At 57.2% G+C, this 113,508-nt stretch carries 113 protein-coding genes, 2 tRNA genes and 1 other RNA gene (2 of these 116 cut by a window edge); 57 read left to right on the top strand and 59 right to left on the bottom strand.

Features of this window, described 5'->3' with window-relative positions:
- Positions 1-1,826, top strand: the 3' portion of a protein-coding gene (locus tag AC1M2H_RS03175; protein WP_480150249.1) for an oxidoreductase. 196 nt of this gene lie to the left of the window's left edge; the window shows 1,826 of its 2,022 coding nt (coding positions 197-2,022); its start codon lies beyond the left edge, outside the window; its stop codon occupies positions 1,824-1,826.
- Between the two features lie 58 nt (positions 1,827-1,884).
- Here the strand turns inward: AC1M2H_RS03175 and rlmG are convergent, their stop codons facing one another.
- On the bottom strand, positions 1,885-3,021 hold the full coding sequence (rlmG, locus tag AC1M2H_RS03170) for a 23S rRNA (guanine(1835)-N(2))-methyltransferase RlmG (protein WP_480150248.1): 1,137 nt from the start codon (positions 3,019-3,021) through the stop codon (positions 1,885-1,887).
- Between the two features lie 85 nt (positions 3,022-3,106).
- Here rlmG and AC1M2H_RS03165 point away from each other — a divergent pair, with 85 nt between their 5' ends.
- The 4 genes from AC1M2H_RS03165 (at position 3,107) to sstT (ending at position 7,417) form a co-directional block, all read left to right on the top strand.
- Complete coding sequence (locus AC1M2H_RS03165) at positions 3,107-3,610, top strand: M48 metallopeptidase family protein (RefSeq protein ID WP_480150247.1); 504 nt, start codon at positions 3,107-3,109, stop codon at positions 3,608-3,610.
- Positions 3,611-3,680: 70 nt separating this feature from the next.
- The gene (locus tag AC1M2H_RS03160) at positions 3,681-4,670 is read left to right on the top strand and encodes a Gfo/Idh/MocA family protein (protein ID WP_480150246.1); all 990 of its coding nucleotides are present in this window, start codon (positions 3,681-3,683) and stop codon (positions 4,668-4,670) included.
- A gap of 279 nt (positions 4,671-4,949) precedes the next feature.
- Entirely contained in the window at positions 4,950-5,918 is a 969-nt protein-coding gene (locus AC1M2H_RS03155; RefSeq protein WP_480150245.1) for a TerC family protein, read from the top strand.
- 251 nt (positions 5,919-6,169) lie between these two features.
- Complete coding sequence (sstT, locus tag AC1M2H_RS03150; protein WP_480150244.1) at positions 6,170-7,417, top strand: serine/threonine transporter SstT; 1,248 nt, start codon at positions 6,170-6,172, stop codon at positions 7,415-7,417.
- Positions 7,418-7,512: 95 nt separating this feature from the next.
- Here the strand turns inward: sstT and AC1M2H_RS03145 are convergent, their stop codons facing one another.
- Both AC1M2H_RS03145 and uxaC read right to left on the bottom strand, forming a co-directional pair.
- Complete coding sequence (locus AC1M2H_RS03145) at positions 7,513-9,000, bottom strand: UxaA family hydrolase (RefSeq protein ID WP_480150243.1); 1,488 nt, start codon at positions 8,998-9,000, stop codon at positions 7,513-7,515.
- Positions 9,001-9,018: 18 nt separating this feature from the next.
- A complete protein-coding gene (gene uxaC / locus AC1M2H_RS03140; RefSeq protein WP_480150242.1) occupies positions 9,019-10,431 on the bottom strand; it encodes a glucuronate isomerase in 1,413 nt (470 codons plus the stop codon).
- Between the two features lie 482 nt (positions 10,432-10,913).
- Between uxaC and AC1M2H_RS03135 the strand changes: the two genes are divergently transcribed.
- The 11 genes from AC1M2H_RS03135 (at position 10,914) to AC1M2H_RS03085 (ending at position 18,346) form a co-directional block, all read left to right on the top strand.
- Positions 10,914-12,215 (top strand): MFS transporter, encoded by a 1,302-nt coding sequence (locus AC1M2H_RS03135; protein WP_480150241.1) that lies wholly within the window; start codon positions 10,914-10,916, stop codon positions 12,213-12,215.
- Positions 12,216-12,345: 130 nt separating this feature from the next.
- Positions 12,346-13,122, top strand: a complete 777-nt coding sequence (gene exuR / locus AC1M2H_RS03130; RefSeq protein WP_426812331.1) for a transcriptional regulator ExuR — start codon at positions 12,346-12,348, stop codon at positions 13,120-13,122.
- Positions 13,123-13,574: 452 nt separating this feature from the next.
- A complete protein-coding gene (gene yqjA / locus AC1M2H_RS03125; protein WP_426812330.1) occupies positions 13,575-14,237 on the top strand; it encodes a DedA family general envelope maintenance protein YqjA in 663 nt (220 codons plus the stop codon).
- Positions 14,237-14,623, top strand: coding sequence for an EnvZ/OmpR regulon moderator MzrA (gene mzrA, locus AC1M2H_RS03120; protein WP_480151825.1), 387 nt, complete (start codon positions 14,237-14,239; stop codon positions 14,621-14,623). Before yqjA ends, mzrA begins: the two co-directional genes overlap by 1 nt.
- A gap of 149 nt (positions 14,624-14,772) precedes the next feature.
- The gene (locus AC1M2H_RS03115; RefSeq protein WP_480150240.1) at positions 14,773-15,141 is read left to right on the top strand and encodes a DUF1090 domain-containing protein; all 369 of its coding nucleotides are present in this window, start codon (positions 14,773-14,775) and stop codon (positions 15,139-15,141) included.
- Between the two features lie 32 nt (positions 15,142-15,173).
- The gene (locus AC1M2H_RS03110; RefSeq protein WP_480150239.1) at positions 15,174-15,479 is read left to right on the top strand and encodes an ElaB/YgaM/YqjD family protein; all 306 of its coding nucleotides are present in this window, start codon (positions 15,174-15,176) and stop codon (positions 15,477-15,479) included.
- Between the two features lie 2 nt (positions 15,480-15,481).
- Positions 15,482-15,880 (top strand): phage holin family protein, encoded by a 399-nt coding sequence (locus AC1M2H_RS03105; RefSeq protein WP_480150238.1) that lies wholly within the window; start codon positions 15,482-15,484, stop codon positions 15,878-15,880.
- A complete protein-coding gene (locus tag AC1M2H_RS03100; protein ID WP_331834944.1) occupies positions 15,877-16,173 on the top strand; it encodes a YqjK-like family protein in 297 nt (98 codons plus the stop codon). Before AC1M2H_RS03105 ends, AC1M2H_RS03100 begins: the two co-directional genes overlap by 4 nt.
- A 225-nt stretch (positions 16,174-16,398) precedes the next feature.
- On the top strand, positions 16,399-16,791 hold the full coding sequence (locus AC1M2H_RS03095; RefSeq protein WP_004867955.1) for a DoxX family protein: 393 nt from the start codon (positions 16,399-16,401) through the stop codon (positions 16,789-16,791).
- 73 nt (positions 16,792-16,864) lie between these two features.
- A complete protein-coding gene (locus AC1M2H_RS03090) occupies positions 16,865-17,851 on the top strand; it encodes a glutathione S-transferase family protein (protein ID WP_480150237.1) in 987 nt (328 codons plus the stop codon).
- 126 nt (positions 17,852-17,977) lie between these two features.
- Positions 17,978-18,346: a DUF805 domain-containing protein gene (locus AC1M2H_RS03085; protein WP_480150236.1), complete on the top strand. Its 369-nt coding sequence runs from the start codon at positions 17,978-17,980 to the stop codon at positions 18,344-18,346.
- Positions 18,347-18,384: 38 nt separating this feature from the next.
- On the opposite strand, the gene AC1M2H_RS03080 is transcribed toward AC1M2H_RS03085, so the two are convergent.
- Entirely contained in the window at positions 18,385-19,281 is an 897-nt protein-coding gene (locus tag AC1M2H_RS03080; RefSeq protein ID WP_480150235.1) for a LysR family transcriptional regulator, read from the bottom strand.
- A 104-nt stretch (positions 19,282-19,385) separates the two neighbouring features.
- Here AC1M2H_RS03080 and AC1M2H_RS03075 point away from each other — a divergent pair, with 104 nt between their 5' ends.
- Together AC1M2H_RS03075 and AC1M2H_RS03070 are read left to right on the top strand one after the other, a co-directional pair.
- A complete protein-coding gene (locus AC1M2H_RS03075) occupies positions 19,386-20,087 on the top strand; it encodes a pirin family protein (protein WP_480150234.1) in 702 nt (233 codons plus the stop codon).
- 24 nt (positions 20,088-20,111) lie between these two features.
- A complete protein-coding gene (locus AC1M2H_RS03070; protein ID WP_480150233.1) occupies positions 20,112-20,273 on the top strand; it encodes a hypothetical protein in 162 nt (53 codons plus the stop codon).
- 271 nt (positions 20,274-20,544) lie between these two features.
- On the opposite strand, the gene rnpB is transcribed toward AC1M2H_RS03070, so the two are convergent.
- The 5 genes from rnpB to AC1M2H_RS03045 form a co-directional block, all read right to left on the bottom strand.
- Positions 20,545-20,922: RNase P RNA component class A (rnpB, locus tag AC1M2H_RS03065), an RNA gene on the bottom strand.
- Positions 20,923-20,954: 32 nt separating this feature from the next.
- Positions 20,955-22,100, bottom strand: a complete 1,146-nt coding sequence (gene garK / locus AC1M2H_RS03060; protein ID WP_480150232.1) for a glycerate 2-kinase — start codon at positions 22,098-22,100, stop codon at positions 20,955-20,957.
- Between the two features lie 64 nt (positions 22,101-22,164).
- Positions 22,165-23,055, bottom strand: a complete 891-nt coding sequence (garR, locus tag AC1M2H_RS03055; protein WP_480150231.1) for a 2-hydroxy-3-oxopropionate reductase — start codon at positions 23,053-23,055, stop codon at positions 22,165-22,167.
- Between the two features lie 28 nt (positions 23,056-23,083).
- Positions 23,084-23,854, bottom strand: a complete 771-nt coding sequence (garL, locus tag AC1M2H_RS03050) for a 2-dehydro-3-deoxyglucarate aldolase (RefSeq protein WP_480150230.1) — start codon at positions 23,852-23,854, stop codon at positions 23,084-23,086.
- Between the two features lie 28 nt (positions 23,855-23,882).
- A complete protein-coding gene (locus AC1M2H_RS03045) occupies positions 23,883-25,217 on the bottom strand; it encodes an MFS transporter (RefSeq protein WP_480150229.1) in 1,335 nt (444 codons plus the stop codon).
- 403 nt (positions 25,218-25,620) lie between these two features.
- On the opposite strand from AC1M2H_RS03045, the gene garD reads away from it, so the two are divergent.
- A complete protein-coding gene (gene garD / locus AC1M2H_RS03040; protein ID WP_480150228.1) occupies positions 25,621-27,192 on the top strand; it encodes a galactarate dehydratase in 1,572 nt (523 codons plus the stop codon).
- Positions 27,193-27,248: 56 nt separating this feature from the next.
- On the opposite strand, the gene AC1M2H_RS03035 is transcribed toward garD, so the two are convergent.
- On the bottom strand, positions 27,249-28,058 hold the full coding sequence (locus AC1M2H_RS03035; RefSeq protein WP_480150227.1) for a DeoR family transcriptional regulator: 810 nt from the start codon (positions 28,056-28,058) through the stop codon (positions 27,249-27,251).
- A 250-nt stretch (positions 28,059-28,308) separates the two neighbouring features.
- Here AC1M2H_RS03035 and kbaZ point away from each other — a divergent pair, with 250 nt between their 5' ends.
- The 12 genes from kbaZ (at position 28,309) to AC1M2H_RS02975 (ending at position 38,576) form a co-directional block, all read left to right on the top strand.
- Complete coding sequence (gene kbaZ, locus AC1M2H_RS03030; protein WP_480150226.1) at positions 28,309-29,604, top strand: tagatose-bisphosphate aldolase subunit KbaZ; 1,296 nt, start codon at positions 28,309-28,311, stop codon at positions 29,602-29,604.
- Between the two features lie 19 nt (positions 29,605-29,623).
- Positions 29,624-30,097 carry a PTS N-acetylgalactosamine transporter subunit IIB gene (gene agaV, locus AC1M2H_RS03025; protein WP_480150225.1) on the top strand — a complete coding sequence of 158 codons (474 nt, stop codon included), beginning with the start codon at positions 29,624-29,626 and terminating at the stop codon, positions 30,095-30,097.
- A gap of 10 nt (positions 30,098-30,107) precedes the next feature.
- A complete protein-coding gene (gene agaW, locus AC1M2H_RS03020; RefSeq protein WP_480150224.1) occupies positions 30,108-30,887 on the top strand; it encodes a PTS N-acetylgalactosamine transporter subunit IIC in 780 nt (259 codons plus the stop codon).
- Complete coding sequence (gene agaE / locus AC1M2H_RS03015; RefSeq protein ID WP_480150223.1) at positions 30,877-31,755, top strand: PTS N-acetylgalactosamine transporter subunit IID; 879 nt, start codon at positions 30,877-30,879, stop codon at positions 31,753-31,755. The genes agaW and agaE overlap by 11 nt, the downstream gene beginning before the upstream one ends.
- A gap of 17 nt (positions 31,756-31,772) precedes the next feature.
- Positions 31,773-32,207: a PTS galactosamine/N-acetylgalactosamine transporter subunit IIA gene (gene agaF, locus AC1M2H_RS03010; protein ID WP_480150222.1), complete on the top strand. Its 435-nt coding sequence runs from the start codon at positions 31,773-31,775 to the stop codon at positions 32,205-32,207.
- Positions 32,204-33,337 carry an N-acetylglucosamine-6-phosphate deacetylase gene (nagA, locus tag AC1M2H_RS03005; RefSeq protein WP_480150221.1) on the top strand — a complete coding sequence of 378 codons (1,134 nt, stop codon included), beginning with the start codon at positions 32,204-32,206 and terminating at the stop codon, positions 33,335-33,337. Before agaF ends, nagA begins: the two co-directional genes overlap by 4 nt.
- Positions 33,338-33,639: 302 nt before the next feature.
- A complete protein-coding gene (locus tag AC1M2H_RS03000; RefSeq protein ID WP_480150220.1) occupies positions 33,640-34,794 on the top strand; it encodes an SIS domain-containing protein in 1,155 nt (384 codons plus the stop codon).
- Positions 34,795-34,806: 12 nt separating this feature from the next.
- Positions 34,807-35,685, top strand: coding sequence for a tagatose-bisphosphate aldolase subunit KbaY (kbaY, locus tag AC1M2H_RS02995; RefSeq protein WP_480150219.1), 879 nt, complete (start codon positions 34,807-34,809; stop codon positions 35,683-35,685).
- 66 nt (positions 35,686-35,751) lie between these two features.
- Complete coding sequence (gene agaB, locus AC1M2H_RS02990; RefSeq protein WP_480150218.1) at positions 35,752-36,228, top strand: PTS galactosamine transporter subunit IIB; 477 nt, start codon at positions 35,752-35,754, stop codon at positions 36,226-36,228.
- 52 nt (positions 36,229-36,280) lie between these two features.
- Complete coding sequence (gene agaC / locus AC1M2H_RS02985; RefSeq protein WP_480150217.1) at positions 36,281-37,084, top strand: PTS galactosamine transporter subunit IIC; 804 nt, start codon at positions 36,281-36,283, stop codon at positions 37,082-37,084.
- A complete protein-coding gene (gene agaD, locus AC1M2H_RS02980; RefSeq protein WP_095099821.1) occupies positions 37,074-37,865 on the top strand; it encodes a PTS galactosamine transporter subunit IID in 792 nt (263 codons plus the stop codon). The genes agaC and agaD overlap by 11 nt, the downstream gene beginning before the upstream one ends.
- The gene (locus AC1M2H_RS02975) at positions 37,866-38,576 is read left to right on the top strand and encodes a galactosamine-6-phosphate isomerase (RefSeq protein WP_480150216.1); all 711 of its coding nucleotides are present in this window, start codon (positions 37,866-37,868) and stop codon (positions 38,574-38,576) included.
- Positions 38,577-38,625: 49 nt separating this feature from the next.
- Here the strand turns inward: AC1M2H_RS02975 and rsmI are convergent, their stop codons facing one another.
- A complete protein-coding gene (gene rsmI / locus AC1M2H_RS02970; protein ID WP_480150215.1) occupies positions 38,626-39,489 on the bottom strand; it encodes a 16S rRNA (cytidine(1402)-2'-O)-methyltransferase in 864 nt (287 codons plus the stop codon).
- Positions 39,490-39,552: 63 nt separating this feature from the next.
- Between rsmI and AC1M2H_RS02965 the strand changes: the two genes are divergently transcribed.
- From AC1M2H_RS02965 to dolP, 4 genes are read left to right on the top strand one after another with little or no spacing between them, the layout of a single operon-like run.
- Entirely contained in the window at positions 39,553-41,673 is a 2,121-nt protein-coding gene (locus AC1M2H_RS02965; RefSeq protein WP_480150214.1) for a penicillin-binding protein activator, read from the top strand.
- Positions 41,631-42,017 carry a YraN family protein gene (locus tag AC1M2H_RS02960; RefSeq protein WP_480150213.1) on the top strand — a complete coding sequence of 129 codons (387 nt, stop codon included), beginning with the start codon at positions 41,631-41,633 and terminating at the stop codon, positions 42,015-42,017. Before AC1M2H_RS02965 ends, AC1M2H_RS02960 begins: the two co-directional genes overlap by 43 nt.
- A gap of 23 nt (positions 42,018-42,040) precedes the next feature.
- Positions 42,041-42,631, top strand: coding sequence for a DnaA initiator-associating protein DiaA (gene diaA, locus AC1M2H_RS02955; RefSeq protein ID WP_041147373.1), 591 nt, complete (start codon positions 42,041-42,043; stop codon positions 42,629-42,631).
- A gap of 9 nt (positions 42,632-42,640) precedes the next feature.
- Positions 42,641-43,216, top strand: a complete 576-nt coding sequence (dolP, locus tag AC1M2H_RS02950; RefSeq protein ID WP_480150212.1) for a division/outer membrane stress-associated lipid-binding lipoprotein — start codon at positions 42,641-42,643, stop codon at positions 43,214-43,216.
- Positions 43,217-43,266: 50 nt separating this feature from the next.
- Here dolP and AC1M2H_RS02945 read toward each other — a convergent pair whose 3' ends face one another.
- From AC1M2H_RS02945 to AC1M2H_RS02935, 3 genes are all read right to left on the bottom strand, one after another.
- Positions 43,267-44,307: a permease gene (locus tag AC1M2H_RS02945; RefSeq protein ID WP_480150211.1), complete on the bottom strand. Its 1,041-nt coding sequence runs from the start codon at positions 44,305-44,307 to the stop codon at positions 43,267-43,269.
- Positions 44,308-44,352: 45 nt separating this feature from the next.
- Positions 44,353-44,997, bottom strand: coding sequence for an NAD(P)H-binding protein (locus AC1M2H_RS02940; protein WP_480150210.1), 645 nt, complete (start codon positions 44,995-44,997; stop codon positions 44,353-44,355).
- A 91-nt stretch (positions 44,998-45,088) separates the two neighbouring features.
- Positions 45,089-45,526, bottom strand: a complete 438-nt coding sequence (locus AC1M2H_RS02935) for a YhbP family protein (RefSeq protein WP_480150209.1) — start codon at positions 45,524-45,526, stop codon at positions 45,089-45,091.
- A 55-nt stretch (positions 45,527-45,581) separates the two neighbouring features.
- Between AC1M2H_RS02935 and AC1M2H_RS02930 the strand changes: the two genes are divergently transcribed.
- Positions 45,582-45,866 carry a GIY-YIG nuclease family protein gene (locus AC1M2H_RS02930; protein WP_480150208.1) on the top strand — a complete coding sequence of 95 codons (285 nt, stop codon included), beginning with the start codon at positions 45,582-45,584 and terminating at the stop codon, positions 45,864-45,866.
- Here AC1M2H_RS02930 and AC1M2H_RS02925 read toward each other — a convergent pair.
- The gene (locus AC1M2H_RS02925) at positions 45,853-46,356 is read right to left on the bottom strand and encodes a GNAT family N-acetyltransferase (protein ID WP_480150207.1); all 504 of its coding nucleotides are present in this window, start codon (positions 46,354-46,356) and stop codon (positions 45,853-45,855) included. The genes AC1M2H_RS02930 and AC1M2H_RS02925 overlap by 14 nt on opposite strands.
- Positions 46,350-46,874, bottom strand: coding sequence for a ubiquinone anaerobic biosynthesis accessory factor UbiT (gene ubiT / locus AC1M2H_RS02920; RefSeq protein ID WP_480150206.1), 525 nt, complete (start codon positions 46,872-46,874; stop codon positions 46,350-46,352). The genes AC1M2H_RS02925 and ubiT overlap by 7 nt, the downstream gene beginning before the upstream one ends.
- A gap of 221 nt (positions 46,875-47,095) precedes the next feature.
- On the opposite strand from ubiT, the gene ubiU reads away from it, so the two are divergent.
- The 3 genes from ubiU to AC1M2H_RS02905 all read left to right on the top strand — a co-directional run bounded on the left by ubiU (position 47,096) and on the right by AC1M2H_RS02905 (position 50,129).
- Complete coding sequence (ubiU, locus tag AC1M2H_RS02915; protein ID WP_045856633.1) at positions 47,096-48,091, top strand: ubiquinone anaerobic biosynthesis protein UbiU; 996 nt, start codon at positions 47,096-47,098, stop codon at positions 48,089-48,091.
- An 8-nt stretch (positions 48,092-48,099) separates the two neighbouring features.
- The gene (locus AC1M2H_RS02910) at positions 48,100-48,978 is read left to right on the top strand and encodes a U32 family peptidase (RefSeq protein ID WP_480150205.1); all 879 of its coding nucleotides are present in this window, start codon (positions 48,100-48,102) and stop codon (positions 48,976-48,978) included.
- Between the two features lie 143 nt (positions 48,979-49,121).
- On the top strand, positions 49,122-50,129 hold the full coding sequence (locus AC1M2H_RS02905; RefSeq protein WP_480150204.1) for a luciferase-like monooxygenase: 1,008 nt from the start codon (positions 49,122-49,124) through the stop codon (positions 50,127-50,129).
- A gap of 53 nt (positions 50,130-50,182) precedes the next feature.
- Here AC1M2H_RS02905 and mtr read toward each other — a convergent pair whose 3' ends face one another.
- The 12 genes from mtr to AC1M2H_RS02845 all read right to left on the bottom strand — a co-directional run bounded on the left by mtr (position 50,183) and on the right by AC1M2H_RS02845 (position 63,985).
- Positions 50,183-51,427 carry a tryptophan permease gene (gene mtr, locus AC1M2H_RS02900; protein ID WP_480150203.1) on the bottom strand — a complete coding sequence of 415 codons (1,245 nt, stop codon included), beginning with the start codon at positions 51,425-51,427 and terminating at the stop codon, positions 50,183-50,185.
- 141 nt (positions 51,428-51,568) lie between these two features.
- Positions 51,569-53,557 carry a DEAD/DEAH family ATP-dependent RNA helicase gene (locus AC1M2H_RS02895; protein ID WP_480150202.1) on the bottom strand — a complete coding sequence of 663 codons (1,989 nt, stop codon included), beginning with the start codon at positions 53,555-53,557 and terminating at the stop codon, positions 51,569-51,571.
- Entirely contained in the window at positions 53,550-53,630 is an 81-nt protein-coding gene (gene yrbN, locus AC1M2H_RS02890; RefSeq protein WP_115191791.1) for a protein YrbN, read from the bottom strand. The genes AC1M2H_RS02895 and yrbN overlap by 8 nt, the downstream gene beginning before the upstream one ends.
- A 103-nt stretch (positions 53,631-53,733) precedes the next feature.
- Positions 53,734-54,618: a lipoprotein NlpI gene (nlpI, locus tag AC1M2H_RS02885; RefSeq protein WP_480150201.1), complete on the bottom strand. Its 885-nt coding sequence runs from the start codon at positions 54,616-54,618 to the stop codon at positions 53,734-53,736.
- A 108-nt stretch (positions 54,619-54,726) separates the two neighbouring features.
- On the bottom strand, positions 54,727-56,862 hold the full coding sequence (pnp, locus tag AC1M2H_RS02880; RefSeq protein ID WP_480150200.1) for a polyribonucleotide nucleotidyltransferase: 2,136 nt from the start codon (positions 56,860-56,862) through the stop codon (positions 54,727-54,729).
- A 241-nt stretch (positions 56,863-57,103) separates the two neighbouring features.
- Complete coding sequence (rpsO, locus tag AC1M2H_RS02875) at positions 57,104-57,373, bottom strand: 30S ribosomal protein S15 (RefSeq protein WP_426812297.1); 270 nt, start codon at positions 57,371-57,373, stop codon at positions 57,104-57,106.
- A 147-nt stretch (positions 57,374-57,520) separates the two neighbouring features.
- Positions 57,521-58,465 carry a tRNA pseudouridine(55) synthase TruB gene (truB, locus tag AC1M2H_RS02870; RefSeq protein ID WP_480150199.1) on the bottom strand — a complete coding sequence of 315 codons (945 nt, stop codon included), beginning with the start codon at positions 58,463-58,465 and terminating at the stop codon, positions 57,521-57,523.
- Entirely contained in the window at positions 58,465-58,866 is a 402-nt protein-coding gene (rbfA, locus tag AC1M2H_RS02865; RefSeq protein WP_041147389.1) for a 30S ribosome-binding factor RbfA, read from the bottom strand. The genes truB and rbfA overlap by 1 nt, the downstream gene beginning before the upstream one ends.
- 154 nt (positions 58,867-59,020) lie before the next feature.
- The gene (gene infB, locus AC1M2H_RS02860; RefSeq protein WP_480150198.1) at positions 59,021-61,711 is read right to left on the bottom strand and encodes a translation initiation factor IF-2; all 2,691 of its coding nucleotides are present in this window, start codon (positions 61,709-61,711) and stop codon (positions 59,021-59,023) included.
- Positions 61,712-61,735: 24 nt separating this feature from the next.
- Positions 61,736-63,223, bottom strand: a complete 1,488-nt coding sequence (gene nusA / locus AC1M2H_RS02855; RefSeq protein ID WP_480150197.1) for a transcription termination factor NusA — start codon at positions 63,221-63,223, stop codon at positions 61,736-61,738.
- A 27-nt stretch (positions 63,224-63,250) separates the two neighbouring features.
- Positions 63,251-63,703, bottom strand: coding sequence for a ribosome maturation factor RimP (gene rimP / locus AC1M2H_RS02850; protein ID WP_071844987.1), 453 nt, complete (start codon positions 63,701-63,703; stop codon positions 63,251-63,253).
- A 205-nt stretch (positions 63,704-63,908) separates the two neighbouring features.
- Positions 63,909-63,985 (bottom strand) — tRNA-Met (locus AC1M2H_RS02845).
- Between the two features lie 451 nt (positions 63,986-64,436).
- Here AC1M2H_RS02845 and argG point away from each other — a divergent pair.
- Positions 64,437-65,780, top strand: coding sequence for an argininosuccinate synthase (gene argG, locus AC1M2H_RS02840; protein WP_480150196.1), 1,344 nt, complete (start codon positions 64,437-64,439; stop codon positions 65,778-65,780).
- Positions 65,781-66,219: 439 nt separating this feature from the next.
- On the opposite strand, the gene AC1M2H_RS02835 is transcribed toward argG, so the two are convergent.
- The 6 genes from AC1M2H_RS02835 to rlmE form a co-directional block, all read right to left on the bottom strand.
- A tRNA-Leu gene (locus tag AC1M2H_RS02835) sits at positions 66,220-66,306 on the bottom strand.
- A gap of 14 nt (positions 66,307-66,320) precedes the next feature.
- Complete coding sequence (secG, locus tag AC1M2H_RS02830; protein ID WP_426812580.1) at positions 66,321-66,650, bottom strand: preprotein translocase subunit SecG; 330 nt, start codon at positions 66,648-66,650, stop codon at positions 66,321-66,323.
- Positions 66,651-66,879: 229 nt separating this feature from the next.
- The gene (glmM, locus tag AC1M2H_RS02825; protein ID WP_480150195.1) at positions 66,880-68,217 is read right to left on the bottom strand and encodes a phosphoglucosamine mutase; all 1,338 of its coding nucleotides are present in this window, start codon (positions 68,215-68,217) and stop codon (positions 66,880-66,882) included.
- A complete protein-coding gene (gene folP / locus AC1M2H_RS02820) occupies positions 68,210-69,058 on the bottom strand; it encodes a dihydropteroate synthase (protein WP_480150194.1) in 849 nt (282 codons plus the stop codon). Before folP ends, glmM begins: the two co-directional genes overlap by 8 nt.
- 98 nt (positions 69,059-69,156) lie before the next feature.
- On the bottom strand, positions 69,157-71,088 hold the full coding sequence (ftsH, locus tag AC1M2H_RS02815; protein ID WP_480150193.1) for an ATP-dependent zinc metalloprotease FtsH: 1,932 nt from the start codon (positions 71,086-71,088) through the stop codon (positions 69,157-69,159).
- A 99-nt stretch (positions 71,089-71,187) separates the two neighbouring features.
- Positions 71,188-71,817 carry a 23S rRNA (uridine(2552)-2'-O)-methyltransferase RlmE gene (gene rlmE, locus AC1M2H_RS02810; RefSeq protein WP_095099894.1) on the bottom strand — a complete coding sequence of 210 codons (630 nt, stop codon included), beginning with the start codon at positions 71,815-71,817 and terminating at the stop codon, positions 71,188-71,190.
- A 124-nt stretch (positions 71,818-71,941) separates the two neighbouring features.
- On the opposite strand from rlmE, the gene yhbY reads away from it, so the two are divergent.
- Positions 71,942-72,235, top strand: coding sequence for a ribosome assembly RNA-binding protein YhbY (yhbY, locus tag AC1M2H_RS02805; protein WP_095099897.1), 294 nt, complete (start codon positions 71,942-71,944; stop codon positions 72,233-72,235).
- 152 nt (positions 72,236-72,387) lie between these two features.
- On the opposite strand, the gene greA is transcribed toward yhbY, so the two are convergent.
- Positions 72,388-72,864 carry a transcription elongation factor GreA gene (gene greA, locus AC1M2H_RS02800; protein ID WP_480150192.1) on the bottom strand — a complete coding sequence of 159 codons (477 nt, stop codon included), beginning with the start codon at positions 72,862-72,864 and terminating at the stop codon, positions 72,388-72,390.
- A 235-nt stretch (positions 72,865-73,099) separates the two neighbouring features.
- Here greA and dacB point away from each other — a divergent pair, with 235 nt between their 5' ends.
- Positions 73,100-74,533: a serine-type D-Ala-D-Ala carboxypeptidase gene (gene dacB, locus AC1M2H_RS02795; protein WP_480150191.1), complete on the top strand. Its 1,434-nt coding sequence runs from the start codon at positions 73,100-73,102 to the stop codon at positions 74,531-74,533.
- A 94-nt stretch (positions 74,534-74,627) separates the two neighbouring features.
- Here dacB and cgtA read toward each other — a convergent pair whose 3' ends face one another.
- The 4 genes from cgtA to rplU form a co-directional block, all read right to left on the bottom strand.
- Positions 74,628-75,806 carry an Obg family GTPase CgtA gene (cgtA, locus tag AC1M2H_RS02790; RefSeq protein ID WP_480150190.1) on the bottom strand — a complete coding sequence of 393 codons (1,179 nt, stop codon included), beginning with the start codon at positions 75,804-75,806 and terminating at the stop codon, positions 74,628-74,630.
- A 15-nt stretch (positions 75,807-75,821) separates the two neighbouring features.
- Entirely contained in the window at positions 75,822-76,787 is a 966-nt protein-coding gene (locus AC1M2H_RS02785; protein WP_480150189.1) for a DMT family transporter, read from the bottom strand.
- A 95-nt stretch (positions 76,788-76,882) separates the two neighbouring features.
- On the bottom strand, positions 76,883-77,140 hold the full coding sequence (rpmA, locus tag AC1M2H_RS02780) for a 50S ribosomal protein L27 (protein WP_007673187.1): 258 nt from the start codon (positions 77,138-77,140) through the stop codon (positions 76,883-76,885).
- Positions 77,141-77,159: 19 nt separating this feature from the next.
- Complete coding sequence (gene rplU, locus AC1M2H_RS02775) at positions 77,160-77,471, bottom strand: 50S ribosomal protein L21 (protein ID WP_041147407.1); 312 nt, start codon at positions 77,469-77,471, stop codon at positions 77,160-77,162.
- Positions 77,472-77,731: 260 nt separating this feature from the next.
- Here rplU and ispB point away from each other — a divergent pair, with 260 nt between their 5' ends.
- Both ispB and sfsB read left to right on the top strand, forming a co-directional pair.
- Positions 77,732-78,703: an octaprenyl diphosphate synthase gene (ispB, locus tag AC1M2H_RS02770; protein WP_480150188.1), complete on the top strand. Its 972-nt coding sequence runs from the start codon at positions 77,732-77,734 to the stop codon at positions 78,701-78,703.
- Positions 78,704-78,901: 198 nt separating this feature from the next.
- Entirely contained in the window at positions 78,902-79,174 is a 273-nt protein-coding gene (gene sfsB / locus AC1M2H_RS02765; RefSeq protein WP_480150187.1) for a DNA-binding transcriptional regulator SfsB, read from the top strand.
- A 58-nt stretch (positions 79,175-79,232) separates the two neighbouring features.
- Here sfsB and murA read toward each other — a convergent pair whose 3' ends face one another.
- From murA to mlaF, 7 genes are all read right to left on the bottom strand, one after another.
- Positions 79,233-80,492, bottom strand: coding sequence for a UDP-N-acetylglucosamine 1-carboxyvinyltransferase (gene murA, locus AC1M2H_RS02760; RefSeq protein WP_480150186.1), 1,260 nt, complete (start codon positions 80,490-80,492; stop codon positions 79,233-79,235).
- Between the two features lie 54 nt (positions 80,493-80,546).
- On the bottom strand, positions 80,547-80,801 hold the full coding sequence (ibaG, locus tag AC1M2H_RS02755) for a BolA family iron metabolism protein IbaG (protein WP_041147411.1): 255 nt from the start codon (positions 80,799-80,801) through the stop codon (positions 80,547-80,549).
- Between the two features lie 136 nt (positions 80,802-80,937).
- Positions 80,938-81,228 carry a lipid asymmetry maintenance protein MlaB gene (gene mlaB, locus AC1M2H_RS02750; RefSeq protein ID WP_480150185.1) on the bottom strand — a complete coding sequence of 97 codons (291 nt, stop codon included), beginning with the start codon at positions 81,226-81,228 and terminating at the stop codon, positions 80,938-80,940.
- Positions 81,228-81,863, bottom strand: a complete 636-nt coding sequence (gene mlaC / locus AC1M2H_RS02745) for a phospholipid-binding protein MlaC (protein ID WP_464415104.1) — start codon at positions 81,861-81,863, stop codon at positions 81,228-81,230. The genes mlaB and mlaC overlap by 1 nt, the downstream gene beginning before the upstream one ends.
- Before the next feature lie 17 nt (positions 81,864-81,880).
- Positions 81,881-82,432 carry an outer membrane lipid asymmetry maintenance protein MlaD gene (gene mlaD / locus AC1M2H_RS02740; RefSeq protein ID WP_480150184.1) on the bottom strand — a complete coding sequence of 184 codons (552 nt, stop codon included), beginning with the start codon at positions 82,430-82,432 and terminating at the stop codon, positions 81,881-81,883.
- Positions 82,433-82,436: 4 nt separating this feature from the next.
- A complete protein-coding gene (gene mlaE, locus AC1M2H_RS02735) occupies positions 82,437-83,219 on the bottom strand; it encodes a lipid asymmetry maintenance ABC transporter permease subunit MlaE (protein ID WP_480150183.1) in 783 nt (260 codons plus the stop codon).
- Positions 83,220-83,226: 7 nt separating this feature from the next.
- Entirely contained in the window at positions 83,227-84,039 is an 813-nt protein-coding gene (gene mlaF, locus AC1M2H_RS02730; RefSeq protein ID WP_095099923.1) for a phospholipid ABC transporter ATP-binding protein MlaF, read from the bottom strand.
- Between the two features lie 209 nt (positions 84,040-84,248).
- Here mlaF and AC1M2H_RS02725 point away from each other — a divergent pair, with 209 nt between their 5' ends.
- The 11 genes from AC1M2H_RS02725 (at position 84,249) to npr (ending at position 92,148) form a co-directional block, all read left to right on the top strand.
- Positions 84,249-85,226 (top strand): calcium/sodium antiporter, encoded by a 978-nt coding sequence (locus AC1M2H_RS02725; protein WP_480150182.1) that lies wholly within the window; start codon positions 84,249-84,251, stop codon positions 85,224-85,226.
- Positions 85,223-86,227 (top strand): arabinose-5-phosphate isomerase KdsD, encoded by a 1,005-nt coding sequence (kdsD, locus tag AC1M2H_RS02720; protein ID WP_480150181.1) that lies wholly within the window; start codon positions 85,223-85,225, stop codon positions 86,225-86,227. Before AC1M2H_RS02725 ends, kdsD begins: the two co-directional genes overlap by 4 nt.
- 14 nt (positions 86,228-86,241) lie before the next feature.
- Positions 86,242-86,808 (top strand): 3-deoxy-manno-octulosonate-8-phosphatase KdsC, encoded by a 567-nt coding sequence (kdsC, locus tag AC1M2H_RS02715; RefSeq protein ID WP_426812281.1) that lies wholly within the window; start codon positions 86,242-86,244, stop codon positions 86,806-86,808.
- Entirely contained in the window at positions 86,805-87,380 is a 576-nt protein-coding gene (gene lptC, locus AC1M2H_RS02710) for an LPS export ABC transporter periplasmic protein LptC (protein WP_480150180.1), read from the top strand. Before kdsC ends, lptC begins: the two co-directional genes overlap by 4 nt.
- Positions 87,349-87,894, top strand: a complete 546-nt coding sequence (gene lptA, locus AC1M2H_RS02705; RefSeq protein ID WP_426812279.1) for a lipopolysaccharide ABC transporter substrate-binding protein LptA — start codon at positions 87,349-87,351, stop codon at positions 87,892-87,894. Before lptC ends, lptA begins: the two co-directional genes overlap by 32 nt.
- A gap of 6 nt (positions 87,895-87,900) precedes the next feature.
- Positions 87,901-88,626, top strand: a complete 726-nt coding sequence (lptB, locus tag AC1M2H_RS02700; RefSeq protein WP_004206203.1) for an LPS export ABC transporter ATP-binding protein — start codon at positions 87,901-87,903, stop codon at positions 88,624-88,626.
- A 47-nt stretch (positions 88,627-88,673) separates the two neighbouring features.
- Positions 88,674-90,107 (top strand): RNA polymerase factor sigma-54, encoded by a 1,434-nt coding sequence (gene rpoN, locus AC1M2H_RS02695; protein WP_480150179.1) that lies wholly within the window; start codon positions 88,674-88,676, stop codon positions 90,105-90,107.
- Positions 90,108-90,129: 22 nt separating this feature from the next.
- A complete protein-coding gene (gene hpf, locus AC1M2H_RS02690) occupies positions 90,130-90,417 on the top strand; it encodes a ribosome hibernation promoting factor (RefSeq protein WP_004868168.1) in 288 nt (95 codons plus the stop codon).
- A gap of 73 nt (positions 90,418-90,490) precedes the next feature.
- Positions 90,491-90,979: a PTS IIA-like nitrogen regulatory protein PtsN gene (gene ptsN, locus AC1M2H_RS02685; protein WP_041147421.1), complete on the top strand. Its 489-nt coding sequence runs from the start codon at positions 90,491-90,493 to the stop codon at positions 90,977-90,979.
- 45 nt (positions 90,980-91,024) lie between these two features.
- The gene (gene rapZ, locus AC1M2H_RS02680; protein ID WP_004868172.1) at positions 91,025-91,879 is read left to right on the top strand and encodes an RNase adapter RapZ; all 855 of its coding nucleotides are present in this window, start codon (positions 91,025-91,027) and stop codon (positions 91,877-91,879) included.
- Entirely contained in the window at positions 91,876-92,148 is a 273-nt protein-coding gene (npr, locus tag AC1M2H_RS02675) for a PTS phosphocarrier protein NPr (protein WP_041147423.1), read from the top strand. The genes rapZ and npr overlap by 4 nt, the downstream gene beginning before the upstream one ends.
- 60 nt (positions 92,149-92,208) lie before the next feature.
- On the opposite strand, the gene mtgA is transcribed toward npr, so the two are convergent.
- The 4 genes from mtgA to mnmL form a co-directional block, all read right to left on the bottom strand.
- Entirely contained in the window at positions 92,209-92,934 is a 726-nt protein-coding gene (mtgA, locus tag AC1M2H_RS02670) for a monofunctional biosynthetic peptidoglycan transglycosylase (RefSeq protein WP_480150178.1), read from the bottom strand.
- Positions 92,931-93,584, bottom strand: a complete 654-nt coding sequence (gene elbB / locus AC1M2H_RS02665; protein WP_480150177.1) for an isoprenoid biosynthesis glyoxalase ElbB — start codon at positions 93,582-93,584, stop codon at positions 92,931-92,933. Before elbB ends, mtgA begins: the two co-directional genes overlap by 4 nt.
- A gap of 234 nt (positions 93,585-93,818) precedes the next feature.
- Complete coding sequence (gene arcB / locus AC1M2H_RS02660) at positions 93,819-96,158, bottom strand: aerobic respiration two-component sensor histidine kinase ArcB (RefSeq protein WP_480150176.1); 2,340 nt, start codon at positions 96,156-96,158, stop codon at positions 93,819-93,821.
- A 123-nt stretch (positions 96,159-96,281) separates the two neighbouring features.
- The gene (mnmL, locus tag AC1M2H_RS02655; protein WP_480151824.1) at positions 96,282-97,211 is read right to left on the bottom strand and encodes a tRNA modification radical SAM protein MnmL/YtqA; all 930 of its coding nucleotides are present in this window, start codon (positions 97,209-97,211) and stop codon (positions 96,282-96,284) included.
- Positions 97,212-97,883: 672 nt separating this feature from the next.
- Between mnmL and gltB the strand changes: the two genes are divergently transcribed.
- Together gltB and AC1M2H_RS02645 are read left to right on the top strand one after the other, a co-directional pair.
- Positions 97,884-102,344, top strand: a complete 4,461-nt coding sequence (gene gltB, locus AC1M2H_RS02650; RefSeq protein WP_480150175.1) for a glutamate synthase large subunit — start codon at positions 97,884-97,886, stop codon at positions 102,342-102,344.
- Between the two features lie 9 nt (positions 102,345-102,353).
- Complete coding sequence (locus AC1M2H_RS02645) at positions 102,354-103,772, top strand: glutamate synthase small subunit (protein ID WP_480150174.1); 1,419 nt, start codon at positions 102,354-102,356, stop codon at positions 103,770-103,772.
- Between the two features lie 52 nt (positions 103,773-103,824).
- On the opposite strand, the gene nanQ is transcribed toward AC1M2H_RS02645, so the two are convergent.
- The 9 genes from nanQ to AC1M2H_RS02600 form a co-directional block, all read right to left on the bottom strand.
- Entirely contained in the window at positions 103,825-104,292 is a 468-nt protein-coding gene (gene nanQ / locus AC1M2H_RS02640; RefSeq protein WP_480150173.1) for an N-acetylneuraminate anomerase, read from the bottom strand.
- Positions 104,279-105,163, bottom strand: a complete 885-nt coding sequence (nanK, locus tag AC1M2H_RS02635) for an N-acetylmannosamine kinase (RefSeq protein ID WP_480151823.1) — start codon at positions 105,161-105,163, stop codon at positions 104,279-104,281. The genes nanQ and nanK overlap by 14 nt, the downstream gene beginning before the upstream one ends.
- Complete coding sequence (locus tag AC1M2H_RS02630; RefSeq protein ID WP_480150172.1) at positions 105,160-105,849, bottom strand: N-acetylmannosamine-6-phosphate 2-epimerase; 690 nt, start codon at positions 105,847-105,849, stop codon at positions 105,160-105,162. Before AC1M2H_RS02630 ends, nanK begins: the two co-directional genes overlap by 4 nt.
- A gap of 6 nt (positions 105,850-105,855) precedes the next feature.
- Positions 105,856-107,346, bottom strand: a complete 1,491-nt coding sequence (locus tag AC1M2H_RS02625) for a sialate:H+ symport family MFS transporter (protein WP_480150171.1) — start codon at positions 107,344-107,346, stop codon at positions 105,856-105,858.
- A gap of 61 nt (positions 107,347-107,407) precedes the next feature.
- The gene (gene nanA, locus AC1M2H_RS02620; protein WP_480150170.1) at positions 107,408-108,301 is read right to left on the bottom strand and encodes an N-acetylneuraminate lyase; all 894 of its coding nucleotides are present in this window, start codon (positions 108,299-108,301) and stop codon (positions 107,408-107,410) included.
- A gap of 156 nt (positions 108,302-108,457) precedes the next feature.
- Positions 108,458-109,249, bottom strand: a complete 792-nt coding sequence (gene nanR, locus AC1M2H_RS02615) for a transcriptional regulator NanR (RefSeq protein ID WP_480150169.1) — start codon at positions 109,247-109,249, stop codon at positions 108,458-108,460.
- 91 nt (positions 109,250-109,340) lie between these two features.
- Positions 109,341-111,407 (bottom strand): FAD-binding protein, encoded by a 2,067-nt coding sequence (locus tag AC1M2H_RS02610; protein ID WP_480150168.1) that lies wholly within the window; start codon positions 111,405-111,407, stop codon positions 109,341-109,343.
- A gap of 11 nt (positions 111,408-111,418) precedes the next feature.
- Positions 111,419-112,642 (bottom strand): MFS transporter, encoded by a 1,224-nt coding sequence (locus tag AC1M2H_RS02605; protein ID WP_480150167.1) that lies wholly within the window; start codon positions 112,640-112,642, stop codon positions 111,419-111,421.
- Between the two features lie 57 nt (positions 112,643-112,699).
- Positions 112,700-113,508: the 3' portion of a sugar phosphate isomerase/epimerase family protein gene (locus AC1M2H_RS02600; RefSeq protein WP_480150166.1), read on the bottom strand. Its footprint extends 25 nt past the window's final position; only the last 809 of its 834 coding nucleotides appear in the window; the start codon falls outside the window, past its right edge; its stop codon occupies positions 112,700-112,702.

The following is a 113,508-nucleotide window of genomic DNA, read 5'->3' as shown; positions in this document are numbered from 1 at the left end:
CCGGCGTCACGATGGCCGGCGGCGCGGTGCTCAACGACGCCAGCCACCTCGCGCATCACCGGCACATTACCGACGCGGTGCATCGCGAAGGCGGCAAGATCGCCCTGCAGATCCTGCATACCGGCCGCTACAGCTACCAGCCGCAGCTGGTCGCCCCTTCGGCGCTGCAGGCCCCCATTAACCGCTTTACCCCACACGCCCTGAGCCACGATGAGATTCTGCAGCTGATCGATGATTTTGCCCTCTGCGCCCAGCTGGCGCGGGAAGCGGGCTACGACGGCATCGAGGTGATGGGCTCGGAAGGTTACCTGATCAATGAATTTCTCGCCGCGCGCACCAACCGGCGCGACGACTGCTGGGGCGGCGACTACGTCCAGCGCATGCGCTTTGCCGTCGAGGTCGTGCGGGCCGTACGCCGGCGCGCGGGTGACGACTTCATTATTATTTATCGCCTGTCGATGCTCGATCTGGTGAACGACGGCAGCACCCTGCCGGAAGTGATTACGCTGGCAAAAGCCGTTGAGGCGGCGGGCGCAACGATAATCAACACCGGCATCGGCTGGCACGAGGCGCGCATTCCGACCATCGCCACTCCGGTGCCGCGCGGCGCCTTCAGCTGGGTCACCCGCAAGCTGAAAGGCGCGGTGTCGATTCCGCTCATCACCACCAACCGAATTAACGATCCGCAGGTGGCGGAGGCGATCCTCGCCCGCGGCGACGCCGATATGGTGTCGATGGCCCGCCCCTTCCTCGCCGACGGTGAGTTTCTGTCGAAGGCGCAAAGCGGCCGGGCGGATGAGATCAATACCTGCATCGGCTGCAATCAGGCCTGCCTCGATCGGATCTTCGTCGGCAAAGTGACCTCCTGCCTGGTCAACCCCCGCGCCTGCCACGAAACCCTGATGCCGGTCATCCCCGCCGCCGCGCCGAAGCGGCTGGCGGTGGTTGGCGCGGGCCCGGCCGGGCTGGCCTTTGCCGTCAACGCCGCCTCGCGCGGGCATCACGTGACGCTGTTCGACGCGCAAAAGGAGATCGGCGGCCAGTTTAATATCGCCAAACAGATCCCCGGCAAAGAGGAGTTCTATGAAACCCTGCGCTACTTCCGGCGAATGCTCGATCTGACCGGCGTCGATCTGCGGCTGAATACGCCGATCGACGCGGATCGGCTGATGGCGTTTGATGAGACGATCCTCGCCACCGGCATCGCCCCGCGAATGCCGGATATCGACGGAATTACTCATCCGAAGGTGCTGAGCTATCTCGACGTGCTGCGCGATAAGGCGCCGGTGGGCGACAGCGTGGCGATTATCGGCTGCGGCGGCATCGGCTTTGATACCGCGATGTACCTCAGCCAGCCGGGGCCCGCCACCAGTCAGGATATTGCCGGATTCTGCGAGGAGTGGGGAATTGATACCAGCCTGCAGAGCGCGGGCGGGCTACGGGCGGAGGGCCCCCGGCTGCCGAAAAGCCCGCGCCGGATCGTCATGCTCCAGCGTAAGGTCGGTAAACCCGGCGACGGCTTAGGCAAAACCACCGGCTGGATCCACCGCGCCACCCTGCTGGCGCGCGGCGTGCAGATGATCCCGGCGGTGAGCTATCAGAAGATCGACGATGAGGGGCTGCACGTGACGATCGACGGCGAAGCGCGGCTGTTCAGCGTAGATCGGGTGATTATCTGCGCCGGCCAGGAGCCGAGGCGCGAACTGGCGGAACCGCTGCGGGCGGCGGAGAAAACGGTGCATCTGATCGGCGGCTGCGACGTGGCGATGGAGCTCGACGCCCGCCGCGCGATAGCCCAGGGAACCCGGCTGGCGCTGGAGATTTAGCCGCGCCTGCCGGCGGCGCTGCGCCTATGCGGGCAGCCGCCGCCGGCAGGTCGGTCAATCAGCGCAGCCTGCGCGCCTTCACCGCTTTCAATACCACGAACTTATTGTTGGTAGCGATGGTGGTGCAGTTGCCGAAAATTTTCTTCAGCTTATGGAAATAGTCCAGGTGGCGGTTGGCCACAATGTACAGCTCGCCGTTGATCTTCAGGCAGCGGCGCGCGTGGTGGAACATCTCCCAGGCAATATTGTCCGTCAGCGCGTGCTTCTGGTGGAACGGCGGGTTGCACAGCACGGCGTTGAAGCGGAAAGGCTCCACCCCCGACAGCGCGTTGTTAATCATAAATTCGCAGCGGTCCAGCGCTTCGGGCATGTTGGTTTCAACGTTCAGGCGGCTGGAGGCAACGGCCATCGGCGATTCATCAACGAACACCACGCTGGCCTGCGGGTTTTTCTCCAGCAGCGTCAGGCCAATCACGCCGTTGCCGCAGCCGAGATCGACAATCTCGCCTTCGAGGTTCGACGGCAGGTGTTCAATAAAGAAGCGCGCGCCAATATCCAGACCGGTGCGGGAGAAGACGTTCGCATGGTTGTGGATCGTCCACTCCGTTCCGTCCAGCTTCCAGCTCAGGGTTTCCGGGACATCGGCCAGCGCGGGCGCGCTGAAGGTACAGTTGATCAGGCGCGCTTTCTTCCAGGCCAGAGTGGTGGTGGTCGGGCCCAGCACCTTTTCAAACAGCTCCAGCGTCGAGGTGTGGATATCCCGCGCCTTGGCGCCGGCGATAATGCGGGTTTGCGGCGTCACCACCAGGCGCAGCGCGCGCAGCTGCTGCTCCAGCAGCGCCATCGTTTTCGGCACTTTTATCAGCACCACGCCCGGCGCCTGCGGGTATTCGGCGGTGCTGTCGAGAAACTTGACGCTGGATTCGGCAATGTCGTTATGGCGCAGGTTCTCACGGGTGGCGAGCTCGGTGAGGTACGAGTCGCCGATGCTGTAAGGCGCATGTTCGGCCAGCGCGCAGCTCAAGGCGCCAAAGGTATCGTTCAGAATCAGGACCGGGCCGTTAATCTCCGTATCGTCCAGCTGCTGCAGCAGGTATTCATCCGCCGCTTCCCACGCCTGCAGCGGGTTAACGTCGTCCGTTTCCGGAAAACGTTTCAGTGTCAGTGAACGGAAACCGTTGTCTAAGTGGCTCATCGGCCCTCCTGAGTGGTAAAATTTTGGCGTTATCCCTGAAAAGGGTGCGTGAGTATACCCTTTTTATTTTTTATTTGGGGCTTTGATGAGTCAACTAACTTACCTGCAGGGCTATCCGGAGAGTTTACTCTCCCAGGTGCGCACGCTAATCGCCGAGCAGCGCCTCGGCGCGGTACTGGAAAAACGCTATCCGCAGAGCCACGACGTCAACAGCGATAAGGCCTTGTATCAATATACCCAGGATCTGAAAACCCGCTTTCTGCGCGGCGCGGCGCCGGTGAATAAAGTGATGTATGACAGCAAGATCCACGTGCTGAACAACGCGCTCGGCCTGCATACCGCCATTTCACGCGTGCAGGGCGGCAAGCTGAAGGCGAAGGCCGAAATCCGGGTCGCAACGGTGTTTCGCGACGCGCCGGAGGCCTTTCTGCGGATGATCGTGGTTCATGAGCTGGCGCACCTGAAAGAGAAGGACCACAGCAAAGCCTTCTACCAGCTCTGCTGCTACATGGAGCCGCAGTACCACCAGTTGGAGTTCGATACCCGCCTGTGGCTAACGCACCTTTCGCTAAATCGTTCTGCGCAGTAGCGCACTGGTTTTGTCATGATGGCATGCTAGAGTGACAAAAGGTTCCCTTTCACGGAGTTCGTCAACCTTTATGATACGTTTCGCAGTTGTTGGCACAAACTGGATCACCCGCCAGTTTGTCGATGCCGCCCATGAAACCGGCAAGTATAAGCTCACCGCCATCTACTCCCGCAGCCTTGAACAGGCGCAGGCCTTCGCTAACGATTATCCGGTGGAACACCTGTTCACCTCGCTGGACGATCTGGCGCAGAGCGATGCCGTTGACGCGGTGTATATCGCCAGCCCGAACTCCCTGCACTTCCCGCAAACGCATCTGTTTTTGACGCATAAAAAGCACGTAATTTGCGAAAAGCCGCTGGCTTCCAATATCCGCGAAGCCGAAGCCGCTATCGCCGCCGCCAGGGAAAATCAGGTGGTGCTGTTCGAAGCCTTTAAAACCGCCAGCCTGCCAAACTTCCAGCTGCTGCAGCAGTCGCTGGGCAAAGTTGGCCGCCTGCATAAAGCCTTTATCAACTACTGCCAGTACTCTTCGCGCTATCAGCGCTATCTCGACGGCGAGAACCCGAACACCTTCAACCCCGCCTTCTCTAACGGCTCGATCATGGATATCGGCTTTTACTGCCTGGCCTCGGCGGTCGCGCTGTGGGGCGAGCCGCGGGCCGTCCACGCCAGCGCCAGCCTGCTGGAGAGCGGCGTCGACGCCCAGGGCACGGTGGTGCTGAGCTATCCTGATTTCAACGTCACCCTGCACCATTCAAAGGTAAGCGACTCGACGCTGCCGAGCGAAATCCAGGGCGAAGCCGGCGCGCTGGTGATCGAGAAAATCTCCGAATGCCAGAAGGTGTGCTTTATTCCGCGCGGCGGGAAAGCCCAGGATCTGACGCAGCCGCAGCATATCAATACGATGCTGTATGAAGCGGAAGAGTTTGCCCGGCTGGTTGAAGCCAATCAGGTGACCCATCCGGGGCTGGAGGTTAGCCGCATTACGGCGAAGCTGCTGAGCGAGATCCGCCGCCAGACCGGCGTCGTGTTCCCGGCGGATAGCCTGCCGGCGGCGTAAAAGAGTGTAAAGGGGCCGTCGGCCACCATTGACGCTATTTATGAGTTGTAATATTTTGTTACGAGCAAAGGGGAGTAACTTCCTTGCCGGTGGATCGTCATTACGATGCGGGTTAAAGCGCATCCGGTCGCCGGGCAACGATAAAGGGCCGCGTCCCGTGGATGCGTTCTTTTAGCGTTGTAAGTGAGACCTTGCCGGAAGGCGAGGTCTATGCATAAACACGCAGCGGCTGCCGTCTTCCGACGTCAGCCGTTTTGTTTTTATGTAAGGAATATCGTAATGAATAGTGTCGGCACACCGTTGTTATGGGGCGGATTTGCGGTGGTCGTGGCGATCATGCTGGCTATCGATCTGCTGCTTCAGGGGCGCCGCGGCGCGCATAGCATGACCATGAAGCAGGCCGCCGGCTGGTCCATTCTGTGGGTTACCCTCTCACTGCTCTTCAACGCCGCGTTTTGGTGGTATCTGGTGCAAACCGAAGGGCGCGCGGTTGCCGATCCGCAGGCGCTGGCCTTCCTCACCGGCTACCTGATCGAGAAAGCGCTGGCCGTCGATAACGTCTTTGTCTGGCTGATGCTGTTCAGCTATTTCGCGGTACCGCCTGCGCTGCAGCGTCGGGTGCTGGTATACGGCGTTCTGGGGGCGATCGTGCTGCGTACGGTGATGATTTTCGCCGGCAGCTGGCTTATCTCCCAGTTTGAGTGGCTGCTCTACATCTTCGGCGCGTTCCTGCTGTTTACCGGCGTGAAGATGGCGCTGGCGAAAGAGGACGATTCCGGCATTGGCGATAAGCCGCTGGTTCGCTGGATCCGCAGCCACCTGCGGATGACCGATAAAATTGAGGGCGAGCGCTTCTTTACCCGGCAATACGGCGTCCTGTTCGCCACGCCGCTGCTGCTGGTGCTGATCCTCGTGGAGATAAGCGACGTTATTTTCGCCGTCGATAGCATTCCGGCGATTTTCGCCGTCACCACCGACCCGTTTATCGTCCTGACCTCGAACCTGTTCGCGATCCTCGGCCTGCGCGCGATGTACTTCCTGCTGGCAGGCGTGGCGGAGCGCTTCTCGATGCTGAAATACGGCCTGTCGGTCATTCTGGTGTTTATCGGTATCAAGATGCTGATCGTCGACTTCTACCATATCCCGATCGGCGTTTCGCTCGGTGCGGTAGGCGGGATTCTGGCGCTGACGCTGCTGATTAACGCCTGGGTCAACCAGCGGCACGATAAGAAAAAGCGGCTGCAGTAAGCCTCTCGCGGGCCGGGGGAGAATCTCCTCCCCCGGCCTTTGGCATTCGCCGCGCGCCTTCTCTACCTATGTCACAAAATCGTTAAAATACAGTTAAAAAATCAGATACTGACGCAATAAGCAGCATTTTACGCTTCCTCCTCGCCGCTGTTTCCGTATACTCGACCTGGCAAACATTTACTTACATCCGGACATAAACGTAACAATAATACGACCCGGAACGGACGCAACATCACTGGAAGGAATGAATAATGACGACTCACACTCCCCCATCGGGCCTGCTAAAGCGCCTGTCCCAGGGTAGCCTGGTCAAACAAATTTTACTGGGCCTGGTTCTCGGCGTGCTGCTGGCGCTGTTGTCAAAACCGGCCGCCATCGCCGTTGGCCTGCTGGGCACGCTGTTCGTCGGGGCCCTGAAAGCCGTCGCGCCGGTGCTGGTTCTGATGCTGGTGATGGCCTCTATCGCCAACCACCAGCAGGGGCAAAAGACCAATATTCGCCCCATTTTATTTCTTTATCTGCTGGGCACCTTTAGCGCCGCGCTGATCGCCGTGTTGTTCAGCTTTATCTTCCCTTCCACGCTGCAGCTGACAACAGGAGCTACGGATATCACCCCGCCGTCGGGTATCGTCGAGGTGATCCACGGCCTGCTGATGAGCATCGTGGCGAACCCGATTCATGCCCTGATTAACGCCAACTATATCGGGATTCTGGTCTGGGCGGTTGGCCTCGGCTTTGCCCTGCGCCACGGCAGCCAGAGCACCAAAAGCCTGGTCAATGACGTCTCCGATGCGGTGACCTTTATCGTCAGGCTGGTGATCCGCTTCGCGCCGATCGGTATTTTTGGCCTCGTGTCATCGACGCTGGCCACCACCGGTTTTTCCGCCCTCTGGGGCTACGCGCAGCTGCTGCTGGTGCTGATCGGCTGCATGGCGGTCGTCGCGCTGGTGGTTAACCCGCTGCTGGTTTTCTTGCAGACCCGCAGGAACCCCTATCCGCTGGTGCTGATGTGCCTGCGCGAAAGCGGCGTGACGGCGTTCTTTACCCGCAGCTCGGCGGCCAACATCCCGGTAAATATGTCGTTGTGCGAAAAGCTGAACCTCGACCGCGACACCTATTCCGTCTCCATTCCGCTGGGCGCAACGGTGAACATGGCCGGGGCGGCCATCACCATTACCGTGCTGACGCTGGCGGCGGTAAATACGCTGGGTATTCCGGTCGATCTGCCCACGGCGCTGCTGCTGAGCGTCGTCGCCTCGCTGTGCGCCTGCGGCGCTTCCGGCGTCGCGGGCGGTTCGCTGCTGCTGATCCCGCTGGCCTGCAATATGTTCGGCATTCCCAACGAGATCGCCATGCAGGTGGTGGCCGTCGGCTTTATCATCGGCGTCCTGCAGGACTCCTGCGAAACCGCCGTTAACTCCTCCACCGACGTGATGTTTACCGCTGCGGTATGCCAGGCGGAAGATGCGCGTTTAGCGAAAAACGCCCTGCGCGGCTAGCCCGCGCGCATGGGAGCTCCCGATAAAATAAAGCGGCGCATCATTATCTGATACGCCGCTTTTACAAGGACTCCCCCTGATGGTTCAAAGGATCGTCAGAGGGTGACGCCGCTTTTAAAGATCGCCAGCTCGCGGAAGTCGTTGCGTTCGTTGCAGGTCTGCCTGCCGCTGGCAATCCCGGCAATAGTATCGACAAACTCCTCCAGCAGCTGCGGCATGGCTTTACCATGAATCAGCTGGCCGGCGTCAAAATCGATCCAGTGTTTCTTTTTCGCCGCCAGCTCGCTGTTGGTGGAGATTTTTACCGTCGGTACAAAGCCGCCGTAGGGCGTGCCGCGACCGGTGCTGAACAGCACCATGTGGCAGCCGGCGCCGGCCAGCGCGCTGGTCGCGACCGCATCGTTGCCCGGCGCGCTCAGCAGATTCAGACCGCGCACCTTCAGGCGCTCGCCGTAGCGCAGGACGTCCACCACCTGGCTGGATCCCGCCTTCTGCGTGCAGCCCAGCGACTTATCCTCCAGGGTGGTGATCCCGCCCGCCTTGTTGCCCGGCGACGGGTTCTCGTAGATCGGCTGGTTGTGCGCAATGAAGTACTGCTTGAAGTCGTTCACCATGGTGACCAGCTTGTCGAAGGTCGCTTCATCGCGGCAGTGGCTCATCAGCAGCCGCTCGGCGCCGAACATCTCCGGCACCTCCGTGAGCACGGTGGTGCCGCCGTTCGCAATCAGGTAGTCGGAAAAACGCCCCAGCATCGGGTTGGCGGTGATCCCCGACAGCCCGTCCGATCCGCCGCATTCGAGGCCAAACTTCAGCTCGCTAAGCTTACCCGGCTCGCGCCGGTCATGGCGCATCGCATCATACAGCTGGTGAAGATGTTCGACTCCCGCCGCCACCTCATCTTCCTGCGCCTGGCAGACCATAAAATGCACCCGCTGCGGATCGACATCCCCCAGCGTCTCCCGGAAGGCATCGACCTGATTATTTTCACAGCCGAGGCCAATCACCAGCACCGCGCCGGCGTTGGGATGACGCACCATATTTTGCAGCATCGTGCGGGTATTGAGATGGTCATCCCCCAGCTGCGAACAGCCGTAGGTATGGCTGAAGAGGAAAACGCCGTCGATGCCTTCCGCGTCCTGGGTCTCTTTCAGAAAGCGATTCTGGATCTGCCGCGCGATGCCGTTAACGCAGCCCACGGTCGGCAGGATCCACAGCTCGTTGCGCACTCCGACGTCGCCGTTAGCCCGGCGATAAATCTGCACCTCGCGGTCGGCGGGCTGCGCCGAAGGCTCGACGAGATCCGGCTGATAGCGATACTCGTCAAGGTCGCTCAGGTTGGTCCGCGTATTGTGGGCGTGAATATGCTCCCCCGGCGCGATATCCGCCAGCGCATGACCAATGGGCAAACCATACTTAATGACGTTTTCTCCCTTCGCAATGCCGGATAGCGCGAACTTGTGCCCGCGGACGATATCCTGGACGAGCGTCACCGCCGCATCGTCGATGGCGACCGTCGTGCCTGCCGCTATATCGGCCAGCGCCACCGCGACGTTATCCTGCGAGTGGATTTTGATGTATTGCATGTCAACCGACCTCGGGTCTTAGTTCAGTTCAATGGCGAAGTAATCTCGCGCATTGTTAAAGCAGATGTTTTGCACCATCTCGCCCAGCAGCTGCATGTCCGCCGGCGCTTCGCCCGCTTCAACCCAGCGGCCGATCATCTGGCATAGGATGCGGCGGAAATATTCATGACGCGTGTAGGAGAGGAAGCTGCGGCTATCGGTCAGCATGCCGACGAAGCGGCTTAGCAGGCCAAGCTGAGCCAGCTGGGTCATCTGGCGCTCCATGCCATCTTTCTGATCGTTGAACCACCAGCCGGAACCGAACTGCATCTTGCCCGGCATCCCCTCGCCCTGGAAGTTGCCGACCATGGTCCCCAGCACTTCGTTATCGCGCGGGTTCAGGCAGTAGAGGATGGTTTTCGGCAATAGGTTTTCTTCGTTCTGCTTGCTCAGCAGCTTCGACAGCGCTTCCGCCATCGGCCGATCGTTGATGGAGTCGAAGCCAACATCTGGCCCTAACAGCTTGAACTGACGCTGGTTATTGTTACGCAGCGCGCCGATGTGATACTGCTGTACCCAGCCGCGGCGGGCGTACTCTGCGCCGAGGAAGACCAGTACGGCGGTTTTGAACTGCGCGACCTCGTGCTCGCTCAGGACGGCGCCGCTCAGGCGGCGGGCGAGGATGCTATCCAGCTCGGCTTCGCTGGCTTCGGCAAACAGCACCACGTCCAGCGCGTGGTCAGAGACTTTACAGCCGTGGGCCGCGAAGTGATCGAGACGCTTCGTGAGCGCGGACTGCAGGTCGGCAAAGCGGCGAATATCGGTATCGGAGACTTCGCCAAGCGTCGCCATGTAGTCGCTAAAGGTCGCCTGGTCGATATTAAACGCCTTATCCGGACGCCAGCTCGGCAGAACTTTAGTGGCGAAGCTCGCGTCTTTTGCCACCGCCGCGTGGTGTTCCAGTGAATCCACCGGGTCGTCGGTCGTGCCGACCATTTTCACGTTCATCTGCTGCATGATGCCGCGGGCGGAAAAACGCTCATCCGCCAGCAGCGCGTTACAGCGATCCCAGATTTCATCGGCGGTAGCCGGAGAGAGCAGCTTACCTGTAATACCAAAAGGACGACGCAGCTCAAGATGCGTCCAGTGGTATAACGGGTTGCCGATGGTGTGCGGTACGGTGGCGGCCCAGGCAGCAAACTTCTCGAGATCCGACGCATCGCCGGTACAGAGGCGTTCGGCAACGCCGTTAGTGCGCATCGCGCGCCATTTGTAATGATCGCCTTTCAGCCAGATGTCATACAGATTTTTAAAACGATAATTTTCGGCAATCTGCTGCGGAGGCAGGTGGCAGTGATAGTCGAAAATCGGCTGGTCTTTGGCGTAATCGTGGTACAAGCGGCGGGCGAACTCGCTATCAAGCAGAAAATCTTCGGTCATAAACGCTGTCATTTTCATTTCCTCTTCGCCCCGCGGCGGGGCACTTCAGATGATTGACGATAATGCTGACAAAGTTATCACACCAATTTCCAGAGGCTAAAATCTTTTTCGTGAGTTAGATCAATAAACACTGACAAAAAAATTACCGCTAAAGGAGTAAACACGCCGCCAGGCCGCGTCAGTACTGGCTTTGCTCGCGAAGAATAATACCCCTATAAACTTTCCCACATTTGTGACGGCACTCAACCTTTGAAGTTGTATGACAAGTTATCGTTCTGCCGTCGAAAGATATAAACCGTTGGAATGTATTGGCGATGGTTTACGACATCGCATTGAGCGGTACGGATACCGAATTAAGCAAAACGATTGATGGCAAGGTTCGGGCCATATGGGTTTTCCCCCCTGAACCCTCCGTTTCTCCTTCTCTGCCCCGTTTACCGGGTTTGAAGATGGCTGCACTCGCTGCAGAGATATAACAAACGATGAGGTTTTACATGCGTAAAATTAAAGGGTTACGTTGGTATATGATCGCACTGGTGACATTGGGCACCGTGCTGGGGTACCTGACGCGTAACACTGTAGCTGCGGCTGCACCAACGCTAATGGAAGAGTTACACATCTCCACCCAACAGTATTCCTATATCATCGCCGCCTACTCGGCCGCTTATACCGTTATGCAGCCTGTGGCGGGCTACGTCCTTGATATTCTGGGTACCAAGATCGGCTACGCCTTCTTCGCCATCGCCTGGGCCGTTTTTTGTGGCTCAACGGCGCTGGCGGGCAGCTGGGGCGGATTAGCGCTGGCTCGCGGCGCCGTCGGCGCCGCTGAGGCCGCTATGATCCCGGCCGGCCTGAAGGCCAGCTCCGAATGGTTCCCGGCAAAGGAGCGCTCTATTGCCGTTGGCTACTTCAACGTTGGCTCCTCAATCGGGGCGATGATCGCCCCGCCGCTGGTGGTCTGGGCGATTGTGATGCACAGCTGGCAGATGGCGTTCATCATTTCCGGCGTCCTGAGCTTCGCATGGGCCATGTCGTGGCTGGTGTTCTATAAGCACCCGCGAGATCAGAAAAAATTAACCACCGAAGAGCGCGACTACATCATCGGCGGCCAGGAGTCTCAGCATCAGATCAACAACGGCAAGAAAATGTCGCCGTGGCAGATTCTGCGCAACCGTCAGTTCTGGGGCATAGCCCTGCCGCGCTTCCTTGCCGAGCCGGCCTGGGGGACCTTCAATGCATGGATCCCGCTGTTCATGTTTAAAGTGTACGGTTTTAACCTGAAAGAGATTGCTATGTTCGCCTGGATGCCGATGCTGTTCGCCGACCTCGGCTGCATCGTTGGCGGCTACCTGCCGCCGCTGTTCCAGCGCTGGTTTGGCGTCAACCTGATCGTCTCGCGTAAAATGGTCGTCACCATGGGCGCCCTGCTGATGATTGGCCCGGGGATGATTGGCCTGTTCACCAGCCCGTTCGTGGCTATCGCCCTGCTGTGCGTCGGCGGTTTTGCTCACCAGGCGCTGTCCGGCGCGCTGATTACGCTCTCTTCCGACGTATTTGGTCGTAACGAGGTGGCGACCGCCAACGGCCTGACCGGCATGGCGGCCTGGATGGCGAGCACCATGTTTGCGCTGGTGGTCGGCGCGCTGGCGGATACCATCGGCTTTAGCCCGCTGTTTGCCGTGCTGGCGGTCTTCGACCTGCTGGGCGCCGTCGTCATCTGGACCGTACTGAAGAACAAATCGGCGGACGACGACCCCACCCCGCTCAGCAGCGGTAAACCGGTGACGCAAAGCTAGCGTCGACACCGCTCGATTGACCCGCCAAAGCCGCCGCGATAAAGGCGGCTTTTTCATGCCCGGCAGTGGTGGGATGCGCGTAAAAGTGGTATAACAAATCCCATATTGTCGCCATCTTCCGGGAGCGAATATGGAAATCACAGAACCACGTCGTTTGTATCAACAGCTTGCCGCGGAGCTGAAGGCACGTATTGAGCAGGGTGTCTACCTGGTGGGCGATAAACTGCCCGCGGAGCGGTTTATTGCCGACGAGAAAAGCGTTAGCCGCACCGTGGTTCGCGAAGCCATTATCATGCTGGAAGTCGAAGGCTATGTGGAAGTGCGTAAAGGCTCAGGCATTCACGTTATCTCCAACCATCCAAAGTACCAGCAGCCCATCGACGAAGCCCTGGAGTTCGCCAGCTATGGTCCGTTTGAGCTGCTGCAGGCCCGTCAGCTGATTGAGAGCAATATCGCCGAATTTGCCGCCACCCAGGTGACCAAGCAGGACATCATGAAGCTTATGGAGATCCAGGAGAAGGCGCGGAAAGAGAAGTGCTTCCGCGATTCCGAGTGGGACCTGCAGTTTCACGTTCAGGTGGCGCTGGCGACTCAAAACACCGCGCTGGCGGCGATTGTCGAGAAAATGTGGACCCAGCGCGTGCACAACCCCTACTGGAAAAAGCTGCACGACCATATCGACACCCGCACCGTCGATAGCTGGTGCGACGATCACGACCAGATCCTTAAAGCACTGATTCGTAAAGATCCGCATGCCGCGAAGCTGGCGATGTGGCAGCATCTGGAAAATACCAAGCTGATGCTGTTCAACGAAACCAGCGATGATTTTGAATTCAACGCCGATCGCTACCTGTTTGCGGAAAATCCGGTGGTTCACCTCGATACCGCCGCCAATGGCGTAAAATAAGCCATTATCCCCCCTTCAGGGCGGGCGCCCGGCGTCTGCCCGCCATCCTGAGCAGGTAAGCAAACATCTATAGTGTCAGCCTGTGTAAAGACACTCGCCACCCGCCGTCGCAATCAGCAAAATCAACGAGCAACAAACTGCAATTTATCTGCCGTAAAGTCAGCGGTTTTGTTACAATTAGATGCATTTCGTCGTTCTGCAGCTCGCATTTGCTAATGTTTATCTGATGCGCAAAACCGTTCAGAGAGCAAAAGAAGAGATACCCGGCGGCGCGGATAGCCATCGCGGCCGGCCTTTCCGCGTAAAAGTGGCCAGGAACGACCTGCAGAAGATGATGTCAGACAGGGATCCGTTCAGATCGCATCAGCAGCGACCACAATCCAATAACAACCTATGTCGCTAATTTACACTGCGTTCAGACGTACCGTTAACCGATGTACCAGGAATCGTGAATGGAACTATTAACCCAATTGTTAAATGCTTTATGGAGCCAGGATTACGAAACTCTCGCCAATCCCTCCATGATTGGCATGCTCTATTTCGTCTTATTTGTGATTTTATTTCTCGAAAACGGTCTGCTTCCGGCCGCTTTTTTACCGGGCGATAGCCTGTTAGTCCTGGTTGGCGTCCTGATTGCCAAAGGCGCAATGGGCTTTCCCGAAACGCTGCTGCTGCTTACCGCGGCCGCCAGCCTCGGCTGCTGGCTGAGCTATATTCAGGGCCGCTGGCTGGGTAATACGCGGATCGTGCAAAACTGGCTTTCGCACCTGCCGTCCCACTACCACCAGCGCGCGCACCATCTTTTCCATAAGCACGGGCTTTCCGCGCTGCTGATTGGCCGTTTTATCGCTTTCGTTCGCACCCTGCTGCCAACCATTGCCGGCATCTCAGGGCTGAACAACGCGCGCTTCCAGTTCTTTAACTGGATGAGCGGCCTGCTGTGGGTACTGATTCTGACCTCCCTGGGCTACCTGCTGGGCAAGACGCCGGTATTCCTGAAATATGAAGATCAGCTCATGTCCTGCCTGATGCTGCTGCCGGTGGTGCTGCTGGTATTTGGCTTAATCGGCTCGCTGTTTGTGATGTGGAAGAAAAAGCACAGAAGTCGGGGCTGATGATGGTTAAAAAACGCCCTTCTCTGCGTAAGCCTGGTTGGATGCTGGGCGGTTCACTTTTACTGTGCGCCCTGTTCTGGCTTTGGCTGGCGGCGCAACAGCAGGAAGCAACCCTCGCTATCCACCCGGTCAGTCAGGATGTCGGTATGCCGGACGGTTTTTCCGTTTGGCACCATCTTGATGCCAACGGCATTCGTTTTAAAAGCATCACCCCGCAAAAAGATGGCCTGCTGATCAAATTTGATTCCAGCGCCCAGGGAATCGCGGCGAAAGAAGTGCTGGGACGCGTCCTGCCGCACGGCTATATTATTGCTTTGCAGGAGGAAAATAACACGCCGACGGCATGGCTCACCCGCCTGCGCGACACGCCACACAGATTTGGATAACCTCCAAAATTCTGAATATTTTCACGCAGTTTGGTGGTTTCCTGTTTTCCTTACTATGCTTAAGACTGCGGGAGCCATCGGGCTGACGTTAATCAACTGGATCGGGTATATCTTACGGATATGCCCTCACACAATGGAAGGTAGCATCCATGAAACACCGCATCGCTTTGATCCTGGTTTTAACTTCGCTTAGCTCCAGCGCTTTTGCCATCTCCCCCTGTCAGGAAAAAGAGCAGGATATCCAGCGGGAGATTAGCTATGCCGAAAAGCATCACAATCAGAACCGTATTGATGGCCTCAACAAGGCGCTGAGTGAAGTGAAAGCCCACTGTAGCGACAGTAAGCTCAAAGCCGATCACCAGCAAAAAATCGCCAAACAGCGGGAAGAGATTAGCGAACGTCAGCGCGATCTGCGCGAAGCCGAACAGAAAGGCAATGCTGAGAAAATCAGCAAACGCCAGCATAAACTTGATGAAGCGCAGCAAGAGCTTAAGGCGCTGGAGTCACGTGAGTACTAGTATGTATATGGATCACTTTACAGGAGAGAAAGATGCCTAAAGATAACGTTGCAGACGACCTGCGTGCAGAACTGAAGACTCTGGCTGATACCCTGGAAGAAGTGCTGAACTCCTCCGCGGATAAGTCGAAAGAAGAGATTGGCAAGCTGCGTAGCAAAGCCGAAAGCGCGCTGAAAGAGAGCCGCGTACGCCTGAGCGAAACCGGCGATGCCATCGTCAGGCAGACCCGTGAAAGCGCGGCTCGCGCCGATGAATACGTTCGCGAAAATCCGTGGACCGGCGTAGGTATTGGCGCAGCCGTTGGGCTGGTGCTGGGTGTCCTGCTGACGCGTCGCTAATTATGGCGGACTCTCAACGCACGCAAGGACCGGGTCAGAGCGTTTTCGGCATTGGCCAGCGCATCGTCTCGCTGCTGGTCGAAATGGTGGAAACGCGCCTGCGTCTGGTGGTCGTGGAGCTGGAAGAAGAGAAGGCCAACCTCTTCCAGCTGTTTCTGATGCTGGGGCTGACCCTGCTGTTCGCCGCGTTCGGACTGATGAGCTTGCTGGTGCTCATTATCTGGGCCGTCGATCCGCAGTACCGTCTGAACGTCATGATAACGACCACCGCCGTGCTGCTGCTCGCTTCGCTGATCGGCGGTATCTGGACGCTACGTAAGGCCCGGCGTTCAACCTTCCTGCGCCACACCCGCACGGAGCTGGCTAACGACAGAGCGCTGCTGGAGGACGATCGACGGTGAGCAGTCAACAGGAACGTGAGCGGCGTAAGGCCCTTCTGCTGCGCCAGATCCAGCAGCAGCGGCTGGATTTAACCGCCGGCCGCCGCGACTGGCTGGCGGCCACCGCGCCGCTTGACCGAGGCTGGCTGACGCTGCAAAACCTTCGCTCGTGGGCGATGGTCGGCAGCGGCATCATGGCCATCTGGTCCGTGCGCCATCCTCGCTTTCTTCTGCGCTGGACCCGGCGCGGCGTCGGCGCCTGGAGTACCTGGCGTATGGTCAGAGGCCTGCTGCGCCAGCAGTCATCGCGCTAGGGCGTATTCCCCGAGCTTTGTTCTGAAGGACCTTAACCGGTCCTTTTTATTTGCCTGTTTCACAGAAAATTACTCAGAATTCTTGAAGAAGATCTACAGTTTTCCTTGCTAACAATTACTTCAACCTCTCGCTAATATTCCCTCCATCGACAGCAAACCCGCGTAACTACGCAGGTTTGTGCCAAAAAACAAAATCGCCGCCCTTTGGGTTCTCTGGAGTAAGAAATGAAAAAATTAGAAGATGTTGGTGTACTGGTAGCTCGTATCCTGATGCCAATCCTGTTTATCACCGCAGGCTGGGGAAAAATCACCGGATACGCAGGCACTCAACAATACATGGAAGCCATGGGCGTACCGGGCGCATTGCTGCCGTTAACCATTCTGCTTGAGTTCGGCGGCGGTCTGGCCATCCTGTTCGGCTTCCTGACCCGCACGACCGCGCTGTTCACCGCCGGTTTTACCCTGCTGACCGCGTTCCTGTTCCACAGCAACTTTGCTGAAGGCGTGAACTCGCTGATGTTCATGAAAAACCTGACCATCGCAGGTGGCTTCCTGCTGCTGGCTATCACCGGTCCGGGCGCATTCAGCATCGACCGCGTGCTGAATAAAAAGTGGTAAACGCACTATACTGAATTAAAAAGCGAGGAGATATCTCCTCGCTTTTGCTATCTACAGTCTGAAGGAGGAACAAATGGGCCAATTAGTCGACGGCGTCTGGCACGATACCTGGTATGACACCAAATCCACCGGAGGACGATTCAAGCGTTCCGTTTCGGCCTTCCGTAACTGGCTGACCGCCGATGGGACTCCGGGGCCGAGCGGCGATGGCGGCTTCGCTGCCGAAAAAGATCGCTATCATCTGTACGTCTCTCTCGCCTGCCCCTGGGCGCATCGCACCCTTATTCTGCGCAAGCTAAAAGGCCTGGAGCCGTTTATCTCCGTCTCGGTGGTGAATCCCCTGATGTTCGAGAACGGCTGGACGTTCGACAGCAGCTTCCCGGACGCCACTGGCGATACGCTGTATCAGCACCAGTTTCTCTATCAGCTCTATCTGCACGCCGATCCGCAATACACCGGGAGAGTGACGGTGCCGGTGCTGTGGGATAAAAAGCAGCAAACTATCGTCAGCAACGAGTCGGCCGAAATTATTCGCATGTTCAATACCGCCTTCGATGGGCTGGGGGCGACGGCCGGAGATTACTATCCGCCTGCTCTGCGCGAACGCATCGATGAGCTGAACGGCTGGATTTATGACAGCGTGAATAACGGCGTTTATAAAGCCGGGTTCGCCACCAGCCAGCAGGCCTATGACGAAGCCGTTGAGGGAGTATTTGCTTCGCTGGAGCGCCTGGAGCAGATCCTCGGCCAGCACCGCTACCTGACCGGCGACCGGCTGACAGAAGCCGACATTCGTCTGTGGACCACCCTCGTGCGCTTCGACCCGGTGTACGTCACCCACTTTAAATGCGACCGGCGGCGCATCAGCGATTATCCCAATTTGTACGGCTTCCTGCGCGACATCTACCAGATGCCGGGCATCGCCGAGACCGTCGATTTTGGCCATATTCGCAACCACTACTATCGCAGCCATAAAACCATCAACCCGACCGGCATTATCTCCGTCGGTCCGCAGCAGGATCTCGACGCGCCGCACGGCCGTGACCTTCTTTTTCGCTGATATATCGGGCGCCCTTTGCGGCGCCTGAAATTTCAGAGCCGCGATATTTACCCGCCTTTCATTCACGTCTATTCTTATTACGATCGCTTTAAAAACAAGTGATTGACGGCTAATCGAGGCATAAACATGGACTGGTATCTGCAGGTAATAAGAAACTATATTGGCTTTGGCGGCCGCGCCCGCCGCAAAGAGTACTGGATGTTTATTCTGGTCAATATCATCCTCACCGGCGTGCTTAGCATTATCGATAAAATGCTGGGCTGGCAGCGGGCGGGAGGTGAAGGCATCCTGACGACAATTTACGGCGTGCTGATCTTTTTGCCGTGGTGGGCGGTACAGTTTCGGCGCTTACATGACACGGACCGCTCGGCGTGGTGGCTACTGCTGCTATTAATCCCGGTGATTGGCTGGCTGGTGATTCTGGTGTTCAATTGCCAAAACGGCACGCCGGGAAATAACCGCTTCGGGCCCGATCCCAAACCCCTTTCATCGTGAACAACGCGCGCCGCCTTCGGGCGGCGCGCGGCGCTGATTTACTTCCCGCTAAACAGTTTGGGAATTTCCCGCAGGCACCAGGATTTGGCCTCGCCCATGCTATCGCGGCGCCAGGCCATTATAATGTCAATCTCATTGGTATATTCCGGGCTGACCACCCGCAGGCGCCCTTCGGCAATATCCTGCTCAACCAGCGGATAAGGCATTGTCGCCACCCCCAGCCCGGCCAGCAGCGCCTGGCGTTTATCTTCAATGGTGCTGACCGTTAAACGCGGCTGCTTGTCGAGCAGCTGCACCGTCAGCACCGGACGTTCGCGGGCGGTATCCGCCACCGCCACGCCGCGATACTTCACCCGCGTGACTTCGGAAAGCGGCTCGGCCTCCTGATGAATAGGGTGATTCGGCGCCGCAACGTAAACGTTCAGCACCGAATAGAGCTTACGCGAGTTAATTTCCGACGAAGAGCGAAAGTGCATATCCGGCGCGACGACGATATCCGCCCGGCCCTGCTCAAGGCGCTCCCAGGCGCCAGCAAGCACTTCGGTAATGACGGAGAGCTGCGTGTTCGATTTGGTCGCCAGCTTCTCAATCAGCGGGAAAAAGTCGCTGGTCGGTACCAGCGCTTCGGTGACGATAGTCAGGTGCGTTTCCCAACCGCGGGAGAGTGCTTCAGCATCGGTAGTAAGCTTATCCGCTGCCTCCAGCAGGACGCGTCCGCGCTCCAGCAGCATGCGGCCAACGTTGGTGAATTTTGTTCGATGACCGGAGCGGTCAAACAGCACCACGTCCAGCTCCTCTTCCAGCTTTTGCATCGTGTAGCTAAGTGCCGAAGGGACGCGTCCGAGCTCGTCAGCCGCAGCGGCAAAGCTCCCGCGCCTGTCGATCGCATCCATTACGCGCAACGCCTCCAGCGTTAATGCTCTCTCTTTAGCCATAGCGCTCTCATTCAGGAAATTTGAATATACCGGGCAGAATATCTGGCTAACAATACAGCGTCCATACCTTTACCATTGATTTAGTGTAAAGAGAGGTCAAGACAATGATTACTACCCGAACAGCCAAACAATGCGGACAAGCAGATTTCGGCTGGCTGCAGGCCCGCTACACCTTTTCCTTTGGACACTACTTCGACCCTAAATTGCTAGGCTACGCCTCCTTGCGCGTGCTCAACCAGGAAGTTCTGGCACCGGGCGCATCGTTTCAGCCGCGTACCTATCCGAAAGTCGATATCCTGAACCTGATCCTGGAAGGGGAAGCGGAGTACCGCGATAGCGACGGCAACCACATGCAGGCTAAAACTGGCGAAGCGCTGCTGATTTCGACCCAGCCGGGCGTCAGCTACAGCGAGCATAATCTGAGTAAAGATCGTTCGCTAACACGGATGCAGCTGTGGCTGGACGCCTGTCCGGAGCGCGAGAATCCGCTGGTGCAGAAGATGAGCATCGCCGAAGGTCCCCGGCAGCTGCTGGCGTCGCCCGACGGCGCGCAGGATAGTTTGCAGCTACGCCAGCAGGTCTGGATCCATCATCTCGATCTCGCGAAAGGCGAGCGGATTAACGTCCAGCTTCACGGGCCGCGCGCCTATCTGCAGTCGATTCACGGGACCGTGCACGCCGTGGCGCATGAAGAGGAAAAGCAGGCGCTGACCTGCGGCGATGGCGCATTTATTCGTGATGAAGCTAACATTACGCTCGTTGCCGATACGTCTTTGCGCGCGTTACTGATAGATTTACCGGTGTAACAACGGGAGTCATGGAGCTTATCAGTGAGTAAGAAGAAACCGAAGAAGAGCGCATCGCCGACTCAGCCGACCTTGCCGGAAACAACGAACGTCGTCAGCTTTGGCTACGAAGAGATGCTCAGCGAGCTGGAGGCCATTGTTGCAGAAGCCGAAACGCGGCTTCTGGATGAAGAAAACGCCGCCTGATACCCAAAATCGGCTCCTGCCGGGGCCGACGCGGCTTTATCCCGCCTGAGCAGGCCATTTTTATCTCCGCCGTGCAGCTTTGTTTTCATGAAGAGTGTCGTGGACAGTCATTCATCCACGCAGAAAGCACAAAACCCCGCCGAAGCGGGTTTTGTGTCGAATGAGTTGAAGCTGACCGATAAGTCGCCTTCTTTTCATGAAGAGTGTCGTGGACAGTCATTCATTCACGCAGAAAGCACAAAACCCCGCCGAAGCGGGGTTTTCTGAATAAAGTTGAAGCTGACCGATAAGCCGGGTTCTGTCGTGGACAGTCATTCATCTAGGCCAGCAATCGCTCACTGGCTCAAGCAGCCTACCCGGGTTCAGTACGGGCCGTACCTTATGAACCCCTATTTGGCCTTGCTCCGGGTGGAGTTTACCGTGCCGCGAACTGTTACCAGCCGCGCGGTGCGCTCTTACCGCACCCTTTCACCCTTACCTGATCCCGCTTGCGCGGGCCATCGGCGGTTTGCTCTCTGTTGCACTGGTCGTGGGTTTCCCCCCCAGGCGTTACCTGGCACCCTGCCCTATGGAGCCCGGACTTTCCTCCCCTCCGCCCGTCTCCCCCGAAGGAGGACGACGACGAAGCGGCGACTGTCTGGTCAGCTTCGGCGCGAAGTATAGAGGGTTTGCCGTCGGTTGTCATCCCTCCATCGCCATCCCGGCCCGCAATGTCGCGGCGATGTTGCGCGACGCGCGATAAATATTGTCCGATGCCCCGCGAAACGCCTCTTCCAGCGTCGTAATATTGGTCAGCACGCTGAATACCGCATCGATGCCAAACTGATGCACCACGCCAACGTCGCGGGTCAGGCTGCCGGCAATGCCAATCACCGGCTTATGGTATTTTTTCGCCACGCTCGCCACGCCGACCGGCACCTTGCCATGAATACTTTGGCTATCCAGCCGCCCTTCGCCGGTCACCACCAGCGAGCAGTCGAGAATATGCTCTTCCAGGTTCAGCGCCTGGGTGACAATCTCAACCCCGCTGCGCAGTTCGGCATTCAGGAACGCCATCAGCGCGGCCCCCATACCGCCGGCAGCCCCGGCTCCCGCCACCTTTTTCACATCCACGCGCAAATCGGCTTTTATCACGTCGGCATAGTGTTCAAGATTGCGATCCAGCTCGAGGATCATCGCTTCGCTCGCCCCCTTCTGCGGGCCAAAAATACGCGAGGCGCCCGCATCGCCAGTCAGCGGATTGGTCACGTCGCAGGCTACGCGGATGGTACATCCCTGCAGCCGGGCGTCCAGATCGCGGAGATCGATAGCGTTCAGGCTGGCGAGGCTCCCGCCGCCGTAGCCAATCTCGCGGCCGTTAGCGTCGCGAAGGCTGGCTCCCAGCGCCTGCACCATGCCGGCGCCGCCGTCGTTAGTGGCGCTGCCGCCGATGCCGATAATGATATTTTTCGCCCCATGATCCAGCGCCTGGAGAATCAGCTCCCCGGTCCCGCGCGATGTCGTCAGCAGCGGGTTGCGCAGCGCCGGTGGCACCAGGCACAGCCCGCTGGCGGCCGCCATCTCGATAAACGCCGTTTTACCGTCGCCGGACATCCCCCAGCTGGCGTTCACCTTTTCACCTAACGGCCCCGTGACCAAAGCGCTATATTCAGAACCCTGCGTGGCGGCAATCATGGCCTCGACGGTGCCTTCACCGCCGTCGGCGACCGGAACGGAAACATACTCCGCATCAGGGAAAATTTCCCGAAATCCTTTTTCTATCGCCTGAGCTACCTCAATGGCAGAAAGGCTTTCTTTATAAGAGTCTGGGGCGATTACGATTTTCATAGTTATGTAGCCTGACAGTGCCGCGCAAGGCAAGAATTACAGGGCGCGTTCCGCGCCCTTCTTGTTAGCGAGTGACTTCCACTTTCGCCAGTTTCTCGTAATAGCATGCCAGCGCGCTGTGATCGGCGGTCCCGAGACCATCGGCGCGCAGCGCCTGCATCATTTCCATCACCGCCGCCGTCAGCGGCAGCTGAGCGCCCACGCCGTGGGACGTATCCAGCGCGTTGGCCAGATCTTTAATATGCAGGTCGATGCGGAAACCCGGCTTGAAGTTACGATCCATCACCATCGGCGCTTTCGCATCCAGCACGGTGCTCCCCGCCAGGCCGCCGCGGATAGCCTGATACACCAGATCCGGATTGACGCCCGCTTTGGTGGCGAGGGTCAGGGCTTCGGACATCGCGGCAATATTCAACGCGACGATCACCTGGTTGGCCAGCTTAGTCACGTTGCCAGCTCCCACTTCACCGGTGTGCACGACCGAGCCGGCCATCGTCTTCATCAGGTCGTAGTATTTATCGAAGATAGCCCGATCGCCGCCGACCATCACCGACAGCGTACCGTCGATCGCCTTCGGCTCGCCGCCGCTCACCGGCGCATCGAGCATATCCACGCCCTTCGCCTTCAGCGCTTCGCTGATTTCGCGGCTGGCCAGCGGCGCGATGGAGCTCATATCGATCAGCACGGTGCCCGGCTTCGCGCCTTCAATAATGCCGTTTTCCCCCAGAGCCACTTCTTTCACATGCGGGGAGTTCGGCAGCATCGTGATAATGACATCGCACTGCTCGGCAATCGCCTTCGCCGTTGCCGCCGTTTCCGCTCCGGCAGCAATCGCTTCGGCAATCGCTTCAGGATTACGGTCGGAGACCACCAGCGAGTAACCGGCTTTCAGCAGGTTTTTGCTCATAGGCTTGCCCATGATGCCCAGGCCAATAAAACCAACTTTCATCGTCATAACGTTCTCTCTCTTTTGATCCCGAGGGTTATTTTTTAAAAGAATCCGCAAGCTTTTGCGTGGCGGAGCGGAATACGCCCAAATCGCTGCCGACGGCAACGAAGGTGGCGCCCCATTCCAGATAGCGGCGCGCATCGGCCTCTACCGGCGCCAGAATTCCGCTCGGCTTACCGTGCTTTTTCGCGCTCGCAAAAATGTGCTGAATCGCGCGCTGCACGTCAGGGTGAGCGGCATTGCCCAGATGGCCTAGCGCCGCGGCTAAATCGCTGGGGCCGACAAAAATACCGTCAACGCCTTCGGTTGCCGCGATGGCATCGACGCTATCTACGCCCTGCTGGCTTTCAATCTGTACAAGGATGGTGATGTTTTTGTTTGCTTGCGCGAAGTAGTCCGCCACGGTGCCAAACATGTTGGCGCGGTGGGAAACGGAGACCCCGCGGATGCCTTCCGGCGGATAGCGGGTGGAGGCTACGGCGTTCACCGCCTCCTCTTTACTTTCGACAAACGGGATCAGGAAGTTATAAAAACCGATATCCAGCAGGCGCTTAATAATAACCGGCTCGTTAGTCGGGACCCGCACAACCGCAGCGCTGGCGCTGCCCTTCAGGGCCATCAGCTGGGGGATAAAAGTCGCCATATCGTTTGGCGCATGCTCGCCGTCCAGCACCAGCCAGTCAAAGCCCGCGAGGCCTAAGACTTCGGTGCTAATCGGGCTTGCCAGCGCGGACCAGCAGCCAATCTGAACCTGATGCGCTGCCAGCGCCGCCTTGAATTTGTTCGGGAAGATATCGTTACTCATCGCTTATACCTTGTCACTTAACCGTGAATTATTTTTGCAGTTCCATACGCTTGATGTCGCCAACAATGAAGAGGTAGCAAACCATCGCCATCAGCGCTGAACAACCGACAAACACCAGCGCCGCGTTAAACGAATGCAGCTCGCTGACCAGATAGCCAATGACCAGAGGAGTCACAATCGACGCCACGTTACCGAATACGTTGAAGACCCCGCCGCACAGGCCAACAATCTCCTTCGGCGCGGTATCAGAAATGACCGGCCAGCCGAGGGCGCCAAAGCCTTTGCCGAAGAACGCCAGCGCCATCAGGGTCACCACCAGCGCGGTGTTATCGGTGTAGTTACACAGAATAATGGTTGAAGCCAGCAGCATGCCGAGCACGATAGGCAGCTTACGGGCCAGTGTGATAGAAAAGCCGCGCTTAATCAGATAGTCGGAGAACACGCCGCCCAGCACGCCGCCGGCAAAGCCGCACAGCGCCGGGATGGAGGCCACCAGCCCCACTTTCAGAATCGACATCCCCTTATCCTGCACCAGGTAAATCGGAAACCAGGTGAGGAAGAACCAGGTGATGGTGTTGATAAAATATTGGCCAAAAAATACGCCCAGCATCATGCGGTTGGTTAACAGCTGCTTGATATAGTGGAGTTTCGGCCCGCTGGCCGTGCTGCCGCCGGTTTTTTTATGGTCCATATCCACCACCGCGCCGTTGTCAGAGATAAACTTCAGCTCTTGCTTTGACATCCGCGGATGATCGGTCGGGTTATGAATCAGCTTTACCCACAGGCCGGTGAGGATAAAACCGATGACCCCCATAACGGTAAACACGTGCTCCCAGCCCCAGGCGAAGGTTAACCAGCCGAGCAGAGGCGAGAACAGCGCCAGCGAAAAATATTGCGCAGAGTTAAAGATAGCGGAGGCGGTACCGCGCTCTTTGGTCGGGAACCAGGCCGCGACGATGCGGGCGTTAGCCGGAAACGACGGCGCTTCCGAAAAACCCAGCATAAACCGCATAATGAACATCGATATCCCGGCCCAGGCAAGCGGAAATAGGTCAACAAAGCCCTGCAGGAAGGTAAACAGCGACCAGAAGAAGAGGCTGTAGGTGTAGACCTTCTTCGAGCCAAACCTATCCAGCAGCCAGCCGCCGGGGATTTGCATCAGCAAATAGGCCCAGCCAAAGGCGGAGAAAATGTATCCCATCGACACGGCGCTGAGCTGAAGCTCTTTTGCCACTTCGGCTCCGGCAACCGAGAGCGTTGCGCGGTCGGCATAGTTAACGGCGGTGACGATAAATATTATCAGTAAAATTAAATATCGGGTCGGCAAGCCCTTTTTTGTTGCTTCAACCGTATCAAGCATCATTTTATTTACCTCAGGTACTCGAGAGTTACTTTCTTATTATTTAAACGCTACTGTAAAGATGTCTTTAAAATAAAAACAGACATCGAATAGCAAATCCGGCGTGATGAAATCGTCATTCAGTATAAACAGCAGATATCCGCCGCGCATTGTGCATGCGCACAATTAATACAGTAAATATAAATATTACTTTAAACATATGCATATAATGATGGGCGCTAATGCACATATTTATGCTTTGATACCGCCGCTGGCGCGGCCATCACGACAATGAGTGATCGCCATCACATTTTTGCTAGCGAACTCCTGACATCCTAATTCCACAACACTGAGAACATCCGCAATTAAATTGCGAATCCAGAACTTATTATTTTATTATCCCCACCTTGCTGGAGAATACTGGACAATGGCCGACATCGAAATTAGACAACAATCGCCCAGCGCGTTTTATATAAAAGTACACGACACCGATAATGTGGCAATTATTGTCAATGATAATGGTCTGAAAGCCGGGAGTCGTTTCCCGGACGGACTGGAGCTGATTGAACATATTCCTCAGGGCCATAAGGTGGCGCTGGTGGATATTCCCGTTCACGGCGAAATCATCCGCTATGGCGAAGTCATCGGCTACGCCGTTCGCGATATCGCGCGCGGCAGCTGGATTGACGAATCCACGGTAGAACTACCCAGCGCGCCGCCGCTGAATACCCTGCCGCTGGCCACCAAAGTCCCGCAGGCGCAGCCCGCGCTGGAAGGCTATACCTTTGAGGGCTATCGCAACGCCGACGGCAGCGTCGGGACCAAGAATTTGCTCGGCATCACCACCAGCGTGCACTGCGTCGCCGGGGTCGTCGATTACGTGGTCAAAATCATCGAACGCGACCTGCTGCCGAAGTACCCGAATGTCGACGGCGTCGTGGGCCTCAATCACCTGTACGGCTGCGGCGTCGCCATCAACGCGCCGGCGGCCGTGGTGCCTATCCGCACCATCCACAATATCTCACTGAACCCGAATTTTGGCGGCGAGGTGATGGTGGTTGGCCTCGGCTGCGAAAAGCTGCAGCCGGAGCGCCTGCTGCAGGGGACGGAAGATGTCCAGCCTGTCGCCGTGGATAGCGCCAGCATCGTGCGGCTGCAGGATGAACATCATGTCGGCTTTAAATCAATGGTCGACGATATTCTGCAGGTTGCGGAGCGTCACCTGGCGAAGCTCAACCGGCGCCAGCGCGAAACCTGTCCGGCTTCCGAGCTGGTGGTCGGCATGCAGTGCGGCGGCAGCGACGCGTTTTCCGGCGTCACCGCCAACCCGGCGGTCGGCTATGCCTCCGACCTGCTGGTCCGCTGCGGCGCGACGGTGATGTTCTCAGAGGTCACCGAAGTTCGTGACGCCATTCATCTGCTCACCCCGCGCGCGGCGAATGAGGAGGTCGGTAAACGCCTGCTCGAAGAGATGGCCTGGTACGACAACTATCTCAATCTCGGCCAAACCGATCGCAGCGCCAACCCCTCACCGGGGAACAAAAAGGGCGGCCTCGCCAACGTAGTGGAAAAGGCGCTGGGCTCTATCGCCAAGTCGGGGAAAAGCGCGATTGTCGAGGTGCTGTCTCCGGGCCAGCGCCCGACGAAACGCGGGCTGATATTTGCCGCCACCCCCGCCAGCGATTTTGTTTGCGGCACCCAGCAGGTCGCATCCGGCATTACGGTTCAGGTGTTCACCACCGGCCGCGGTACGCCGTACGGTCTCGTCGCGGTGCCGGTCATTAAAATGGCGACCCGCACCGAGCTGGCGAACCGCTGGTATGACTTAATGGATATTAACGCCGGGACTATCGCCACCGGCGAAGAGACCATCGAAGAGGTGGGCCTGAAGCTGTTTGAGTTTATTCTCGCCGTCGCCAGCGGCCGCAGGAAAACCTTCTCAGATACGTGGGGGCTGCATAACCAGCTGGCGGTGTTTAACCCGGCGCCGGTAACCTGATTAACCGCCGGATAGCCTGACTTCGAGCCCCTCTTCTGCAAGGAGAGGGGTCACGTTTAGCCCTTCACCAGCCGCACATCAATACCGCTCTTGCGCAGCCCTTCAAGGCTTTCGCTGGGGATCCCTTCATCGACGATAATCATATCAATCCGCTGAGTATCGATAATCTTATGCAGGCTCGAACGATTAAATTTCGTTGAGTCGGTCACGACAACAATCCGCTCCGCCACCTCGCACATCCGGCGATTCAGACGCGCTTCATCCTCATTATGGGTACTCACGCCGCGATCGAGATCGATGGCGTCGACGCCGAGAAACAGCATGTCAAAGTGGTAATTCTGTAACGACTGCTCCGCCTGGTCGCCATAGAACGACTGCGACTGGCGGCGCAGGTGGCCGCCGGTCATCAGCAGCTCGACCCCTTCGGCATCCAGCAGCGCATTCGCCACGTTCATCCCGTTAGTCATGACTATCAAATCGGTATGCTGGCGCAGCATACGGGCAATTTCATAGGTTGTGGTGCCGGAGTCGAGAATAATCCGGTGCCCCGGTTGAATCAGTTCTACCGCCGCCTGCGCGATGCTGCGCTTCACCGCGGTATTGAGCGCGCTTTTATCTTCCACTGACGGCTCCGCCGCGGGCGTTGTACCGTCGCAGATCAGCGCCCCGCCGTAGGCGCGAACGGCGATGCCCTGCTTTTCAAGAAAGGCCAGATCGTTGCGAATCGTCACCGTCGAGACGCCATATAGCAGAGCAAGGTCGTTCACCTGCACGCTTCCCTGCTGGCGCAGCCGCTGGATAATTTGCTCGCGCCTCTCACTGGTGCCGCTGATGCGCTTATCTGCAGAAGAGTCGGGACTGCTCATAGGTATTCCTTTAGCTAAATCTTTCGTTTCATTTCGTTTTGTCTATTAACACCTTTCTTTTAGCGGAATGCAAGCCCCGCAGCGCGGCATCGCGGCGCACCCTTCGACGCTGAAACCTTTCATTATGTTTCTTTTGTGAAACAGATCGGAAAACCATTATCTTTCGTTTTATTTTTACAGCACCATAGCGCAGTATTAAATGAAACAAAACGAAAGATTAACGTCATTACCATCCGCAATGGAGAGGAAAGTGAAACATCTTACAGAAATGGTAGCGCAGCATAAAAGAGGAAGTACAGGCGGAATTTATGCCGTCTGCTCCGCGCATCCGCTGGTACTCGAAGCGGCCATTCGCTTCGCCCGCGCCCGGCATACCCCGCTGCTGATCGAAGCCACCTCCAATCAGGTGGATCAGTTCGGCGGCTACACCGGCATGACGCCCGCCGATTTCCGCGGCTTTGTCTGCCAGCTCGCCAGCTCGCTTGATTTCCCCCAGCCGCAGCTGATCCTCGGCGGCGATCATCTCGGCCCTAACCGCTGGCAAAACCTGCCCGCAGCCCAGGCGATGGCCAACGCCGACGATCTTATTAAGAGCTACGTCGCGGCCGGCTTTAAGAAGATCCACCTCGATTGCAGCATGTCCTGCGCGGGCGATCCGCTGCCGTTAACCGATGAGATCGTCGCCGATCGCGCCGCCCGGCTGGCAAAGATAGCCGAAGAGACCTGCCGTGAGCACTTTGGCGAATCCGACCTGGTCTACGTGATCGGTACCGAAGTGCCCGTACCAGGCGGCGCCCATGAGACGCTGACCGAACTGCAGGTCACCACGCCCGATGCGGCGCGCGCGACGCTGGAAGCGCATCGTCAGGCCTTTGCAAAGCAGGGGCTGAGCAATATCTGGCCGCGTAGTATCGGGCTGGTGGTCCAGCCCGGCGTCGAATTCGATCATATCAACGTTATCGACTATCAGCCGCAGAAAGCCGTGGCGCTGAGCGCCATGGTGGAAGCCTATGACACGCTGATATTTGAAGCCCACTCCACGGACTATCAGACGCCGCAAGCGCTGCGCCAGCTGGTGAAAGATCACTTCGCCATCCTGAAAGTCGGCCCGGCGCTCACCTTCGCCCTGCGCGAAGCGCTGTTCTCGCTGGCGGCAATAGAGGAGGAACTCCTGCCCGCGAAAGCCTGCTCCGGCCTGCGTCAGGTGCTGGAAAACGTGATGCTCGATCGCCCGGAATACTGGCAAAACCACTATCACGGCGACGGCAACGCGCGGCGCCTGGCGCGCGGCTACAGCTACTCTGACCGTGTTCGCTACTACTGGCCGGACGGTCAAATCGATGAGGCGTTTGCCCGCCTGGTGCGTAACCTGGCGGATTTTCCCATCCCGCTGCCGCTCATCAGCCAGTATATGCCGTTGCAGTACATCAAAGTTCGCGAGGGCGATCTCAAGGCGGAACCCCGGGATCTTATCATCGACCACATTCAGGACATACTGCAGCAGTACCACGCCGCCTGTCAGGGCGTTACGTCCCATAACGCATAACAACAAAGAGGAAAACGCGATGCCAAACATTGTCTTAAGCCGTATCGATGAACGTTTGATCCACGGTCAGGTGGGGGTGCAGTGGGTCGGGTTTGCGGGAGCGAACCTGGTGCTGGTGGCCAACGATGAGGTTGCTGAGGATTCGGTACAGCAAAATCTGATGGAGATGGTGCTGGCGGAGGGGATCGCCGTGCGCTTCTGGTCGCTGCAGAAGGTGATAGACAACATCCACCGCGCCGCCGACCGGCAAAAAATTCTGCTGGTCTGTAAAACGCCGGCCGATTTCCTCAGGCTTGTGGAGGGCGGCGTTCCCGTCACGCGTATCAACGTAGGAAATATGCACTACGCCAACGGCAAACAGCACATTGCCAAAACGGTTTCTGTAGACGCTGACGATATTGCCGCGTTCAACGGCCTGAAGGCCGCCGGGGTGGAATGCTTCGTTCAGGGCGTTCCGACAGAACCCGCTTTGGATCTCTTTAAACTACTCTGAGGGATTCATAATGGAAATCAGTCTGTTGCAGGCTTTTGCATTAGGCATTCTTGCCTTTATCGCAGGCCTCGATATGTTCAACGGGTTAACCCATATGCACCGTCCGGTGGTCCTCGGCCCGCTGGTGGGCCTGATTCTCGGCGATCTGCATACCGGTATTTTAACCGGCGGTACGCTGGAGCTGGTCTGGATGGGGCTGGCCCCGCTGGCGGGCGCCCAGCCGCCAAACGTGATTATCGGCACTATCGTCGGTACCACCTTCGCCATAACCACCGGCGTGAAGCCTGATGTCGCCGTTGGCGTCGCCGTTCCCTTCGCCGTCGCGGTACAGATGGGGATCACCTTCCTGTTCTCGGTGATGTCCGGCGTGATGTCCCGCTGCGACCGGATGGCGGCCAACGCCGATACTCGCGGTATTGAGCGGGTGAACTACCTGGCTCTGCTGGCGTTAGGGGTCTTCTATTTTCTCTGCGCCTTCCTGCCGATCTACTTCGGCGCGGAGCACGCGAAAACCGCCATCGATGTGCTGCCGGAGCGCCTGATTGACGGCCTCGGCGTGGCGGGCGGCATCATGCCGGCGATCGGCTTCGCCGTACTGCTGAAAATCATGATGAAAAATGTCTACATTCCCTACTTTATCATCGGCTTTGTCGCCGCAGCCTGGCTGAAGCTACCGGTGTTGGCGATTGCCGCCGCCGCGCTGGCGATGGCGCTCATTGACCTGCTGCGTAAATCTCCAGAACCGGCTGCGCCGGCGGCACAGAAAGAGGAATTCGAAGATGGCATCTAATCAAACCACTCTGCCCGGCGTTTCCACCGCCGAAGAGACGCTGCTTTCCGGCGTGAATGAAAACGTCTACGAAGACCAGACGCTCGGCGCGGAGCTGACGAAAAAAGATATTAACCGCGTCGCCTGGCGCTCCATGCTTCTGCAGGCCTCGTTCAACTACGAACGTATGCAGGCCTCCGGCTGGCTATATGGTCTGCTGCCGGCGCTGAAAAAGATCCACACCAACCAGCGCGACCTGGCGCGCGCCATGAAAGGCCATATGGGGTTCTTCAACACTCACCCCTTCCTGGTGACCTTTGTCATCGGCATCATCCTCGCAATGGAGCGCTCCAAGCAGGACGTCAACAGCATCCAGAGCACTAAAATCGCCGTCGGCGCCCCGCTCGGCGGGATTGGCGATGCGATGTTCTGGCTGACGCTGCTGCCGATTTGCGGCGGCATTGGCGCCAGCCTCGCGCTGCAGGGGTCGATCCTCGGCGCGGTGGTGTTTATCGTGCTGTTTAACGTGGTGCATCTCGGCCTGCGCTTCGGCCTCGCGCACTACGCTTATCGTATGGGCGTGGCGGCGATACCGCTAATTAAAGCCAATACCAAAAAGGTCGGGCACGCGGCGTCAATCGTCGGGATGACGGTAATTGGCGCGCTGGTGGCAACCTACGTGCGTCTCAACACTACGCTGGAAATCACCGCGGGCGATGCGGTCGTGAAGCTGCAGACCGATGTTATCGACAAGCTGATGCCGGCGTTTCTGCCGCTGGTTTACACCCTGACCATGTTCTGGCTGGTGCGCCGCGGCTGGAGCCCGCTGCGTCTTATCGCGCTCACCGTCGTCCTGGGCGTCGTGGGTAAATTCTGCCACTTCCTGTAAATACAAAGAGGTATGCAATGCCAGGTATTATTTTGACGGGTCACGGAGGCTTTGCCAGCGGTATGGCAATGGCGATGAAACAGATACTCGGCGAGCAGCCGCAGTTTATCGCGATCGATTTTCCGGAGACCTCGACCACCGCGCTGCTCACCTCGCAGCTTGAGCAGGCGCTGGGCCAGCTGGACGCCGAAGACGATATCATTTTTCTGACCGACCTGCTGGGCGGGACGCCGTTTCGCGTGGCCTCGACGCTGGCGATGCAAAAGCCGGGGCGTGAAGTGATTACCGGCACCAACCTGCAGCTGCTGCTGGAGATGGTGCTGGAGCGCGAGGGGCTGGACGGCGAGGCGTTTCGCCTGCAGGCGCTGGAGTGCGGGCACCGCGGGCTAACCAGCCTGGTCGACGAGCTCGCGCGCTGTCGCGAAGAGAAACCGATTGAGGAAGGGATATGACGCACATTCTGCGCGCCAGGCGCCTGCTGACCGAGCAGGGCTGGCTTGCCGATCATCAGCTGCGTATTGAAGCAGGCGTCATCGCCGCGGTTGAGCCGGTTCCCGCCGGCGTGACCGCTCGCGACGCCGATCTGCTCTGCCCGGCCTACATCGATATTCACGTCCACGGCGGGGCGGGTATTGATGTGATGGACGAAGCGCCGGACGCGCTCGACAGGCTGGCGGTCTATAAAGCGCGCGAGGGGGTAGGCGCCTGGCTGCCGACCACCGTCACCGCGCCGCTGCCGGCCATCCACGGCGCGCTGGAGCGCATCGCCCGGCGCGTGCTTTCCGGCGGTCCCGGCGCGCTGGCGCTGGGCAGCTACCTGGAAGGCCCCTACTTCACTCCGCAGAATAAAGGCGCCCATCCGCCTGAACTGTTCCGCGAGCTGGACGTCGCCGAGCTGGATACGCTCATTGCCCGCTCGCGGCAAACCCTGCGGGTGGTGGCGCTGGCGCCGGAAAAGCCGGGGGCAATAGCGGCGATTCATCATCTTAAACGGCAGGGCGTGCGGGTAATGCTGGGCCATAGCGCCGCCACCTATGAACAAACCTGCGCCGCCTTCGCGGCCGGCGCCGACGGGCTGGTGCACTGCTACAACGGGATGAGCGGACTACATCACCGGGAGCCGGGCATGGTCGGCGCCGGATTCACCACGCCGCGGGCGTGGCTGGAGCTTATCGCCGACGGGCATCACGTCCATCCCGCCGCCATGCGCCTGTGCCGCTGCTGCGCCGGGCAACGCACCGTCCTGATTACCGATGCGATGCAGGCGGCCGGTATGCCCGATGGCCGCTATTCGCTGTGCGGCGAAGAGGTGGAGATGCACGGCGGTATTGTACGAACGGCCTCCGGTAGCCTGGCGGGTAGCACCCTGTCGCTTGATGCGGCCGTTCGCAACATGGTCGAGCTGGCGGGAGCGGCGCCGGAAGAGGCTATCCATATGGCGTCGCTGCACCCCGCCCGCCTGCTGGGCATTGACGATCGGCTGGGATCGCTACGGCCAGGGAAATGCGCAAATGTTATTGCGCTAAATGACCGACTACACCTTCAGCAGATCTGGATTCAGGGCCAGGCTCTCCCCCTTTAGCCCTTTCATTGTGTGTCATATTGGCCTTCGGTTTCGTTCCGCAAGGCCTTTCTTTTCCTTGCGGAAATAGCGTACATCCCGACGCGGTCACTTAAATAAAAAATATATCTATCAAATGGATATACAAAGGCATTGCTTTCCGATCACAGTTTTCGTTTTATTTCCTGTTTCTTTGATTGAACTTTCGATTTCTTTCATATAAATTTTACCTAACCGATTACGTGAATAAGTGAAACGAAACGAAAGATAGCGACAATTTTGCCAGCGTCTGATGTGGAATTCACACGACTAAGGACTGAGTTATGCCTGAAACCTATACCGCTACCTCCGCCACCACCGGCACCTGGACAGAAACCGAGATCCGCCAGCAGCCCGCCTGCTGGATCCGCTCGCTCACCAACATCGACAATATCCGTTCGGCGATCGACGACTTCCTCGCGCCGTTGCTGCGTAAAGACGATCTGCGGATTGTGTTAACGGGGGCAGGAACCTCCGCCTTTATCGGCGAGATCGTTTCGCCCTGGCTGGCGCGCCATACCGGGAAAAACATTAGCGCGGTGCCAACCACCGATCTGGTCACCAATCCGATGGACTATCTGAACGCCGCGCACCCGCTGCTGCTGGTCTCCTTCGCCCGCTCCGGCAATAGCCCGGAGAGCGTCGCCGCCGTAGAGCTGGCCAATCAGTTCGTCCCGGAGTGCTACCACCTGTCGATTACCTGCAACGAAGCCGGCAGCCTGTATCAAAACGCGGTAAACAGCGATAACGCCTTTGCCCTGCTGATGCCGGCGGAGACGCACGACCGCGGCTTCGCGATGACCAGCAGTATTACCACCATGATGGCGAGCTGCCTGGCGGTGCTCGCGCCCGAGGCGATCGGCAGCAAAACCTTCCGCGACGTGGCGGATCGTTGTCAGACGATCCTCACCTCGCTCGGCGATTTTAGCGACAGCGTATTTGGCAACCAGCCGTGGCGGCGGATCGTCTATCTCGGCAGCGGCGGATTACAGGGCGCGGCGCGCGAATCGGCCCTCAAGGTCCTCGAGCTGACCGCCGGCAAGCTGGCGGCGTTTTATGACTCCCCAACCGGCTTTCGCCACGGGCCGAAATCGCTGGTGGATAACGAAACTCTGGTGGTGGTGTTTATCTCCAGCCACCCGTACACCCGTCAGTACGATCTCGATCTGCTGGCCGAGCTGCGCCGCGACAAACAGGCTATGCGGGTAGTGGCGATTGCCGCCGAAGCCGACGCCGTTATCGCCGCCGGCCCGCACATCCTGCTGCCGCCTTCTCGCGCTTTTAACGACGTCGAGCAGGCTTTCTGCTTCCTGATGTACGCCCAGGCCTTCGCGCTCGCGCAGTCCATCAGCGTGGGTAATACCCCCGACACCCCTTCCGCCAGCGGCACGGTTAACCGCGTGGTGCAGGGCGTTGTCATTCACCCCTGGAATGCTTGAGAGGAGCGCATCATGAGCATTATTTCAACGAAATATCTTCTGCTGGATGCCCAGGCAAAGGGCTATGCGGTGCCGGCATTCAATATTCATAACGCCGAAACGATCCAGGCGATCCTCGAGGTGTGCAGCGAAATGCGATCGCCGGTGATCCTCGCCGGCACGCCGGGAACCTTTAAGCACATTGCGCTGGAGGAGATCTACGCCCTGTGCAGCGCCTACGCCACCACTTACGAGATGCCGCTGGCGCTGCATCTCGATCACCATGAATCGCTGGACGATATCCGCCGCAAGGTCAACGCCGGCGTGCGCAGCGCGATGATCGACGGCAGCCACTTCCCGTTTGCCGAGAATGTAAAGCTGGTGAAATCGGTGGTGGATTTTTGCCACGCGCGTGACTGCAGCGTGGAGGCGGAGCTCGGCCGCCTGGGCGGAGTGGAAGATGATATGAGCGTTGATGCGGAAAGCGCGTTTCTGACCGACCCGCAGGAAGCAAAACGCTTCGTTGAACTTACCGGCGTCGACAGCCTGGCGGTGGCTATCGGCACCGCGCACGGGCTTTATACCAAAACGCCAAAAATTGATTTTCGCCGCCTGGGGGAGATTCGCGAAGTGGTTGACGTTCCCCTGGTCCTGCACGGCGCGAGCGATGTCCCTGACGATTACGTTCGCCGCACCATCGAGCTGGGAGTATGCAAAGTCAACGTCGCTACCGAGCTGAAAATTGCGTTTTCCGGTGCCGTAAAACAGTGGTTTGGCGAACATCCTGATGGCAATGACCCGCGCTATTACATGCGTGTCGGTATGGACGCCATGAAAGAAGTGGTAAAAAGCAAAATCAACGTCTGCGGTTCGGCGAATAAATTAGTGACCTGTTCGCCATCAGTTTCGTAAATTAAACATAATTATATTATTTCAACAACGCGCAACGCACAGCCTATATCGGCAGGAATTACTAATATGAGTACTCCAAATATTTTATTAACCCGTATTGATAACCGCCTGGTACATGGCCAGGTTGGCGTCACATGGACATCAACCATTGGCGCCAACTTACTGATTGTCGTCGATGATGAAGTCGCAAATGACGATATACAGCAAAAGCTTATGGGCATCACCGCTGATACCTATGGCTTCGGCATTCGCTTTTTCTCTATCGAGAAAACGATCGCGATCATTGCGAAGGCGGCTCCTCATCAGAAGATTTTCCTAATTTGCCGCACTCCGGCCACTGTCAGAAAGCTGATTGAAGGCGGCCTGTCGTTGAAAGACGTCAACGTAGGAAATATGCATTTCTCTGAGGGGAAAAAACAGATCAGCAGCAAGGTATATGTCGATGAGAGCGATTTAGACGATCTGCGATTTATCAAGCGCAGCGGCGTAAATCTATTTATTCAGGACGTTCCTGGTGATGCGAAAGAGGGCATTCCTGATTAATTGCAGTGTCTCGATATTCTAATAGCGAAAGTCACCGTTACGAGGCAACAAAATGCACGAAATTACACTCCTTCAGGGAATATCCCTGGCCGCGTTAGTTTTTGTTCTTGGGATAGATTTTTGGCTGGAAGCGCTATTCCTTTTTCGTCCGATTATCGTCTGTACTCTTACCGGCGCGATTCTTGGCGATATCCATATCGGTTTGATCACCGGCGGTCTCACCGAGCTGGCTTTTGCAGGCCTGACCCCTGCCGGGGGCGTGCAGCCGCCAAACCCTATTATGGCAGGTGTAATGACGACCGTCATCGCCTGGACAACCGGGGTGGACGCGAAAACCGCAATTGGTTTAGGGCTGCCCTTTAGCCTGCTGATGCAGTACGTCATTCTGTTTTTCTACTCGGCATTTTCACTCTTTATGTCAAAGGCCGATAGGTGCGCGAAGGAGGCGAATACGGCGGCGTTTTCCCGTCTTAACTGGACCACAACGCTCATTGTCGCCTGTTCTTATGCTGCCATCGCCTTTCTCTGTACCTATCTTGCGCAGGGCGCGATGCAGGCGCTGGTAAAAGCCATGCCGGCCTGGCTGACGCACGGTTTTGAAGTCGCAGGCGGCATACTGCCCGCGGTAGGTTTCGGCCTGCTGCTGCGCGTCATGTTCAAGGCCCAGTACATCCCTTACCTCATCGCCGGCTTCCTGTTCGTATGCTATATCCAGGTCAGTAACCTGCTGCCGGTTGCGGTGTTAGGCGCCGGGTTTGCGGTCTATGAATTCTTTAACGCCAAAGCCAAAAATGCCGCGCAGGCGCAGGCGACAACCCAGAAAAACGATGCAGAGGATTACAGCAATGGGATCTGAAATCAGTAAAAAAGACATTACTCGCCTGGGGTTCCGCTCCTCTCTGCTTCAGGCCAGCTTTAACTATGAGCGTATGCAGGCCGGCGGGTTTACGTGGGCAATGCTGCCGATCCTGAAGAAGATCTACAAAGGCGACAAAGAAGGCCTCAGCGCCGCGATGAAGGATCATTTGGAATTCATTAACACGCACCCGAACCTGGTCGGCTTCCTGATGGGTCTGCTGATTTCAATGGAAGAGAAAGGTGAAGACCGCAGCACGATAAAAGGGCTGAAAGTCGCGCTTTTCGGACCTATCGCCGGCATCGGCGACGCAATATTCTGGTTCACCTTGCTGCCGATTATGGCCGGGATCTGCTCCTCCTTCGCCAGCCAGGGCAACCTGCTGGGGCCTATTTTGTTCTTCGCGGTCTATCTTGCCATCTTCTTCCTGCGCGTGGGCTGGACGCATGTCGGCTATTCGGTGGGGATAAAAGCGATAGACAAGGTACGGGAAAACTCGCAGATGATCGCCCGTTCGGCGACGATACTTGGGATCACGGTAATTGGCGGCCTGATTGCGTCCTACGTGCACATTAACGTCGTCACCACCTTTGCCATCGACGCCACGCATAACGTTGCGCTGCAGCAGGACTTTTTCGACAAGGTGTTCCCAAACATCTTACCGATGGGCTACACCCTGCTGATGTATTACCTGCTGCGGGTGAAAAAGGCGCACCCTGTATTGCTGATCGCCGTCACCTTCGTGCTGGCGATTCTGGGTTCCGCGCTGGGGATTCTGTAAATGAGCACGATAACGTTTCAGGAACTGAGCGACTACCGCGCGCTGAGCGAGGACGTCAGCGAGCGATTGCTGGCGCTCATTCAGCGTAAGCCCGACGCGGTGATTTGTCTGGCGACGGGCGCTACTCCGCTGCTGGCCTATCAAATGTTTGTTGAAAAGGCGCAGGCACAAAAAACGGATACCAGTCAGGTCATCTTCGTGAAACTCGATGAATGGGTTGGCCTATCAGCCGATAACCCGGCGACCTGCGAAGCGTTTTTGCAGCAGCAGATTATCCTGCCGCTCGCCGTCACGCCCGATCGCTATATTTCGTTTGCTTCCGATAAGGCTGACGAACAGGAATGCCAACGGGTTGTTGAGCAGATTGTGCGCTGTGGCGGTTTAGATCTTTGCCTGTTGGGGATCGGCAAGAACGGTCATTTAGGGCTTAACGAACCGGACGACGCCATGGAACCCGCCTGCCATATTACCTATCTCGATGAGCGCACCCGACTGCACGATATGCTGAAACAGGCATCAGCTCCCGTCGAGCAGGGGATCACCCTCGGTCTTGGGGATATCCTGGCGGCAAAAGAGGTATTGCTGCTGGTTGCCGGTGAAGGAAAACAGCAGGCGTTTGCCGCGTTCAGAGAAGGAAAGGTATCAACCCGCGTTCCGGCATCGTTCCTGTGGCTACACCCGCAGGCAACCTGTTTGTACTGCGCAATGTAAGAGCTGCCGGGCGGCGCTATGCCTGCCCGGCTTATGAATATAGGGTAGCCTACTCGCCCTGCTGCTCCAGCGCGTACTTATACAGCGCGTTTTTCTTCACGCCGTGAATTTCAGCGGCCAGCGCGGCGGCTTTTTTCAGCGGCAGCTCCGCCTGCAGCAGGGCCAGCGTACGCAGCGCATCCGCAGGCAGGGCCTCTTCCTGAGCCTTGAACCCTTCGACAATCAGCACCATTTCGCCTTTACGGCGGTTGTCATCTTCCTTCACCCACGCCAGCAGCTCGCCGATCGGCGCGCCGTGGATCGATTCCCAGGTTTTAGTCAGCTCGCGCGCCAGCACCACGTAGCGGGACTCTCCCAGCACCGTGCAGATATCTTCCAGGCTCTCCAGCAGGCGGTGAGTGGATTCATAGAAAATGATCGTCCGCGGCTCTTCTTCCAGCGCCTGCAGCGTATCGCGACGCCCCTTCGACTTTGCCGGCAGAAAGCCTTCATAGCAGAAGCGGTCCGACGGCAGGCCCGCCGCGCTCAGGGCGGCAATCGCCGCGCACGGCCCCGGCAGCGGCACGACGCGGATATTAGCCTCACGGCAGGTGCGCACCAGATGATAGCCGGGATCGTTGATCAGCGGAGTCCCGGCATCGGAGACCAGCGCGATGTTTTGCCCGTCCTGCAGCTTTGCCAGAAGGGTTTCAGCTTTTTGCTGCTCATTATGGTCGTGCAGGGCAAATAATCGCGCGTTAATGCCAAAATGCTGGAGCAGTAAACCGGTATGGCGGGTATCTTCAGCAGCAATTAAATCAACGGCCTGCAACACCTCCAGCGCGCGATGCGTGATATCAGACAGATTTCCTATCGGCGTGGGCACAATATAGAGCTGCCCCTGAGAATTATCTGCTGATTCGTGTTGTTTCATTGTCTCGTCCGTATTGCCGAATTAATATTGAGCATTGAGCCAAAAAAATATCACTGGATACATATGGTACCGTCAACATTTCTTCGTTCTAAACCCGCGCGTTGTCTGCCCGTACTGCTGGCCGCTCTGATCTTCGCTGGCTGCGGCACCCATACCCCGGATCAAAGCACGGCGTTTTTACAGGGTACGGCACAGGCAAACTCCAGTTACTACCTACAGCAAATGCAGCAAAGCGCGAATGATAGCAAGACCAACTGGCAATTACTCGCCATTCGTGCACTGCTGCAGGAAGGCAAAAAGCAGCAGGCCATCGATCTGTTCAACCAGCTGCCGGCTAACCTCGACAAAACGCAGGCTCGCGAGCAGTCGCTGCTGGCGGTAGAAGTTAAGCTGGCTCAGAACGATTTACCGGGCGCTCAGGCGCTGCTGAGCAAGCTCGATCCGGCAAGTTTCGAGACCAATCAGCAGCCGCGCTACTGGCAGGCGCAAATCGATGCCAGCCAGGGGCGTCCGTCCATTACCCTGCTGCGCGCGCTTATCGCCCAGCAGCCGCTGCTAAGCCAGCCGAAACAGCAGCAGAAGAATATTGACGAAACCTGGAAGGCGCTGACGTCGATGACCCAGGATCAGGCCAACGCGCTAGTTATCAATGCCGACGAGAACGTCCTGCAGGGCTGGCTGGATCTGCAGCGCACGTGGTTTGATAATCGTAACGATCCGACTCTGCTTAAAGCCGGGGTCAAAGACTGGCAGACCCGCTATCCGCAAAACCCGGGCGCGAAGATGCTGCCGACGGCGCTGGTGAATATGCAAAATTATAAGCCGGCATCAACCAATAAAATCGCCCTGCTGCTGCCGTTAAACGGCCAGGCCGCGGTATTTGGCCGCACGATCCAGCAGGGATTTGAGGCGGCGAAAAACGGCGCTCCGGCGGTTGCCGGAAGCGCGGTGCCGGCACAGGTGGCACAGGCGGCAAACGCCGCCGGTGACGAGGTAGTCAGCCCGTCGCAGGCGGAAACCAGCGATCTCACCGCCGCAAACGCCGCCCAGGCACCGGTACAGACGCCGGCAGCGGACCAGGCAATACCGCCGGCGACGGCGCCGACCGCTGCACAAACCGCGGCCCCCACCGCCGCTCCGGCACCCGCACAGGACGCTACGCCGGCTGCTGCCGACGCCGCTCAGCCGCCGGTGACTGCGCCGCAGGCCCAGACGGTTGCCTCAACTCCGGCGAACCCGGCCGCCGAACTGAAAATCTATGACACCACCAGCCAGCCGATGAGCCAGCTGCTGGCCCAGGTGCAGCAGGACGGCGCGACCATCGTCGTCGGGCCGCTGCTCAAAAATAACGTCGAAGAGGTCATTAAAAGCAACACCTCGCTGAACGTCCTCGCGCTGAACCAGCCGGAAAAAGTCGAGAATCGCGCCAATATCTGCTATTTCGCCCTCTCTCCGGAGGATGAAGCGCGCGATGCGGCACGCCATATTCACGATCAGGGCAAACAGACTCCGCTGCTGCTGGTTCCGCGCGGATCGCTGGGCGATCGCGTGGTCAGCGCCTTTGCCAACGAGTGGCTGAAGATCGGCGGCGGTACGGTTTTACAGCAGCGTATTGGCTCAACCTCCGAGCTGAAGTCCAGCGTCAACAGCGGCATCTCGTTGACCGGTAGCCCGGTGTCGACCCTGCCTTCCGCCCAGGATAGCGCGCCGGGCAGCCCGAGCGACGAGCCTGTCAGCAGCGCTGGCGGTGTCGATGCCGCCTGGATCCTCGCGACGCCAGAACAAATTGGCTATATCAAGCCGATGATTGCCCTGCGCAACGGCAGCCAAAGCAGCGTGACGCTGTACGCCAGCTCCCGCAGCGCTCAGGGCACCGCGGGCCCGGATTTCCGTCTGGAGATGGACGGCCTGCAGTACAGCGAGATCCCAATGCTGGCCGGCAGCAACCCGGCGCTGATGCAGCAGGCGCTGTCCGCCGTGCATAACGACTACTCGCTGGCTCGCCTGTATGCGATGGGGGCCGATGCCTGGTCGCTGGCCAACCATTTCACGCAGCTACGTCAGGTTCCAGGCTTTGAGCTGAACGGTAATACCGGCGATCTGACGGCCACGCCGGACTGCGCGATCACCAGGAAACTGTCATGGCTCAAGTACCAGCGCGGACAGATCGTCGCAGCCAACTAACCAAACAAACCGGCGACGCCTGGGAAGCCCGGGCCCGCCGCTGGCTGGAAAGTCAGGGACTGCGCTTTATCGCCGCCAACGTCCGCGAACGGGGCGGCGAGATCGACCTCATTATGCGCGACGGGGCGGTTACCGTATTCGTCGAAGTGCGCTATCGTCGTAGCGCAGGCTACGGCGATGCCGCCTCCAGCGTCACGCTGAAAAAGCAACAACGACTCCTCCACGCCGCGCGTCTGTGGCTCTCCCGACATAATGGGAGCTTTGATACTGTGGATTGCCGTTTCGATGTGGTAGCCTTCACCGGAAACGACATCCAATGGCTGAAAAACGCCTTTGGCGAATAGCGTAAACGAATTTAAGGGATCCCGTGCTCGATAGAATTAAAGCCTGCTTCACTGAAAGCATTCAAACCCAAATTGCAGCAGCGGAAGCACTCCCGGACGCCATCTCCCGCGCGGCGATGACCCTCGTGCAGTCACTCCTCAACGGCAACAAAATCCTCTGTTGTGGCAACGGCACCTCAGCCGCCAACGCACAGCATTTTGCTGCCAGCATGATCAATCGTTTCGAAACGGAGCGCCCTGGTTTACCCGCCATTGCACTAAATACCGATAATGTGGTCTTAACGGCAATAGCTAACGATCGCCTGCATGACGAGGTTTACGCCAAGCAGGTGCGCGCGCTTGGGCACGCCGGCGACGTACTGCTGGCGATCTCCACCCGCGGCAATAGTCGGGATATCGTCAAAGCCGTTGAAGCGGCCGTCACTCGCGATATGACCATCGTTGCGTTAACCGGCTATGACGGCGGTGAGCTGGCTGGCCTGCTGGGTCAGCAGGACGTCGAGATTCGCATTCCTTCACATCGCAGCGCGCGTATTCAGGAAATGCATATGCTTACCGTCAACTGTCTGTGTGATTTGATTGATAACACGCTTTTTCCACACCAGGACGAATAAGGAGAACACATGAAGGCTCTCTCGCCCCTCGCCATCCTTCTTTCTGCGCTGCTGCTTCAGGGATGCGTTGCCGCAGCAGTCGTCGGTACGGCGGCAGTCGGCACCAAAGCCGCAACGGACCCGCGGACGGTTGGCACACAGGTCGATGACAGTACGCTTGAGCTACGCGTCAACAGCGCGTTGTCGAAAGATGAACAAATTAAGAAGCAGGCCCGCATTAACGTCACCGCCTACCAGGGCAAAGTGCTGCTGACCGGCCAGTCTCCGGTGGCCGATCTCTCCGCGCGCGCCAAGCAAATTGCGATGGGCGTCGAAGGAACCACGGAAGTCTTTAATGAAGTGCGTCAGGGTCAGCCGATAGGCTTAGGGACCGCCTCTTCGGATACCTGGATTACCACCAAGGTGCGCTCCCAGCTGCTGGGCACGGACCAGGTTAAATCATCGAACGTGAAGGTAACGACCGAGAATGGCGAAGTGTTCCTGATGGGGCTGGTGACCGACCGCGAAGGTCGCGCGGCGGCGGATATCGCCAGCCGGGTCAGCGGCGTTTCTCGCGTCACCACCGCGTTTACCTATATCCAGTAAGCTCCGCATCCCGGGCGACAAACTCTCAGCGTTGTCGCCCGGAAAAACCATCAAAGTAACGCCAGCCCGCCAACAACCGTACTGCACAGCGCTACCAGCCCGCCGGTAAGCCAAAGGGCCTTCGCCGGAAACGCCTTATGCAGCATGATCAGCGAAGGTACGCTGACCGCAGGCAGGGCGATCAGCAGAGCCAGCGCCGGCGCAACGCCCATTCCCGCCAGCATCATGGTTTGAACGATAGGGATCTCCGCCGCCGTCGGGATAACGAACAGGCAGCCGGCAAGCGCCATCGCAATGACCCAGAACAGGGTGTTGCCGACCACGCCGTCGGCGTGCGGGAACAGCCAGACGCGCGCGGCGCCCAGCGCCAGCACCGCCAGAATATAGACCGGGATCGTGTTCCAGAACAGCGTCCACAGCGCCCGCAGCCAGCGGCTGAAGAAACCGCTCTCGGCAGTTTGCGGGGCAAATTCGGGCACGGGCGCCGGCTGAGTCGCGGCCTCTTTAACCCATTTTTGTACCAGCGTCGCCACCACCAGCACGGTCGCGAGGCCGGCCACCAGACGAATCAAGGCAAACTGCCAGCCGAGCACAAATCCCATAAACACCAGCGTCGCCGGATTCAGCAACGGATTACCCATCCAGAACGCCAGCGCGCCGCCCATCGACACCTGCTGTTTACGCATACCCGCCGCCACCGGCGCGGCGCAGCAGGTGCACATCATACCGGGCAGAGAGAAAATCGCCCCCAGCAGCGTGCCGCGAAAACGCGATTGCCCGAGGGTGCGCAGCAGCCAGTTACGCGGGATCAGCACCTGAATCAGCGACCCCAGCAGCACGCCCAGCACCGCCGCTTTCCAGACCGCCAGGAAGTAGACCAGCGCGTAGTCCCACGCGGCTTTTAGCGGATTGCTATCGGCCTGGGCCAGAATAGATTTACCAATGCTGTGCGTTTCTGCAGCGGTGAAGGCCTTACCGTAATAGGGCTGCCATTTGACAAACCACAGACCAACGATGACGACGAGAAAAAAGAGCGCGGGCTTCCACCATTGAAAAGATGGCGCCGCCTGAGATGAAGACTGACCAGTCATAGCATTCCCCAGCAAGAAATGTGGTTAAAAGCGAAGCGCTGAATACTACGCCTCGCTGGCGGCAATTTCACGCAGTTTTGCCGATGGCAGCACGGTGACGCCTTCCTGAGAGGGCGCGAGCGCTTCGCTGAGCATCGCCCGCGCGACGTCGCCGGCGTCGATAGACTTCCAGTTCCCCGGCAGCAGGCGGAACAGCGGCGCCATCAGCGCTTCATTCACGCGCTTTTTATCCCGCTCCCCCAGCAGCATCGAGGGGCGAAGGATGGTCAGATTCCGCCACGCCTGGGCGCGCAGCGCCTGCTCCATTTCCCCTTTGACGCGGTTGTAGAAAAACAGCGAATGCGGGTCGGCGCCCATGGCGCTAATGACCAGCATATGTTTTGCCCCCAGCCGTAGTCCGGTCAGCGCCGTATCCACCACCAGCGTATAGTCAGCATGAATAAAGGCCTCTTTGCTCCCCGCTTCGCGTAGCGTGGTGCCCAGACAGCAAAAAACGGTGTCGATCGGATCGACGACCTGGGCCAGCGCGTCGCTCAGCTGAGGGTCATGAGGATTAAATACGCCCTGTGTCTCCGCCAGCGGGCGGCGAGTGGGCGCGGCTATCGCCGAAATGGTTGGCTCGCGCACCAGCATTCGAAGTAAGTGCCCACCAACCAAACCGGTCGCGCCTGTTATCAGCACCTGGCTCATGATCTCTCCTGAAGTTCCGCCGCGACGGGCGGCGGATAGCTTGAGAAAAAGTATGCAAGAAAAGGGAGGATTTGCACGCTTGCAGGGGGAATTACTCGCTCGCGGCGTCTCGCAGCCAGTGCAGCTTCTTGCCGAAGCCGAGAGTATTGTCGGTAAACTTAATCTCGTCGGGGCGGATCTCCCAGACCGCCGCCGGCAGCGCGCGGGCAACCGGGAAGCGCCTCACGTAGCGCTGGCGCATCATCGCCTCCTCTTCTCCATGGAGTCGGCGAATATCGCCTTTAAACTGCACCCCGCGAATCAGCGCTACGGTTTTCGGCTGGCCGTTTACCGTGCCGGCAGTCTTCGCGCGCTCGCCGGTCATTTTCCCGTGGCGGGTCTTTTCATCGCTAAGGAGGTAAAACGCTACTTTTTCAGCATCATAAATGTAGAAAGCGTTGGCACACCAGAGCTCGTCCTCGCTGGCGACGCACCAGGTGACGACGTGCTGTTTGCCCAGCCAGCGGCCGATCGCGGCAAGCGTATCCATCTTTTTTCTCCAGTATGCTATGGTGCACACACCTTAACATACCGACCTTTGGACCGTGCGCTGGTTTCTCTATCTGATTCGTACCGCCGATAATCGCCTCTATACCGGGATTACCACCGACGTCTCTCGCCGCTTTTGTCAGCATCAGGAAGGCAAAGGAGCGAAAGCTCTACGTGGGAAAGGCGCGCTGCAGCTGGCCTTTAGTCAGGAAGTTGGTGAACACTCACTAGCGCTAAGGGTGGAGTATCGTATCAAGCAGCTAACGAAGCGCCAGAAGGAGCGCCTCGTTGCCGGAGATGGTTCGTTTGAAGCCCTGCTGGCGAGCCTTAGAAGCGATTGAAGTGGTCGCTGTACTCAACCAGCCCGTGTACCCCTTCCAGCGCGTCATCGGCCAGAGCACGTACCTGAAACGCCTCAGAGGTCTCCGGCCAGCGGCAGCGCAGATCGAAGCGCGCGGCTGGTTCAAAGCCCAGGCGGCCGTACAGCGCCGGATCGCCGAGGGTCACGACCGCGGCATAGCTAAATTCATTCAGCGAATCCAGCCCTTCGTAGACCAGCTGACGACCAATCCCCTGGCCGCGGTAGCTTTCGTCTACCGCCAGCGGCGCCATGCCAACCCACAGCAGCTCTTCGCCTTCAACGGAGACCGGGCTAAAAGCCACGTAGCCAATAACCTGACCTTCATCGTCCGTCGCCACCACGCCGAGCGTGATCAGGCCATCTTCCCGTAAATCATGCACCAGTTGCGCCTCGGCATCGCCGTCGAAGGTTCGGCGCAGCAAAGCGTCGATTCCCGGTGCATCAATTCCAATTTCAACTCGAATCAGCATGCCTCACCTACCGATGTCTGTTCAGGTTTCCGCGGGCGGCTTAAGCCAGCTTCAACAAAATCCGCCAGTTGCAGCAGCATTATGCGCAGCGCTTTCGGCATCTGCTCCAGCTCAATGGCATCCATCAGGTTTTTTACGTATAGCCCCAGCTCGGTATCGCCTTCGATAACCAGCCGACGCTGGAAGAATAGCGTATCCGGGTCCTGCTTACGCGCCGCAATCATCAGCAGATCGCTGGCATCGGCGCTAAAGCTGACGTCCGCCTCTGCCGCCGGGCGAACCACCAGCCGACCCTCGTTTACTGAGGTATACCACAGCAGGCCAATATCGCGCACATTAATACTTAACCAGCGGCCTTCGAGAAAATCCAGTTCTCCATCCGCCAGCGCCTGACGAAACTGCCAGCTGAGCACCTGCTCCAGCACCTGGCGCTTGAGGGCAAAAGGCGCCAGCTTAACCGGCACGCTCATCAAAGACGGACCAAAGTGGACCAGCCGGGAACGCAATTTATCCAACACAAGCTTTACTCCATGAAAGCAACAGTTCCGCTATTGTGCCATATCAAATAAACAACATAGCGGCGTAAATCAACAAAATCACCATGACGGGTACCTATTATTGGCGCCGCCAATACGCTTTTAACTGCCTCAAATCAAAAATTGTCACCAGAAGGTTAACTAAAATTCCTGCTCGTTAACCATTCAGCGTCGCCGACAGGCCGCGTTTTGCAGGAAAAATTATGGAGCTGCTCTGCCCAGCCGGTAACCTCCCGGCGCTTAAGGCGGCCATCGAAAACGGTGCCGATGCCGTGTATATCGGGCTGAAAGATGATACCAACGCCCGCCACTTTGCCGGTCTTAATTTCACCGAAAAGAAGCTGCAGGAAGCCGTCAGCTTCGTCCATCAGCATCGCCGCAAGCTGCATATTGCGATCAACACCTTCGCCCACCCGGACGGCTACGCCCGCTGGCAGCGCGCGGTGGATATGGCCGCCCAGCTGGGGGCCGACGCCCTGATCCTCGCCGATATCGCCATGCTGGAATATGCCGCCGAGCGCTATCCGCATATTGAGCGTCACGTTTCGGTTCAGGCGTCGGCGACCAACGAGGAGGCGGTGCGCTTCTACCACCGCAATTTCGACGTCGCCCGCGTGGTGCTGCCGCGCGTGCTCTCCATCCACCAGGTCAAGCAGCTGGCGCGCGTTACCCCGGTCCCGCTGGAGGTCTTCGCCTTCGGCAGCCTCTGCATCATGGCGGAAGGCCGCTGCTATCTCTCCTCGTACCTGACCGGCGAGTCGCCGAATACCGTCGGCGCCTGTTCGCCCGCGCGCTTCGTTCGCTGGCAGCAAACGCCGCAGGGCCTGGAGTCGCGCCTTAACGAAGTCCTGATTGACCGCTATCAGGACGGTGAGAACGCCGGCTACCCCACCCTGTGCAAAGGCCGCTATTTGGTGGACGGCGAACGCTACCATGCGCTGGAAGAGCCCACCAGCCTGAATACCCTTGAGCTGCTGCCGGAGCTGATGGCGGCGAATATCGCCTCGGTGAAAATTGAGGGCCGCCAGCGCAGCCCGGCCTACGTCACCCAGGTAGCGAAGGTCTGGCGTCAGGCCATCGATCGCTGCAAGGCCTCTCCGCAGGATTTTGTCCCACAATCCGCATGGATGGAGACTCTCGGCGCAATGTCCGAGGGGACGCAAACCACCCTTGGCGCATATCACCGTAAATGGCAGTGAGAAACGTGATGAAATATTCATTAGGGCCGGTGCTGTACTACTGGCCAAAAGAGACGCTGGAAGACTTTTACCAGCAGGCGGCAAGCTGTAGCGCCGACACGATTTATCTCGGCGAAGCGGTGTGCAGCAAGCGCCGCGCGACCAAAGTCGGCGACTGGATCGATATGGCGAAAATGCTGGCCGCCGGCGGTAAGCAGGTGGTCCTCTCGACCCTCGCCCTGGTTCAGGCCTCCTCTGAGCTGGGAGAGCTAAAACGCTACGTCGAGAACGGCGAGTTTTTGATTGAGGCCAGCGATCTGGGCGTCGTCAATATGTGCGCTGAGCGTAAGCTGCCGTTTGTCGCCGGCCACGCGCTCAACTGCTATAACGCCGTAACCCTGCGTCTGCTGCTCAGGCAGGGAATGGTGCGCTGGTGCATGCCGGTCGAGCTTTCCCGCGACTGGCTGATGAACCTGTTGACGCAGTGTGAGGAGCTGGGGATCCGCGAGCGGTTCGAGGTTGAGGTGCTGAGCTACGGCCATCTGCCGCTGGCCTACTCCGCGCGCTGCTTTACCGCCCGCTCGGAAGACAGGCCGAAGGATGAGTGTGAAACCTGCTGCATCAAGTACCCCAACGGCCGCAACGTGCTGTCGCAGGAAAACCAGCAGGTGTTCGTGCTCAACGGTATTCAGACCATGAGCGGATACGTCTATAACCTCGGTAACGAACTGGCGTCGATGCGCGGCCTGGTCGATATGGTTCGCCTGTCGCCGCTGGATAACGGCGTCTTTGCCATGCTCGACGCCTTCCGGGCCAACGAAAACGGCGCCTCGCCGCTGCCGCTCACCGCCAACAGCGAGTGCAATGGTTACTGGAAGCGGCTGGCCGGGCTGGAATTACAGAACTGATAAACCGCTCGCTTTGTTAATCGCTATCGCCGCTTTTTAATGCACTATTGAAGCCGCAGCTTTTCTGGCCGGCGCGTCCCAAATGCGCCAGGCTGGAAGAAGACCTTCAATCTGATGACGATGCTGTAGCAAAGTGAGCCTTTATGACTGACAAATCCGTTCAATTCTCGGTGCTCGATCTGGCGCCGATCCCGCAGGGTTCTTCGGCGAAAGAAGCCTTCTCCCACTCGTTAGACCTGGCGCTGCTGGCTGAAAAACGCGGCTATCACCGCTACTGGCTGGCGGAGCACCATAATATGGTCGGTATCGCCAGCGCCGCGACGTCGGTGCTGATCGGCTATCTGGCGGCTAACACCCGCACCCTGCGCCTCGGTTCCGGCGGCGTGATGCTGCCCAACCACTCGCCGCTGGTGATTGCCGAACAGTTTGGCACCCTGAATACCCTCTATCCCGGGCGTATCGACCTCGGTCTTGGCCGCGCCCCGGGCAGCGATCAGCCCACCATGCGCGCACTGCGCCGTCATATGAGCGGCGACGTCGATAACTTCCCGCGCGATGTCGCAGAGCTGGTTGACTGGTTCGACGCCCGCGATCCGAACCCGCACGTGCGCCCGGTGCCCGGCTACGGGGAGCAGATCCCGGTATGGCTGCTGGGCTCCAGCCTCTACGGCGCCCAGCTGGCCGCGCAGCTCGGCCTGCCGTTCGCCTTCGCGTCGCACTTTGCGCCGGATATGCTGTTCCAGGCCCTGCACCTCTACCGCACCCATTTCAAGCCCTCCGCGCGGCTGGAGAAGCCGTACGCGATGGTCTGCATCAATATTGTTGCCGCCGACAGCAATCGCGATGCGGAGTTCCTGTTCACCTCAATGCAGCAGGCTTTCGCTAAGCTACGCCGCGGCGAAACCGGCCAGCTGCCGCCGCCAGTGGAGAATATGCACCAGCTGTGGTCCGCCTCCGAGCAATACGGCGTCCAGCAGGCGCTGAGCATGTCTCTGGTGGGGGATAAAGCGAAGGTACGTCACGGTCTGGAGTCGATATTGCGCGAAACCCAGGCCGACGAGCTGATGGTGAACGGCCAGATTTTCGATCATCAGGCGCGCCTGCACTCGTTTGAGCTGGCGATGCAGGTGAAAGAGGAATTATTGGGTTAACATCTGCCACAGCTTCCCGGATGAGCGTAGCCCCAGCCGGGAAGCTGACGAATTTATTGATAAACCGGCAGTAGGTTAAAACTCGATAAGAAGTGCACAACCACGTTGCCGACACCGAACAGCAGGATCAGCGCAATCATCGGCTTTCCGCCCCAAACGCGGAATTGTGGGCTACCGAAGCGTTTACGCGATGCGCGGGCCAGCAGAGCCGGAACGATTGCCGCCCAGACTGTTGCCGCCAGCCCGGCATAGCCGATGGCGTACAGGAAGCCGTTCGGCCACAGCAGGCCGCCGATAACCGGCGGGACGAAGGTCAGGATCGCGGTCTTAAAGCGCCCCAGCGCAGAATCATCAAAACCGAACAGATCCGCCAGATAGTCAAACAGCCCCAGCGTCACGCCAAGGAACGAGCTGGCGACCGCAAAGTTTGAGAACACCACCAGCAGCAGATCCAGACTGCGGCTGTTCAGCACGCCGCTCAGCGCCTGCACCAGCACATCAATGTTGCCGCCCTTCTGCGCGATGCCGATAAACTCCGCGCGCGGGATATTGCCCATCGTCACCAGCAGCCAGACAACGTACAGCCCCAGCGCCAGCAGCGTGCCGTAAACCAGGCAGCGCGTAATGGTGCGGGGATCTTTGCCGTAGTACTTCATCAGGCTCGGGACGTTGCCGTGATAGCCGAAGGATGCCAGGCAGAACGGCAGGGTCATCAGCAGGTACGGCATATAGGATGCGTTTTGTTCGGCAACGTTAAACAACGTCATCGGCTGTACGTGCCCCAGCAGGCTCCCGAAGGTCAGGAAGAACGTAATGACCTTCGCCCCCAGGACAATCGCCGTCATTCGGCTTACCGCTTTGGTGCTCAGCCAGACGACAAACGCCACCAGCAGGGCAAAGCCAAATCCTGCCGCCCGCGCCGGAACGTTAAGCGACATTTCAGCAAAGGTATGGTGCAGTATGGAGCCGCTGGCCGAGATGTAGGCGTAGGTAAGGATATAGAGCACGAAGGCAATCGACACGCCGTTAATCAGGTTCCAGCCCCTGCCGAGCAGATCTTTGGTGATGGTATCGAAGCTGGAACCAATGCGGTAATTCAGGTTGGCTTCCAGAATCATCAGCCCGGAATGCAGCATGCAGAACCAGGTGAAAACCAGCGCCGCCAGCGACCAGAAGAACCACGCGCCGGACATGACCACCGGCAGCGAGAACATGCCCGCGCCAATAATAGTTCCGCCGATAATCACCACGCCGCCAAATAAGGCCGGGCGCGATGCCGTAGTGGTTAGTGTCGCCATTTAGCGTAATCTCCAGTCAATAATACTTTGCTCATCGTTAGCGTGCAGCACTGTACCAGTACACGAGTACGAATGAAATAAAAAAAGCCCCAATCGTTAAGATCGGGGCTGTATCATTTACTTTACGCTAGCGGACGCTAATTACACATCACCACCGAAACGACGACGGCTTGAAGAGTCGTCACGACGCGGGGCGGAATCTTCGCGGCGCGGCGCGGAATCTTCGCGGCGCGGCGCGGAATCATCACGGCGCGGAGCATGACCTTCACGACGCGGCGCACGTTCGCTGCTGAAACGACGACCATCACCACGGCCGCCTTCGCGACGCTCACCGCCGAAACCGCGACCGCCTTCACGACGTTCACCGAAACCACGGCCGCCTTCACGACGCTCGCCGCCGCGGCGCTCAGGGCGCGGCTGGGCATCGCCCATCAGCTGCATGTTCATCGGCTTGTTCAGGATACGGGTACGAGTAAAGTGCTGCAGCACTTCGCCCGGCATGCCTTTCGGCAGCTCGATCGTTGAGTGGGTACCGAACAGCTTGATGTTGCCGATGTAACGGCTGCTGATGTCGCCTTCGTTAGCGATAGCGCCAACGATGTGACGAACTTCGACGCCGTCATCGCGGCCCACTTCAATACGATACAGTTCCATATCGCCAACGTCACGACGCTCGCGCTTAGGACGATCTTCCCCGCCGCGTTCCGCACGGTCACCGCGCGGGCCGCGGTCGTTACGATCGCCACGGCGTTCGAAACGATCGTCGCGATCGCGGAATTCGCGCTTAGGACGCATCGGCGCATCCGGCGGCAGGATCAGAGGACGTTCGCCCTGGGCCATTTTCAGCAGCGCGGCGGCCAGAGTTTCGATATCCAGTTCTTCGCCTTCAGCGGACGGCTTGATGTTCGTCAGCAGAGCGCGGTACTGATCCAGATCGCTGCTTTCTAGCTGCTGCTGAACTTTAGCGGCAAATTTTTCCAGACGGCGTTTGCCCAGCAGCTCTGCGTTCGGCAGCTCGACTTCCGGAATGGTCAGCTTCATGGTGCGTTCGATGTTACGCAGCAGACGGCGTTCGCGGTTCTCAACGAACAGCAGCGCGCGACCTGCGCGACCCGCACGACCGGTACGGCCAATACGGTGAACGTAAGACTCGGAGTCCATCGGGATGTCGTAGTTAACAACCAGGCTGATACGCTCAACGTCAAGGCCGCGGGCCGCAACGTCGGTCGCGATCAGGATGTCCAGACGACCGTCTTTCAGACGCTCCAGAGTCTGCTCACGCAGGGACTGGTTCATATCGCCGTTCAGCGCGGCGCTGTTATAGCCGCTACGCTCCAGCGCTTCAGCCACTTCCAGGGTCGCGTTTTTGGTACGCACGAAGATAATCGCCGCATCAAAATCTTCCGCTTCCAGGAAACGCACCAGCGCTTCGTTTTTACGCATACCGTAAGCAGTCCAGTAGCTCTGGCTGATGTCCGGGCGAGTGGTTACGCTGGACTGGATGCGCACTTCCTGCGGCTCTTTCATAAAGCGGCGGGTAATACGACGGATCGCTTCCGGCATAGTGGCAGAGAACAGGGCGGTCTGATGACCTTCCGGGATCTGCGCCATAATCGTTTCTACGTCTTCGATGAAGCCCATGCGCAGCATTTCGTCAGCTTCATCCAGCACCAGACCGCTCAGCTTAGAGAGATCCAGAGTACCGCGCTTCAGGTGGTCAAGCAGACGACCCGGGGTACCGACAACAATTTGTGGTCCCTGGCGCAGAGCACGCAGCTGCACGTCATAACGCTGGCCGCCGTAAAGGGCTACCACGTTTACGCCGCGCATATGTTTAGAGAATTCCGTCATCGCTTCAGCAACCTGTACCGCCAGTTCGCGGGTCGGCGCCAGCACCAGAATCTGCGGCGCTTTGAGCTCAGGATCAAGATTGTTCAGCAGCGGTAAAGAGAACGCTGCGGTTTTACCGCTGCCCGTCTGAGCCATGCCCAGAACGTCGCGGCCGCCCAGCAGGTGCGGAATGCACTCAGCCTGGATCGGAGATGGTTTTTCGTAACCCAGATCGTTAAGGGCTTCAAGGATAGGAGCCTTCAGGCCCAGATCTGCAAAAGTGGTTTCGAATTCAGCCATGTAGTACGTGTGCCTCAAAATTAATGGCGGCCAGTCTACATAACTCAACGTGAAAATTTACAGTAATTTTCATTGAAAAGTGTGAACCGGCTCAAAGTAGATGTATTAACGAACAACAACGCCCTCACCCGCGAAGGTGATGGCAATAAAAAATTGGGCTGATGTTTGTTCGTCAGCTATTGCTGGTCCGATTCTGCCAGGTCATCTTGCTCCTGGCCCAGGAGCGATAATTCCAACAATGCGTATCGGTGCTCAACGTAGTTGTGAACGTTGTTTGCGACCGCCAGTTTGAACAGTGCCGTAGCGCTGTCCCTGTCCCCCAGACTTAGGTAGTACTTACCTAAATAGAAGTTGGTTTCACTGAGATGCTCAGCGAGCGAGGTGTTATCCGTTGCGTCTGCCTTCAAACGATCCATCAGCGTTTTTTCGCTAATATCGTTAAGGTAGAACTCGACAATGTTCCATCCCCATTGCTCTTTGTCCGATTTCTCGAAGCGCTGTTTCAGTGCTTCAAGCGCCTGCTTCTCGTCGAGTTTGCGCTCAGCGAGGTAAAGCCACAGGCTACGGAAAGGATCGTTGGGATCGTCTTGATAAAACGCCAGCAGATCATCTTGCGCTAACTTAGCACGACCCCCGTAATACAGGGCGATGCCGCGATTTAAGTGCGCGTAGTTATAAGTTGGATCAAGCTCAAGTACAGAATCAAACGCTTCATAGGCAGCATCAAAATTGCCTGCCTGCGTTAAATATATGCCTAAGTAGTTGAATACTTCGGGCATATCAGGTCGGATTGCCAGCGCTTGCGAAAAATCGTTTCGCGCTAATGCCCTCAGACCGAGACTATCATACAACACTCCGCGCTCATATAAAAGCTGTGCGCGTTCATCATCGGTTAAAGCCCGACTGGCAAGAATTTGTTCCATGCGCGCCAGAATCACTTCTTGCTGCAAAGTCGGTTGCAATGGCACCGCGAGGACTGCGTCCTTACGCCAGGCAGAGCTGCTGCATCCTGCCAGCGTGAGAGCTGTCGCCACGAAACACCAGCGCAAAAAAGGCTTCATTTCCCACTCCCGAAGACAACGATTGGATGAACGTCCAGTTCCCCGGCTGCAAACGAGGCGTCCTGCCCGTAATACGCCCTCCGCAAACGCGGAGGGCAAGCGGCAACCTTACTCGCCCTGCTGAGCGACCGGAGCTTCCGGCGCGCTGACAGGCTGAGTCTGCTCAGTTGCTTCTTTGATGCTCAGACGCACGCGGCCCTGACGGTCCACTTCCAGAACCTTAACCGGTACTTCCTGACCCATCTGCAGGTAATCGGTCACTTTCTCTACGCGCTTATCGGCGATCTGAGAAATATGCACCAGACCTTCTTTACCGCCGCCAATGGCAACGAATGCGCCAAAGTCAACGATACGGGTCACTTTACCATTGTAGATACGGCCAACTTCGATCTCAGCGGTAATCTCTTCGATACGACGAATCGCGTGCTGCGCTTTGTCGCCGTCGGTCGCTGCGATTTTCACGGTACCGTCATCTTCGATTTCGATGGTGGTGCCGGTCTCTTCAGTCAGCGCACGGATTACGGAACCGCCCTTACCGATGACGTCTTTGATCTTGTCCGGGCTGATCTTGATGGTGTGGATACGCGGTGCGAATTCGGAGATGTCGCCGCGCGGCGCGTTAATCGCCTGCTCCATGACGCCCAGGATGTGCAGACGCGCACCTTTAGCCTGGTTCAGCGCAACCTGCATGATCTCTTTGGTGATACCTTCAATTTTGATATCCATCTGCAGCGCAGAGATACCGTCGCGGGAACCCGCAACTTTGAAGTCCATATCGCCCAGGTGATCTTCGTCGCCGAGAATATCGGAGAGAACGACATAGTTGTCGCCTTCTTTCACCAGACCCATCGCGATACCCGCAACGGAGGCTTTAATCGGCACGCCGGCGTCCATCAGTGCCAGAGAGGCGCCGCAAACGGAAGCCATGGAAGAAGAGCCGTTAGATTCGGTGATTTCAGAAACCACGCGTACGGTGTACGGGAACTCTTCGGTAGTCGGCATCACGGCCAGCACGCCGCGCTTAGCCAGACGACCGTGACCAATTTCACGACGCTTCGGCGAACCTACCATTCCGGTCTCGCCTACGGAGTACGGAGGGAAGTTGTAGTGGAACAGGAAGGAGTCGGTACGATCGCCCATCAGCTCATCGATGTTCTGTGCGTCACGCGCGGTACCCAGGGTCGCGGTAACCAGCGCCTGAGTTTCGCCACGGGTGAACAGTGCGGAACCGTGGGTGCGCGGCAGCACGCCGGTACGAACGTCCAGACCACGAATCATATCTTTTTCACGACCGTCGATGCGCGGCTCGCCCGCCAGTACGCGGCTACGAACGGCGTTTTTCTCGATAGCGTGCAGAATTTCACCCAGCTCGTTAGCGTCGAGGGATTCATCTTCAGCGGTCAGCGTGGCGATAGTTTCGGCTTTGATCACGCCAATCTGAGCGTAGCGCTCTTGTTTGTCAGTGATGCGGTAAGCGTCGCTCAGGCGCGCTTCAGCCAGGTCCGCAACGCGGGCGTTCAGCGCGGCATCTACGGCTTCCGGCTGCCATTCCCAGCGCGGTTTACCCGCTTCTTTCACCAGGTCATTGATGGCCTGAATAACAATCTGCTGCTGCTCGTGGCCGAATACCACCGCGCCCAGCATCTGGTCTTCGCTCAGCAGTTCAGCTTCGGATTCAACCATCAGGACTGCAGCTTCGGTACCGGCAACCACCAGGTCCAGCTTACTTTCTTTCAGCTCATCCTGAGTCGGGTTCAGCACGTACTGGTCGTTGATGTACCCAACGCGCGCGGAGCCGATAGGACCGTTAAACGGAATACCGGACAGAGACAGCGCAGCGGAAGCGCCGATCATGGCAACGATGTCCGGGTTAACCTGTGGGTTAACGGAAACAACGGTAGCAATAACCTGCACTTCGTTAACGAAACCTTCCGGGAACAGCGGACGAACCGGGCGGTCAATCAGACGCGCAATCAGGGTTTCGCCTTCGCTTGGACGGCCTTCACGACGGAAGAAACCACCCGGGATTTTACCTGCCGCGTAGGTACGCTCTTGATAGTTTACGGTCAGCGGGAAGAAGTCCTGGCCTGGCTTCGCTTTTTTCTGGCCGACAACGGTAACGAATACCGCGGTGTCATCCATGCTTACCATGACAGCAGCAGTGGCCTGGCGAGCCATCATGCCGGTTTCCAGGGTGACGGTGTGTTGGCCGTACTGGAATTTACGAACGATCGGATTTAGCAAAATTCTATCCTTTTATCAAAAAGTGACGCTATATCGAGGATATAGCGTCAGATGACCCGATCTTCTGCATCCTCGCGACTAATGACAACCTTTACCCGCCCCTGCGGATGAAGCCTCTCATTAGCCGCGCGAACCTCTACACAAAGATCATTAATAGCAACAATACATGAGTTTTTAGCTAATTGCTGCCGCCTGGTCGAAAAAAGGGGCCCTGAGGCCCCTTTTTCTGAAACTCGCAGAATTAGCGACGCAGACCCAGACGCTCGATCAGCGAAGCGTAACGTGCAACATCTTTACGTTTCAGGTAGTCGAGCAGTTTACGACGCTGGGAAACCATGCGCAGCAGACCACGACGGCTGTGGTGATCTTTTTTGTGCTCGGAGAAGTGACCCTGCAGATGGTTAATCTGGGCAGTCAGCAGTGCAACCTGAACTTCGGTAGAACCGCTATCGTTTTCGCCACGACCAAACTCAGAAACGATTTTTGCTTTAGCTTCAACGCTTAGAGACATTTTAAACTCCAAAAATTAAAAGAAAGAAAGGGTGCCGATCTCTAATTCAGCGACCCCTGATGCGACGCCCGAAAATGTTAAAACACTTTTGCGGACGTCAGGCGGCAATATTCTACTCGCAGCCGGCTTTTATCGCAAGAACAGCCCTCAGGCAGGATATTCAACGACCAGACGACGCGGCGCCACGCGGCCTTCGTCATCAATCTCGCCCATGCCGAGGAACTTCTCGTCTTCGCCTTCCGTTACGCGCACCAGCCCCTGCTTCGGCGCGCCCGAAGTACGCACCGGATTACCGTTTTTAAAGTATACCGCCGACGTTTCGGGAATATTAACTAACGGATAATCCGACGCCGGGCTATCCATCGGCATCAGCAGCGGGTCGAGCAGCTGCGCGGCGGGAATATCCTGCTCCTGCGCCTGTTCAACCAGCGCCTGCAGCTGTTCGAGAGTCACCATACGGTCAACGGGATATTTGCTGACGGCCAGTCGGCGCAGGAAAATCACGTGCGCGCCGCAGCCCAGCTTTTCGCCTAAATCGTCGATAATCGTCCGAATATAGGTGCCTTTTGAACAATGGATTTCCAGCTCGAGCTCATCGCCTTCGTGGCGAATAAACAGCAACTCGTAGACGGTAATCGGCCGGGCTTCGCGCGGGACGTCAATCCCCTGGCGGGCATATTCGTACAGCTTTTTACCCTGGTACTTCAGCGCCGAATACATTGACGGCACCTGCTGAGTCTCGCCGCGAAAGCCTTCCAGCGCGGAGGCCAGCTCATCGTCGCTAAAGGCCAGCGGGCGCTCCTCCACCACCTGACCATCAGCATCAGAGGTATCGGTGCGTTGACCCAGTCTGGCAATGACGCGGTAACGCTTGTCAGAATCGAGCAGGTACTGGGAAAACTTGGTCGCTTCTCCGAGGCAAATCGGCAGCATGCCGGTTGCCAGCGGATCCAGCGCGCCGGTGTGCCCTGCCCGATTAGCGTTATAAATACGTTTTACTTTTTGCAGCACGTCATTGCTGGAAGCCCCCTGGGGTTTATCCAGCAACAGCACGCCATGCACATCGCGACCGCGACGACGAGGACGACTCATTAGTCCTCCTTGACGTCGTCCGGATTCACACGACGCTCATCGTCATGCTTCACCACGCTGGTCACCAGATTAGACATCCGCATCCCTTCAACCAGCGAGTTGTCGTAGAAGAAGGTCAGTTCCGGCACGATACGCAGGCGCATCGCTTTACCCAGCAGCGAGCGGATAAATCCGGATGCTTCCTGCAGCGCTTTAATACCTGCCTTAACGGCGGCTTCATCTTTGTCGTTCAGGAACGTCACGAACACTTTGGCATAGGCCAGATCGCGGGACATTTCGACGCCAGAGACGGTGGTCATCATGCCCAAACGTGGATCTTTAATTTCGCGCTGCAGGATGATAGCAATCTCTTTTTGCATCTCCTGAGCGACGCGCTGCGGGCGACCAAATTCTTTCGCCATAATAAATTCTCCAGAATAAAGACAAAAAAGGGGCCATAAGCCCCTTTTTAGAATTATTGCCGGGTGGCGCTTCGCTAACCCGGCCTGTTCTCGGCGATCTTCCGTCAATACCGGGCTGCAGCACAAGGCGCTACGGCCCAATAGTCGACGAAGGTTACGCGATGGTACGTTGGATTTCGATGATTTCGAACACTTCGATCATATCGCCAACGCGAACGTCGTTGTAGTTCTTAACGCCGATACCACATTCCATACCGTTACGGACTTCGTTAACGTCATCTTTGAAGCGGCGGAGGGATTCCAGCTCGCCTTCATAGATAACCACGTTGTCACGCAGTACGCGGATTGGGTTGTGACGTTTAATCGTGCCTTCGGTAACCATACAGCCCGCGATGGCGCCAAATTTCGGCGATTTGAACACATCACGCACTTCAGCCAGACCAATGATTTGCTGTTTCAGCTCCGGAGACAGCATGCCGCTCATTGCGGCTTTAACTTCGTCGATCAGGTTATAGATGACGGAGTAGTAGCGCAGATCCAGGCTTTCCGATTCAATCACTTTGCGAGCAGATGCGTCGGCACGTACGTTGAAGCCAACCAGGATAGCGTTGGATGCCGCAGCCAGGGTGGCGTCGGTTTCGGTGATCCCACCTACGCCAGAACCAATGATCTTCACTTTGACTTCGTCCGTAGACAGCTTCAGTAAAGAGTCAGAGATGGCTTCTACAGAGCCCTGAACGTCTGCTTTCAGTACCACGTTCACTTCGTGAACTTCGCCGTCGGTCATGTTAGCGAACATGTTCTCAAGCTTGGACTTCTGCTGACGCGCCAGTTTGACTTCGCGGAATTTGCCCTGACGATACAGCGCAACTTCACGCGCTTTTTTCTCGTCACGAACAACGGTAACTTCGTCACCCGCAGCCGGAACGCCGGACAGGCCGAGGATCTCAACCGGAATGGACGGACCCGCTTCCAGCACTTCCTGACCCAGTTCGTTACGCATCGCGCGAACGCGGCCGTATTCGAAGCCGCACAGAACGATATCGCCCTTGTTCAGCGTACCTTCACGTACCAGAACGGTAGCAACCGGACCACGACCTTTATCCAGGAAGGATTCGATAACCGCACCGCTTGCCATGCCGTTGCGAACGGCTTTCAGCTCCAGAACTTCAGCCTGCAGCAGGATGGCGTTCAGCAGATCGTCGATACCGGTACCGGCTTTCGCAGATACAGGGATGAACTGAGATTCGCCGCCCCACTCTTCCGGCATAACGCCGTACTGAGACAGTTCGTTTTTAACGCGATCCATATCAGCTTCTGGCTTATCGATTTTGTTAACCGCGACAACAACCGGTACCTGCGCGGCTTTCGCATGCTGGATAGCTTCGATAGTCTGCGGCATCACGCCATCGTCCGCGGCAACAACCAGAACAACGATATCCGTTGCCTGAGCACCACGAGCACGCATTGAGGTGAACGCGGCGTGGCCCGGGGTATCCAGGAAGGTGATCATGCCGTTTTCAGTTTCAACGTGGTACGCACCGATGTGCTGGGTAATACCACCCGCTTCGCCGGACGCCACTTTCGTGGAGCGGATATAGTCGAGCAGAGAAGTTTTACCGTGGTCAACGTGACCCATGATGGTCACAACCGGTGCGCGGGCTTCTGCCGCAGCGCCGGTATCACGATCGCTCATTACCGCTTCTTCCAGCTCGTTCTCACGACGCAGGATAACCTTGTGGCCCATCTCTTCGGCAACCAGCTGTGCGGTTTCCTGATCGATGACCTGGTTAATGGTCGCCATTGCGCCCAGCTTCATCATCGCTTTGATGACCTGAGAGCCTTTGACCGCCATCTTGTTAGCCAGATCGCCAACGGTGATGGTTTCGCCGATGATAACGTCACGGTTCACGGCCTGAGCCGGCTTCTGGAAGCCCTGCTGCAGAGAAGAACCTTTACGCTTGCCGCCTTTACCACCGCGGACGGCCGCACGGGCCTCTTCGCGATCGGCTTTGGATTCAGCGTGCTTATTGCCTTTCTTCTGAGGGCGTGCTGCTTTGGCGTTACGGCCACGGCCGCGACCGCCTTCAACTTCACGGTCGTTGTCGTCTTCTGCCTGACGGGCATGCTGAGACGTGGTCACGTGATAGTCAGAGGTTTCTTCAGGCGGCGTTTCTGGGGTTTCGGTCCAGTTCTTTTCGTTTTCTGCGGCCATGCGGCGTGCCTCGTCCGCCACGCGGCGCGCTTCTTCTTCAAGCTTGCGACGCGCTTCTTCTTCCGCTTTACGTTTCAGCTCTGCAGCTTCGTTTTCACGGCGGGTCTTTTCAGCCTGGGCGGTTTTTGTCATTTCGTCGGTTTGTTGATTGCTCACTTTGTCTTTTTCCGCAGCTTCACGTTTCGCTTTATCAGCGACTTCACGTTTAGCTTGTTCTGCGGCCTCGCGTTCAGCTTTTAATTGCGCCTCTCGCTTCGCCGTTTCTTCAGCTTCACGATGGGCCTGCTCTTCCGCTTCACGCTGCGCCTGCTCTTCCGCGGCAAGGCGTTCTGCCTCTTGCGGATCGCGTTTCACAAAAGTGCGTTTCTTGCGGACTTCGATTTGTACCGATTTGCTCTTTCCACCGGTACCTGGAATATTTAACGTGCTGCGCGTTTTGCGCTGCAGCGTCAGCTTGTCGGGCGCCGAGCCGTGTTCACGGTTCAGGTGCGTCAACAGGGCCTGCTTCTCTTGCGCGGTCACAGAGTCATCGACCGATTTGCGGATGCCTGCATCAGCAAATTGCTGTATCAGGCGATCCACAGAGGTCTGAATCTCTGAAGCCAGCGCTTTAATGGTCACATCTGTCATGCTGTTCCTTCCTGCTACAGTTTATTACGCTTCGTCGCCGAACCAACAAATATTACGGGCGGCCATGATGAGCTCTCCGGCTTTTTCGTCGGTCAAGCCTTCGATATCAGCCAGATCATCAATGCCCTGCTCGGCGAGATCTTCCAGCGTACAAACGCCACGGGCAGCCAGTTTGAAAGCCATCAGACGTTCCAGACCTTCCAGATTCAGTAAATCTTCGGCAGGTTTGGTGTCGCCCAGGCTTTCTTCCTGAGCCAGCGCCAACGTGGTCAGCGCATTTTTCGCACGCTCACGAAGTGCTTCAACGGTGGCTTCATCCAGACCGTCGATTTCCAGCAGTTCTTTCACCGGCACGTAGGCCAGTTCTTCCAGAGTGGCGAAACCTTCTTCGACCAGCACAGTGGCGAAATCTTCATCGATATCAAGATACTTAGTAAAAGTATCGATCGCCGCATGGGCTTCAGCCTGGTGCTTAGCCTGCAGGTCATCAACAGTCATCACGTTGAGTTCCCAGCCGCTCAGCTGCGATGCCAGACGCACGTTCTGACCGTTACGGCCGATAGCCTGCGCCAGATTGCCCGCTTCGACGGCGATATCCATGGTGTGCTTGTCTTCATCCACCACGATAGACGCAACGTCGGCCGGAGCCATCGCGTTGATCACGAACTGCGCCGGGTTATCATCCCACAGGACGATATCGATACGCTCGCCGCCCAGTTCGGTAGAAACCGCCTGAACGCGCGCACCGCGCATGCCGACACAGGCGCCAACCGGATCGATTCGCTTATCGTTGGTTTTCACCGCGATTTTCGCACGGGAACCCGGATCGCGAGCGGCGGCTTTAATCTCGAGCACTTCTTCACCGATTTCCGGCACCTCAATGCGGAACAGTTCGTTCAGCATTTCCGGCTTAGAACGGGTAACGAACAGCTGAGCGCCGCGCGCTTCCGGACGTACCGCGTACAGCACACCGCGAATACGGTCGCCCGGGCGGAAGTTTTCACGCGGCAGCATATCTTCACGCAGGATCACGGCTTCAGCATTGCTGCCCAGATCCAGAGTGATGTTGTCGCGGTTCACTTTTTTCACCACGCCGGTGATGATTTCACCTTCGTGCTCGCGGAACTGATCGACGACCATGGCGCGTTCGGCTTCACGTACTTTCTGTACGATGACCTGTTTTGCCGTTTGCGTGGTGATACGGTCGAAGGTGACGGATTCAATCTGGTCTTCGACGAAGTCGCCAGGATTCATGCTTTCGTCTTCGTAACGCGCCGCTTCAAGCGTAATTTCGCGAGTCGGCTGGGTAACTTCTTCAACGACCAGCCAGCGACGGAAGGTGTCAAAATCACCGCTACGACGATCGATGCTCACGCGCACGTCGATCTCTTGCTCGTATTTTTTCTTTGTAGCCGTTGCCAGGGCACTTTCCAGCGCTTCAAAAATCTTTTCGCGCGGCAGCGATTTTTCGTTGGAAACGGCTTCAACAACAGCCAAAATTTCTTTGTTCATCGGGGCCTTTCACCTCAATCCAGACTGTTAAAAGTGGGGAACCAGGTTCGCCTTCTGGATGTTACTCAGCGCGAACACTTCATCTTTGCCTTCGACGGTTACCGTGATCATTTCACCGTCTACCGCTTTGATAACGCCCTGCCATTTGCGGCGATTTTGCACCGCCATACGCAGTACCAGCGAAACTTCTTCACCGGAAAAACGCGCATAGTGTTCGGCGGTAAACATCGGGCGATCGAGACCAGGTGAAGACACTTCCAGGTTATAAGCAACGGTGATCGGATCTTCGACGTCCATGACAGCACTGACCTGGTGGCTTACATCAGCACAATCATCAACATTGATGCCATTATCACTATCAATATAGATGCGCAGTGTAGAAGTGCGACCACGAACGAATTCGATGCCGACCAGCTCAAAGCCAAGCGCTTCAACCGGCGCAGTGAGCATCTCTGTTAATTTTTGCTCTAATGTGGACAAACCCACCCCCAAGACATAAAAAAAGGGCGTATAGCCCAGTTATTCTGAAGTCAGATAACAAAAAACCCCGATAAATCGGGGTTTTAGATAACTGAACCCTGCGATCGCAACTGCGATCTGGAACACTTCCAGGAGAATTCTTTCAAATTCGGCTACGAAGGACCAGGTCCTCACAGTATATTTGAAAAAGTACTCAAAGGGAAAGTGGTTGCGGGGGCCGGATTTGAACCGACGACCTTCGGGTTATGAGCCCGACGAGCTACCAGGCTGCTCCACCCCGCGCCTGAAACGTGGCGTATTTTACTCTTATTGAGCAAAAGACGCAAATACTGCTGGGATTTGGTACCGAAGACGGGACATAAAATCGTGGTAAAGTCTATTGATAAACCCTATATTTTGTCAACATATTTTTCACATTGTCCGGTTATCGTTTATGCTGGCATTGCACCCTTTTTTAGCAAAAAAGTCATGAATCACTTCCGGTCACCCGTAAAAGATGATTAAATGAAAACTCACAATTAATGCATAAACATGCAATAGAGATATATTCCATTTGACTTAATTTTTACGCCACCCTGGCATGGAGAGCGCGAGAAGACCTGCGTGTATGGTTATACATTATGGTTTTTAAGCATGACCCTGAACCTCAATGGCAAACGGAATAGTCAAATAGGACAGGTTCTGGACCTGGTAAACCGAACTCACAACAGTCTATCTAGCAGGGTTTTATTTTATGACGACGATTCTTAAGCATCTCCCGATTGGTCAACGTATTGGTATCGCTTTCTCTGGTGGACTGGATACCAGCGCCGCCCTGCTGTGGATGCGTAAAAAAGGCGCGGTACCGTACGCCTACACCGCTAACCTCGGCCAGCCGGACGAAGAGGATTACGATGCAATTCCGCGCCGCGCCAAAGAATACGGAGCCGAGGGCGCTCGTCTGATCGACTGCCGTAAGCAGCTGGTTGCTGAAGGCATTGCCGCTATCCAGTGCGGTGCGTTTCATAACACCACCGGCGGCCTGACCTATTTCAACACCACCCCGCTCGGTCGTGCCGTTACCGGCACCATGCTGGTTGCCGCGATGAAAGAAGACGGCGTTAACATTTGGGGTGACGGCAGTACATATAAAGGCAACGATATCGAGCGTTTCTATCGTTACGGCCTGCTGACCAACGCTGAACTGAAAATTTACAAACCGTGGCTGGATAGCGACTTTATCGATGAGCTCGGCGGACGTCAGGAAATGTCCGAGTTTATGATTGCCTGCGGCTTTGACTACAAAATGTCCGTCGAGAAAGCCTACTCAACTGACTCCAACATGCTGGGCGCAACCCATGAGGCAAAGGACCTGGAATTCCTGAACTCCAGCGTCAAAATCGTTAATCCGATAATGGGGGTTAAGTTCTGGGATGAGAGCGTGAAGATCCCGGCGGAAGAAGTGACCATTCGCTTTGAACAGGGTCATCCGGTCGCGCTCAACGGCCAAACCTTCAGCGATGACGTGGAACTGATGCTGGAAGCAAACCGCATCGGCGGCCGTCACGGGCTTGGCATGAGTGACCAGATTGAAAACCGCATCATCGAAGCCAAAAGCCGCGGCATCTATGAAGCACCGGGGATGGCGCTGCTGCACATTGCCTATGAGCGTCTGCTGACCGGTATCCATAACGAAGATACCATTGAGCAGTACCACGCTCACGGGCGTCAGCTGGGCCGTCTGCTGTATCAGGGACGCTGGTTTGATTCTCAGGCGCTGATGCTGCGTGACGCGCTGCAACGCTGGGTGGCGAGCGCGATTACCGGTGAAGTGACGCTGGAGCTGCGTCGCGGTAATGATTACTCCATTCTGAACACCGTCTCCGACAACCTGACCTATAAAGCAGAGCGTCTGACGATGGAGAAAGGCGACTCAATGTTCTCCGCAGAGGACCGTATTGGCCAACTGACCATGCGTAATCTGGATATCACCGATACCCGCGATAAGCTGTTCGGTTACGCTCAATCCGGCCTGCTCACCGCCTCTTCGGCGACCGGCCTGCCGCAGGTTGAGAATCTGGAAAATAAAGACAAATAAGCTCTTTTTTATCGACTCTTTCAGCCGACGTTAATCCGTCGGCTTTTTTCTTTCCCGGAATTGCGCCATAAAACCTGAGCCCCATCATTTTATCGACCGCGGTATCTAATAATCATTGCCTGCAATCTTGCGCGCAGATTTATCTTTTCCGATTGTTGGGCCCCACACATGGGACCACTGCGGGAAATGGATCGCCTGCTGGCGACGCTTGAAGCTTAAACAACCAAAGGGACGGTCTTCAGGGCCTTATTGCTCTCTTCTAACCCGGCAACGATTAACAGCCTGCAATGCTTCATTGCGCTACTCACCTCTAATAAATAGATGAGCGCGACTTTAGCGGCCTGGATGGGATTAAGGCCAACGGAGAGTTATTTATAAATAAGCAGCTCTGGATTTAGGGCAAAAAAAAGACGCTTTTCAGCGTCTTTTTTTCGGAATATGGTACCGAGGATGGGACTCGAACCCACAAGCCCGTTAGGGCACTACCACCTCAAGGTAGCGTGTCTACCAATTCCACCACCTCGGTACGGATACTGTTTATTAGTGCGGGATGTCGCTGCTCGGCTGCGCCGGCGCTGCTGGCTGAGTCTGCTCGGATTTCGGCGCGCTCAGATTATCCCACTCGCTTCCTTTATTGGTCTTATTACTGTTGATATTGCCCAGCACCAGACTGATGATGAAGAACAATGCAGCCAGGATACCGGTCATGCGGGTCATGAAGTTACCTGAACCGCTGGAACCGAACAACGTGCCGGAAGCGCCTGCTCCGAACGAGGCTCCCATATCAGCGCCTTTACCTTGCTGCAGCATGATCAGACCAACAAGGCCAATCGCCACAATAAGGAAAACAACTAAAAGAGCTTCTTGCATAATCAACCTGTTCCTTGCGGATTCGCCGCATACCAATTGCTTCGACCAATAAAGCGGAACGTATTAACGTTTCCCACTGAAGCGGGTGTGAATACTAACCAAAGCGAATGACCTTCGCAAGGGCAATTTCGACGCATTTTATCAACTGCGGAAAAAAACAGCAAAAAAACGTTTACCGGACATTAAAAAGGCGGCAAGCGCCGCCTTTTTAATCACTTAGCAGCAAAGACTATGCATTTTTAACCGCATCAGCAATGCGGTGAGCGAATTCATGCACCTGCTCTTCGTACTCGCCTTCAACCATCACGCGAATCAACGGCTCGGTGCCGGATTTACGCAGCAGCACCCGGCCGCGTTTACCCAACGCCGCCTCAACCTCGGCGGTAACCGCTTTGACGCTCTCATGCTCCAGCGGATTGCTGCTGCTATCGGTAAAGCGCACGTTGACCAGAATCTGCGGAAACATCTTCATGCCGCTACACAGATCGTGCAGGCTCATATGGTTACGCACCATCGCGGCAACGACCTGCAGACTTGCAACGATGCCGTCACCGGTGGTCGTCTTATCCAGCAGGATAACGTGGCCGGAGTTTTCGGCGCCAATACGCCAGCCTTTCTCCTGCATTTTCTCCAGCACGTAGCGATCGCCCACTTTTGCGCGAGCAAACGGGATACCCAGCTGTTTGAGCGCCAGCTCCAGCCCCATATTACTCATCAACGTGCCCACGGCGCCGCCGCGCAGCTGGCCCTGACGCAAACCTTCACGGGCAATAATGTAGAGGATCTGGTCGCCGTCAACCTTGTTGCCTTCATGGTCGACCATAATGACGCGGTCACCATCGCCGTCGTAGGCAATCCCCAGATCGGCCTTTTCCGCCAGAACGCGAGCCTGTAGGGCGCGGACGTCGGTAGCACCGACCTCTTCGTTGATATTGAGGCCATTGGGCTCACAGCCCATGGTAATAACCTGTGCGCCGAGCTCGCGGAAGACGTTAGGCGCAATGTGGTAGGTCGCGCCGTGAGCGCAGTCAACCACCACTTTCAGCTCGTTCAGGCTCAGCTCATTCGGGAAGGTGCCTTTGCAGAACTCAATGTAGCGGCCGGCCGCATCGACAATCCGGCTGGCTTTGCCTAATTCCGCAGAGTCGACGCAGGTCAGCTCTTTCTCCATCTCGGCTTCAATCGCCTCTTCGACGTTATCCGGCAGCTTAGTCCCCTCAATAGAGAAGAACTTAATGCCGTTGTCGTAGAAAGGGTTATGCGAGGCTGAAATGACAATCCCGGCCTCGGCGCGGAAAGCGCGGGTCAGATAAGCCACCGCCGGCGTTGGCATTGGGCCAGTGAATGAGGCGGAGAGACCGGCAGCCGCCAGGCCCGCTTCAAGGGCCGACTCCAGCATATAGCCAGAGATGCGGGTATCTTTACCGATAATGATTTTACGCGAACCGTGACGCGCGAGAACTTTTCCTGCAGCCCAGCCCAGCTTAAGCACAAACTCCGGCGTAATTGGTGCATCGCCAACGCGGCCACGGATACCATCGGTGCCAAAATATTTACGGTTACTCATAATGTTTATTTTCCCTTGTAGCCAGAGTGGCTTCCACCACGCGCAGCGCTTCTACCGTTTCTTTGACGTCATGGACGCGAACTATCTGCGCGCCCTGCATCGCCGCAATTACTGCGCAAGCCAGGCTACCGCTGAGGCGCTCTGTCGGCCCAACGTTCAGCAGTTGACCAATCATCGACTTACGCGACATGCCTGCCAACAGCGGGAGACCAAAATGATGGAATTCGCCGAGTCGAGCAAGCAGCTCATAATTATGGGAAAGATTTTTACCGAAACCGAATCCTGGGTCGAGCAACAATTTATCTTTTGCGATCCCAGCCCGCTCGCAGCGCACAATATGCTCCGTGAAAAAACGCGTCACATCGGCGAAAACGTCTTCGTACTTCGGCGCTGCCTGCATGGTTTTAGGCTGTCCCTGCATATGCATCAGGCACACCGGCAGCCCGGTCTCTGCCGCCGCTTCCAGCGCCCCAGGCTCCGTTAGCGAGCGGATATCGTTGATGATATGCGCCCCAACGCGGGCGGCTTCACGGATCACATCAGGCTTCGACGTATCGACCGAGATCCATACTTCAAAACGCTGAGCGATGGCTTCCACAACCGGGATCACGCGCGCCAGCTCTTCCTCAACGCTAACCTCCAGCGCCCCGGGACGCGTCGATTCGCCGCCGATATCAATGATAGTCGCACCGGCATTAATCATCAGATTGGCGTGCTTAACCGCGTCTACCAGCGAATTGTGCGCCCCGCCGTCGGAGAAGGAGTCCGGCGTAACGTTAAGGATACCCATCACATGCGGGTGGGTGAGATCGAGGGTTGAGCCCTGGGCTACAAGTTTCATCACGAGATCCCTGAATCAGGAGAGATTGATAAAAAGAAAAACCCCGGAGCGAACGCCCCAGGGTTTAGATATGCACAACCACATCAACAGCGGCTAACTTATTTGTCGCCTAACTGCTCTGACATCGTGTTACCCGGGTTTGGCGTACGCGGTTCATCAACCGGACGCGGCGCACTCGGGGTGCCGTTATTGCCAGAATTGTTGGCGCCAGGATCTTCCCAGCCGGCCGGCGGGCGAACGTCACGACGTGCCATCAGGTCATCAATCTGCGGTGCATCGATGGTCTCATATTTCATGAGCGCGTCTTTCATCGAATGCAAAATATCCAGATTGTCATTGAGGATCTGACGGGCGCGGTTGTAGTTACGCTCAATCAGTGATTTCACTTCCTGGTCGATGATACGTGCGGTCTCATCGGACATATGCTTCGCTTTCGCTACGCTACGTCCCAGGAATACTTCACCTTCTTCTTCCGCATACAGCAGCGGACCGAGTTTGTCGGAGAAGCCCCACTGAGTCACCATGTTACGCGCCAGGTTAGTTGCAACCTTAATGTCGTTCGACGCGCCGGTAGAAACATGCTCTACGCCGTAGATAATCTCTTCTGCCAGACGACCGCCGTACAGGGTCGAAATCTGGCTTTCCAGCTTCTGACGGCTGGCGCTGATTGCATCGCCTTCCGGCAGGAAGAACGTAACGCCCAGAGCGCGGCCGCGCGGAATAATCGTCACCTTATGCACCGGATCGTGTTCCGGCACCAGGCGGCCAATAATCGCATGTCCTGCTTCGTGGTAAGCGGTCGACTCTTTCTGCGCTTCCGTCATCACCATGGAGCGACGTTCCGCACCCATCATGATTTTGTCTTTTGCCTTTTCGAACTCGACCATCGAGACCACGCGCTTGTTGCCACGGGCAGCAAACAGAGCGGCTTCGTTCACCAGGTTCGCCAGGTCAGCACCGGAGAAGCCCGGGGTACCGCGCGCGATGATTGCCGCGTCGATATCTGGCGACAGCGGAACGCGACGCATGTGAACTTTCAGGATCTGCTCACGACCGCGGACATCCGGCAGACCAACGACGACCTGACGGTCGAAGCGGCCCGGACGCAGCAGCGCAGGGTCCAGAACGTCCGGACGGTTGGTTGCGGCGATAACGATAATACCTTCGTTACCTTCAAAACCATCCATCTCGACCAGCATCTGGTTCAGCGTCTGCTCACGCTCATCGTGGCCACCGCCCAGGCCAGCGCCACGCTGGCGACCGACGGCGTCGATTTCATCGATGAAGATAATGCACGGAGCCGCTTTCTTAGCCTGTTCGAACATGTCGCGCACGCGAGATGCGCCAACGCCGACGAACATTTCTACGAAGTCAGAACCGGAAATTGTGAAGAACGGCACTTTCGCTTCACCGGCGATCGCTTTCGCCAGCAGCGTTTTACCGGTACCCGGAGGGCCGACCATCAGGACGCCTTTCGGGATTTTACCGCCCAGCTTCTGGAAGCGGCTCGGTTCACGCAGGTATTCAACCAGTTCACCGACTTCCTCTTTCGCTTCGTCGCAACCGGCGACATCGGCAAAAGTGGTTTTGATCTGGTCTTCCGTCAGCATACGGGCTTTGCTTTTGCCGAAGGACATCGCGCCCTTTCCGCCGCCGCCCTGCATTTGCCGCATAAAGAAGATCCAGACGCCGATCAGCAACAGCATCGGGAACCAGGAAATGAAGATGGAAGCCAGCAGGCTCGGCTCTTCCGGCGGTTCGCCAACCACTTTGACGTTTTTCGTCAACAGGTTATCGAGCAGCTTCGGATCGTTAACCGGAATGTAAGTCGTGTAACGGTTACTATCTTTCTTGGTAACGTTGATCTCACGTCCGTTGATACGCGCTTCGCGAACCTGGTCCTGGTTGACCTCTTGCAGGAAGGTTGAATAATCCACCTTACGGCCATTAGACTCGCTGGGCCCAAAGCTCTGGAATACTGACATCAGCACGACGGCAATGACCAGCCAGAGTATTAGGTTTTTCGCCATGTCACTCAAGGGATTAACCTCTTATTACAACTGTGTTAAAAACAGCGTCAGGATACTCTATATCCAGTTTCTTTCAAACTTTCGTTTGAAATCTACCGGTTATGGTTTACGCCCGGTCGCTACAATGTACACTTCACGCGAACGAGCACGGGAAGAGTCCGGCTTACGAACTTTGACCTTCGTAAACAGGGAGCGAATTTCTCTTAGATACTCATCGAAGCCTTCGCCCTGGAACACCTTAACTACAAAACTACCACCTGGCGCTAATACATCACGAGCCATTCCGAGCGCCAGCTCCACCAAATACATGGCCCGGGGGATATCCACCGCCGGTGTTCCGCACATGTTTGGCGCCATATCGGACATGACAACTTGTACTTTACTGTCACCTACGCGCTCAAGTAACGCTTTCAGGACTAATTCATCACGAAAGTCGCCCTGAAGGAAGTCCACACCAACGATTGGATCCATCGGTAAAAGATCGCAAGCGATGATGCGGCCGCTGTTGCCGATCTGCGTGACCGCATATTGCGACCAGCCTCCGGGTGCAGCACCGAGGTCAACAATCGTCATCCCCGGTTTAAAAATCTTGTCACTCTGCTGTATTTCATCAAGTTTAAACCAGGCTCGGGAACGTAACCCCTTTTTCTGTGCCTGGAGAACATATTTATCGCTAAAGTGTTCCTGAAGCCAGCGGCTGGAACTGGCAGAACGCTTTTTACCTGTCATTTAACATTCCCGTTTCGGGTTCATCATACTTTGCGACGTAAAAATCGGCACTGTAGTTTGGCGATATATGGGAGATGGCGGTAGAATGAACCGTTTTCAATCCCAACGTAAGCAAAAAAATACGATGAATCTGAGTACTAAACAAAAACAGCACCTGAAAGGTCTGGCACATCCGCTCAAGCCGGTAGTTATGCTTGGCAATAATGGTTTGACCGAAGGGGTACTGGCCGAGATCGAACAAGCGTTAGAGCACCATGAGCTCATCAAGGTGAAAATCGCCTCGGAAGACCGCGAGACTAAAACCCTGATCGTGGAAGCTATCGTACGCGAAACCGGCGCCTGTAACGTACAGGTCATCGGTAAAACGCTGGTCCTGTATCGCCCATCTAAAGAGCGTAAAATCTCGCTGCCACGCTAAGAATATCCTGAATCCCGACACAACATTGTGTAAAACGAGGGATTTCTGCGGGTAGACGAGCAAAATGCCATGCTCCGGACGTTGATAAAAGGCCGCTATGCGGCCTTTTTCCTTTCTTTACAATCCATCAACAGCGTAGCGGGAAATGCGAATTAAAGGTACTCAACCTTGATAATTTCGTATTCAACTTCGCCGCCTGGCGTGCGGATTGTCACCACATCATCCTGCTCTTTACCGATCAGCCCGCGAGCGATCGGGGAGTTCACGGAGATAAGATTCTGCTTAAAATCCGCTTCGTCGTCGCCGACGATGCGATAAGACTGCTCTTCGTCGGTATCGACGTTCAGAACGCTCACGGTCGAACCAAAAATCACGCGGCCGTTGTTCGGCATTTTGGTGATATCGATAACCTGCGCATTGGACAGCTTGGCCTCAATATCTTTAATACGACCTTCACAGAAACCCTGCTGCTCGCGGGCCGCATGGTACTCAGCGTTCTCTTTGAGATCGCCATGCTCACGGGCGTCGGCGATGGCGGCAATGATTTCAGGGCGACGTACGGATTTCAGAAAATCCAGCTCTTCGCGTAGTTTTTCAGCGCCACGTAAGGTCATCGGAATAGCTTGCATTTGTTATACCTCTTTATCATTCCTTCATGGAACGGATATCACCGTTCCGCAACCTGCCAGGCAAAAAGCAGGACAGGAGCAAAAAGAAAACCGACCCGGGAAACATTCCCCAGGTCAGCAGCAATTTTCAATTTGATACGTATTTTACCCTGAAGTTCACTATGGGTCATCGTTTACTTTACAGGGCGTTGCACCGTAGTATGACGGCTTGGTTTCAGGTTGTTAGCGCGAGATTATGCGATTTTCCAGATTTATCATCGGATTGACTGCCGGCATTGCGCTTAGCGCTCAGGCGGCGAACATTGACGAGTACATCAATCAGCTTCCTGCGGGTGCCAACCTCGCCTTTATGGCGCAAAAGGTTGGCTCCCCGACACCGGAGATAGACCTTCACAGCCAGCAAATGGCGCTACCGGCCAGTACTCAGAAGGTGATCACCGCGCTGGCCGCCCTGCTCCAGCTGGGGCCAGATTTTCGTTTTACCACCACTCTGGAAACCAAAGGCACCCTCGACGGCGGCGTGCTGAAAGGCGATCTGATTGCCCGTTTTGGCGGCGATCCTACGCTCAGGCGGCAGGATATTCGCAATATGGTGGCCACGCTCAAGAAGGCCGGCGTCCAGCGGATCGAAGGGAACGTGCTGATCGATACCTCGGTCTTCGCCAGCTATGACAAAGCGCCGGGCTGGCCGTGGAACGATTTGACGCAGTGCTTTAGCGCCCCGCCGGCGGCGGCGATCGTCGATCGTAACTGTTTCTCGATCTCGCTGTACAGCGCGCAGAAACCCGGCGATCTGGCGTTTATTCGCGTCGCTTCGTATTACCCGGTCACCATGTTCAGCCAGGTCCGCACGCTGGCCCGCGGCTCTGCGGAAGCCCAGTACTGCGAGCTCGATGTGGTTCCCGGCGATCTTAACCGCTACACCCTGACCGGCTGTCTGCCGCAGCGTAGCGAACCGCTGCCGCTGGCTTTTGCCATTCAGGACGGCGCCAGCTATGCCGGGGTGATCCTGAAGTCTGAATTGACCCAGGCCGGCATCACCTACAGTGGGACCCTGCTGCGCCAAACCCTGGCCAACGATCCGGGGACCGTGCTGGCGACCACCCAGTCGGCGCCGCTGCACGATCTCCTGCGCATCATGCTGAAAAAATCAGACAACATGATTGCCGATACCGTATTTCGCACCATTGGCCACGCGCGTCTCGGCGTGCCGGGCACCTGGCGCGCGGGTTCCGACGCGGTACGCCAAATCCTGCGTCAGCAGGCTGGCGTCGATCTGGGCAATACGATTATCGCCGACGGTTCCGGCCTGTCGCGGCACAACCTGATTGCCCCCGCCACGATGATGCAGGTGCTGCAATATATCGCCCAGCACGATAATGAGCTCAACTTCATCTCGATGCTGCCGCTCGCCGGCCATGACGGGTCGCTGCAGTATCGTGCTGGCCTGCATCAGGCGGGCGTGGATGGTAAAGTTTCCGCGAAGACCGGTTCCCTGCAGGGGGTCTATAATCTGGCGGGCTTCATCACCACCGCCAGCGGGCAGAAAGTCGCCTTCGTGCAGTATCTATCCGGCTATGCGGTACCGCCAGCCGATCAGCGTAATCGCCGAATTCCGCTGGTGCGCTTCGAGAGCCGGCTGTATAAGGATTTGTACCATAATAACTAATGCAAAAGGGCCGCATCAAATGCGGCCCTTTTTGTGTGGTCCGGCTATGTTCCCCGCCCGGCATTACGCGGCGGGGAGCGCCGGCAAAGCAGAATTAACGCTTGTAGATGAACTCAACGCCTTCTTCGTCGTCTTCGTCCCAGTCGTCATCCCAGTCTTCGTCATCTTCCGCGTCGAGCTCGGCGCTTTCGAGCTGCTCTCGATGGTAGTCATCCCACATAAACTCGACTTTTTCAGCCGGCTTATCTTCCTGCGCGTGCACGATGGGGTTTTCGATGATAAAGGTCATCACGTCCCAGCACAGGTCTTTCACGCCCTGCTGGCTCGCCGCAGAAATCAGGTAGAACTTATCATCCCAGCCCAGCGCTTCGGCGATGGCTTTGGCCTTCGCTTCGGCTTGCGCTTTATCCATCAGGTCGATCTTGTTGAAGACCAGCCAGCGTGGTTTCGACGCCAAATCCTCGCTGTATTTTTCCAGCTCACCGATGATAACGCGCGCATTCTCTACCGGATCGGAGCCGTCGATCGGCTCAATATCGATCAGGTGCAGCAACACACGGCAGCGCTCAAGGTGCTTGAGGAAGCGAATACCGAGGCCTGCGCCTTCAGCGGCGCCTTCAATCAGCCCCGGAATATCCGCCACGACGAAGCTCTTCTCGTTATCCATACGTACAACGCCGAGGCTAGGAACCAGCGTGGTGAACGGATAATCGGCGACTTTCGGCTTCGCGGCAGAAACGGCGCGAATGAAGGTAGATTTACCGGCATTCGGCATCCCCAGCATCCCCACGTCTGCCAGCAGCATCAGCTCAAGCTGCAGGTCGCGCTTATCGCCCGGCGTACCCATCGTTTTCTGACGCGGGGTACGGTTGACGGACGATTTGAAGCGGGTGTTGCCCAGACCGTGCCAGCCGCCTTTAGCGACCATCAGACGCTGACCGTGTTTGGTCATATCGCCCATGGTCTCGCCGGTGCCCTGATCGATAACGCGGGTCCCTACGGGCACCTTCACCGAGACGTCTTTACCACGCTTGCCGGTACAGTCGCGGCTTTGCCCGTTCTGCCCGCGTTCAGCGCGAAAAGCTTTCTCAAAACGGTAGTCGATCAGGGTGTTCAGGTTCTCGTCCGCTTCCAGCCACACGTCGCCGCCGTCGCCGCCGTCGCCGCCGTCAGGGCCGCCTCTCGGGATATATTTTTCACGGCGGAAGCTCACGCAACCGTTGCCGCCATCACCTGCTACGACCAGGATCGTTGCTTCATCAACAAACTTCATTTTACTCTCCGTAAATCATTCGCCTGAGCGGGGGACTACTACAACCGCTTCATTTTTACGCCAGCGTCCCCAAAGACGATGACCAATGGCGGAAAACATCGCGCCCGCAACCACGACAAACGCACCGAGATAACCCAACAGGTTTAACATCGGTTTGACGAAGAAATCGGGCCAGGCAATTGATAATAAATCTGAAAATAACAGCGTAAACAGCGGAGTTAGCGTAATTAAAGCGCTCACCTGCGCTGCCTGCCAGCGCGCCATCGCTTCCGCGAGTGCGCCATAACCTACCAGCGTGTTCAAACCACAAAAGATCAGGCACGCCAGCTGCCAGTCGCTTAGCTGGGATATCACAGCCGGCTTTGCCAACGGCAGCAATGCAATCGTACATAAAGTGTACAGCAAAAACAGAATTTGCTGTGACGCCAGACGACGCAATAATACCTTTTGCGCGACGCCGTAGCTCACCCACACCGTCGCTGCCGCCACGCCAAAGATCACGCCCCAGGTGTAATCCGTCAGGCGGGTAAAAATCTCTATCAGGCTGGTGTTGAAGAACATCACCAGCCCGCAGAGCAGCATTATCGCGCCGATAATCTGGGTCCCGCGCATCTTCTCCTTAAGGATGAAGACGCTGGCGACCATCATGCCGACAGGAGACAGTTGGCCAATCACCTGCGAGGCCGTCGGGCTTAAATATTGCAACGACGAGCTGAACAGAACGAAGTTGCCGAACAGACCGCCCGTCGCGATAGCCAGTACGATGAGCCAGCGAGGCTTGCGGAAAATACGCAGCGGCGGCAGCTTGCCTTTAATCGCCAGGATCAATCCGAGGCCAATACTCGCCATTAAAAAGCGATAGAACACCACCGTTGGCGGCTCCATCACTTCCAGAACCTGCTTCATTGCGATGGGCAGCGCACCCCAGCACATTGCGGTGGTGAGCGCCAAAACAATACCTATGCCGGCCTGCTGCTTCATGCCCGTTTTACCTGCGGAAAATTTTCCGGACTTCTAATGTAAAAAGCCCCGCAACACGTTGCGGGGCTTTAATCCGTTACCGGACCTCGAAAACCTTACTCAGCAACGATGCTGATATATTTACGGTTGTTCGGGCCTTTAACTTCAAATTTCACTTTACCGTCTGCTTTAGCAAACAGAGTGTGGTCACGACCGCAACCTACGTTGTTACCAGCGTGGAATTTAGTGCCACGCTGACGAACGATGATGCTACCCGCCAGAACGGTTTCGCCACCGAAACGCTTAACGCCCAGGCGTTTAGCTTCTGAGTCGCGACCGTTACGAGTTGAGCCGCCAGCCTTTTTATGTGCCATTTAAATCTCTCCTCAGGTCTTAGGCGCTGATGCCAGTAATTTTCACATCAGTGAACCACTGACGATGGCCCTGCTGTTTACGGTAGTGTTTACGACGACGAAACTTAACGATTTTAACTTTCTCGCCACGACCGTGAGCAACAACTTCAGCTTTGATGACGCCGCCCTCAACGAAAGGAACGCCGATCTTGATTTCTTCACCGTTTGCGACCATCAGCACTTCAGCGAACTCAACAGCTTCGCCAGTTGCGATGTCCAGCTTTTCCAGGCGAATGGTCTGACCTTCGCTTACTCGGTGTTGTTTACCACCACTTTGGAAAACCGCGTACATATAAAACTCCGCTTCCGCGCACCTCTTAATGTGATTTAGAGTGCGCTATAAATATTCACAATAGGGCGCGAATATTACGCAAAAGGCGAGCCTTTGACAAGAGCGATCGTCGCTCAACGCAGAAAAAAAACACAACTTTCACGCTAACGTTTATCTATGCCATTTTTTCAGTACAATCATAGCTTCTTTTAATTCTATCTTAATCCTGCTGTGAACCCACCTGGATTCGCGGTAGCAGGACATGTGGCCCGGCTTTTGCGATGAATTTAGAAAAAATCAATGAGTTAACCGCGCAAGATATGGCGGGTGTCAATGCGGCAATCCTTGAGCAACTCGACTCAGATGTTCAGCTTATCAATCAGTTAGGCTATTACATCGTCAGCGGAGGCGGTAAACGTATTCGCCCGATGATCGCAGTCCTCGCGGCGCGCGCCGTCGGTTACCAGGGAAACGCCCACGTCACCATTGCCGCGCTGATCGAATTTATCCATACCGCAACCCTGCTTCATGATGACGTCGTTGATGAGTCGGATATGCGTCGTGGTAAAGCCACGGCCAATGCGGCTTTTGGCAACGCAGCCAGCGTACTGGTTGGTGATTTTATCTATACCCGCTCTTTCCAGATGATGACCAGCCTCGGTTCGCTGAAGGTGCTGGAAGTCATGTCGAAAGCCGTTAACGTGATTGCCGAAGGTGAAGTCCTGCAGCTGATGAACGTTAACGACCCGGACATCACGGAAGAAAACTATATGCGGGTGATTTACAGCAAAACGGCCCGACTGTTCGAGGCTGCCGCCCAGTGCTCCGGGATTCTGGCCGGCTGTACCGAGGAAGAGGAGCGGGCATTACAGGATTACGGCCGCTACCTGGGCACCGCTTTCCAGCTGATCGATGATTTGCTGGACTACAGCTCCGACGGCGAGCGTCTTGGTAAAAACGTGGGCGATGACCTGAACGAAGGTAAACCTACTCTGCCGCTACTGCATGCGATGCGCCACGGCACTGCTCAGCAGTCCGCCATGATTCGAGGTGCAATCGAGCAGGGTAACGGGCGTCACCTGCTGGCGGCCGTTCTGGAGGCTATGGCCGCCTGTGGTTCGCTGGAATGGACGCAAAAACGCGCGGAAGAAGAAGCCGATAAGGCGATTGCCGCGCTTCAGGTTTTACCCGACTCGCCGTGGCGCGAAGCGCTCATCGGCCTTGCGCGCATCTCCGTACAGCGCGATCGCTAATCGCTCTTGCACTCCTTCCCGCGCCTCGCGCGGGAAAGTTCCAGTAAAATCCCATCCTGTTAAATACCGCCCTATACCTTGATGAATTCTGAATATTCGATCTATTTACTGGAACTTATTAGAACCTTAATAAACCAGGGGTATAGTGAGCCTGTCGTCCACTTGGGGCGATCTGGAATCTTACCACCAGGAGAATTTATGGATAAGTTCAACGATTGGCACCCGGCCGATATTATCGCCGGATTACGCAAAAAAGGAACGTCGCTGGCGGCGGAGTCCCGGCGCAACGGCTTGAGCTCCTCTACCCTGGCCAATGCGCTAACCCGGCCGTGGCCGAAAGGCGAACTGATTATTGCTAACGCGCTGGGAACCACGCCCTGGACTATTTGGCCATCACGCTACCATGACCCGATTAGCCATCGGTTTATCGACAGGACGCAGATGATACGCCAAAAGAAAAGTGAGAAGTGAATCGAGGTAATACAGGATGCAGCCCCCGGACGGACGTCAGGGGGCTGCTACAGCAGATTTACTCGCCTTTTACGCGTTCAATATTCGCGCCCAGCGCCTGCAGCTTATCTTCAATACGCTCGTATCCACGGTCGATGTGATAGATACGATCGACAATCGTGGTGCCTTCTGCAATACAGCCCGCCAGCACCAGGCTTGCCGATGCGCGCAGGTCGGTCGCCATCACCTGAGCCCCGGAGAGCTGGGTCACGCCGTGGCAGATTGCCGTATTGCTTTCGATTTCCGCGTGCGCGCCCATGCGGATCAGCTCCGGAATGTGCATAAAGCGGTTTTCGAAAATGGTTTCGGTAATCACGCCGGTGCCTTCCGCCACCAGGTTGAGCAACGTAAACTGCGCCTGCATGTCGGTCGGGAACCCCGGGTGCGGCGCGGTACGTACGTTGACCGCCTTCGGACGATCGCCGTGCATATCAAGGCTAATCCAGTCTTCGCCGGTCTCAATATCGGCGCCCGCGTCGCGCAGCTTGGCCAGCACGGCGTCGAGGGTATCGGGCTGCGCGTTGCGGCAGACGATTTTACCGCCGGAGATTGCCGCCGCGACCAGGAAGGTCCCGGTTTCGATGCGGTCCGGCAGAACGCGGTATACGCCGCCGCCCAGACGCTCTACGCCCTCAATGGTGATACGGTCAGAACCCTGGCCCTTAATTTTCGCGCCCAGCGCAACGAGGAAATTGGCGGTATCGACGATTTCCGGCTCACGCGCGGCGTTTTCGATAACGGTAGTGCCTTCCGCCAGCGTCGCGGCGCTCATAATGGTGACGGTCGCGCCAACGCTGACCTTATCTATGACGATATGCGCGCCCTTGAGGCGTCCATTGACCGACGCCTTAACGTAGCCCTCTTCCAGCTTGATTTCAGCGCCCAGCTGCTCCAGGCCGGTAATATGCAGGTCAACCGGACGCGCGCCGATCGCACAGCCGCCCGGCAGCGAAACCTGGCCCTGGCCAAAGCGTGCCACCAGCGGTCCCAGCGCCCAGATAGAGGCGCGCATGGTTTTGACTAAATCGTACGGAGCACAGAAGACGTCAACCGGGCCAGCATCAATCCATACGGAACCATTACGCTCAACTTTGGCGCCGAGCTGGCTCAGCAGCTTCATCGTGGTATCGATATCTTTCAGCTTCGGTACATTCTGGATCTCAACCGGCTCTTCTGCCAGCAGTGCGGCAAAGAGGATTGGCAGAGCGGCGTTTTTCGCACCGGAGATGGTGACTTCGCCCTGGAGACGAGTCGGACCCTGAACACGGAATTTATCCATTGATTCTGTTCTCTGTTAAGAATTCATATACGCTGCAGGGAGCATCCCTACAGCTTAAAAGCCATTTAGCTTGCGATCGCGAGCCCACTCCTGCGGGGTATACGCCTTGATCGACAGAGCATGGATGCGGTTGTCGGCAATATATTCCATCAGCGGGGCGTAGATAGTCTGCTGCTTCTTCACCCGACTCATGCCGTCGAACAGCTCGCCCACAGCAATAACCTGAAAGTGACTGCCATCGCCAGAGACGTGGACTTCCTGGAGGGAGAGTGCGTTCATCAGCACGGTCTGAATTTCATGATTTTCCATGGGTTCAAATTTTATCTGGTAGTGAAAATAGCCCAACATCTTAGAGGAAAGTGGCGCGGTCTTAAACAAGCAAAAAGCCCCACCGAAAATATTGATGAGGCTTTGCGGATAGCGCCAGTGGTAACACTCTGAAAAATTATGGGATCATATCGGCAGGAAGGTTGTAAAGACCGACCAGCGTTTGCAAATTATCGCTCTTGCCGATCAGCTGTGCCTCTCTGCCCTGGCGACGAATCAGCGCCACGAAGTGCACCAGTAGCGCCAGGCCCGCGGTATCGACCCGGGTGACCGCGTTCAGGTCGATCGTCGATACGCCCGCGGTCGCCTGCGCACGCTCTTCCCAGAGCGGGACCAGCAGCTCCTGGTCCAGCTCCCCCTGCAGCGCCAGGCGGTCGCCGCTGCGGCTCCAGCTCAGCTGCCCGCTCATTATTTTTTCTGTTCCAGGGTGATCGGCTGCGCGGAGATCGATTTCAGCTGCGCGGTCAGGCCGTCAACGCCTTTCGTACGCAGCAGATCGCTCCACTCGTTCTGCTTGGTGGTGATCATGCTCACCCCTTCGGCAATCATATCGTAAGCCTGCCAGTTGCCGGTCTGGGTGTTTTTACGCCACTGGAAGTCCAGGCGCACCGGCGGACGACCGTTAGGATCGACTATCGTCACGCGGATAGGCACGATAGTCGCATCGCCCAGCGGCTGCTCCGGCGCGATTTGATAGGTCTGACCGTGGTACAGCGCCAGCGCCTGGCCGTATGCCTGCTTCAGATATTCGCGGAAGGCGGTAAAGTAGGCCTCACGCTGTGCCGGGGTCGCATCTTTGTAATAGCGGCCCAGCACCAGCGCGCCGGCATACTTCACCTGCACGTACGGCATCAGCTCCTGGTCGACGATTTCGCGCAGATAGTTCGGGTTAGCCTGAATCTTCGGCTGCTCGTTTTTCAGGCGGTCGAAGGTTTTCTGCGCGGCTTCATTCATCAACTTGTACGGATTGGACTGATCCGCTGCGGTCGCAGCAGTCAATGGCGCAATCGCCAGCATGGCGATCATCAGTAAGCGTTTAAACATATCGGGTCTCTCCTGAATTAGTGCGTCGTTGCGGCAGGCTGCGCTGCGTCAGTATGACTTTCCTGGGCGGCCGGATCATCGCCAGAATTCTTATTGTCGCTGCCTTTACTGTTGTAAAGGAACTGGCCAATCAGATCTTCCAGCACCATGGCAGATTTGGTGTCCTGAATCGTCCCGCCATCCTTAAGGATAGATGTCCCCAGATCCGGGTCTTCAAAACCCATATTCAGCGCCAGGTACTGCTCGCCCAGCAGGCCTGAAGTACGAATGGCCAGCGAGCTGGAGTCAGGGATATGGTTGTAGCTCTCATCGATATCGATGGCCACCCGCGGCAGGTACGTTTTTGGATCGAGGGTAATATCCGCCACCCGGCCGACGACCACGCCGCCAATGCGTACCGGCGACCGCGCCTTCAGGCCGCCGATATTGTCGAACGTCGCGTAAAGACGATACGTCGGCTCGGTCCGCAGAGAGGTCACGTTCGCGGCCTTCAGGCATATAAACAGCGCTGCCAGCAGCGCCGCCAGTAAAAATACGCCTACCCAGATTTCACTTTTTTTCGTTTGCATGAACTCAATTCCCAAACATCAGCGCAGTCAGCACAAAATCCAGCCCCAGAACCGCCAGCGACGAATGCACCACGGTGCGCGTCGTTGCCCGGCTAATCCCTGCGGAAGTGGGGATGGCGTCATAACCGTTAAATAACGCCACCCATGTCACCGTAATGGCGAAAACCAGACTCTTAATCAGGCAGTTAACCAAATCCATTCGCCAGTCGACGGCATTTTGCATCGCGGTCCAGAAAAAGCCGCCGTCGATACCTTTCCAGTTAACGCCAACCAGCGAACCGCCCCAGATCCCCACCGCGACGAAAATAACCGTCAGCAGCGGCAGTGAGATAACGCCAGCCCAGAAGCGCGGCGATATTACGCGACGCAGAGGATCGACGGCCATCATCTCCATGCTCGAAAGCTGCTCGGTCGCACGCATCAGCCCTATTTCAGCGGTCAGCGCCGAACCGGCGCGCCCGGCAAACAGCAGCGCGGCAACCACCGGCCCCAGCTCGCGCAGCAGAGACAGCGCCACCAGCATACCAAGACTGGTTTCTGCGCTGTAGGTGGTCAATACCAGATACCCCTGCAGGCCGAGCACCATGCCGATGAACAGCCCCGACACGATGATGATCAGCATCGACAGCACGCCAACGTTGTATAGCTGGCGCACCAGCAGCGGCGCGTGCTTGCGAAACTCCGGCTTGCCGACGACGGCGTTGAAAAGCATTAACCCGGCACGCCCAAAGGCCGCGGTGGTTTTAATCCCCCGATGCCCAAGCGATGCCAGCATATTTAGCAGCATCAGTCGGTTAACTCCCTATGCCTAATAAATCATGCTGATAGTCGCCTGCCGGATAGCGGAACGGCACCGGGCCGTCGGCGATACCATCAATAAACTGACGAACCCGAGGGTCGGCATTTTCCCGCAGTGAGCGGGCGCTGCCGTGGGCGACGATTTTCTTATCGGCCACAATATATGCGTAGTCCGCAATACTGAGCACTTCCGGTACGTCGTGCGATACCACGATGCAGGTCACGCCGAGGGTGCTGTTGAGTTCAGAAATCAGCTTCACCAGCACGCCCATGGTAATGGGATCCTGGCCGACAAACGGCTCGTCGAACATGATGAGATCCGGCTCCAGCGCGATAGCCCTTGCCAGAGCTGCACGGCGGGCCATACCGCCGGATAGCTCAGAAGGCATCAGCATTGCCGCTCCGCGCAGGCCGACGGCCTCAAGCTTCATCATCACGGTGGTATGCAGCAACGCTTCGGGTAGATGCGTATGCTCACGCAGCGGATAGGCCACGTTATTAAAGACGTTCATATCGGTGAACAGCGCGCCGGACTGAAACAGCATGCTCATGCGCTTACGTACGGTATACAGGCGCGAACGCGACATCTGCGGCACGTTTTCGCCATCAAACAGGATCTCGCCGCTGTCCGGAGGGATCTGACCGCCGATCAGGCGCAGCAGGGTCGTTTTACCGATTCCCGATGGCCCCATGATCGCCGTGATCTTACCGCGCGGTACCGACAGCGAGATATCATCAAAGATCGCGCGATCGCCCCGAGAGAAGCTGATACCGCGTACTTCGACTAAATTCGCCAGAGTTTGGCTCATAAAATCATCCTTACAAAACATCCCTCAGGCTAAGCATGGTGCTTTCTTTCACCATAAACCCAACATTTTTACAGAATCTTACCTGCACGGGTTAGCGAAAGCTGGCATTTGTTTTACTTTTGACAAACATAAAGTCAAAATTAAGAATTCGTTACGCTGCGTACGGACGATCAGCGAGGCGACGATTATACCTGAAGAAAGGACTTTAGATGCTCTTAGCGACGGCTCTGTTAATAATTGGTTTACTGCTGGTAGTCTACAGCGCCGATCGTCTGGTCTACGCCGCTTCAATACTGTGCCGCATGATAGGGATCCCGCCGTTGATCATTGGTATGACGGTGGTAAGCATCGGCACCAGCCTGCCCGAGATCATCGTCTCCGCGGCCGCCTCTCTGCACGGGCAGACCGATCTGGCCATCGGCACGGCGATCGGTTCCAACATCGCCAATATCTTATTAATTCTTGGCTTCGCCGCCTTACTCCATCCATTTACCGTACATTCTGATATCCTGCGCCGCGAACTGCCGCTAATGTTGCTGGTCAGCCTGCTCGCGAGCTTTGTCCTGTATGACGGACAGCTCTCGCGCATGGACGGTCTTTTTTTACTGGCGCTCGCCATACTGTGGCTGCTGTTCACGGTAAAAATAGCCCGCATCGCCGAGCGTAAGGGTAATGATAGCCTGACCCGGGAACAAATTGCGGAGCTGCCGCGAGAAGGCTCGCTTCCCGTCGCCCTGCTGTGGCTGGGGGTAGCGCTGATTGTCATGCCGATGGCGACCCGCATGGTGGTGGATAATGCGACCGTGCTGGCGAACTACTTCGCCATCAGCGAACTGACCGTCGGCCTCACGGTGGTCGCCATCGGCACCAGCCTGCCGGAGCTGGCAACGGCGATTGCTGGCGCGCGTAAAGGGGAAGATGATATCGCCATCGGAAATATCATTGGCGCCAATATCCTGAATATTGTGCTGGTTCTCGGTCTGCCGGCGCTGATCGCCCCGGGATCCTTCGCCCCCGAAGCGTTTACGCGCGACTATGCCGTCATGATGCTGGTCAGCGTCGTTTTCGCTCTGCTGTGCTGGCGCCGTAAGCGGCAGCCCGGCCGACTCGCCGGGGCGCTGCTGGTCGGCGGTTTTGTGGTTTGGTTGGCGATGCTGTACTGGGCAGCACCGCTCTTTGGTGAATGAATCGGGATACCATTATGTCGCAAACAGATTTGCCAACGGATTTTGACTTTCAACGGGCAGGCCGCGAGGTGCTGGAAATTGAACGTGAAGGTCTGGCTCAGCTCGATCAATACATTAATGAAGATTTTACGCGCGCCTGCGAAACGATTTTCCGCTGCGCCGGCAAAGTAGTGGTCATGGGGATGGGCAAGTCCGGGCACATCGGGCGTAAAATGGCGGCCACCTTCGCCAGCACCGGTACGCCGTCGTTCTTCGTTCATCCCGGCGAGGCGGCCCACGGCGATTTAGGCATGGTCACGCCGCAGGACGTCATTATCGCCCTGTCGAACTCCGGCGAGTCGAACGAAATATTAGCGCTGATTCCGGTGCTAAAACGGCAGCGGGTGCCGCTGATCTGCATCACCAGCCGTGTGGAAAGCAGCATGGCGCGCGCGGCGGATATCCACCTGTGCGTGAAGGTGCTGAAAGAAGCCTGTCCGCTGGGCCTGGCCCCGACGTCAAGCACCACCGCGGCGCTGGTGATGGGCGATGCGCTGGCGGTCGCGCTGCTGGAAGCGCGCGGCTTTACCGCCGAAGATTTCGCGTTGTCGCACCCCGGCGGCGCGCTGGGCCGCAAGCTGCTGCTGCGGGTCAATGATATCATGCACACCGGCGATGAAATCCCGCACGTTACTCTGCAGGCCACGCTGCGCGACGCGCTGCTGGAAATCACGCGTAAAAATTTAGGCATGACCGCTGTCTGCGACGATGAGATGAACATCATCGGTATTTTCACCGACGGCGATCTGCGCCGGGTGTTCGATTCCGGGGTCGATATGCGTAATGCCGGCATCGCCGAGGTCATGACGCCGGGTGGGATTCGCATCCGCCCCGGCACCCTGGCGGTCGATGCGCTAAATCTGATGCAAGCCCGTCATATCACCTGCGTATTAGTTGCCGATGGCGACCGTCTGTTGGGTGTGGTACATATGCACGATCTCCTGCGCGCAGGCGTAGTGTAAGTAAGGATAAAATAATGAATAATGCTGATGCTCTGCTGGCGACCTGCTACGGACCGGTAAGCCCTGAATTTCTCCAGCGCGCGGCGAAGATCCGGTTACTGATCCTCGACGTTGACGGCGTGCTTTCCGACGGTCTTATCTATATGGGCAACAACGGCGAAGAGCTGAAGGCGTTCAACGTACGCGATGGTTACGGGATCCGCTGCGCGCTGACTTCAGGTATTGAAGTGGCGATTATTACCGGGCGAAACGCTAAACTGGTAGAAGATCGCTGTCAGACGTTAGGCATTACGCATCTGTATCAGGGGCAGTCCGATAAGCTGCTGGCCTTCCGTGAGCTATTAAGCAAGCTGGCGGTCCGTGCGGACGAAGTGGCCTATATTGGCGATGACCTGATCGACTGGCCGGTAATGGCTGAGACAGGCTTAAGCGTTGCCGTAGCGGATGCGCACCCGCTGCTGCTTCCACGCGCAGACTATGTTACCCGCATCAACGGCGGGCGCGGAGCGGTACGCGAGGTCTGCGATTTGTTACTATTGGCGCAGGGCAAGCTGGATGAGGCCAAAGGGCAATCAATATGAGTAAAACCAGACGTTGGGTTATCATTTTACTGTCGCTGGTCGCGCTGATCCTGATCGGCCTTAACCTGGCGGGTACGGACGATAGCGCTCAGCAGGAGGTCAATCCTGATGACCCAACCTATACCAGCGAGCATACCGATACCGTCGTTTACAGTCCGGAAGGGGCGCTTAACTATCGCCTTATCGCCGAACACGTCGCGTATTTTTCTGCGCAAGAGCTGTCGTGGTTCACTCAGCCGGTGATGACCACCTTTGATACCAACAAAGTCCCAAGCTGGTCAATCAAAGCGGATAAAGCCAAACTGACCAAAGATCGTATGCTGTATCTTTATGGGCACGTTGAGGTGAATGCGCTAAGCCCTGACTCTCAACTGCGCAAAATTACGACGGATAACGCCCAGATAAACCTGGTAACGCAGGATGTTACCTCCGATGACATGGTGACGTTGTACGGGACAACATTTAATTCCAGTGGCCTAAAAATGCGCGGCAACCTGCGCAGCAAAAATGCCGAGCTGATTGAAAAGGTTAGAACCTCTTATGAAATTCAGAACAAACAAACTCAGCCTTAAAATTGCGCTCGCCAGCGCCATACTGGCCGTCAGCCTGCCGGCACTGGCAAAGACCGGCGACACCGATCAGCCGATTCATATCGAATCCGATCAGCAGTCGCTGGATATGCAGGGCAATGTTGTCACCTTTACCGGTAATGTCGTCGTGACCCAGGGCACCATCAAGATCAATGCCGATAAGGTCGTGGTCACGCGCCCCGGCGGCGAGCGGGGTAAAGAGGTGATCGACGGCTACGGCAATCCGGCAACCTTCTTCCAGATGCAGGATAACGGCAAGCCGGTTAAAGGCCGCGCGTCGAAAATGCATTATGAACTGCAAAATGACTTCGTCGTGCTGACCGGCAATGCGCATCTGGAACAGATCGATAGCAATATCCAGGGAGACAAAATCACCTATCTGGTGAAAGAGCAGAAAATGCAGGCGTTCAGCAACAAAGGCGGGCGCGTGACTACGGTTCTGGTTCCTTCGCAGCTGCAGGACAAAGGCACCGCTCAGCCAAAGAAAGGTAAGTAATTCGTTATGGCAACATTAACTGCAAAGAATCTCGCCAAAGCTTATAAAGGCCGCCGCGTGGTGGAAGACGTCAGTCTGACCGTCAACTCCGGTGAGATTGTCGGCCTGCTCGGCCCGAACGGCGCCGGCAAAACCACCACCTTCTACATGGTAGTCGGCATTGTCCCGCGCGATGCCGGTAATATTATCATCGACGATGAAGACATCAGCCTGCTGCCGCTGCACGCGCGCGCGCGCCGGGGCATCGGCTACCTGCCGCAGGAGGCCTCGATTTTCCGTCGTCTGAGCGTCTACGACAACCTGATGGCGGTGCTGCAGATCCGTGACGATCTGAGCAGCGAACAGCGCGAGGATCGCGCGAAAGAGCTGATGGAAGAGTTTCACATCGAGCACCTGCGCGACAGCCTCGGTCAGGCGCTTTCCGGCGGTGAACGCCGCCGCGTTGAAATTGCCCGCGCGCTGGCCGCCAACCCTAAATTTATCCTTCTGGATGAACCCTTTGCCGGCGTTGACCCCATTTCGGTTATCGATATCAAACGCATCATCGAGCATCTGCGCGACAGCGGTCTTGGCGTGCTGATCACCGACCATAACGTCAGGGAAACCCTGGCGGTCTGCGAACGGGCTTATATCGTCAGCCAGGGGCATCTCATTGCTCACGGCACCCCACAGCAAATCCTTGAAGACGAGCAGGTTAAGCGCGTGTATCTTGGGGAAGACTTCAGACTCTGATAGGGTAGAAGTTACAGACGTTTTAGCCGGAGATATTAGCCCTGAATATGAAGCAAGGTTTGCAATTAAGGCTAAGCCAACAGCTTGCCATGACGCCGCAACTGCAGCAGGCCATTCGTTTACTGCAGCTGTCCACGTTAGAACTCCAGCAGGAACTCCAGCAGGCGCTGGAGAGCAATCCATTGCTTGAGCAAACCGATCTTCACGATGAGGTAGAAACCAAAGAGGTCGAGGACCGCGAATCGCTGGATACCGTAGACGCTCTTGAACAAAAAGATATGCCGGAGGAGCTGCCGCTCGACGCCAGCTGGGATGAGATCTACACCGCCGGCACGCCGTCGGGCAACGGCGTCGATTACCAGGACGACGAGCTGCCTATCTATCAAGGCGAAACGACCCAGAGCCTGCAGGATTACCTGATGTGGCAGGTGGAGCTGACGCCGTTCACCGATACCGACCGCGCGATCGCCACCTCGATCGTCGATGCCGTTGATGACACCGGTTACCTCACTATTCGCCTGGAAGATATTGTCGAGAGCATCGGCGATGACGAAATCAGCCTCGAAGAAGTGGAAGCGGTACTCAAGCGCATCCAGCGTTTCGACCCGGTTGGCGTGGCGGCAAAAGATCTGCGCGACTGCCTGCTGGTTCAGCTTTCCCAATACGCCAAAGAGACGCCGTGGCTGGAAGAAGCCCGGCTTATCATCAGCGATCATCTCGACCTGCTCGCCAACCACGACTTTCGCTCTCTGATGCGCGTTACGCGGCTGAAAGAGGAGGTGCTGAAAGAAGCGGTTAATCTGATCCAGTCGTTAGATCCGCGCCCGGGTCAATCGATCCAAACTAATGAACCGGAATACGTGATCCCCGATGTGCTGGTGCGCAAGGTCAGCGATCGCTGGGTGGTAGAACTCAATTCCGATAGCATCCCGCGCCTGAAAATTAACCAGCACTACGCCGCAATGGGCAACAGCACGCGCAACGACGCGGACAGCCAGTTTATCCGCAGTAACCTGCAGGAAGCCCGCTGGCTGATAAAAAGCCTGGAAAGCCGCAACGATACGCTGCTGCGCGTCAGCCGCTGCATCGTCGAACAGCAGCAGGCCTTCTTTGAGCAGGGCGAAGAGTTTATGAAGCCGATGGTGCTGGCGGATATCGCTCAGGCCGTCGAAATGCATGAATCGACGATTTCCCGCGTGACCACGCAAAAGTACCTGCACAGCCCGCGCGGAATTTTTGAACTGAAGTATTTCTTCTCCAGCCACGTGAATACCGAAGGCGGCGGCGAGGCATCGTCGACCGCCATTCGCGCGCTGGTGAAGAAGCTAATCGCCGCGGAGAACCCCGCGAAGCCGTTGAGTGACAGTAAGCTCACCACCATCCTGTCCGAACAGGGTATCATGGTGGCGCGCCGCACCGTCGCTAAGTACCGAGAGTCTTTATCCATTCCGCCGTCTAACCAGCGTAAGCAGCTGGTGTGACCCAACCGATAAGGAAGACACTATGCAGCTCAACATTACAGGACACAACGTCGAAATCACCCCGGCACTGCGCGAATTCGTCAACGCGAAGTTCAGCAAGCTGGAGCAGTTTTTCGACAGGATCAATCAGGTCTATATTGTGTTAAAAGTAGAGAAGGTGACGCAAATTGCGGACGCCAATCTGCATGTCAACGGTGGCGAAATCCATGCCAGTGCGGAAGGGCAGGATATGTATGCCGCTATCGATGGCCTCATCGATAAGCTGGCACGACAGTTAACAAAACATAAAGATAAACTAAAACAACACTAATTGTCCGGGCGACCGCCCCTGCCAGCCGCCGGATAGTGTCGGCAGCTGGCAGAGAGCGAGCTCAGGTGAAATTATGATGAACAACGATTCCGCTCTACAACTGAGCAATGTCCTTAACCAGGAATGCACCCGCAGCCAGGTTCACTGCCAGAGCAAGAAGCGCGCGCTGGAGATCATCAGCGAGCTGGCGGCAAAGCAGCTAGGTCTGCCCTCCCAGGTGGTATTCGAAGCGATCCTCACCCGTGAGAAAATGGGCAGTACCGGAATTGGCAACGGCATCGCCATTCCGCACGGCAAGCTTGAAGAGGATACGCTGCGCGCCGTTGGCGTTTTTGTGCAGCTGGAGACGCCGATCGCCTTTGATGCGATCGACAACCAGCCTGTCGATCTGCTATTTGCGCTTCTGGTGCCGGCCGATCAGACAAAAACCCATCTGCATACGCTGTCGCTGGTGGCAAAACGGCTGGCGGATAAAACGATTTGCCGCCGCCTGCGCGCCGCGCAAAGCGACGAAGAGCTGTATGAGATTATCACCGAAGCAGGAAGCAGCGATGACGCATAACGGGAGCGATTGCCTCCCCTTTATCGTACTGAGGAGAAACGGTACATGGTACTGATGATCGTCAGCGGCCGCTCAGGATCGGGGAAATCCGTCGCCCTGCGGGCGCTGGAAGATATGGGCTTCTACTGCGTAGATAACCTGCCGGTAGTGCTGCTGCCCGAACTGGCGAGATCGCTGGCCGACAGAAACATTTCCGCCGCCGTCAGCATCGACGTGCGCAACATGCCGGAGTCGCCGGAAATCTTCGAACAGGCGATGAAGAACCTGCCTGAGGCGTTTTCTCCTCAGCTGCTGTTCCTTGATGCCGATCGCAATACGCTGATTCGTCGCTACAGCGACACGCGCCGCCTGCACCCGCTGTCGAGTAAAAACCTCTCCCTTGAGAGCGCAATCGACGAAGAGAGCGCGCTGCTGGAGCCGCTGCGCTCCCGCGCCGACCTTATCGTCGACACCTCAGAAATGTCGGTGCACGAGCTGGCAGAAATGCTGCGTACGCGCCTGCTGGGCAAACGCGAGCGCGAGCTGACCATGGTCTTTGAGTCCTTTGGCTTTAAGCACGGCATTCCGATCGACGCCGACTACGTCTTCGACGTGCGCTTCCTGCCTAACCCGCACTGGGACCCCAAGCTGCGGCCGATGACCGGCCTCGATAAGCCCGTCGCCGCCTTCCTCGACCGGCATACGGAAGTTCACAACTTTATTTACCAGACCCGCAGCTATCTTGAGCTATGGTTACCCATGCTGGAGACCAATAACCGCAGCTATCTGACGGTCGCTATCGGTTGTACCGGCGGTAAACATCGTTCGGTCTATATCGCCGAACAACTGGCTGACTACTTCCGCTCGCGCGGTAAGAACGTGCAGTCGCGTCACCGGACGCTGGAAAAACGCAAATCATGACCGTAAAGCAGAGCGTTGAGATCACCAACAAGCTGGGCATGCACGCGCGCCCGGCGATGAAGCTGTTCGAGCTGATGCAAAATTTCGATGCTGAAGTGCTGCTGCGCAACGATGAAGGCACGGAGGCGGAAGCCAATAGCGTGATTGCTCTGCTGATGCTCGACTCCGCGAAGGGTCGGCAAATTGAGATTGAGGCCAGCGGTCCGCAGGAAGTCGAAGCGCTGGCCGCGGTTATTGCGCTGTTTAACGCCGGTTTTGACGAAGACTAGCGCCGGGGTTATTCCCCCGGTCGCGCGATGCTTACCGGGGTACCACAACCGCCGACACCATTAATACAGCCTGTTCTCCCGCATAAACCCTTCCCCGCCGAGCTGCCGCATCTGGCGTAAGATCCACGCCTGCCTGCTGCGAACATAGCCCGACGGCGCATCCGCGCGAAAGCGGATCGGATTAGGCAACACGGCGGCCAGCAGCGCCGCCTCCGCCGGCGTTAACTGGCTCGCCGGCTTGTGGAAGTAGCGCTGCGACGCGGCTTCAACGCCAAACGTCCCCTCGCCAAATTCGGCGATATTCAGATACACGGTGAGGATGCGTTTTTTACTCCATACCGTTTCAATCCCGACCGTCAGTCCGGCCTCCAGCCCTTTGCGCAGCCAGCTGCGCCCATCCCATAAAAACAGGTTTTTGGCCGTCTGCTGCGACAGGGTCGAGGCGCCGCGCACGCGGTTTTCATGGCGCTCATTGTGCGCCAGCGCTTTTTCAATCGCCGGCACGTCAAAGCCCCAGTGGTCGGGGAATTTTTGATCCTCAGCCGCCATCACCGCCAGCCCCATCCACGGCGATATCTCATCCATCCCCACCCAATCGGAGTGGGCGACATAGTGAAAATTGCCGCTCAGCCAGGCGCCAACCTGCCGTTCCAGCATTACCGCCGAGAAGGGCACCGGCAGTACGCTAAACAGCGCGATGCCGCCGCCCCAGAAGACGGCAGCCACCAGCAACACGCGCAGCAGCCCACGCTTTACCATCCGCAGCGGCGAAAAGCGGGTCTTCATGCCGTGAGAACCAGCACGCGCGCCACCAGTTTCTCAATCCCGCTCGCCGCTTCGGCGATATTCTGCGCCAGCATATAGGCCGGCGTGGTGACAACTTTATTCTCTTCATCAACCACAATGTCATCCACCGGACAGGGCACATGCTCGGCCCCCATATCCTCCAGCGCTTCGGCGGTGTCCAGATCGGTGCCAATGGTAACCCGCAGCGGGGCGGGCAGGATTTTTGGCAGCAGCGCCGGCGCGATGCAGATAAAGCCCAGCGGTTTAGCGGCCCGATGCATGGCCTGCGTCAGCGCCTTCAGCTCGTCGTCAACGCGACATTCACCGCCCTGCGAAGCAAAGCTGCTGAGATTTTTCGCGGCGCCAAATCCGCCGGGAACAATCAGCGCATCGAGATCATCAGCCCGGGCGGCGGACAGAGGCTGGATCTCACCGCGGGCGATACGCGCGGCTTCAATCAGCACGTTGCGGCTTTCGGGCAGAAGCTCGCCGGTCAGATGGTTGATAACATCCGTTTGCGCCTTATCAGGCGCAAAGCACACCGCCTGGGCGCCGCCACGGGCAATCGCCAGCAGGGTAATCACCGCCTCATGAATTTCCGTGCCGTCATAGACACCGCAGCCGCTTAATACGACACCTATCTTTTTCATCACCCCTGCTCCTTAGTGCAAATTCGCTGAAGCCAGTCAAAAATTTTGATTTACCCGCATTGCTTCACACATTTGACTGATTCATGTAACAAATAATTTAAGGTTTGCTATCTTAATCAGCGAGCAAACCAAATCCTCAGGTTGTGCCCTGTAAAAAATATCTCTAAAAATTGTGGCGCAACGACTGGTTCCCTGGTGTTGGCGCAGTGTTCGCGCACCCCGGTTTATCCGGGGTCATTTTTTATCTGCCGCCGCAACCCACGCCTTCAGCACCGCCGCATCGTTCTGCCACTCCGATTTCATCTCTTCAACCCATTCACCAACGTTATCTGACCACGCGGGCAGATCCGGGGTCTGAATCTGCTGTCCAAGCTGCTGAATATGGCGCAGGCCGATTGAGCCCGCAGCGCCCTTAATCTTATGGCCCTCATCGACAATCCCTTTCTGGTCGCGGGCGGTCAGGTTGGACTCCAGCACCGCCAGATAGCCAGGCATCATCTTCTCGAAAACCGCCAGCCCGTCGCTGATAAGCTTCGGCCCCACCAGCTCGATGTACTGTTCCAGCATCGGAATATCCAGCACCGACGCCGATTTAGCCGCATCAGCGGCCGGCGCCTCATCTTCGTCGTCTTCCGGCGAATCCCAGAACTTTTTAATAATTGCGGTGAGCGCCGGGACCGACAGCGGTTTACTCAGCACATCATCCATGCCGGCGTCCAGGTACTCTTTTTTGTCCTTCAGGACGTTAGCCGTCAGCGCCACCAGCGGCGGCAGCTCGTCGGCGGCATATTGCTGCTTGAGCTGACGGGAAATGTCCAGCCCGGTCATATCCGGCAGCTGAATATCCAGCAGCACCAGGTCATATTCACCGGGTTCGAACATCTCCAGCGCGGCCTTACCGGTCATCGCCACGTCGACGCTGTTGCCCAGCTTTTCCAGCACCGAGCGGGCGACAATCACGTTCAGCTCAATATCCTCGACCAGCAGCACGTTCAGCGCCGGGAGCGGCATTTCATCGTCCGCCAGGGTGTCTTCGACTTCCTCCGCCACCGCCGGCGCATGCACGGTTAAGGTAAAGGTTGCGCCCTGTCCCGGCTGGCTGGCGACGTTGATATCGCCGCCCATGTTGCGCGCCAGCCGGCGCGACACCGCGAGGCCAATCCCGGTGCCGGTGGCAGGTTTCCCGCCGTGGCTATCCTTAACCTGATAGTACATGGCAAAGATTTTATCCTGCTCCGCCTGCGGAATACCGATACCGGAATCCTCAACCTCGAAGTGCAGAATATTGCCCTCATCGTAGCGAATGCGGACGGTCACGCTGCCGCCCTGCGGGGTAAATTTGACCGCGTTGCTGATGAGGTTCCACAGGATCTGCCGCAGGCGCGTGCCGTCGGTGATCACCTTATGCGGCAGCGGGAGCGTCGGATCCATCACCAGGCGCAGGCCTTTCTGCTGCGCCTGCAGGCCGGAGAGATTTTCGAGGTCGGCGAGGAAGCTGGTGAAGTCGACCGGCTGATTATCGAGCTGGACCTTACGCCGCTCCATCTTATCCATATCGATAATATCGTTGAAGATATTGCCCAGCGTCACCGCCGATACGTGGATCGTTTTCAGGTATTTTTCCTGCTCGCCGGTAAGTTCGGTATCCAGCAGGATGCGGCTGAGCCCCACGATGCCGTTAAGCGGCGTACGCAGCTCGTGGCTGATGGTAGAGATAAAGGTCGTCTTATCTCGGCTGGCGCGCTCCAGCGCGTCCTGATAGCGCTTACGTTCGGTAATATCGCGGCCGAAGCCCATCAGGCCACGGCGTTTACCGACGCGATCGTAGTAGGGAACCTTGCGGATTTCAAAGCAGGCTTTGCGCCCGTCCGGGTAATCCAGCCACTGTTCATAGGTCAGAGAGACGTTATGCCGGAATACCTTCTCATCCGTTTCCAGCACTTTCTCCGCCGCTTCCTCGTTATAGACATCCTGCGGCTTGAGGTGGATAAGCTGCTTCTCGCTCTTACCCGTCAGCAGCTCCATCGCGCGGTTACAGCCGGAAAACTCTTTATCTTCATTGCGATAGAAAACAAGGTCCGGCGAAGCGTCGAGGAATGAGCGCAGGAAGGAGGACTGCTGTTCGAGCTGAATTTGCGTCTCTTCACGCTCTTTCATCTCGATTTTCAGCTGTTCCAGCGTCGTTTCGCGTTCGGCTTCCGCCTTCTCGCGCTCGCCAATCTCCTGATTGAGCTGGGCGATGTTGTCCTTGAGCTGCACGTTGAGCGTCAGATCCCGCTCGCGCATCTCTTCCAGCTTATCCACCAGCCTCGAGAGGCGCTGCCGCGACTCCTCCAGCTGCTCAACCACCACCGACAGAAAGTAGACCGCCCACGGGGTAATCAGCAGGCCAAAGAAGATAGAGCGGATCACATCGATGCTTTCGACCTGGCCGTGCAGCACCATCGTAACGGCCATCTGCACCACAATCGCCAGCACCACCAGGGCCAGGGCTAACAGCATGGAAAAACGCACCAGACCCAGCTTCATCATCAGGTCAACATAGTACTGCGCCAGCATACGGATTTGCTTCATAAGGGATTCCTTCGCCACAACTGTGCACAATAATACCCAATTCTGAGCAAGGCGCCGTAAGTTGTGCGAAAAATGCCGATCCTCTTCATACTTCAGGCCGCGCGGCGCGGTGTTATTCACGGGCTATGCGGCGGTCGGGTTCCACGCGCGACCCAGCGCCGAACCCTGCACGCCGTGCTGGTGCAGATAGCGGTCCAGTTCAACCATCCCGGTCCAGCGATTTTCGCACCACAGCGGCGCCAGCAGGGTTGGACGGCGGGCGCTGGCGGAGATGCGGTGATAAATCACCTCCGGCGGCGTATGGCGAATCATCTCTCCGGCGGTCACGGTATAGTCATCCAGCGCAATGCCGTTAAGACGCCCGGCCTGCCAGGCTTTCGCCATAATGCTGCCGGTGACGATATGCAGCGGATGCAGCTTGATGCCATCCACGCCGGTTCCGACAACCTGCTCCAGCGTTTGCAGGCAGTGGCCCTGCCCTTCGCCCGGCAGCCCGACAATCAAATGTGAACACACCTTCAGCCCGCGCGCCCTCGCCAGCCGGGTCGTGCGCTGATAGCAGGCAAAATCATGGCCGCGGTTGATGCGATGCAGCGTTTTGTCATGCGCCGTTTGCAAGCCCAGCTCCAGCCACACTTCGTAACCCTGCTCCCGATACGCCGTCAACAGGTCCAGCACCGCCTCGGGAACGCAGTCCGGACGGGTGCCAACGCAGAGCCCGACGATATTGGCCTGGCTCACCGCCTGCTGATACATAGAACGCAGCACCTGCACTTCGGCAAAGGTGCTGGTGTAGGCCTGAAAATAAGCCAGATAGCGTTTCGCGCGGTTAACCCGCTGCGCCTGCAGCGCCAGCTGCTCGGCAATCGAACTGTGCTGCTGCTCTTCGTCGGCAAAAGAAGCGACATTGCAGAACGTACAGCCCCCTCTGCCGATGGTGCCATCGCGATTTGGGCAGCTAAATCCACCATGCAGCGTCAGTTTATGTACCTTTTCGCCATAGCGACGCGTAAGATCCCCACCAAACATATTGACTAATTTTTGTAACTGCATAATCTGATAGACCGGCCTGAAGAAAGGGGCCAAGCCTGCCATTTTTAGTCACCTACGGCGATGACCTGGATCAATCGTCAGAGTGACCGCTTATCTCATTGCATAACCACTCAATATAACTGCAATTTCATTCACGATTTCTATGATGACTTTTCCTTATACTTAACCTCTGGTTTGCCATTATCTTCGCCGGGGTCAAAAATAGTGTTATTTCTGGCTTCATAGATAATAAGCAGATAAATATTCTGCAATAAAAAGACACTTCAGCACAGAACGATAATGTTCCGCTATCGATATAGTGAGACAGATCACACTAGATTACGCTTTCCGGTACGTTTCAATAGCGTTAAAAAACCATTAATATCTTTAATAATCATAACATTAAACACCACATAGCACATTTTTGTATAAATAAGATTGCCATTTGACGTAGGTGTGGATTCCCGATAAGTTGGGAATCCGCTGGAAGCTTTCTGGATGAGCTCTCTGCTCATCATATTTATGCAGTAATTGAGATTCCCTCTTACAGCAAGTCCTCAAACTTGCGTACCGATGCGAAAAGGATTTAAAGAGGGCGAATGCGAGGTGCAAACCCCGTCGCCATGCTCTTTCTGTGCCCGTGCGCAATAGGTATCGGAGGGTGTCCCGTAGAGCCTGGGGAGGTTCACTGATATGTTGTACGATAAATCCCTTGAGAGGGATAACTGTGGTTTCGGCCTGATCGCCCACATAGAAGGCGAACCTAGCCACAAGGTAGTGCGTACCGCTATACACGCACTGGCCCGAATGCAGCACCGCGGCGCGATTCTTGCCGATGGAAAAACCGGCGACGGTTGTGGCTTGCTGCTGCAAAAACCCGATCGTTTCTTCCGTATCGTTGCGGAAGAACGCGGCTGGCGTTTAGCCAAAAATTACGCCGTTGGGATGCTGTTCCTTAATAAAGATCCTGAACTGGCCGCTGCCTCGCGCCGCATCGTAGAAGAAGAACTGCAACGTGAAACCCTGTCCATCGTCGGCTGGCGCGAAGTGCCAACCAATGACGGGGTTCTCGGTGAAATCGCCCTCTCCTCGCTGCCCCGTATTGAACAAATTTTTGTTAACGCACCGGCAGGCTGGCGCCCGCGCGATATGGAACGTCGCCTGTTCATCGCGCGTCGTCGCCTTGAAAAACGCCTGCAGGATGATAAAGATTTTTACGTTTGCAGCCTGTCGAACCTGGTGAATATCTATAAAGGTCTGTGTATGCCGGCGGATTTGCCGCGCTTCTACCTGGACCTTGCGGACCTGCGTCTGGAGTCGGCAATCTGCCTGTTCCACCAGCGCTTTTCCACCAACACCGTGCCGCGCTGGCCGCTGGCGCAGCCGTTCCGCTACCTGGCGCACAACGGCGAAATCAACACCATCACCGGCAACCGCCAGTGGGCGCGCGCGCGTACCTATAAGTTCCAGACTCCGCTGATCCCCGATCTGCACGATGCCGCACCGTTCGTCAACGAAACGGGCTCGGATTCCAGCTCGATGGATAACATGCTGGAGCTGCTGCTGGCAGGCGGGATGGATATCGTTCGCGCGATGCGCCTGCTCGTTCCGCCGGCCTGGCAGAACAACCCGGATATGGATCCGGAGCTGCGCGCGTTCTTCGACTTTAACTCCATGCATATGGAGCCGTGGGACGGCCCGGCGGGCATCGTCATGTCCGATGGGCGCTACGCTGCCTGTAACCTCGACCGTAACGGTCTGCGCCCGGCGCGCTACGTCATCACCAAAGATAAGCTGATCACCTGCGCGTCCGAAGTGGGCATCTGGGATTATCAGCCTGATGAAGTGGTTGAAAAAGGCCGCGTGGGTCCTGGCGAACTGATGGTTATCGATACCCGCGGTGGCCGTATTCTGCACTCGGCGGAAACCGACGACGACCTGAAAAGCCGCCATCCTTACAAAGAATGGATGGAGAAAAACGTTCGTCGCCTGGTGCCGTTCGAAGACCTGCCTGACGAAGACGTTGGCAGCCGCCAGCTGGATGACGATACCCTCGCCAGCTATCAGAAACAGTTTAACTACAGCTCTGAAGAGCTGGACTCCGTGCTGCGCGTGCTGGGCGAGAACGGCCAGGAAGCCGTCGGCTCCATGGGCGACGACACGCCTTTCGCCGTGCTCTCCAGCCAGCCGCGTATTATTTACGACTACTTCCGTCAGCAGTTCGCGCAGGTAACAAACCCGCCGATCGACCCGCTGCGTGAAGCGCACGTGATGTCTCTGGCCACCAGCATTGGCCGCGAAATGAACGTCTTCTGCGAAGCGGAAGGCCAGGCGCACCGCCTGAGCTTCAAATCGCCGATTCTGCTGTACTCTGATTTCAAACAGCTCACCACCATGAAAGAGGAGCACTATCGCGCCGACACCCTGGATATCACCTTCAACGCCACGGAAACGACCCTGGCCGAGACGGTGAAGGCGCTGTGCGACAAAGCGGAACAGATGGTACGCAACGGTACGGTACTGCTGGTGCTCTCGGATCGTAACATTGCCAAAGATCGCCTGCCGGTACCGGCGCCAATGGCGGTCGGCGCCATCCAGACTCGTCTGGTCGATAAGAGCCTGCGCTGTGACGCCAACATCATTGTTGAAACCGCCAGCGCCCGCGACCCGCACCACTTCTCGGTCCTGCTGGGCTTCGGCGCGACGGCTATCTATCCGTATCTGGCCTATGAAACCCTGGCAAGACTGGTCGATAGCAAAGCCATCGATAAAGATTACCGCACGGTGATGCTGAACTACCGCAACGGCATCAACAAAGGTCTCTACAAGATCATGTCGAAGATGGGTATTTCGACCATCGCCTCATATCGCTGTTCGAAGCTGTTTGAAGCCGTCGGCCTGCATCGCGAAGTCTCCGACCTCTGTTTCTTCGGCGTAGTGAGCCGCATCGGCGGCGCGGGCTTCGAGGACTTCCAGCAGGATCTGCTGAACCTGTCGAAACGCGCCTGGCTGGTACGCAAGCCGCTGGTTCAGGGCGGGCTGCTGAAATACGTTCACGGTGGCGAATATCACGCCTATAACCCGGACGTCGTACGCACCCTGCAGCAGGCGGTTCAGAGCGGCGAATACCGCGATTACCAGCAGTATTCTCAGCTGGTCAACGAGCGCCCGGCCGCTACGCTGCGCGATCTGCTGGCGCTGAATCCTGGCGATGAAGCGATCGATATCGCGCAAGTTGAGCCGGCACAAGAGCTGTACAAACGCTTCGATACCGCGGCCATGTCTATCGGTGCATTGAGCCCGGAAGCGCATGAGTCTCTGGCGGAAGCGATGAACGGCATCGGCGGCTTCTCCAACTCCGGCGAAGGCGGCGAAGACCCGGCGCGCTACGGTACCAACAAAGTGTCGCGCATCAAGCAGGTTGCTTCCGGCCGCTTCGGCGTCACTCCGGCTTACCTGGTTAACGCCGACGTTATTCAGATTAAAGTCGCTCAGGGCGCAAAACCGGGCGAAGGTGGCCAGCTGCCGGGGGATAAAGTCACCCCGTACATTGCCAAACTGCGCTACTCGGTACCGGGCGTCACGCTGATTTCGCCGCCGCCGCATCACGATATCTACTCGATCGAAGATCTGGCGCAGCTGATTTTTGACCTCAAACAGGTCAATCCGAAAGCGATGATTTCAGTGAAGCTGGTCTCCGAGCCGGGCGTTGGCACCATCGCGACCGGCGTGGCGAAAGCCTATGCCGACCTTATCACCATCGCCGGCTATGATGGCGGTACCGGCGCCAGCCCGCTCTCTTCGGTGAAGTATGCGGGATGTCCGTGGGAGCTGGGCCTGGTGGAAACCCAGCAGGCGCTGGTGGCCAACGGCCTGCGGCATAAGATTCGCCTGCAGGTGGACGGTGGTCTGAAAACCGGCCTCGACATCATCAAAGCGGCGATCCTCGGCGCGGAAAGCTTCGGCTTTGGCACCGGTCCGATGGTAGCGCTGGGCTGTAAATATCTGCGTATTTGCCACCTGAACAACTGCGCAACCGGCGTAGCGACCCAGGATGACAAACTGCGTAAGAACCACTACCACGGCCTGCCGTTCAAAGTGACCAACTACTTTGAATTCATCGCCCGCGAAACCCGCGAGCTGATGGCCCAGCTGGGCGTGAAGCGTCTGGTGGATCTGATTGGTCGCACCGATCTGCTGAAGGTGCTGGACGGCTTTACCGCGAAGCAGCAGAAGCTGGATCTGTCAAAACTGCTGGAAACCGCCGAGCCGCATGCGGGCAAAGCGCTGTACTGCACCGAGAACAACCCGCCGTTTGATAACGGCGTGCTGAACGCGCAGCTGCTACAGCAGGCGAAACCGTTCGTTGACGGCAAGCAGAGCAAAACGTTCTGGTTTGACATCCGCAATACCGACCGTTCCGTTGGCGCTTCGCTGTCAGGCTACATTGCCCAGACTCACGGCGACCAGGGGCTGGCTGCCGACCCGATTACCGCTCACTTCAGCGGTACCGCGGGCCAGAGCTTCGGCGTGTGGAACGCCGGCGGCGTGGAGCTGCACCTGACCGGCGATGCGAACGACTACGTGGGTAAAGGTATGGCCGGCGGCCTGCTCGCCATTCGTCCTCCGGTAGGCTCCGCCTTCCGCAGCCATGAAGCGAGCATCATCGGCAATACCTGCCTGTACGGCGCGACCGGCGGTCGTCTGTACGCTGCAGGCCGCGCGGGTGAACGTTTTGCGGTACGTAACTCCGGCGCCATTACCGTCGTTGAAGGCATCGGCGATAACGGCTGCGAGTACATGACCGGCGGCATCGTCTGCGTAATCGGTAAAACCGGCGTCAACTTTGGCGCAGGGATGACCGGCGGCTTCGCCTATGTGCTGGATGAAGCCGGCGACTTCCGCAAACGCGTGAACCCGGAGCTGGTGGAAGTGCTCGACGTTGACTCTCTTGCTATCCACGAAGAGCATCTGCGTGGTTTGATTACCGAACACGTGCAGCTGACCGGCTCGTCACGCGGGGAAGAGATCCTGGCCAACTGGCCGGCCTTCTCGGCGAAGTTCGCGCTGGTTAAACCAAAGTCCAGCGATGTTAAAGCACTGTTGGGTCACCGTAGTCGTAGCGCAGCAGAGCTGCGTGTGCAGGCGCAGTAAGGAATTCAGATGAGCCAGAACGTATACCAGTTTATCGACTTACAGCGCGTTGATCCGCCAAAAAAGCCGCTGAAGATCCGTAAAATTGAATTTGTTGAGATTTACGAGCCGTTTTCAGAGGGCCAGGCTAAGGCGCAGGCAGACCGCTGCCTCTCCTGCGGCAACCCGTACTGTGAATGGAAGTGCCCGGTTCACAACTACATCCCTAACTGGCTGAAGCTGGCCAACGAAGGGCGTATTTTTGAAGCGGCGGAGCTGTCGCATCAGACCAACACCCTGCCGGAAGTATGCGGCCGCGTGTGCCCGCAGGACCGCCTGTGTGAAGGTTCCTGTACGCTGAACGATGAGTTTGGCGCCGTGACCATCGGCAATATCGAGCGCTATATCAACGATAAAGCGTTCGAGATGGGCTGGCGTCCCGACCTTTCCGGCGTCAAGCAGGTCGGCAAAACCGTCGCCATCATCGGCGCGGGCCCGGCGGGCCTCGCCTGCGCTGACGTCCTGACCCGTAACGGCGTGAAGGCGGTGGTATTCGACCGCCATCCGGAAATCGGCGGCCTGCTGACCTTCGGCATTCCGGCATTTAAGCTGGAAAAAGAGGTTATGACCCGCCGCCGGGAAATTTTCACCGGCATGGGGATTGAGTTCAAACTCAACGTCGAAGTGGGCCGTGACGTTCAGCTCGACGATCTGCTGAAAGAGTACGATGCCGTGTTCCTCGGCGTAGGCACCTATCAGTCGATGCGCGGCGGGCTGGAAAACGAAGATGCGAACGGCGTGTATGATGCCCTGCCGTTCCTGATTGCCAACACCAAGCAGACGATGGGCTTTGGCGAAACGCCGGAGGAGCCTTACGTCAGCATGGAAGGCAAACGCGTCGTAGTTCTCGGCGGCGGCGACACCGCAATGGACTGCGTGCGCACCTCCATCCGCCAGGGCGCAACTCACGTTATCTGCGCCTACCGTCGTGATGAAGAGAACATGCCGGGCTCCAAACGCGAAGTGAAAAACGCGCGTGAAGAGGGCGTGGAGTTCCAGTTCAACGTTCAGCCGCTGGGCATTGAAGTGAATGCCAACGGTAAAGTGTGCGGCGTGAAGATGGCGCGCACCGAGATGGGCCAGCCGGATGCGAAGGGCCGCCGCCGGGCCGAAATCGTTGCCGGTTCCGAACACGTTATTCCGGTAGATGCGGTGGTTATGGCGTTTGGCTTCCGTCCGCACAGCATGGAGTGGCTGGCGAAACACAGCGTTGAGCTCGACTCACAGGGCCGTATTATTGCCCCGGAAGGTAACGAAAACGCGTTCCAGACCAGCAATCCGAAGATCTTCGCCGGCGGTGATATCGTCCGCGGCTCCGATCTGGTGGTAACGGCGATTGCCGAAGGCCGCAAAGCGGCTGACGGGATCCTCAACTACCTGGAAGTGTAACCTGCTCACGCCATGAGAAATAAGGCCGGATAAATATTTTATCCGGCTTTTTTTATGCGCTCAGAAGACTGGCGCGCACCTTCACGACCACCTTCTTAATCTCTTCTGCTTTCTCCATCACGCAGCCCGGCTTGTGGGGCTCACCCGGCATAAAGACCGCAAACATTCCCGACGTCAACGTGACGTCCTGCGCGTTCGCTATCTCCGAGCAAAGCTGATAATCCTCCTCAGCGTGCCATTCGTCGCACTGGCGCGCAGAACCTGCAATGCCACACAAAATGCGCTCCCCGCCTGCGAGCAGTAATTGAATATCGATAAACTGTTCATGCAATTCAGCCCGTTTTTGCTCCGGTGGCTGAGTGGTAAACTGCATCACATTCATAAAGATACTCTCGCCACGCAGCGCATAATGCCCCGGCGCTTTCTCCTGCGGACGGGCGGCCAGCGCCAGCGTCAGCGCGTCTTCCAGCACCGGGTGTAAACCTGCGCCGTGAAGCGAGGGGATTTCACTGATGACCATTGTTTGCTCCCTGTGCCAGCAATGCGGCACCCAGTAATCCGGCATCGTGCCGGTAATGTGCCGCGCTCAGTGCGACCTGATAGATCGAGGGCATCTGCGCCAGGCACTCTTGCACCAGGGCAAGATAACCCGGTGCCAGACCGATGCTGCCGCCCATCACCACGCGCTGGCAGTCGGTGGTGGCTTTCACATCGGCAATCAGCCGGGCCAGCGTCTGCGCCGAGCGTTGAACCAACGCTCGCGCCTGCTCATGCCCCTTCGCTGCCTGGGCAAAAATGGCCTTTGCATCGCATCCGGCAAGCTCGCCCTGCGCGGCTGAGGCAATCCCTCGACCAGAAGCAATGGATTCCACGCACCCCACTCGCCCACAACCGCACACCGGCCCATGAGGATCGGCTAAGGTGTGGCCGAGATGACCCGCCAACCCGTCACGCCCGGTGAGCAGCGCCCCTCTGCTTACCACGCCGCCGCCCACGCCTGTGGAGACGGTGATAAACACCATCTCGCTGATGTCCTCCTCGCAGGCCTGAAATTCCGCCCACGCCGCCGCCTGCGCATCGTTCACCGCCAGCGTGGGCATCCCCGTCAGCGCTTCCAGCGTGGAGACCAGCGGGAAATGCAGCAGGCCGCCAAGGTTTTGCGGGTTGATTGCCAGTAATGTGCCTTCACGAATAATCCCGGTGGACGCAATCGCCACCTGCCGGACACGGGATTTGAGCGGCTCAACCAGCGTTTGCAGTGCAGCACGTAAGGCGTCTGGCGTTTTGCTGCCCGGTGTGGGCATCTCGCGGCGCTCATGGATGTTCAGGTTGCTGTCGACCCGCGCGGCGGCAAGCTTGGTGCCGCCAATATCAATCGCCAGCACGCTCATTTTCCCGCCTCCGAAAGCGCATCGCAGTACCACTGGCAGATGTGCTCCAGCCGGGTAATGGCCGATCCGACCGTCACTGCCCAGGCCCCGTGCTGTTTCGCCTGCGCCGCCGATTCCGGCGAGTTATATCGCCCTTCCGCCATCACCAGACACCCTGCCTGGCTCAGTGCGGCGACCAGCGCCAGATCCGGCGCCTTCGGCACCTCTTGCGCGATGTAGCCAGAAAGCGTGGTGCCAATCAGCTCCGCGCCCAGACTCTGGCACAGCAGCCCATCGCTCTCGCTGGAGCAGTCCGCCATCGCAATACGCCCGTGGTGATGAATACGTTCCAGCAACGCCGCCACAGAAACCGGGCGAGCACGCTCGGTGCCGTCGACCGCGATAATATCCGCACCGGCCCCGGCCAGCGCATCAACATCCTCCAGGAAGGGGGTAATACGCACCAGCGAATCGGGCAAATCACGCTTAATGATGCCGATAATCGGCAACGTGACGACAGCTCGAACGGCGCGCAGGTTATCAAGGCCTTCGATCCGCAGCGCCACCGCCCCAGCCTGCTCGGTGGCCAGCGCCATGGCGGCTACAATCTCAGGCTTGTCCAGCGGACTTGCCGGAACAGGCTGGCAGGAGACCACCAGCCCGCCCTGACGGTGAATCAACGTCTCCATTCGCGCAATCAACGACATAGGGTCTTATCCTTTTGTGTTCAGTAAGCCGTTTTTGTTGCCGTCGCGGGTTATCGCCCCGCTCAACGGTTTGCCGTCGATGGCATCGTGGGTGCGCAGCGCCTCCGGACGCAGCCAGCGCTGCACGCGTGACGGCATATCCAGACCAATCAACAGGATAACGACGAACGTCAGGCTAAAGGAGAGCGATCCCAGCGCCGTCCCGAGAGCCAGCCGTTGGGCAATCACGGCACCGAGGATCGGAGCCAGCGCGCCGCCCAGCGCTCCCACGTTGTAGGTGAACCCCAGTCCTGCCGCACGCTGATCGGTGTCGAAATAGCCCCCGATCAGTTTAGGCAAAATGCCCGAGATCCCCTGGCCCAGCATTTGCTGGAAGAAGAGCAGAAAACCGAGCACCCAGACGCTGTTGCCGCCAATGGCAAACACCGGAATAATCAGGATCTGTGAGGCCAGCAGGCTACACACATAAGCTTTGCGGGTGCCAAGCCAGTCGCCCAAAAAACCGCCCACGCAGCAGCCGACCGCCGCACCGAAGCCGCTAAAGAAAAGCACCCTGGCAACGGTCGAAGGAGAGTAGGCCAGTTCCGTTTTCAGATAAGTTGGCAGCAACGCCTGAATGGGCCAGGAGTAGAGGAAAGCAAAGAGCACCACCACCATCAACATAACGCCCGTCGGCCAGCGCTTGCCACTGCTCTGCACCATAAAGCTGATAAAGATGCCCGCACACACCAGCCCGAGAATCGCCACCAGCGCAGCATTTTTCATTTCTCCGGCAAAGCAGTACCACAGCGATGTGGCCGCAATGACCGTCATCAGCACGTTTATGACCTGATTTTTACCCCGGTAGAGGATGTCCACCATGGTGCGCACCGGCGTTTTGCCTTCATGTTTTTCTTTCCAGTCTTCGGCTTCTGGAATGTTTTTTCGCAGCCAGAGAGCAAAGATAATCGGCAGGATGCCGATGAAGAATAGCGCACGCCATCCCCAGACCGGCACCACCAGGCTATAGACCTGTGCTGCAACAACCCCCCCAACGGAAAAACCGGAAATTAAAAATCCGCTCGCCTTGTTGCGCATTTGCTTAGGCCAGCTTTCAATCACATAGGTCGCGCTGGAGCCGTATTCCCCCGCCATCCCCATGCCGATAACCAGACGGGCAATAAACATGGTGGTGAAACCCGGTGCCAGGCCGCAGGCCAGGGTGCCGACGGAGAAGAGAATAATACTGGTGACCATCGCGAGGCGGCGCCCGTACCTGTCCCCCATCGCGCCTAACATCAGGCCGCCAAACCAGCGGGAGATGAACGCCGCAGAGATCAGGCTCGCCGCCTGAACCGTGGTCAGGCCAAACTCACTTTGTACTTCAGTCAGAACAAGGGCAATCAGAACAAAATCGAAACCATCGAGCAGGTAACCCAGCCAGGCGGCAGAAAAGGCGCGCCATTGCGCCCGGTTAAGATGGCGATACCACGGGATGTTTTGGGTTGTTGTAATCATGTGACGCTCCCGACGAAATGTAGGGTGCCAGATACCCATACTCAGCATCTGGCACGAGATGTTATGCCTTTTCTGCAAGCAGTCTGTCTGCCAGGGCTTTCAGTTCTGGCAGATAGCGCTCATCCACCGGCGCAAACGGCTTACGGCAAAGCGGCACCGCCAGCACATCCATGTAATGCAGTACGGTTTTAAGCCCACGGAAAACACCGACCTTAATCAGCAAGTCGATAACCTCATTGCAGTTCGCCTGCAGGCGCTGAGCGGTGGTCACATCGCCCTCTTTCAGAGCTTTCGCAATGCCCATGTAGCGCCAGCCCATGATGTTATACGTGCTGCCGATGCCGCCATCTGCGCCCGCCATTAAGCCGGATGCAAAGATCTCGTCATATCCGTTATAGAGCACCAGATCCGGATGCGCGCGGCGGATCTGCTCCATCTGGAACAGATCACCCGAGGTTTGCTTGAGCGCGCCCACGCCCGGCAGGGTTACCAGGGTGTCGATTTGATCGAGGGTGAGCTTCACGCCGCTCAGCGCCGGGATGTTATAGACCACCATCGGCAGCCCGTCGGCCGCATTGGTGACCGCACGGTAGTGCGCGCAATGCTCTTCAAAGCTGAAAGGGTAGTAGAACGGCGTGACGGCCGACACCGCATCAAACCCGTAGCGGTTTGCGGCCTGCGCCAGCTGCTGGCTCTCATGGGTACTCACCGTGCCAACATGGGCAATCAGGGTGATTTTCCCTTTGGCCTCTTCGGCAACAATCTCCAGCACCTGTTCACGTTCAGCGATGCTCTGCACAAAGGCTTCGCCGGTCGATCCTCCCACGTACAGCCCGTCTATCCCCTGCTGAATGTTGAAACGCACCAGGCGGCGCAGGCTTTCGGTATCCAGTTTTTCACTGGCATCAAACGGCGTTAACAGCGCAGCCATCACGCCTCGTAATTGAGCGGTCATTGTCTTCTCCTGTTGCATCAAGTGATTTTTGACTATATACCTTTATACCTATTATACCACTGCAATTGATCGAGACTGGCGGGTGAAGATGCGAAATGCGATCTAACGCACTATAGGATCGAAAACGGGATCGTCAAAACGGGCGGCCTGAGGGGTTCAGGCGCGGGATTTTTGCTGTTTATCGAAGGCGTGCCAGGTGGCAAAAACACTGTTGAGGTGGAGGTGCAGCGCGGCGTCAGCGGCATCGGGATCGCGCTGACGAATGGCATTCACAATTTCGATATGCTGCTGATAGCTGAGGTTATTGTGCTGGTGTAACTCTTTTTCCGGCACCGTTGGGCGGGCGGCAATCAGCCAGTCGAGCAAGGCGACGTGGATGGTCAGAAAAATCGGGTTACCGGGGATCTCGGCGAGAACACGATGGAACTCCACGTCCGAGCGAATAAACAGGGCGTTGTCATCCAGTGACTGGCTGTTGAGCTCCAGGGCTTTGCTCAGGCGATCGAGCTGTTCATCCGTGGCGTGAGATGCGGCATGGCGCACCAGGCTGGATTCAAAAAAGAGGCGCAACTGCTCGAAGTGGGCAATACCGCCAGGCCGGGAGAGAAAATCTTTCGCCATGCCGGAGAGTTCACCGATGATGGTGTCTGCAGAAGGGCGCGACACGCGGGCGCGTTCGCCGTTGTTGATTTGCACCAGCCCTTTGCGTTTGAGCGCCGCCAGCGCTTCACGTACCGAAGGGCGGCCCACGTTGAAAAACTCCATCAGTTCACGTTCCGAGGGCAAGGCTTCACCTTCGGCAAATTCGCGACGGCGAATCATCTGCTCAAGCTCTTCTTCCACCATGTCCGACAGTTTTTTACGCGCCAGCGGTCGGCGACGCAAAGCGCGCCCGACGTTTTCAACGGTATTTTCTGGTTGGGGATCTGTTGCTTTCATAGCAGCCATGGTAGTGAAGAGTGACAAACGTGACAACAACTTCATCATATCACATGAATATCTGACTGGCGAAGTTAACGCCTGCCACTCTCCTGCACCGCTAACGACGGTATATTTCATCCGTCAGATACGCGGGCCAGTTCTTCTCAAAGAAAATCGTCGACAGGTCATCAAGGGCGCGCAGGGATTTTACCTCCACGCTGAATGCCCCATTGTGCCAGGTCACCTGCAACTGCTCCTGCCGGTGTTCGGGGTTTTCCGGGATAAACCGAAAGTCAGACAGCTCGCCCTCGCGGGTTCGCGGCACCACCGCGCCATCGGCAGCACACAGCATCCTTGCCCCCCGACTGCCCCCGCCTTTTGCGATATAGGTATCCAGCGCCACCAGCAGGGCCTCTGAGGCCAGCGCCATCTGCCGCCACTGTAGACTGAAGGCCGCCTGATTGGGATGCGCAATCGCCACCCCGTACTGGGCAATACGCTGATTCAGACGCTGCGCGGCCTGACGTGCGCCCGGCACTAACGCGGCGTCGCACACAAACCCGGCCCGCTCACTCATGCGCTGTTGGATCTCATCGCGTACCGCATCAATGGGCAACGCCTCAGGATGCTGACTGTCCTGCTGGATCTGGCGCAGCAACAGAGCCGTTTGCGCCTCGAACAGGGCCGCCGAGGCTTCACGCGGGGTCGCCGCAATGTGCTTCGCGCAGCGTAAGCCAAAGACCTGGCCGGCATTAAGCGCCGCCCCGCCGGGCCGCGTCACGCCGTGCGTTCCTGCCGCTTCCCCCACCGCATAACAGCCGTTCAGCGAGGAGTGACCCCAGGTATCCACCGCAATGCCGCCATTCATGTGCTGATGGTTAACGTTGAACGGCAGCGGCTGCGTCGTAAGATCGTGCCCATGATGCTTGTATAGCTCAATAGCCAGAGGATTCATTCGCTGCAAACGCGCAATGGGCAGCTCAAGGCAGGCATCGTTGTTGCGCAGGTAATGATAAACATCTTCGTCGAGATTGCCGATGGCAAAAGGCTCGTCGTCCGGCACCGGCAGCGGGTTGCGGTTAAAATCCATCAGGATGGTGCGCCCAGCCTGTGACTCGTTGTAAATCGCCAGATCCACCAGACTTGAGCCAAAATCCAGCATTCGCGTGGCATGAATCGGCCACTGGTAGCCTTTGCGGAAGATGTTCGAAGCCAGCTCCCGGGTGGTGCGGTAGTAGCGGGCGAGGAAATTGTGCTCCTGGCCGTGCGCATCGACGGAGTAGATATAGGGCATGCTCTGCACGTAGGTACCGGAGAGGTTCCACGGAAACTCGTCTCGACGGGTGCCAATGCCAAACTGATGCTCCGTCAGATTGACGGTGGCAATGCCCGCCTCCAGCGCCAGCCCCAGTGAACCGAAGCAGCGTTTCGGATAGACGCTGTCCCGGAACAACTCCCCAGGCCCACCCGCCGCCAGCACCACCGTCGGGCTTTGCATCAGGCACAATCCCCATGGGTTATCCTCCGCTCTGGCGCCTTTGACGATGGCGAGAACGCCCGCCACCCGGCGCTTCTCCCCTTCACCTTCGGTCAGTAACCGCACGGCCGTGGCATGATCCACAAAGGGCACGCCCAGCAGCACGGCTTCTTCTGCCAGTACCTTCACCATCAGTCTTGAGGTGCGCGGACCGCAGCTGGTGGCGCGCCCGACTTCATCGTGATCCGTCTGGTAGCGCAGCACCGCACCATACTGGTCTTCCGGCAGGGGCAGCCCCATACTTTTCAGGCCAATAAACGCCTCAACCGACCCTACGGATTCCACGTACGCGGTATCCGCGTCCATCGACCCGCCAGCGCCAATGGCCCAGGCGAGCGCGGTGAAATTGTCGCCCTTAAAGCTGGTCGACGCGGTATGCAGGGTCTGCTTATCGGATCCCGAACAGGCAGAGGTGCCCCAGAACAGCGTTTGAGTCGCCACCAGCACATTCACCTTCCGGCGTTTGAGCTCTACCGCCGCACGCAGCCCGGCGGCACCGCTGCCGACCACCAGTGCATCGCAGTGATAAACCGGAATACGAAATCCGTCGATCGTCAGGGTTTGCTGCGGCTCCGCCAGCGAAACATGGCGCGGCATGGTTACGTTGGTCAGGTTCTCCAGGATCGACTGCGGGATCGTTATTGCCATGTTTTACCTCGTTAAACGCGTGATGACAGCCCGGACATGTCCATCTCTTTAACTGGCTTTGCGACTTTTCGTACGCCCAGGAGCAGCACCGAACTGACCACCATGACGCAGGCCGCCACAAACCAGACCGCAGACATGGAGTATTTGTCGGCAAAATAGCCCGCCAGCACCGGAGAAATACCGCCTGCGGCCATGCCCACATTCATCACAAAGCCAATTGCCGAACCGCGAAGCTGTGACGGCACCAGCTCTGCCGTAAAGGAGAGCACCAGCGGCGTCACGGGGTAGCCCAGCAGGCCAAGCAACATAACCAGGATGACGACTGCGAACACCGGCAGTTGCAGTACCATCGCAGCCATAAGCAGGCTGCTGGCAACGGTGATACCTATCAGGATGCTGCGCTTACGGGAGAAATCACCGCCATCGCAAATGCGCCCCAGCAGGAAACCGCCCAGCGCACCGGTCAGCCCCAGCAGGCTCGCAATGGTGCCAGCGGTGCCGATAGTGAGCTGCTTGACGTTCATCAGGAACGTGGGCGCCCAGAGCAGGACAATCCACCAGCCGCTCAGCAGCAGGAAGTAGTAGAACGCCATCAGCATCACGGACTGGTTACGAAAGAGTTGTTTTAACGGGATTTTTTCATGTTTGGCTACGGTGACGACTTTCTTCGGCTCCGATTTCACCAGCACCGCGTAGGCAATCGCCACCAGAATCCCGAGGCCACCGGCGACATAGAAGACGAAGCGCCAGCCATATTCTGGGCCCAGTACCGCACCCAGCCAGGTGCCAAAGAAGCCGCCGATCGGGTAACCCATCCAGTAGAGAGACATCACCGTGGTGCGTTGCTTCTCAGTGGTGACGTTGGCGACTTCCAGCGAGGCCGCGGGCCAGAAAACCCCCTCGCCGATGCCGGTCATCACGCGGTAAAAAATCAGCGAGCTGAGGCTCCCTGCCACACCGGTAAGCATGGTGGCGACCGAGAACATTACTAGGCCTAAAATCAGCACCGGCTTGCCGCTGAGTTTGTCGGCGATAATCCCCGACAGAAACAAAAACCCGATAAAGCCATAGAAGAAAGAGCTCATCAGGACGCCTGACTGGCCTTTACCCAGCCCGAAATCCGTGGCAATAAGCCCGATTGCAGAGGAGACGGTCATGCGATCCACGGAGTACATCATGTAGCCCAGGCCGCAAAGCACCGACACCAGTATCATCTTTTTTGTATCTGTATTCATATTTCCCTCGACTAACCTGGTAAGACTGACGAGACATCAGATACAGCCAAAATCTGATTAACAATGCGTCATATGACGCGCTTTGCAGGTAGCCAGCACCGTGTCAGGGTCCCGTTGCCACCAGTTATGCTCGGAGAAAATCTCCACTTCATGCGCCCCTTCGTAGCCCAGCGCCTCAACGGCCAGGCGGGCAGCGCGGATATCAATGACGCCGTCGCCCATCATGCCGCGATCGAGTAGCAGATGATTCGTTGGCACCAGCCAGTCGCAGATGTGAAACCCAAGGATGCGTTTGTGCCCGGCGCGGGTGAGCTGCTGGAAAAATTTCGGATCCCACCAGGTGTGGTACAGATCGACGGCCATACCTAATCCGTCATCTCCCAGCTCATCACAAAGGTCGTTGGCCTGCTCCAGGGTGTTCACGCAGGCACGGTCTGCGGCATACATCGGATGTAAGGGCTCAATAGCCAGCGGCATACCCACATTGCGCGCGTAGTCCAGCAGGCGGCCCAGGCCGTCTCGCACCTGGCTGCGCGCCCCGGCGATGTCTTTTGAATCCCCAGGCAGGCCGCCGACCACCAGCACCAGACAGGCGGCATTCACCGCCAGTGCTTCATCGACCGCCCGGCGATTGTCTTCATCAGCCGCACGCCGCGCCACATCGTCAACGCCGGGAAACATCCCGCCGCGGCAGTAACCGCTGACGGTCAGCTCGTTGCTGCGAATCAGCTGGGCCGCGCGTTCCAGCCCAAGCGCCTGCACCTGATCGCGCCACGGCGAGATGCCGCGAATCTCATGGCGGGCGCAGCCATCGATAATTTTATCTAGCGTCCACTGTTGGCGGACAGTGGCGGTATTCAGCGATA

The sequence above is a fragment of the Klebsiella sp. F11 genome (assembly GCF_056712265.1).
This window is presented reverse-complemented; position numbering and strand designations above follow the sequence as displayed.

Excerpts from the sequence above, each read along its gene's own strand:
- AC1M2H_RS03090 (WP_480150237.1), top strand. The coding sequence starts at position 16,865 with ATGGGCCAATTAGTCGACGGCGTCTGGCACGATACCTGGTATGACACC.
- AC1M2H_RS02605 (WP_480150167.1), bottom strand. The coding sequence starts at position 112,642 with ATGAATACAGATACAAAAAAGATGATACTGGTGTCGGTGCTTTGCGGC.
- mtgA (WP_480150178.1), bottom strand. The coding sequence starts at position 92,934 with ATGAAGACCCGCTTTTCGCCGCTGCGGATGGTAAAGCGTGGGCTGCTG.
- lptB (WP_004206203.1), top strand. The coding sequence starts at position 87,901 with ATGGCAACATTAACTGCAAAGAATCTCGCCAAAGCTTATAAAGGCCGC.
- AC1M2H_RS02960 (WP_480150213.1), top strand. The coding sequence starts at position 41,631 with ATGGCTCAAGTACCAGCGCGGACAGATCGTCGCAGCCAACTAACCAAA.
- AC1M2H_RS03110 (WP_480150239.1), top strand. The coding sequence starts at position 15,174 with ATGCCTAAAGATAACGTTGCAGACGACCTGCGTGCAGAACTGAAGACT.
- agaF (WP_480150222.1), top strand. The coding sequence starts at position 31,773 with ATGCCAGGTATTATTTTGACGGGTCACGGAGGCTTTGCCAGCGGTATG.
- AC1M2H_RS02785 (WP_480150189.1), bottom strand. The coding sequence starts at position 76,787 with ATGAAGCAGCAGGCCGGCATAGGTATTGTTTTGGCGCTCACCACCGCA.
- AC1M2H_RS02725 (WP_480150182.1), top strand. The coding sequence starts at position 84,249 with ATGCTCTTAGCGACGGCTCTGTTAATAATTGGTTTACTGCTGGTAGTC.
- gltB (WP_480150175.1), top strand. The coding sequence starts at position 97,884 with ATGTTGTACGATAAATCCCTTGAGAGGGATAACTGTGGTTTCGGCCTG.
- AC1M2H_RS02965 (WP_480150214.1), top strand. The coding sequence starts at position 39,553 with ATGGTACCGTCAACATTTCTTCGTTCTAAACCCGCGCGTTGTCTGCCC.
- mtr (WP_480150203.1), bottom strand. The coding sequence starts at position 51,427 with ATGGCGACACTAACCACTACGGCATCGCGCCCGGCCTTATTTGGCGGC.
- garK (WP_480150232.1), bottom strand. The coding sequence starts at position 22,100 with ATGAAAATCGTAATCGCCCCAGACTCTTATAAAGAAAGCCTTTCTGCC.
- AC1M2H_RS03135 (WP_480150241.1), top strand. The coding sequence starts at position 10,914 with ATGCGTAAAATTAAAGGGTTACGTTGGTATATGATCGCACTGGTGACA.
- infB (WP_480150198.1), bottom strand. The coding sequence starts at position 61,711 with ATGACAGATGTGACCATTAAAGCGCTGGCTTCAGAGATTCAGACCTCT.
- yrbN (WP_115191791.1), bottom strand. The coding sequence starts at position 53,630 with ATGAAAATTACTGTAAATTTTCACGTTGAGTTATGTAGACTGGCCGCC.
- AC1M2H_RS03045 (WP_480150229.1), bottom strand. The coding sequence starts at position 25,217 with ATGATGCTTGATACGGTTGAAGCAACAAAAAAGGGCTTGCCGACCCGA.
- nagA (WP_480150221.1), top strand. The coding sequence starts at position 32,204 with ATGACGCACATTCTGCGCGCCAGGCGCCTGCTGACCGAGCAGGGCTGG.
- rpsO (WP_426812297.1), bottom strand. The coding sequence starts at position 57,373 with ATGTCTCTAAGCGTTGAAGCTAAAGCAAAAATCGTTTCTGAGTTTGGT.
- agaC (WP_480150217.1), top strand. The coding sequence starts at position 36,281 with ATGCACGAAATTACACTCCTTCAGGGAATATCCCTGGCCGCGTTAGTT.
- AC1M2H_RS03080 (WP_480150235.1), bottom strand. The coding sequence starts at position 19,281 with ATGGCTAAAGAGAGAGCATTAACGCTGGAGGCGTTGCGCGTAATGGAT.
- AC1M2H_RS03085 (WP_480150236.1), top strand. The coding sequence starts at position 17,978 with ATGGACTGGTATCTGCAGGTAATAAGAAACTATATTGGCTTTGGCGGC.
- agaB (WP_480150218.1), top strand. The coding sequence starts at position 35,752 with ATGAGTACTCCAAATATTTTATTAACCCGTATTGATAACCGCCTGGTA.
- lptA (WP_426812279.1), top strand. The coding sequence starts at position 87,349 with ATGAAATTCAGAACAAACAAACTCAGCCTTAAAATTGCGCTCGCCAGC.
- sfsB (WP_480150187.1), top strand. The coding sequence starts at position 78,902 with ATGGATAAGTTCAACGATTGGCACCCGGCCGATATTATCGCCGGATTA.
- kdsD (WP_480150181.1), top strand. The coding sequence starts at position 85,223 with ATGAATCGGGATACCATTATGTCGCAAACAGATTTGCCAACGGATTTT.
- nanQ (WP_480150173.1), bottom strand. The coding sequence starts at position 104,292 with ATGGTCATCAGTGAAATCCCCTCGCTTCACGGCGCAGGTTTACACCCG.
- AC1M2H_RS03115 (WP_480150240.1), top strand. The coding sequence starts at position 14,773 with ATGAAACACCGCATCGCTTTGATCCTGGTTTTAACTTCGCTTAGCTCC.
- mzrA (WP_480151825.1), top strand. The coding sequence starts at position 14,237 with ATGATGGTTAAAAAACGCCCTTCTCTGCGTAAGCCTGGTTGGATGCTG.
- AC1M2H_RS02945 (WP_480150211.1), bottom strand. The coding sequence starts at position 44,307 with ATGACTGGTCAGTCTTCATCTCAGGCGGCGCCATCTTTTCAATGGTGG.
- npr (WP_041147423.1), top strand. The coding sequence starts at position 91,876 with ATGACCGTAAAGCAGAGCGTTGAGATCACCAACAAGCTGGGCATGCAC.
- AC1M2H_RS03160 (WP_480150246.1), top strand. The coding sequence starts at position 3,681 with ATGATACGTTTCGCAGTTGTTGGCACAAACTGGATCACCCGCCAGTTT.
- rapZ (WP_004868172.1), top strand. The coding sequence starts at position 91,025 with ATGGTACTGATGATCGTCAGCGGCCGCTCAGGATCGGGGAAATCCGTC.
- AC1M2H_RS03145 (WP_480150243.1), bottom strand. The coding sequence starts at position 9,000 with ATGCAATACATCAAAATCCACTCGCAGGATAACGTCGCGGTGGCGCTG.
- folP (WP_480150194.1), bottom strand. The coding sequence starts at position 69,058 with ATGAAACTTGTAGCCCAGGGCTCAACCCTCGATCTCACCCACCCGCAT.
- agaV (WP_480150225.1), top strand. The coding sequence starts at position 29,624 with ATGCCAAACATTGTCTTAAGCCGTATCGATGAACGTTTGATCCACGGT.
- AC1M2H_RS03000 (WP_480150220.1), top strand. The coding sequence starts at position 33,640 with ATGCCTGAAACCTATACCGCTACCTCCGCCACCACCGGCACCTGGACA.
- agaW (WP_480150224.1), top strand. The coding sequence starts at position 30,108 with ATGGAAATCAGTCTGTTGCAGGCTTTTGCATTAGGCATTCTTGCCTTT.
- AC1M2H_RS02625 (WP_480150171.1), bottom strand. The coding sequence starts at position 107,346 with ATGATTACAACAACCCAAAACATCCCGTGGTATCGCCATCTTAACCGG.
- dacB (WP_480150191.1), top strand. The coding sequence starts at position 73,100 with ATGCGATTTTCCAGATTTATCATCGGATTGACTGCCGGCATTGCGCTT.
- nusA (WP_480150197.1), bottom strand. The coding sequence starts at position 63,223 with ATGAACAAAGAAATTTTGGCTGTTGTTGAAGCCGTTTCCAACGAAAAA.
- ptsN (WP_041147421.1), top strand. The coding sequence starts at position 90,491 with ATGATGAACAACGATTCCGCTCTACAACTGAGCAATGTCCTTAACCAG.
- AC1M2H_RS02905 (WP_480150204.1), top strand. The coding sequence starts at position 49,122 with ATGACTGACAAATCCGTTCAATTCTCGGTGCTCGATCTGGCGCCGATC.
- rplU (WP_041147407.1), bottom strand. The coding sequence starts at position 77,471 with ATGTACGCGGTTTTCCAAAGTGGTGGTAAACAACACCGAGTAAGCGAA.
- greA (WP_480150192.1), bottom strand. The coding sequence starts at position 72,864 with ATGCAAGCTATTCCGATGACCTTACGTGGCGCTGAAAAACTACGCGAA.
- murA (WP_480150186.1), bottom strand. The coding sequence starts at position 80,492 with ATGGATAAATTCCGTGTTCAGGGTCCGACTCGTCTCCAGGGCGAAGTC.
- arcB (WP_480150176.1), bottom strand. The coding sequence starts at position 96,158 with ATGAAGCAAATCCGTATGCTGGCGCAGTACTATGTTGACCTGATGATG.
- agaD (WP_095099821.1), top strand. The coding sequence starts at position 37,074 with ATGGGATCTGAAATCAGTAAAAAAGACATTACTCGCCTGGGGTTCCGC.
- AC1M2H_RS02610 (WP_480150168.1), bottom strand. The coding sequence starts at position 111,407 with ATGGCAATAACGATCCCGCAGTCGATCCTGGAGAACCTGACCAACGTA.
- kbaY (WP_480150219.1), top strand. The coding sequence starts at position 34,807 with ATGAGCATTATTTCAACGAAATATCTTCTGCTGGATGCCCAGGCAAAG.
- mlaF (WP_095099923.1), bottom strand. The coding sequence starts at position 84,039 with ATGAGCCAAACTCTGGCGAATTTAGTCGAAGTACGCGGTATCAGCTTC.
- AC1M2H_RS03095 (WP_004867955.1), top strand. The coding sequence starts at position 16,399 with ATGAAAAAATTAGAAGATGTTGGTGTACTGGTAGCTCGTATCCTGATG.
- AC1M2H_RS03165 (WP_480150247.1), top strand. The coding sequence starts at position 3,107 with ATGAGTCAACTAACTTACCTGCAGGGCTATCCGGAGAGTTTACTCTCC.
- mlaC (WP_464415104.1), bottom strand. The coding sequence starts at position 81,863 with ATGTTTAAACGCTTACTGATGATCGCCATGCTGGCGATTGCGCCATTG.
- ibaG (WP_041147411.1), bottom strand. The coding sequence starts at position 80,801 with ATGGAAAATCATGAAATTCAGACCGTGCTGATGAACGCACTCTCCCTC.
- elbB (WP_480150177.1), bottom strand. The coding sequence starts at position 93,584 with ATGAAAAAGATAGGTGTCGTATTAAGCGGCTGCGGTGTCTATGACGGC.
- yhbY (WP_095099897.1), top strand. The coding sequence starts at position 71,942 with ATGAATCTGAGTACTAAACAAAAACAGCACCTGAAAGGTCTGGCACAT.
- rlmE (WP_095099894.1), bottom strand. The coding sequence starts at position 71,817 with ATGACAGGTAAAAAGCGTTCTGCCAGTTCCAGCCGCTGGCTTCAGGAA.
- mlaB (WP_480150185.1), bottom strand. The coding sequence starts at position 81,228 with ATGAGCGGGCAGCTGAGCTGGAGCCGCAGCGGCGACCGCCTGGCGCTG.
- AC1M2H_RS02940 (WP_480150210.1), bottom strand. The coding sequence starts at position 44,997 with ATGAGCCAGGTGCTGATAACAGGCGCGACCGGTTTGGTTGGTGGGCAC.
- garR (WP_480150231.1), bottom strand. The coding sequence starts at position 23,055 with ATGACGATGAAAGTTGGTTTTATTGGCCTGGGCATCATGGGCAAGCCT.
- uxaC (WP_480150242.1), bottom strand. The coding sequence starts at position 10,431 with ATGACAGCGTTTATGACCGAAGATTTTCTGCTTGATAGCGAGTTCGCC.
- nlpI (WP_480150201.1), bottom strand. The coding sequence starts at position 54,618 with ATGAAGCCTTTTTTGCGCTGGTGTTTCGTGGCGACAGCTCTCACGCTG.
- AC1M2H_RS02910 (WP_480150205.1), top strand. The coding sequence starts at position 48,100 with ATGAAATATTCATTAGGGCCGGTGCTGTACTACTGGCCAAAAGAGACG.
- AC1M2H_RS02895 (WP_480150202.1), bottom strand. The coding sequence starts at position 53,557 with ATGGCTGAATTCGAAACCACTTTTGCAGATCTGGGCCTGAAGGCTCCT.
- yqjA (WP_426812330.1), top strand. The coding sequence starts at position 13,575 with ATGGAACTATTAACCCAATTGTTAAATGCTTTATGGAGCCAGGATTAC.
- hpf (WP_004868168.1), top strand. The coding sequence starts at position 90,130 with ATGCAGCTCAACATTACAGGACACAACGTCGAAATCACCCCGGCACTG.
- mlaD (WP_480150184.1), bottom strand. The coding sequence starts at position 82,432 with ATGCAAACGAAAAAAAGTGAAATCTGGGTAGGCGTATTTTTACTGGCG.
- dolP (WP_480150212.1), top strand. The coding sequence starts at position 42,641 with ATGAAGGCTCTCTCGCCCCTCGCCATCCTTCTTTCTGCGCTGCTGCTT.
- garD (WP_480150228.1), top strand. The coding sequence starts at position 25,621 with ATGGCCGACATCGAAATTAGACAACAATCGCCCAGCGCGTTTTATATA.
- rsmI (WP_480150215.1), bottom strand. The coding sequence starts at position 39,489 with ATGAAACAACACGAATCAGCAGATAATTCTCAGGGGCAGCTCTATATT.
- nanK (WP_480151823.1), bottom strand. The coding sequence starts at position 105,163 with ATGAGCGTGCTGGCGATTGATATTGGCGGCACCAAGCTTGCCGCCGCG.
- AC1M2H_RS03155 (WP_480150245.1), top strand. The coding sequence starts at position 4,950 with ATGAATAGTGTCGGCACACCGTTGTTATGGGGCGGATTTGCGGTGGTC.
- sstT (WP_480150244.1), top strand. The coding sequence starts at position 6,170 with ATGACGACTCACACTCCCCCATCGGGCCTGCTAAAGCGCCTGTCCCAG.
- rbfA (WP_041147389.1), bottom strand. The coding sequence starts at position 58,866 with ATGGCGAAAGAATTTGGTCGCCCGCAGCGCGTCGCTCAGGAGATGCAA.
- nanA (WP_480150170.1), bottom strand. The coding sequence starts at position 108,301 with ATGACCGCTCAATTACGAGGCGTGATGGCTGCGCTGTTAACGCCGTTT.
- AC1M2H_RS02925 (WP_480150207.1), bottom strand. The coding sequence starts at position 46,356 with ATGCTGATTCGAGTTGAAATTGGAATTGATGCACCGGGAATCGACGCT.
- glmM (WP_480150195.1), bottom strand. The coding sequence starts at position 68,217 with ATGAGTAACCGTAAATATTTTGGCACCGATGGTATCCGTGGCCGCGTT.
- AC1M2H_RS02975 (WP_480150216.1), top strand. The coding sequence starts at position 37,866 with ATGAGCACGATAACGTTTCAGGAACTGAGCGACTACCGCGCGCTGAGC.
- ftsH (WP_480150193.1), bottom strand. The coding sequence starts at position 71,088 with ATGGCGAAAAACCTAATACTCTGGCTGGTCATTGCCGTCGTGCTGATG.
- lptC (WP_480150180.1), top strand. The coding sequence starts at position 86,805 with ATGAGTAAAACCAGACGTTGGGTTATCATTTTACTGTCGCTGGTCGCG.
- cgtA (WP_480150190.1), bottom strand. The coding sequence starts at position 75,806 with ATGAAGTTTGTTGATGAAGCAACGATCCTGGTCGTAGCAGGTGATGGC.
- nanR (WP_480150169.1), bottom strand. The coding sequence starts at position 109,249 with ATGGCTGCTATGAAAGCAACAGATCCCCAACCAGAAAATACCGTTGAA.
- argG (WP_480150196.1), top strand. The coding sequence starts at position 64,437 with ATGACGACGATTCTTAAGCATCTCCCGATTGGTCAACGTATTGGTATC.
- AC1M2H_RS02645 (WP_480150174.1), top strand. The coding sequence starts at position 102,354 with ATGAGCCAGAACGTATACCAGTTTATCGACTTACAGCGCGTTGATCCG.
- ispB (WP_480150188.1), top strand. The coding sequence starts at position 77,732 with ATGAATTTAGAAAAAATCAATGAGTTAACCGCGCAAGATATGGCGGGT.
- mnmL (WP_480151824.1), bottom strand. The coding sequence starts at position 97,211 with ATGCAGTTACAAAAATTAGTCAATATGTTTGGTGGGGATCTTACGCGT.
- garL (WP_480150230.1), bottom strand. The coding sequence starts at position 23,854 with ATGAGTAACGATATCTTCCCGAACAAATTCAAGGCGGCGCTGGCAGCG.
- rpmA (WP_007673187.1), bottom strand. The coding sequence starts at position 77,140 with ATGGCACATAAAAAGGCTGGCGGCTCAACTCGTAACGGTCGCGACTCA.
- rpoN (WP_480150179.1), top strand. The coding sequence starts at position 88,674 with ATGAAGCAAGGTTTGCAATTAAGGCTAAGCCAACAGCTTGCCATGACG.
- mlaE (WP_480150183.1), bottom strand. The coding sequence starts at position 83,219 with ATGCTGCTAAATATGCTGGCATCGCTTGGGCATCGGGGGATTAAAACC.
- exuR (WP_426812331.1), top strand. The coding sequence starts at position 12,346 with ATGGAAATCACAGAACCACGTCGTTTGTATCAACAGCTTGCCGCGGAG.
- ubiU (WP_045856633.1), top strand. The coding sequence starts at position 47,096 with ATGGAGCTGCTCTGCCCAGCCGGTAACCTCCCGGCGCTTAAGGCGGCC.
- agaE (WP_480150223.1), top strand. The coding sequence starts at position 30,877 with ATGGCATCTAATCAAACCACTCTGCCCGGCGTTTCCACCGCCGAAGAG.
- rlmG (WP_480150248.1), bottom strand. The coding sequence starts at position 3,021 with ATGAGCCACTTAGACAACGGTTTCCGTTCACTGACACTGAAACGTTTT.
- AC1M2H_RS03105 (WP_480150238.1), top strand. The coding sequence starts at position 15,482 with ATGGCGGACTCTCAACGCACGCAAGGACCGGGTCAGAGCGTTTTCGGC.
- kdsC (WP_426812281.1), top strand. The coding sequence starts at position 86,242 with ATGAATAATGCTGATGCTCTGCTGGCGACCTGCTACGGACCGGTAAGC.
- AC1M2H_RS02630 (WP_480150172.1), bottom strand. The coding sequence starts at position 105,849 with ATGTCGTTGATTGCGCGAATGGAGACGTTGATTCACCGTCAGGGCGGG.
- AC1M2H_RS03035 (WP_480150227.1), bottom strand. The coding sequence starts at position 28,058 with ATGAGCAGTCCCGACTCTTCTGCAGATAAGCGCATCAGCGGCACCAGT.
- AC1M2H_RS03075 (WP_480150234.1), top strand. The coding sequence starts at position 19,386 with ATGATTACTACCCGAACAGCCAAACAATGCGGACAAGCAGATTTCGGC.
- AC1M2H_RS02935 (WP_480150209.1), bottom strand. The coding sequence starts at position 45,526 with ATGGATACGCTTGCCGCGATCGGCCGCTGGCTGGGCAAACAGCACGTC.
- secG (WP_426812580.1), bottom strand. The coding sequence starts at position 66,650 with ATGCAAGAAGCTCTTTTAGTTGTTTTCCTTATTGTGGCGATTGGCCTT.
- truB (WP_480150199.1), bottom strand. The coding sequence starts at position 58,465 with ATGAGTCGTCCTCGTCGTCGCGGTCGCGATGTGCATGGCGTGCTGTTG.